Consider the following 115343-nt stretch of genomic DNA (forward strand, 5'->3'; position numbering starts at 1 on the left):
AATCAGAACCAGCGCGGTAACAATCGTGGCGGCAACAATCGCGGCGGCAATACCCGCGGCGGCGGCGCCAGCCCGATGATGATGCAGCGCGGCGGCGGCGGCCCGATGATGATGGGTGGCTTTGGCGGCGACACGCGTCACAAGTACAACCTGACGATTGGGGTCAACGCCATCAATATCTTCAATCATCTCAACCCGGGGAATTATAACGGCGTGCTGACCTCGCCCTTCTTCGGCATCGCCAACCGCTCCTGCGGGGGTGGCGGCGGCGGCGGCTTCGGCGGCTTCTTCGGTGGCTGCGGCCCGCGGCGCGTCGAGCTGAATATGCGATTCAGTTTCTAGGTCGGACTGTGTGAATAGGTTTAAGGAGCAAGCAGAATGAAAAGATTTTTGGGCTTATTTTTTGTAATGGCGGTGATGCTGGGCGCGACCTCAATCGCGAACGCGCAAGACATGCCGCCGGGTGGGGTGCCGGGTGGCGGTGGCATGCGCATGCAGATGCCGGAATTCAAAGACCTCGACAAGAACAAAGACGGCAAGATCAGCAAAGACGAGTGGCAGGGGCCGCCGCAGTTCTTTGACCGTCTCGACACCAACAAAGACGGCGCTATTGATGAGGCTGAGTGGGGCGCAATGCGCAATCGCATGGGCGGCGGCGGCGGCGGTCGCGGCTTCGGCGAATCGCTGACGAAATTCCTCGACGCCAATAAAGACAGCAAAATCTCGCGCGACGAGTTCGCCAAGATGCTGACGCTGTTCGACGCGCTCGACGCCAACCACGACGGCGAATTATCACAGGAAGAACTGAACGGTCTCTTCCGCGCCATCAACACGGCGGCGAATGAGGCACAGAACCAGGCGACCGGTGGCGTCGATGTCACCAACCTGTTCACCAAGTTTGACAAGAACAAAGACGGCAAGCTGACGGCAGATGAAGTGACCGACGAGCGCACCTTCAAAGCGCTCGACCTCAACAAAGACGGCTCAGTGACCCGCGACGAAGCCGAAACGGCGCTCAAACAGATGGCCGAACGCGCCAAAGCCAAAAAGCAAGCACAGCAATAAGTCGGGAGTCAGGAGTCAGAAGTCAGAAGTCAGAATGGAAGAGGAAGTCGGACGCTCGCTTCCGTTTTTATTCTGACTCCTGACTCCTGACTCCTGACTTCTTCCTCCTGATGTTAAAAGCCATCATCTTTGACTGCGACGGAGTGATTGCCGATAGCGAGCCGCTGCACCTTGCGGCCTTGCAGCGCGCGCTCAGCGAAGAAGGCATCACGCTTACCGAAGAGACCTACTTTCGCGAATACCTCGCCCTCGACGACCGCGGCTGTTTTACCAAAGCCTTCCACACTCATGGAAAAGAGCTGACCGCGGACAAGCTGCGCGAGCTGATCGAGCACAAGGCGGCGCGGCTTGAGCCGGTGATGCGCGAACACCTGCGCATCTTTCCAGGCGTCGCCGAGTTCATTCGCGCGGCGGCGGCGCGCTACACGATGGCTGTTGCATCGGGCGCGCTCAGTCACGAGATCAACTTGATCCTCGAATTTGCCGGCGTGCGCGATTGCTTTGCCGCAATCGTGAGCGCCGAGGACGTAACGCGCGGCAAACCTGATCCCGAAGCGTTCAGAAAAGCTCACGCGGCGTTAAGCGCGCAGCAAGCCGGCGGCATCGCCGTCGCCGAGTGCCTGGTCATCGAAGATTCGCTGCACGGCGTCGAAGCCGGCAAGCGCGCCGGCATGGCGGTGCTGGCGGTGACCAATTCCTACCCGCGCGAACGCTTGCTCGCCGCCGATATGGTGATCGCGAGCTTTGCTGAACTGGCGCTCAGCGACCTTGAGCGGCTGATGCGCTAAATCCGCAAAGCTCGCAATCAGATAGCGTTTATCTCGCCAACGCCCTTCCCTTCCCATGTTTTCGCCAGGCATGGCGTTTTTGGTCTTGATGGACATTCGCCGGGCTTCAAAGTAATATAGATTTTCACTGATGGGGAAAGGATCAGAGCAAACCGATGGCGCAGCCTGAAATCGAAAGTGTCGAGCCCGCAGCCGGTGTCGAAGGCGGCGAGGTGATCATCACCTGCCGGGGCTTTGCCTTTTCGACCTACGATCAGGCGCTCGTCCAATTCGGCGGCGCCGACACGCGCCCCATCAGTTGCTCGCCAACGCGCGTCATCGCGCCGATCCCTGCAAGCGACCTGGTGGCGGGCGAGATTAGCATCACGCTCTCGGCCAACGGCAAGCATAGCAAAGGCCGCCCATTTGTCGCCGGTGAAAAGATCGCTGAAAACCTGCACCCGGTTTCAAACCCGGCCTACGACCGCGACAACGGCGCGATCTACACGACGCTGTCGGGAACGCGCGGCCAGAAGGTGCCGGTTTCGGTTTACAAAATCACGCCCGATGGCGAAAGCGAGCCGTTTCTGACCGACATCGTCAACCCGACGGGCCTGGCCTTTAGCCCCGACGGCGAGATGTACATCACCAGCCGCTTCGACGGCACGGTCTATCGCGTCACGCCTTTCAAGGAAGCCGAAGCCTTTGCCCACAACCTCGGCATTGCCACCGGCATCGCCTTTGACAACGCAGGCCGCATGTACGTCGGCGACCGCGGCGGCACCATCTACAGCATCAATGACATTGGCGAGGCGACGAGCTTTGCGACGCTCGAACCGAGCATGGCCGCTTATCATCTGGCGTTCGGGCCGGACGGTCATCTCTACGTTTCCGGCCCGTCGCTCTCCAGCTTTGACAGCATCGTCCGCATCTCGCCGGAAGGCGAAGTGATCCGCTTCTTCACCGGCCTGGGCCGCCCGCAAGGCATGGCGTTTGACCGACAAGGGAACCTCTATGTTGCGGCGAGCCGGCGCGGCCATCGCGGCATCGTCAAGATTACGCCGGATGCCGAGGCCGAGATCATTGTCGCCGGCATCGGACTGGTCGGCCTATGCTTCGACGATCACGGCAGCATGATCGTCGCCTCGAATCGCGAATTGTATAGCCTGCCTCTCGGCATCGAAGGCTACTGGCCTTTCTAATCCAGCAAGCGACATGACGATCAGCAACCACGGCAGACGCCCGCATCGGCTTGAGTGGGAGTAAAAGATTGGAACAACTGCTACAAAAAATTCAGATCGGCAACCTGATCATCTGGTTCATCGTGTTGCTGTTTTCGCTGTCCTTTCATGAAGCGGCACACGCGTGGACTTCCGAGCGCTTCGGCGACGACACGGGGCGAATGCAGGGGCGAATCACGCTCAACCCGATTGCTCACATAGACCCGATTGGCACGATTCTTTTCCCGATTCTGAGCGCCATCGGCGGCATCCCGCTGCTCGGCTGGGCCAAGCCTGTGCAGACCAACCCGCTGCTGTGGCGCGAAAAGACGAAGGCCAACATTATGGTCAGCGCCGCCGGCCCCTTGAGCAATTTCATCCTGGCGGTGATCGCTTTCATCATCATCAAGGCGCTGCTAATGAGTAGCGTGCTGACGTTGAGTGGCGGCTATTACACGCTGGTAACGCCTGCGGCGGGACAGGCGGCGTTCATGGCCCCGCTCGCGGTGTTTCTCAGCGTCATGCTCTTGCTCAACGTCCTGCTCGGCGTCTTTAACTTCATTCCGGTGCCGCCGCTCGACGGCAGCCATATCCTTGAAGAGATGTTGCCTTCCGGCATGCAGGAAGCCTATTACCAGATTCGCCCATTCGGTTTCATCCTGCTTTACCTGTTGATGTTTCTCGGCGTATTCAATGCGATTCTAAAGCCGGTGTATAGTGCCGTGCTCTACGTGCTCGGCGCCTAGAATTAAACGAGGGAGTTTGCCTTGTCCGACACACCACAAAAGAAGAAGCGTATCGTCAGCGGCATGCGGCCTACGGGAAATCTTCATCTCGGCAACTACGAAGGCGCGCTCAAGAACTGGCTTCGCCTGCAAGATTCGGGCGACTATGACTGCTTTTTCTTCATCGCCGACTGGCACGCGCTGACCAGCGATTACGCAGACACCAGCGCCATCCGTCAGAACACGCTCGATATGGTGAGCGACTGGATAGCCTCGGGGCTCGACCCGCAGCGCTCGACGATCTTTGTGCAGTCGACGGTGCCCGAACACGCCGAACTGCATTTGATCCTGTCGGCGGTGACGCCGCTCGGCTGGCTCGAACGCGTGCCGACTTACAAAGAGCAGCGCGAGAACATCACCGAAAAAGACATCGGCAATTATGCCTTTCTCGGCTATCCCGTGCTGCAAGCCGCCGACATCATCATGTACAAAGCCGACGCCGTGCCGGTCGGCAAGGACCAGGCGCCGCACGTCGAGATGACCCGCGAGATCGTTCGCCGCTTCAATAATTTTTATGGCGAGGTCTTCCCGGAGCCGGCGACCTTGCACACCGAAGTGCCGGTCTTGCCCGGAACCGATGGGCGCAAGATGTCGAAGAGCTATGGCAACGCCATCTACCTGATAGACTCTGCCGACGTGGTGCGCGAGAAAGCGCGGCTGATGATCACTGACCGCACACGCATTCGCCGCACAGACCCTGGCCACCCCGAAAATTGCGACGTGTGCCAGATGCATCGCTTCTTTGTGGCAGGGGAAACCGCCGACCGCTTTGACGACGATTGCCGCAACGCCCGCATCGGCTGTGTAGATCGAAAGCGCGCGCTCGCCGATTCGATCATCGAGCGCTATGGCGCGATTGCCGAGCGCAGTCGCCAGCTCCGCGAGCATCCCGAAGAGGTGATCGCCATCCTGAAAGACGGCACGGCGCGCGCCAGCCAGGAAGCCAGGCGCACAATGCAGGAAGTCCGCCGCGCCATCAAGATGAATTGGGAATGAAAAACGCTGACCGCAAAGCCGAATCCGCCGCGCCCGCCGAGGTGGCTGCCGAATTCGCTGAAACCACCGATCAGTACAAGGTCAAGCTGCCTGACTTTGAAGGGCCGCTCGACCTGCTGCTCTTTTTGATTCGCAAAGAGGAAGTGTCTATCTATGACATTCCCATCGCGCGGATCACGGCGCAGTATCTTGATTACCTCAACGCCATGCGCGAGTTGGACATCGCCGTCGCCGGTGACTTCTTATTAATGGCGGCGACGTTGATTCACATCAAGTCGCAGACGCTATTGCCGCGCGACCCGAATGTGCCCGAAGCAGAGCTTGAAGACCCGCGCAACGAGCTGGTGCAGCAACTTCTTGAGCATCAAAAATTCAAGGGCGCGGCCAACGCCCTGCATCAGCGCGCCTTGATCGAGGCGGCGACCTTCACGCGCGGCTCGCTTGAAACCGATGAAGAGAACCCTGAAGTGTCGACGACCGTCTTCCAGCTCTTCGAGGTCTTCCGCGAAGTGCTGAACCGCCAGAAGGCGCTCGTCGAAATCGAGATCGAGCGCGAGCAGGTGACGATGGCCCAAAAGATCGCCGAGATTCGCGAGGCCATTACCGAGCGGGAAGAAGTTAGCGCCCGCCAGATGTTCGAGCACGCCCGGTCGCGGCGCGAGATGGTGCTGATCTTTCTCGCCATTCTCGAAATGGTCAAGGAATTGATCATCGGCCTGAAGCAAGCCGAGACTTTCGGCGACATCTTGATCAGCAGACGCGAGCCGATTGAAGAAGACAGAAGTCAGGAGTCAGAAGTCAGAAGCGAAGAAGTCCAAGATAAAGAGATCAGCGAAATTGAAATCCGTGAAGAGGAGATCCGCGAGCAGGAGATTCGAGAGGAAGAAGTCAGAATCGAGGAAAAACATTCTGACTTCTGACTTCTGACTCCTGGCTCCCTTTCTGCATTATGACGATTGAGGAATTAAAGCCGATCATCGAATCACTGATCTTCGTTTCCGAAGAGCCAATCACCGTCAAACAACTCGCCGCCATTCTCGACGGCGAATCGAAGGCCGACATCGAGGCGGCAGCCGAGGCGCTGGTCGAAGAGTTCCAGGCGCGCGCCGGCGGCCTGGAGATTCGCCGCCTGGCCGACGGCTACCAGGTACGCACGCGGCCCGAATACAGCGAATATGTGCGGCGTTATCTGAAATCGCAGCCGTCGGCGCGGCTGTCGCTGGCGGCGCTCGAAACCCTCGCGGTCATCGCTTACAAACAGCCGATCACCATCCCCGAAATCCTTGAGATTCGCGGCGTCACCTCGACTTCGGCGATCAAGACCTTGCTCGACCGCCGGCTGATTGTTGCCAAAGGGCACAAGCAAGTCGTCGGTCGCCCGATGATGTACGGCACGTCGGATGACTTTCTGATTCAGTTCGGCTTGAATGACCTGTCGGAGCTGCCGAACCTCGAAGACTTCGAAGACTTGATGACGAGTTAAGAATTAATGGCGCAAGAGAGATTGCAAAAGATCATCGCGACGGCGGGCGTCGCGTCACGCCGCGCGGCGGAAGAGATGATGGAGCGCGGCGAGGTCACGGTTAATGGCCGCGTTGTCACAGAGCTTGGCACCCGCGCCGACCCGCAGACGGATGCCATCAAAGTCAAAGGCAAGCTGATCAACGCGCAGTTGTTGAACCGCGAGATGAAATACTATCTCGTCAACAAGCCGCGCGGTTATGTTTCGACGGTCAGCGACCCGCAGGGCCGCACCATCGTCGCCCACCTGCTGCCGGCGTCGAAGCGGCGCGGCATTCATCCCGTCGGCCGTCTGGATTACAACAGCGAAGGCTTGATCGTGCTGACCAATGATGGCGACCTGACGCGGTTGTTGACCAAAGGCGGCACGGTCGAAAAAGTCTATCACGTTAAAGTCAAAGGCTCGCCGGGCGAAGAGAACCTTGACCGCTTGCGGCGCGGCATCAAGCTCGGCCAGTCGCGCACGGCGCCTGCGGTGATCAACCTGTTGGAGCGCACCAAAGAGGGCGGCAATGACTGGTACGAGGTCATCTTGAAAGAGGGCAAGAACCAGCAAATCCGCAAGATGTTTGACAGCATCCGTCATTCGGTGACCAAGCTACGCCGTGTGCGCATTGGCCATCTGACCGACAAAGATTTGCCGGTCGGCAAGTTCCGCGAGCTGACGCCCGGCGAAGTCAAACGCTTCTTTCAGCCGGTTCAATCTCCGCCTAAGAAAAAGCCGAAGAAGGCGCGGCCCGGCGCCCGCCCGCGTTCGCGCTCGTAACTGCCCGCCCCCTTTGGCCGCACATGATTTTTTTGCCTCCGCCGTGTACAATGATGAATTCGCATGGGTCGGAAATTGCGCGCAATAACCTGAGCCATCGTGCGAGTCGAGCGTACCGGAGGAAAGATGGATTTCGAGCTGAACGAAGAACAACAGCAGATTAAGCGAACCATCCGTGAGTTTGCCGAAGCCGAGCTGAGGCCGCACGTTTCCGAGTGGGACGAGGCGGCGCACTTCCCTGTCGAGATGCGGCCGAAGTTCGCCGAGCTTGGCATTCTCGGCGTCCTCGTTCCCGAAGCCTACGGCGGCGCCGGCCTGGGCTACATCGAATACGCGACGATCATTGAAGAGCTGGCGCGCGTTGATCCTTCAATCGGCCTGGCCATCGCCGCGCACAATTCGCTAGGGGCCGGCCACCTGCTGGTCGCCGCGAGCCACGAGCAGAAAGAGAAGTACCTGACGCCGCTGGCGCGTGGCGATGCGTTTGCGGCGTGGGGACTGACCGAGCCAAGCTCCGGCTCCGACGCTAGCTCGATGCGCACGACGGCGACGCGACGGCGCAATGGCTGGGTACTGAACGGCTCGAAGAACTTCATCACCAACGCGACGTTTGCGGAAACCCTGGTGGTGCTGGCCATCACCAACCGCGCTGCCGGCTCGCACGGCATCTCGGCCTTCATCGTCGAGCGCGGCAGCAAAGGGTTTCAGGTCGCCAAGAAAGAGAACAAGCTCGGCATGCGCGCCAGCGACACGGCGGCGCTGATCTTTGACGATTGCTTGGTGCCGGACGCCAACCTGATCGGCGAGCCGGGCCAGGGTTTTATTCAGGCGATGAACGTGTTAGATGGCGGGCGCATTTCGATTGCCGCGCTTGCGGTCGGCATCGCGCAGGGCGCGTACGAGGCGGCCTTGAAATACGCTCGCGAGCGCCATCAATTCGGGCGGGCGATTGCCGAATTCCAGGCCATACAATTCAAGCTCGCAGACATGGCGACCGAGATCGAAGCGGCGCGATTGCTGACCTATCACGCTGCCGCTTTGAAGATGGCCGGCAAGCCGACGACGAAAGAGTCTTCGATGGCCAAGCTCTATTCCAGCGAAGTCGCCGTGCGCGTCGCCGAACAGTCTGTGCAGATTCACGGCGGCTATGGCTACATCAAAGATTACCCGGCAGAGAAATACTGGCGCGATTCAAAGCTCTGTACCATCGGCGAAGGCACCAGCGAGATTCAACGCATCGTCATCGCGCGACAGATTCTCAGAAGTTAATCGTGACGAGTGACAAGTGGCAAGAAGGATTCGTAGTTCGCTGGTCACTCGTCACTCGTCACTCGTCACTCGTCACTCTATGAGCGTGGCACTGGTTGAAAAAATCCTGAGCGGCGACAAGCGGGCCATCGCGCGCGCCATCAGCACAGTCGAAGACGGTCACGCAGAAGCGGCGCTTCTGCTGAAAGCGCTCTTCCCGCACACCGGTCATGCGCTGGTCGTCGGCATTACCGGAGCGCCAGGCGCCGGCAAGAGCACGCTGGTTGACCGGCTGGCCGCCGCTTATCGCGCCCGCGGCGAGCGCGTCGGCATCATTGCCGTAGACCCGTCGAGCCCGTTTACGGGCGGCGCCATTCTCGGCGACCGCATACGCATGCAAGGGATGGCCACCGACGCCGGCATCTTCATTCGCAGCATGGCGGCGCGCGGCAATCTCGGCGGACTGGCGCGCGCCACCGTTGATGCGGTAGCGATACTGGATGCCGCGGGGTATAATAAAGTCATCATTGAAACGGTCGGCGTCGGGCAGGACGAGGTTGACATTGTCAAGACGGCAGATGTCACAGTCGTCGTCCTGGTGCCCGGAATGGGCGATGATATTCAAGCCATCAAAGCTGGAATCATGGAGATTGGCGACGTGTTCGCCATCAATAAGGCCGACCGCGACGGGGTTCTCAGGACAGAGCGCGAGCTGGAACAGTTGTTGTCGATATCGGAACGGCCCGACGGTTGGAAGCCGCTTATTGTTAAGACTGTAGCGACGGAAAACAACGGCATCGCAGCGCTCGCCGATGCGGTTGCGAGCTATGACGAGTTTGTCGCCGCGCACCGCGAGCAAGGCGCCAGCCGCCGCGCCAGCGTCGCCGAGCATCGCATCATCGAGCTGCTGCGCGACCGCCTGTTGCGCGCTGCTTTGAATCAGCGGGACAACCGCGAGGCGTTGCGGCGCGAGGCCATCGCGGTCGCCGAACGCCGCCGCGACCCGTACTCGGTCGTTGATGAGATTATTGCGAAACTAGGAATTGAGAAGGAGTCAGGAGTCAGGAGTCAGGAGCCAGAATAAAAACCGCGGCTGTCGCCGCCTGCCTCTTCCATTCTGTCTTCTGACTCCTGACTCCTGAATTCATTCGCATGAAGATTGATCATCTAGGCATTGCCGTTCGCTCGATTGCCGACTCGCTGGGTTTTTATCGCGAGGCGCTCGGGCTTGAGCTGAAAGGCAAAGAGGTGGTGGCCGATCAGGGCGTCACGGTCGCGATGCTGCCGGTCGGCGAATCGCGAATCGAGCTTCTGGAGCCACTTTCAGAGGATTCGACGGTGGCACGCTTCATCGCGAAACGCGGCGAGGGGCTACATCACATTTGCTACGAGGTGGAGAACCTCGCGGCGAAACTGGCAGAACTCGGGGCGCGCGGCGTGCGCGTCCTCGACGGCTACCCGCGTCGCGGCGCGGAAGGCAAACTGGTCGCCTTTCTGCACCCGGCGAGCGCTAACGGCGTTCTCGTCGAACTGGTCGAGAAGGCAAGCCACTTTGAAGGAGAATAAATGACTTTGGATCCCGACACGAACAAGCAACACGAAGCCACGGACGCGAGGCCGGACAGCGACAGCGAAACGACTCCTGCCGAAAGCGCGATCCCGCCCTTCACGACTAAGGCCGCATCTACCGAAAGCGCGATCCCGCCCTTCACGACTGAGGCCGCATCTACAGAAACCAGCGGAGCGGCGGTTGAGACCCATGAGGCCAACCCCGACGACGAACCGACGGCGCGCGAGGCGGCGGCAGCCGGCGAAGCGGCTGATGCGGAAGCGGCCGAGGAAGCCGATGACGATGCGGCTGAAACATCGGCTCACGCCGCCACCGTGTCATCCGCAACCGCGGCTCCTAAATCGAGCCTGCCGACCAAGGCAGTCGCGGCGGTGCTGATGCTGGCCTTCGTCGGCGCGGCGTTTCTCTTCATTCAACGCTCATCATCGAAGTCCGTATCTTATAACCTGTCGAAGCACGATATGGAGGTGATATTCCAGGAGATTATCCCGCCGCCACAACAAGCTGAGATCGCGGCGAACCCCGACAAGAAGAAGCAACTCGTTGACGAAATTCGCAAGCTGCTATCGGTCGCTTCTTACGCCGAAGGTGAAGGCTACGCCCAGAAGCCCGAAGTGCAGGGCCAGATCGCTCTGCAAACCGACCTGGCGTTGAACGACGCTTATCGTGAGAAGAACCCCACGGCAGAGGTCAGCGATGACGAGACCAACACATACTTCCAGGGGCACCCGAACGACTTTGAGACTTTCCTGCAAAACAATCCGCGCTTCCAGCAGCAGGCGGCGGGGCCGAACCGTGAGGGCTTCAAGAAGGAATACGGCAAGCTCAAGGTTCTGGCCGACCGCGCCCGCAAAGATAAGCTCGATCAAGAGGACAAGGTGCGCCTGGAGATGCTGATCAAGCGCAGCGCGGTTCTGGAGAACGCTTACCTGAGCGACCTCGACAAGAACGCCGACAAGCTGATCAGCGACGACGAGATCGCGACCTATTACAACGAGCATCTGCCGGAGTTTGAAGAAGTGCGCGCCCGCCACATCCTGATCAGCACGCAGCCGCAGCCGCCCGCCCCTGGCGCCAAGCCAGGCGAGCAGCCCAAGCCGCTGAGCAAAGACGAGGCGCGCAAGAAGGCCGAAGAAGTCCTGGCGAAAGTCCGCAAGGGCGAAGATTTTGCGGCGCTCGCCAAGCAGTACTCCGACGACCCCGCCTCGAAGGACAAAGGCGGCGAATACACCTTCGGGCACGGCCAGATGGTGCCCGAATTCGAGAAGGCGGCCTTTAACATGAAGCCCGGCGAGGTCAGCGACCTGGTCGAGACGCAGTTCGGCTTTCACATCATCAAGCTCGAAGAGCGTAAGGGCGGCACTGGCCCGAGCGACCCGAAGGCGCGCCAGCAGATCATCAGCAAGCTGAAGAAAGACAAGATCGACGCCAAGATTGACGAGATCGCCAAGAACGCCAAGGTCACGGTGCCCGAAGACTTTGACATGACCGTCAAGCCGGCGGAAACCCCGCAACTGCCCACAGGCCACCCGGCGGTGCCCGGCCAACAGCAGTAAAGCAGTTACCGGTTGTCAGTTGTCAGTTGTTAGTCTATCAGCGCATTGCGGCAGGCGAGCAACTGGCAACTGGCAACTAACAACTGACAACTGATTCTATGCGTCTCGGCTCATTTGAACTTCAGATCGTTTCCGACGGTACGATTGCGCTCGATGGCGGCGCGATGTTCGGCGTCGTGCCGCGCCCATTGTGGGAGCGAAAGCTTCCTGCCGACACGCAACACCGCGTGCGAATCGGCTTGAACTGCTTGCTCATCCGCACGGCCGCCGACAACATCCTGATCGATACAGGGATCGGCACGAAGTGGGACGAGCGCTCGCGGTCCCGCTATGGTATCGCGCACGAAACGACGCTGCTTGATGAGTTGGCCAGGCACGGGCTCACCGCCGAAGAGATCACCATCGTCATCAACACACACCTACACTTCGACCACGCCGGCACCAACACCATCGAGCGCGCGGGCCGCATCGTGCCGACCTTTCCACGCGCCCGTTATATTGTGCAGCGCGGCGAATTCGAACATGCCTGCGAGCCGCACGAGCGCGACCGCGCCAGTTACGTCGAGGCGGATTTCGCGCCGGTCTTCGAAGCCGGCCAGCTCGACCTGATTGATGGCGAGACAGAGATCGCGCCGGGCATATCCGTGATTAAAGTCTCTGGTCATAACCGCGATCTGCAATGCGTGAAGATTGAAAGCGAGGGCGAAACGGCGTTCGTCTTTGCCGACCTGATCCCGACGACCGCGCACCTGCCGGCGGCGTGGGTGATGGGGTACGATCTCTACCCGCTTGAATCGGTCGAGCAAAAGAAACGGCTCGTGCCGCAAGCCGTGCGCGAAGGCTGGCTCTGCCATTTTTATCATGATCCGCAGACGCCGCTTGCGCGCCTCGGCGAGCGCGACGGCAAGATTACTTTCACACGGGAGGCTTGAATTGTCACAGGTAAAGATTGGCGTCATCGGCGGCAGCGGCTTGTATCAGATGGCGGCGCTCACCGAGGTAGAAGAAGTGCGAGTGACGACGCCTTACGGCGAGCCGTCGGATGCGTTCATCATCGGCACATTGAACGGCGTGCGCGTCGCCTTCCTGCCGCGCCACGGTCGCGGCCACCGCTTTACGCCCACTGAAGTTCCTTACCGCGCCAACATCTACGGAATGAAGTTGCTCGGCGTCGAACGCATCATCTCGGCCAGCGCCGTAGGCTCGTTGCGCGAAGAATTCAAGCCGATGGACATCGCCTTCCCCGATCAGTTTTTTGACCGTACGCGGCAGCGGCCTTCGACCTTCTTCGGCGATGGCATCGTGGCGCATGTTTCGATGGCGCACCCGGTATGTGGCGACCTGTGTGACACCCTGGAAGCGGCTGCCAGGGCCGAATTGACGGGGATTGATATTCACCGCGGCGGTACTTATCTATGCATGGAAGGGCCGGCGTTCTCGACCGTGGCCGAATCAAACGTCTACCGCTCGTGGGGCATGTCGGTGATCGGCATGACCAACCTTCAAGAAGCCAAGCTGGCGCGCGAGGCCGAGATTTGCTACGCAACAATGGCGCTGGTGACGGATTACGATTGCTGGCACCCTGAGCACGACGCGGTCACTGTCGAGATGATTATCGAATACTTGAATCACAACGCCGAGAACGCGCAGAAGCTAATCGCCGCGGCGGTGGCGCAGTTGGCGACGGCAGAGCGCGCCTGCAAATGCGGCCACTCGCTGCGCCATGCTATCATTACGGCGGCGGACAAGATCACGCCTGTAGCCAGGCAGCGGTTGCAGGCGATCATCGGCAAGTACGTCAGTTGAATCAGGGGTATTGAAGATGTGGGGCATGAAGTTTATGGCCAGAGCACTGATGTCGGTAATGGCGGTAATCCTGTTGGTCGGCGTCGCCGCGGCACAAGGGCCGGCGCGTGGCCCGGTCGAGCCGGCGCGCGACAAAGAGATGGAGATTACCGCCAAGCATAATCTGGTGGTGGCACGCTACTACCTGGAGAAGCGCAAAGCCTACTCAGGGGCGCTCGACCGCTTGCAGGAGATCAGGGAGACCTATGCCGATTTCTCGCGCATGGACGAAGTGCTATTCCTGATGGGCGAAGCGAATTACAAGCTCAATAAGCCAGAGAAAGCCGGTGAGTTTTACAACCTGATGCTCAAAGACTTTCCGAGCAGCGAGTTCGTCAAGCGGGCGCGCGAACGGCTCGCCGAGCTGAACATCAGCCCGGCAACGACGGATGACAAGAAGCCGGCGGACGACAAAAAGCCTTTGTGACGCGGCGCTGGCGGTCATCCGAAACCGATAATACTTAACGAGGTGAAATCATAAATGGCGATTGTGGTCGTGGGGTCGGTAGCGTTTGATTCGCTCAAGACGCCTTTCGGAGAGCGCGAAAAGATTTTAGGTGGGTCGGCGACGTACTTCAGCGTCGCCGCTTCTTTTTTCACCGACGTGCGCGTGGTCGCGGTCGTCGGCGACGATTTCGGCGAGGAAGAAGAAGCCGTCTTCCGCGAGCGCGACGTTGATCTGTCCGACCTGGAGCGGGTTCCGGGACAGAAGTCTTTTTTCTGGAAAGGCGAGTACGGCTTTGACCTCAACGTCGCGAAAACGCTCGACACGCAATTGAATGTCTTCGCCGACTTTCAGCCGAAACTCTCTGCGGCGGCGCGGGCGACGCCTTACCTGTTTCTCGGCAACATTCAGCCGACACTGCAAAAGCAGGTGCGCGAGCAGGTAGATGCCAAGCTGGTCGCCGCCGATACCATGAATTACTGGATTCACAAGACGCCGGACGACCTGCGCGAGATGCTCAAGGTCATTGACGTTTTAATCATCAATGATTCGGAAGCGCGCGAGCTGGCGGGCGAAGCCAACCTGATCCGCGCGGCGCGGGCGATCCTGTCGCTGGGGCCGAAGCGCCTGGTCGTCAAGCGCGGCGAATACGGCGCGGCGATGTTCAGTGGCGGGACTTACTTTGCGACGCCGGCCTACCCGCTCGAAGCCGTCTTCGATCCGACCGGCGCGGGCGACACCTTTGCCGGCGGCTTCATGGGATACCTGGCGGCGGTCAACGCGACCGACGAAGCGGCCATGCGGCAGGCGATCATTTACGGCTCGGTGATGGCGTCGTTCAATGTTGAGCAGTTCGGCTGCGAGCGGACGCGGCGGCTGACTTATGACGAGATCAACGCGCGCTTCCGCGAGCTGAAATCGTATTCGCATTTTGAAGAAGTCGCCATCGGCCCGCGCAGCCACAAGGGCTGACGCGATTAAGACCGCTAAAGCCTCGGACACGGGCAAGCGGCAACAAGTCCGCAATGTGCGGGCTTGCGGCTCGTGGCATTCGGTTTATTTCTTCGCGTCGCTTCGGGGGTAACTTTATTCGGGGAGGCAGGCGTGACACCGTTTCAAGCCGCGCGTCAACGCCGCTTCTTCGCTCATCGCTGTGCGGTCGCAGCGCGATGGCAGGTGCGTCGAGTTATGGTAGAACTGCTGATCGCCGCCGCACGAATAGACCATGCGGACGGGCAGGCGAACCGTCTTTGCTTCAGTCGTCGCCTCGCCGGACGGCACCGTAGCGGTATTGGCGGACGGCGCGCTTTCGCTGTGCCAGCGCGTTAACACTTCATTTTTGAGATAGTTGACGGCTACCCATCCGGCGGCGAGCAGAAACATGAAGGCAGTGAAGGAAATCAGCTTATTGACAACAATCAGCGGGTGGGCACTGCGTAAAGAACTTCGGGCTTGGAGGCTTGCCAAAGTTTACGCTCCTTTCAAGAATCCTGCTATGGTTCTATTGCTTGAAAGCCTGGAAAGTAACATACCCGTAAAGGCGAGTCAAGCGCGAAAAAGGCGATGGCAGGCGGGCTGAAAGGCCGCGGCGGCGTATCCAAGGAGAATGCAAGTGAGGGAAGCAGCATTTACGAAACTGCAAGGCATGGGCAATGACTTCCTGGTTGTCGAGGTTGACGACGTCAGCGCCTTGCCGGATGCCGAAAGGTTAGCCATCGAGATGTGTAACCGCAACTACGGGGCGGGCGCCGACGGCTTGATCTTTGTGGCGGCGACACCGGGCAATGGGGCGGACTTCGATTCGCGCATCTTCAATTCGGACGGCAGCGAAGCCGGCGTCTCCGGCAACGGCACGCGCTGCGTTGCGGCTTATGTTTATTTCAAGCAGCTCTGGCGAGGAGAAGACGTACGCATTCATACTGCCGCAGGGATCAAGCGCGGGCGGCTGGCGGCGCAAGACGGCCATCGCTTTGAGTTTGAATTCGACATGGGCGAGCCGCGCCTGCATAGCGAACAGGTGCCGATGCTGCTCGATTCCCCGCTTGAGCATGTCGTGCGTTACCCGCTACATCTCGGCGGCGACATGATCGAAGTCACCTGCCTGTCTATGGGCAATCCGCAGTGCCTGATCTTCGTGTCAGAGCTGGAGCGCGTTAATCTGGCGGAGCTTGGGCCGCTGCTCGAACATCATCCGGTCTTCCCCGACCGCGCCAATGTCGAATTCATCCGTGTCGTTTCGCGAGACGAAATCGAGATACGCATCTGGGAGCGCGGCGCCGGCCACACCTTGTCGAGCGGCACAGGATCATGCGCCTCGGCGGTCGCCGCTGCTTTGAATGGCTACACGAACCGCGCCGTGCGGGTGCTTACCGAAGGGGGATCGCTGCACGTCGAATGGCGCGACGACAACCGCGTCGCGTTGATCGGCGCAGCGGAAGTCATCTACGAAGGCCGCTGGCTGCGCGCCTGAACAGTCACGAAAGTATTGCGCTGCCGCACGGCAGCGCATATGATAACCGGCGGGTTGTAGTTCGCCTGAAACTGCCTCGCGGGCGCCGAGGCCGACGACTGGGGGAGCGATGGCATTCTGCCCGAATTGCGAAGCGGAGTACAAAGAAGGCATCACGGTCTGTCCGGATTGCCAGGTCGAGCTGGTTGACGAGTTGACGGCGGAGAACCGCGTTCACGACAGCAGCGACGGCGAGCCGGTGCCGCTGCAAACGTTCAAGACCGGCGCCGAAGCCGAAATGGTGCGCGAGCTGCTCAATCAAAACGGCATCCGCTCGTTCGTCGAAGGCGGCGACTTCGCCGTCATCCCCAGCAGCTTCTCGCAAGAAGTCGTGGTCATGGTTGACGAACGCGATCTAACCCGCGCCGTCGAAATCTACAACGCCTACTTCGACGCCGACGAGACTGCCCCTACATCAGAAAACCAGACTGACAGCGAGTAGTTATCCGTTGTCGGTTGCCAGTTTTCAGTGATCAGCCGGGAGAGTTAGCCGCTGTCCCGTTTGCGGTGTCTTCGCGCCGCTCGCAAGACCGATCCTGACAACTGCCAACTGATAACCGACAATGCCCGCTGTCCGAGAGGTTTGTGATGAAGGACATATTTCGCTTCTGCTGCGCACTGCTTACTCTAGCCACCCTGGCCGCCGTCGCCTTCGCGCAAGAAGGCCCGACGCGCGCCGAATTCGAATGCTTATCGTTAAACAGGTCGTCGGGGGTGGCGCTAGCGACGGGCACGCCGTCCGCCGATTCATACCACCACGTCTGGACGCCTGTGCTGACCTACGGCAAGTTCAAATCGCATGGCCTTGAGCTGTTGTACGAAACCCAGGGCAACGGCAGCGAGGTCGTCGTCGTGCTACACGGCGGGCCGGGACTGCCGCACGAGTACTATCACCCGATGCTGTCGAACCTGAGCCGCTATGCCAAGGTCGTCTACTTCGACCGCCGCGCTGACATGGCAAGCCAGAGCGAGCCGCAGCGGGCGGTTCGGGTCGCCGAGATGGCCGACGACGTCGAGGCGTTGCGGCAGGCGCTCGGCGTCGAGCGGGTGACATTGCTCGGCCATAGCTTTGGGACGGCCATCGCTCTCGACTACGCGTTGCGCTACCCCGATCACACACGGCGCTTGATTCTGGTGAGCGGCGCGGCGGCAGTCGAAAATCCCGCCGCGGCCGAGAAACGTCTGGTCGGCGCGCTCTCGCCGGTCGAGATGGAACGCTATCGCAGCGAAGGCGGCACGGATAATGCGAACCCCTGCGAGCGCGTTCGCCGGCGCTATGCGGTTCTCTACCCGCATTATTTTTACAAGCAGATTCCCTACGAGTTCGACCGCGGCTTCTACACGGTTTATTTCGATTCGCTGGCCAGGAAGCTGGCGCTGGCCGACGACAGGCAAGAGCTTGACGTGATGGGCAAGCTGGGCTCGATTAAAGCGCCGGTGCTGGTTGTGGCCGGTCGTCATGATCTGGTCACGACCGTGAAGCAGTCTTACGAGCTGGCGCAAGCGCTGCCGCATTCGCGCTTCGTGGTGCTGGAACACAGCGGCCATTTCCCGATCTTTGAAGAGAACTATCTCTTCACCGAATGGACGCGGCAGTTCATGATCGGCACGGCGTCTTCGGAAAACGTCCGCGTGCTGTCGGCAGCGGCGGCGACGGCGTCTGCGGGCGGCAAACGTTAGCGAATTCCTGTTAGAATTGCTCTTATGATGAGCAATGCGCTGGTCGTTCTGGTCACCGCGCCGAACACTGAAGAAGCCTCGCGCATCGCCGACGCGCTGGTTGGCGCGAGGCTCGCGGCCTGCGTCAACATCCTTGGCGGCATCGAATCGGTCTATCGCTGGGAAGGCCGCATCGCCCGTGACAGCGAAGTGTTGATGATCATCAAGACGACCAGCGAGCGTTACGCCGAGCTTGAAGAGCAAATCAAAGCGCTGCACAGCTACACCACGCCCGAAGTCATCGCCATCCGCATTGAGCGCGGCGCTGAAGCGTACTTGAAGTGGCTCGGCGAATCCGTTTCTTAAAGTGTAGCGATGGCGACTCGCGCTGCTAGTCTAAGTTGACGCGCTTCAGCAGGGCGGCGAATCGCGGGTCCTGGGGATTCAAGACCATCTCCGGCCCGTTCACCCTCGACGCAAAAGGCAAGGCGGCTCAGAACTACAACTTCAGCTTCGGCATCGTCATCCACTAAAACGGCCAGAGGCGGCGCGGCGGGCGTCAGTGCTTGAAGTGACGCATGCCAGTGAAGACCATCGCCACGTCGTGTTCGTTGGCGGCGGCAATCACTTCGTCGTCGCGCACCGAGCCGCCCGGCTGGATAATCGCCGTCACCCCCGCCTTCGCCGCTTCGTCAACGCCGTCGCGGAAGGGGAAGAACGCATCCGACGCCATCACCGTGCCGGCCAGCGGCAGTTGAGCTTTCGTCGCGCCGAGCTTCACCGAATCAACGCGGCTCATCTGCCCCGCGCCGACGCCGACCAGTTGGCCGTCGCGCGCATAAACGATGGCGTTCGATTTGACGTGCTTGGCGATGACCCAGGCGAAGCGCAGGGCGCGCATCTCTTCATCGGTCGGCTGGCGGGCGCTGACGACTCGCGGCTGCGCGTCGTCGAGCGTGCCGCGATCCACGTCCTGCACCAGCAAGCCGCTATCGATCAAGCGCAGGTCATACGGTTTGCGAGATTCCCCACTTTCGTCGAGGCGTATCACGCGCAGGTTCTTTTTTGCGGCGAAGACTTCGAGCGCGCCCCCTTCGTACTCGGGGGCGACGATCACTTCAAAGAAGGTCTCGGCCATGACGCGGGCGGCGTCGGCGGTAAGCCGGCGGTTGAAGGCGACGATGCCGCCAAAGGCCGACACAGGGTCGGTCGCCCGCGCGCGCTCGAAGGCTTCGCGGACATTTTCAGCCGTCGCCGCGCCGCACGGGTTGGTGTGCTTGATGATGGCGCAAGCGGTCTCGTCAAACTCGCGCACCAGCGACCACGCGGCGTCCATGTCAATCAGATTGTTGAACGACAGCTCTTTGCCCTGTAACTGATCGGGCGACTGGCCCGCGCTCCAATTCTTCAGCGAATAGAGCGCGGCGCGCTGGTGCGGGTTTTCGCCATAGCGCAGGTCTGTTTCTTTCTTGGCGAACAGCGCCAGCCGCGCAGGCAACCGCTGCGGCTTCTCGACGCGCAGTTGCTCGTCCGCGGCATCCAGCACGACCGAGCCGACCAGGAATTCAGCGATGGCGGCGTCGTACTGCGCCGTCGTTTCAAACGCCTGGCGCGCCAGTCGCAGCCGCGTCAGGCGCGACACGCGCCCCTCGCCCGCGTCCATTTCGTCGGCGAGGATCGGATAATCCGCCGGGTCAACGACGACGACAACGTCTTCGAAATTCTTTGCCGCCGAGCGAATCATTGATGGCCCGCCGATGTCTATGTTTTCGATGGCGTCTTCGACCGTCACTTCGGCGCGCGCGATGGTTTCGCGGAAGGGGTAGAGGTTGACGACGACCATATCGATGTATTCGATCTGATTGTCAGTGACCTGGCGCTGATGCTCGGCGTTGTCGCGGATGGCCAGTAAGCCGCCGTGAACTTTCGGGTGCAGCGTCTTGACGCGCCCGCCGAGAATTTCGGGAAAGCCCGTCAGGTCGCTCACGTCGCGGACCGCAAGGCCGCCCTTGCGCAGCAGTTGTGCCGTGCCGCCTGTAGATAACAGCTCGATCTGATGGCGCGCCAGCCGCTGCGCGAATTCAATCAACCCCGTCTTGTCTGAAACACTGATGAGTGCGCGTTTGATTTTCGTCAATGCCATAACCTTTCCGTCGGATGCCCACGCGCCTACGATAGCACAGCGAATTCGCTGGTCACAACGAAGCGCAAAGTGGCTGCTGGCGGCTCATTTCGTTGACTGATCCTGCGAGGATTCGCTCTCCGCCAGCCATTCGCGCGTCAGTTGGTTTTTGTAATCATAGCCACTGCGGCGCCCTTCCCATCGGGCGATTAGATAGAGCGCCGTGCCGACGCCAATCCACAACAGCAGCAATTGCCAGATGGCCACGCCGCCCGATTGCCGGCGCTCGCTGATGTCTCGACTGATGACCATAAACGTCAGGTAGCCCATCGAAATCACCGAGATCAGACCGAACGTCACCAGCAGCCAGGGCCGCAGCTTGACCTGCGCCGTGTCATAGAGTTTAGGCCGAATGAACGGCAGCGCCGCCATCGCGGCGCTGTGCAAGGCGTACAACAAAAAGATCGCCACCAGCGAGATGTTCAGCACGTAGCTCAACTGCTTCGTCCACAGCAGCACGAGCGCAACCGTGGTGTTGATGACCAGGCTCACCCACGGCGTACGCGAGCGCCGGCCGACGCGCGCGAACCAGCGCGGCGCCATGCGGTCTTCGCCAAACACGTAGAGGATGCGCGCCGGCACGAACAGCGAGCCATTGATTGAAGTCGTGAACGCCATGATCGCGCCGAGCGCCACGACCGCGCCGCCCCAGCGCGGCAAGAAGCGGTGTGCCGCGTCGGCCATCGCGTAATCCGACCGCGCCAGCTCCTGGTAAGGCACGACGCCGAAGGCGACCAGCGACATCAAACAGAAGATCAGCATCGAGATCAGAATGCCGTTGATAAAGACGGCGGGGAGCGCCCGCCGCGCCTCGCGGGTTTCGCCCGCGGTTTGCGCCAGGCTCTCGAATCCCGCGTAAGAGAAGAACAGCGGCGGCAGCGCCGCCAGAAAGCCTCTGTCGCCATCGGCGGTCGCCGTCGCCCAGAAGCCATAAGGAAAGAGCGGCGAGAAGTTCTTCCACTGAATCGCAAACAGTCCCGGCACGACAAGTATCGCCACGGCGATCATCAACAGAATGAACATCGCCGTCTGCAACCAGCCATAGAACTTGACGCCGAGCAGATTGAAGACGAAGAAGAACAACATGGTCGCCGTAGCGATTGCCGCTTCTCCGAGACTCGGCCCGCTCGCGTAGGCCGCCTTCAATCGCTCGCCGAACGGCAGCCAGGCGGCGAACCAGTCGTCCATGCCGGGGTAGAAGAATTTCAAGTACTGGCCGAGCGAGGTCGCCAGCACGACCAGCGCGCCGATGTAGGCCAGCCACTTCAGCCATAGCGCCAGATAGCCGATGTAGTACTGTTGCAACGTCCGCGAGATGTGCAGGTAGGCGTCGCCCGGGCGCACGCCGAGCGGCGTTGATAGGTAGACCGAATAGGCAACCGCCGTGGTTAAGATCACCGGCGCCAGCACCAGGTAGGCGAGCGGCACTGACGGCCCGGCCACCGCGCCCAACCGGCCCGTGACGACGAAGATGCCAGAGCCGATCAGCACGCCGATGATCGTCGCGTAGCTTTCCAGCGTCGTCAGGTCGCGTTTCAGTTCGGGCTCGTGCGGCGGCTCTGCGCTTGCTGTGGTCAATGATTGATCTCCCCTCGAAAGATTCGCCCAAGACTATCGGATATGAACGGGCTTGGCAAACGGCTGCTTCCTGGGAGCGCGGGCGTCCCGCCCGCCACTTATGCTTGCGAAACCATGCGGGCAAGCTGCCTGCGCTCCCAGGCGCTCGCGCCATGCCTTGCGCTTCGCGGGTTGACTTCGCCAAAAGGCAGTAGCAGTATGGCAGCGGCACAACGCGTCGCCGCCATTCCCGCTTCGGAGTTACTTTCATGAACAGCCTTATGAAAAAGCTCAACGCTTCGCTTCTCGCTCTATGCTTGATGTTGCCGGCGCTCGCCGTCGCCCAGACCAACGCGCGGAATCAACCGCCAGCTCAGGACAAGCCATTGCGCTTGCGGGCCGACGAAGTGATCGTTGACGCGGTGGTGCTGGATAAGAAGAATCGCTCGGCCAAAGACCTGACGCTGGACGACTTTGAAATTTACGAAGACGGGGTTAAGCAGAAGCCGCTCTCCTTCCGCTTCGAATCGAACGCCGCGGCGACGCAGACGGCCACCGCAGGGGCGACCGCGGCCGCCGACCCGGCGAAAACCTTCAACCTCGTCTCGCTCGTCTTTGACGCACAGACCACCCGCGATGGCGCGCTCAGGGCGCGCAAGGCGGCGCTCGATTTCATTGATACGGGGATGCAGGCGAACGATTATGTCGCGGTCTTCGGCGTCGATCTTGGCTTGTTGCTGCTCGCGCCTTACACGAACGACAAGGCGGCGTTGCGCGAGGCCGTCGAAGCCTTTACGTCACGCGAGTCCAAGAAGTACACGGCGGTGGCGGCGCAGGCGCGCAGCCGCTTAGAGAGTCTGGTCGAGCCGCTCTCGGACGCGGTCAAGTTATATCTCGCCGATCAGGGAAGAGACATCGATTCATTGCCGGTGCTGGATAATCTTGATACCAAGAGTGGCACAAGCTCCATTGATCCGTTCAAGGTATTGCTGTCGTCAATCAATCTCTCAGGGCTTCGGACGCTGCGCACCTTCGAGCGCTACGAGCGCGAGTTTCAGGGGTGGCGCTCGGTGGCGGCGCTGCTGGCGATTATCAACGGCCAGAAAGGCGTGCGCGCGGCGCGCAAGACGATGTTCTACTTTTCCGAAGGCTTCGCCGTCACCCCTGCCGTTGAAGAGCAGTTCAAGTCGGTCATCAGCGCCGCCAACACCGGCGGCGTGACCATCTATTCAATCGACATCGCCGGCCTGCGCGTCGAGAACCCGAACGCCCAAGCGGCGCTCGAACACGACGCCATCGGCCAGGGGCGATTGCGCAACGCTAACCCCGAGCTGGTGCAGAACGGCGTGTCGGCGCTGGGCCGCACCGAAGAGGCGGCGCGCATTAACACGCTCACCGTGCTGGACGAGCTATCGGAAGACACCGGCGGGTCTGTCGTCAAAAACACCAATGATGTGACCGAGGGGCTGCGGCGCATCCTCGACGAGCTGGGCAATCACTACGTCCTCACCTACCTGCCATCGAACGTGAACTACGACGGCAAATTTCGGCGCATCGCGGTGAAGCTGACGCGCCAGGGCGAATACAAAGTGCGGGCGCGGCGCGGTTACTACGGGCTGCGCTCGCTCGACGACGCGCCGGTGCTGGCGTATGAAGCGCCGCTGTTCGAGCGGCTCAACGCCACGTCGGCGGTGCGTGACTTCCCGCTCTACGCGCAGGCACTGCACTTCCGCGGCGCCAGCGGCGCGCGTCAGGTGGCGGTCTACGTCGAGTTCCCGGTCGCCGCGCTACAGTTCGAGGTTAATGATAAAGCGAAAACTTTCTCGTCGCGCTTCGCCCTGCTCGCCCTGATCAAGAATCAAGAAAATGAAGTCGTCCGCAAGCTCGGCCAGGAGTTCACCTTGCGCGGCCCGGTCACGCAGCTCGAAGAGGTCAAGAAGCGCCCGCAGATGTACAACCGCCTCGTGCTGCTCGCCCCCGGCAAGTACACGCTCGAAGCCGTCGCGCAGGACGCTGCTTCAGGCAAGGCGTCGGCCTTGCGCATGCCGTTTGAAGTGCCCGAAGTCAAAGAGCAGGAAATGCGGATGTCGAGCGTCGTCTTGAGCCAGGGCGTCAACCCACTGACCGAAGAACAGAAGAAGCAGAGCACCGGTCATCCGCTCTACCTCGAAGGCCAGGCGTACTTCGTCCCCAACGTCAAACAGGCGTTCAGCCAGTCGCGGGACAAAAACCTGTTGATCCACTTCAACGTCTACCTGCCGGCGAACGCGGCGACGAAGGTCAGCGCGACGCTGACGTTTCTGAGCAAAGGGCAGGTCTACACACAGGCCGACGGCACCTTGCCCGAGGCTGACGCCACGGGCCGCATCGCCTACGCGACATCGTTCGGCACAGACAATTTCCCGCCGGGCGATTACGAGCTGCGCGTCACGGTAAGCGATGGCGCGCGCCGCGTCTCGTCAACCGCCGCCTTTACGGTCGAGCCATAAGCTCGGTTCATGATCCCCAAAAAAATGGGGACGCCGCTCTGGCGTCCCCAAAAAGTTCATGCTTTGGTAAGCGATCAGAATTCGTAGCGCAAGCCGAACTGCATGACGCGCGGCGAGCTCAGCACGGTATTGTACTTGCCGAAGGTCGCGCGCGAGTCAAGGTCGCCAGTCGCTGCGAATGGATCGAAGCTGACCGAGTTCGTGACGTTGAAGACCTCCCAGCGGAATTGCAGCCGGTGAGTCTCTTTGTAGGGCATGCGCCACGATTTCGCCAGGCCCAGGTCGAGCGAGAAGTAGCCGTCGCCGCGAATGTTGTTGCGGTTGCCGACGCCGCCCGGCAGCGTGTGCTCGAAGGCCGCGTACGCTGCCTCCGGATTACTGAAGAGGTTCGGCCCGCCCTTGCCATCCGGCGTAATCACGTTCTTGAAAACGCCTGCCTGGCCGAACGACCCGGTCTGCGTCGCCGCCCCTGTGAACTCCCAGTTGGTCGGGAAGTAGAAGCCGTTGCCGATGTAGGTCGGCAGCCCCGACGTGACGCGGTAGATGCCCGACAACTGCCAGCCCCCTGCGACCGCGTCCACCCAGCCGGGCGAATCCTTGAGGTAGGCGCGGCCACGGCCAAACGGCAGCTCCCAGATGCCATTGACGTTGAGCTGGTGCGTCATGTCAAAGTCGCTGACGCTCTTGCGGGCGCGCGGCGACCACGAGTTCCACACCGAGCCGGATTTCAAGCCATTGCGCTCAATCGTTGAAGCAATGTCCTCGCTCTTGCTGTAGGTGTAGTTGAAGTCGAACTGGTAGCCGTGCGTGAAGCGCTTGCGCAGGAGCACCTGTAGCGCATGGTAATTCGTCGGCATCTGCGACCGCAGCGCATTCAGATTCGAGAACTGCTTATTGAAGAACGCATACGGCCCATACTTTGAGCACGGGTCGCAGAACACGTCGAGTTCCGAAAGCGCTGTCGTGTAGTCCCACCCGAAGCCCGTTGTCGCCGAGTAGTAGTCCTGGTAGATGACCTGTGTAGCGGTCAGGCCACCATCGGCATAGCCAGGGAAGATGTTCTCCCAGAAGGGAATCTTCGGGACTTTGTTGACCGGCGTGCCGGCGAAGTCGAGCCGGGCGAGGGCCTGCGCCGCCGTGAAGTAGTCCATGCCGGAGGCAGGGTCTACGAGGTTGAGCGGCATGGCAAGGTCGTAGTTAATTAGCACGTGCCGCGCCAGGCGTCCGACGTAGGCCGCTTCGAGCACGAGATTACCCGGCAGCTCGCGCGCAATCGAGAAGTTGATCGTCTGCGAGTACGGCGTCACCAGGTTATCGTCAATGGCGTCGGTGATCGCGAAGCCGCCCTTGTCGGCACCCTGCGGGAAGGTCACGGGGAAGGAGCCGAAGCCCTGCACAGGCAGCAGGATCGATGACGGAATCGAGGTCAAGCCAGTGAAGCGCGGCGAGGTCGAAACGCTCAGCCCGCCGGCGGCGTTGGTCACAGAGGTCTGCAAGCCGAACGACAGTGTGCCGCCGTCCGCGTTGGTCGCCAGCGCTCCGCCGATGCGGTCAAAGACCATGCTGTAGCCACCACGGATGGCCATCTTGCCGCTCTCGCCACCGGTCAGCCATTTGAGGAAGCGCATGTTAGTCTTCGGCGACCAGGCGAAGGCCAGGCGCGGCGCGAAGTTGTTCTTGTCCCAACCATAGAAGCCGCTGCGGCCATTCTCAGGGCCGGCCAGCACGAACGAGATGGGCGGCGCCGATTTATTATCCGGCACGCCCTGCAACATCGCGCCGCCGCGCACGTCGAACCACTCGCCGAGCGGGCGGTCGGGGGAGACTTGCAGGCCGCGCGTCTCCCAGGGCGGCGAGTAGAGCGAGTAGCGCAGCCCCGCCGTCACCGTCAGGTTCGACTTCACGTGCCAGCTATCCTGCCCATACCACTCGTACTCGTCTGCACCGTAGCGGCGCTTGATCGGCGCGCCTTCGGGCAGCACGAACAGTTTGTCGCCATCGCGGTCCAGGTTGTAGCGCGCTGTGCCCTGATCCACCAACCCCAGCAGGGCTGCCATCGCATGGTCAGCGGCAGTGTCTGCGAGCAGCGGCGGACGCAGTGGTCGCGCAGATGTCAGCCAGGCTTTGTTGGTGGTGGCCGAGCTGTAGGAGTTGGCGAAGTTGATGCGCTCGTTCCTGATCCAGCGGACGTTGGTGCCGAATTGCAGCGTGTGATCGCCCTTGACCCAGGCCAGATCGTCTGTGACGTTCCAGACCGGCGTAAAGCGCGTCAGGCTGCGGGGGGCGGGGATCAGGTCGTCCAAGGTGCGGAAGCTGACGAGCCGCGAGTTGCTGAGCGGCGATGAGCCGGCCTGCTCGAACCCCAGCCGCGTGTAGCCAACGTGGAAGACGTTGATGAGGTTCTGCGACAGCGAGGCGTTGTAGCCGACGGCGAAGCCTTTGTTGGTGGTCAGGTTGGTGAAGCGCGCCGACTGCCCGGGGAACTGCTGCGTCGAGTTGTCCTTGTCGTTTTGCAGGTTGCCGCGCCAGAAGAGGGTCTGCTTGCCGTCCTTCGTCAAATTGTAATCCATGCGCGCGATGTAGGTGTTCCATCTCAGATGGACCGGCGAATTGAAACGGAAGCCGGCGGTGTTCAATCCGTCGCCGACCGTATTGTCGTTCGGCGCGGGGTATTGATTGAAGACGGCCAGCACCGCCGGGTTTGGCCCGATGTGCAGCGGGTCGAGCGCCTTGACGCCGGCGGCGTCGAGCTTGGCAATCTCCTTCGGCGGGTTCGGGTCCGAGGCCGTCGGCGGGCGCACGAAGCGCAGGAAGGTGTAGGTGCCTTTGCGCAGGTCGAGGCTCGGCACGGTGCGCACGACAGACTCTTCGCGGGCGTCGCGGCGGCCTTCGTAGTTCAAGAAGAAGAACAGCCGATCTTTAATGGCCGGCCCGCCCAGGCTCGTGCCGAAGACGTTCCTGAGCAGCTTCGGCACAGGCGCTTTCTGGTCGCCGACGTTCGCCTGGTGGGCCAGCACCGCCGGGTCGTCCGGCCCGTAGACGCCGGTGGCGTTGTTGAAGAAGTTGTTGGCCGAAAAGATGGTGTTGCGGTGGAATTCATAGGCCGAGCCGTGCCAGTTATTGCTGCCGCTCTTGGTGACGAGGCTGACCTGTGCGCCGCTCGAACGCCCCTGATCGGCATTCGGGTTGGTGGTGACGACGCGGAACTCCTGCACCGAGTCGAGGGTGACGCGCAGGACGCTGTTGAAGGCTTGGCCGGTCTGCTGGTCGTTGACGTCGACGCCGTCGAGCGTGATGTTGGCCTGGTCGGATTTGCCGCCGTTGACCGAGCCGTTGCGATAATCGGTCGTCCCGCCATCGGCGCTGACGTTGCCGATGAAGGTGACGCCGGGCTGCAAGCTGAGCAGGCCGGCGACGTTGCGGCCTTCGAGCGGCAGCTGGCGAATCTGCGTCTGATTGAAGGTGTTGCCGATGGTCGCGTCCGTCGTGTTGAGCTGGACTTCGTTGCCGCTGCCGGTGACGTTCACCACTTCGGTGACCGCGCCGACTTCGAGTTGCAGGTTGATTACCTTCGGCGTGGCGACGAGCAACTGTACGTCGTTCTGCTCGGCGGCCTTGAAGCCTTTGGCTTCGAGGCGCATCGTGTAGGTGCCCGGCGGCACCTGATTGAAGCTAAAGATGCCGTCGTCGTTGGTCTTGGTATTGCGCGTCACACCCGTAGCCGGATTGGTCAGAGTAACGCTTGCTCCCGGAATCACCTTGCCCGTGGGGTCTGTGACCTGACCGGAAAGCCCGCTGGTATCCTGCGCGCGGACGATCATGCTGGCCGCCAGGATAAAGACTAAGGCCAGCACTATGAGTTGATCGAGCCGCTGTGTCATCCTCCTTCCAAGCATAAACCCTCCATTTTGTAGTCGTCTGACAGGTGAGCCTGAGTCAGAGTCGTTAATTGATCAAGCAACCGCTTGCGGATGGGTGGAAGGGCTCCCGCCCCGGCGACAAGCCGCCTCATGCCGCATGCGAGACGCGGGCACTAAACTGTACGGGAATGACGAGTCTGACGCCCGTCTTGGCGTGCACGCCTTAGCAACCTTCGGATTACCGGATCTGTCCTGGGTGAAACTTGAGTGATGCAACGCCATCTTACGCGCCGTGCCAAACCCAGTCAATAGGGAACGGCGCGCCGCGCCAATCTGGTATTCCAGTTGCTCCTATTAGTATTGGCAGCCGCTTTTTGCACGGTTGCCGGTCAGCAACAAACATTTGGAAGGACAGAGGGAGGAAAACATGGATCCATTTACATTGCTGAAGCAAGACCACGAAACGGTTTCCGTCATCTTTGAAAAACTTGAGCCGACGACCGAACGCGCCCTCAAGACGCGCGAGGAGTTGTTCGCCCGGCTGAAAACCGAACTGGAAGCCCACACGCGGATCGAAGAGCAAATCTTTTATCCCGCGCTCAAAGAGGAGGACGAGACGCGCGACATCACGCTCGAAGGCATCGAAGAGCATAACGTCGTCAAGACGCTGCTCACGGAGATGGAGGCGATGTCGGTTGATAGCGAGCAGTGGACGGCCAAGCTCGCCGTCTTGAAAGAAAACGTCGAGCATCACGTCGAAGAGGAAGAAGGCGAGATGTTCCCGAAAGCCCGCAAGGCGCTGCCGAAGGAAAAGCTCGAAGCCTTAGGCGAGCGCATCGAAGCGGCTAAAAAGCAAAACGCGGCAACCACCAGGGGATGAGCCGCCGTTGGTAAGGGGCCGGCGCCATCAAGCCGGCCCGCTTAACTGCTCCCACCGCTCTTTGAGGTCATTCAACAGGCGGCGGTAGCGGCGACGTGGTATACTGGTCGCGAAAGGAATTCCGCGATGGGCGAGATCATTATCAAGATTCCGCAGCCGGAACGTCGCGAGTTTCAAATCGACGACGAAGAGTTCGTCCGTCACATCGTCGCCTCTCTAGAGGCCGCGACGGATGCCGCGGGCAATCCTTCCGCCAACGACTCAGTAGATGTGGTCGGCATCTGGAAAGATCATGAAGGCATTGCAGACCCCATCGAGCTCGCGCGCAAGCTGAGGAAGGAAGCGTGGACAAGGTCATAGTCGACACCAACGTGTTCGCTGCCATCTTCGGCGGTGACGCGGCCCTGAAAGTCGCCGTTGACCTGTACGATAAAGCCATCAACACGATCATCTATCTCGAACTCATTCAAGGCTCGAAGAGCAAAGCTGAAGTCCAGCACGTTGAAAAATACCTGCAATACTTCGCGCTTCTTGCGACGTTCAGGAATCACACCGCGCGATTGACTTAGTGCGAACCTACTCGGGAAGTCATGGCCTGCTGCTCGCCGACGCCATGATTGCTGCCTCTTGCCTCGAAAAAGACTACGCCTTGCTCACCTTCAACGTCAGAGATTTTCATTTCATCAGCGGTCTGCGCCTGCTTAAGCCATAGTCACAGAGGCCGAGGGTCGTAGAAGCATTATGAGGCAGCCGCGTTCAGCTGCTCCCACCGCTCTTTGAGGTCATTCAACAGGCGGCGGTAGCGCAGGTCGTCGCGCAAGCCTTCCCAGTTCGGATTGGTCGCAAACCACGGATAGTTTTCGTTGCCCATCGCCACGGCGCGCTCCAGCCAGTCAACCGCCACGGCATTCTGGCGGTCGAGCGCGTAGAAGGTCGCCAGTTGATAGGCGATGTCCTGATCCGCATGCGCCGTCTCGATCACCTGTTCGTCAATCAACCCAAGCGCGCGCTCGCGGTCGCCCTGCGCCAGGTAGCAGTAGGCGAGAAAGATCTTGCGCGCGTGCAGCTCGGGATGCTCGGCGAGAATCGCTTCGATGACTTGCGTCGCTTCATCAATGTTGCCGCGGTAGTAATCGACCACCGCGCCGTAAAAGCGCAGCAGCGGATGATGCGGCTCAAACGCCTGACCTTTGTCAATCTCGGCTGCCGCCCGGTCATAATCTTTCTCGTAGATGTAAATTCGCGCCCGGTTGTAACTGGCAAACACGACGTCTGTGGGGCTGATCTTCAACAGCCTGTCCCAGGCTTGCAGCGTCGGCTCGTACTGACCGCTCAGGCGGTAGACATAGGCGGCGGTCGAATGCACCGAGGGCTCGTTCGGAGCCTGGCGCTGGAGGCGGCGAATCTCTTGCCGCGCCACGTCCGAGCGCCCTTCGAACAGATCGATGTAGACCAGGCGGACGCGCGGCTCGACGAGCTTCGGGTTGAGCGCCAGCGCCCGCTCAAAGGCCATCTTTGCCTGCGCGTAGTAATCGCGACCACCCATGCCTTTCAAGACATAATTCAGCTCGCAGACGCCGAGCCCGCTGTAGGCAAGCGCGAAATTCGGGTCCATCTCGACGGCCCCGGCGAAGAGTTCGAGCGCCGCCTCCAGATCATGAATGTCGAGCGTCTGGGTGATGAACTTGTAAAGCAGGGTGCGGCCCTTCAGGTAATTCTCGTAGGCGTCGGCATTCTCGGTCGGCGTCTTCACGAGCCGCTCCTGCTCTTTGCCGCTGGTCTTGACGCGCAATCCTTCGACGATCTGCCGCGAGATGGTGTCCTGGATGGTGATGATGTCTTTCGACTCGACATCAATCTTCTCGCTCCAGATGATCTCGCCGCTCGCCGTGTCTACGAGCTGCGGCGTCAGGCGGAAGCGGTCGCCCGATTTCACATAGCCGCCGATCAGCACATGGTCTACGGCGAGCTGTGCGCCGACGGCGCGCGGGTCAACGTCGCGGTTCTGGTAAGGCGCGATGTAAGACGACGGGCGGACGATCAAATCATGAAGCTGCGCCAGCTCCGTAATCACGCTGTCGGCCAGGCTGAAGCCGTAGAAGTCATTTTCCGGGCTGCCCGACATATTCTTGAACGGCAGGATGGCGATGGCCTTCTTATCGCGCGATTGCCAGATCGAGGGCGAGGCGTCGGGCAGCGGCGAGCCACTGCTGGCGCTGGTCTCTTCTTTCACGGTTGGCGGCGGCGGGCTGCTGAAGGTGCGCTGCATCCACGAGGCCACGCGGTCGAAGATGCTGCCCTGTGCCGGCTGCTTCGCCGCAGCCCGCAGCGACGCCTTGTCACGCGGCACACCCTCGCCGGCGTAATAGTTGCGCACCAGGGCGCGCAAATCCGCGAGCAATCGCTCGGCGGACTGATAGCGCGCGTTCGGGTCTTTGGCCAGCGTTTTGGTGACAATCTGCTGCAACTGCGGCGGCACACCTTCGATGGCCGCGGGCTGGTCGTGCATGACCGAATGCATCACATCTACAGGTGTCTTGCCACGGAACGGCAGCCGCCCTGTAAGCATTTCGTAAAAGACGATGCCGAGCGAGAAGATGTCCGAGCGCATGTCTGCGCGGTCGCCGCGCGCCTGTTCCGGCGACATATAGCTCGCCGTGCCGAAAGGCGAGCCGAGCTGCGTCAGCTCGACCGAGACCTGCGGGTCGCTGCTCGAATACGGCGTGCTCGGTCGCAGCACCTTGGCCAGTCCGAAGTCGAGGACTTTGATCTGGCCGCGCTCATTAATCATGATGTTCGACGATTTAATGTCGCGGTGGACGATGCCTTTGGCGTGCGCCGCGGCGAGCGCGTCGGTAATTTCGAGCATGTATTCGAGCGCCGCGTCTACGGCCAGCGGGCGGGCGCTGACCGCTTTCTTGAGCGTGCGCCCCTCGACGTACTGCATGACGAAGAAGAGCGAGCCGTCGGCTTCGTTGACTTCATACACCGTGCAGATGTTCGGGTGATCGATGGCCGAAGCGGCGCGGGCTTCGCGCATAAAGCGGGCGCGGGCTTTTTCGTCGCCGATCAGGTCGGCGGAGAGCGCTTTGATGGCGACGATGCGATGGAGCTTCGAGTCCTCGGCCTTGTAGACGACGCCCATGCCGCCTTTGCCTATCTCCCTGAGAACCCGGTAGTGAAGTATGGTTTTCCCAACCATCAAATTGAACCTGACGACTGACGCCTGGATTCATTATACACGCGCGGCAAGGCTGGGCAAAAGCGCCGGGCCATCTTGCTATCTTGCCGCGCCCATGTCCCGTCCGGTAAAATTATACTTTTGCGTTCGGTGCGAAATTCTCATCTATCCGGGTTGAAGTTTTAATGGCAATAGACCGCATTACAATTCGTGGCGCGCGACAGCACAACCTCAAGAACGTCAGCCTTGAGATTCCCCGCAACCGGCTGACGGTGATCACAGGGCTATCGGGCTCCGGCAAATCCTCGCTGGCTTTCGACACCATCTACGCCGAAGGCCAGCGGCGTTACGTCGAGAGCCTGTCGGCTTACGCCCGCCAGTTCCTCGACCAGTTGGAGAAGCCCGACGTAGACGCCATTGACGGCTTGTCACCGGCCATCTCGATTGAGCAGAAGACGACGACGCGCAGCCCGCGCTCGACGGTCGGCACGGTGACCGAAGTTTACGATTACCTGCGCCTGCTCTTTTCGAGTATCGGCCTGCCGCATTGCCCGCAGTGCGGCCGCCAGATTTCGCGCCAGTCCGCCGACCAGATCGTTCAGCAGATGGCGCACCTGCCGGAAGGCGAGCGCGTGATGATCCTGGCGCCATTGGTGCGCGGGCGCAAAGGCGAGTTCAAGAAGGAGCTGGAAAAGCTCCAGCGCTCGGGCTTCAACCGCGCCCGCATTGATGGCGAGATTCGCCAGCTCGACGAAGAGATCAAGCTCGACAAGCGGCGCAATCATACCATCGAAGTCGTCGTTGACCGGCTGCTGATCAAGGCGGGCGTCCAGAAGCGCCTGGAAGACAGCGTGCAGATTGCCGCCAAGCTCACCGACGGGCTGGTGATGGTTTCGATCATTGATGGCGAAGAGCGGCTCTACAGCGAGAAGATGGCCTGCCCGGAATGCGGCATCTCGATCCCGACCATCGAGCCGCGCTCGTTTTCCTTCAACAGCGTTTATGGCGCCTGTCCCGCGTGTCACGGCCTGGGGACGCGCGCCGAGATCGATCCCGCGAAGATCGTTCCCGACCCGTCGCTGCCGATCAACGATCAAGACCCCTTCCCTGCCGAAGCCGCCATCAGCAATTATCTGCGCGACGTGATGAAGACCCTGGCGCGGCAGTCGGGATTGACCGCCGACCATCCCTTCGCCGAGCTGCCGCAGAAGGCGCAAGACGCATTCTTTTACGGCTCGAAAGAGCGGCTGACTTTGCGTTATGGCAATTACGAATACAAGGCCGAGTGGAAAGGCGCGATTCAATACCTGTCGAGTCGCGAGAGCGAATTCAAAAACGAAGCCTCGTTGAGCGCTTACGAGTCGCTGATCTCGCAGGTCGTCTGCCCCGAATGTGAAGGCAAGCGCTTGCAACCGGCGTCGCTCGGCGTGCGCGTCGCCGGGCGGACGATTGCCGACTACACGGCGCTGCCGATTGCCCAGGCGGCCAGGGTCTTTCAATCGGTCAAGCTCAATGACCGCGAAGAGAAGATCGCCGGCTTGATCCTGCGCGAGATTCGCGCCCGCATGAGTTTTCTCGACACCGTCGGCCTCGGCTATCTGACTTTGGACCGCGCTTCGGCGACGCTGTCGGGCGGCGAAGGCCAGCGCATACGGCTGGCAACGCAGATCGGCTCGCAACTGCGCGGCGTGCTTTATGTCCTCGACGAGCCGTCCATCGGCCTGCACCCGCGTGACAACTTGAAACTGCTCGACACGCTTGAACACCTGCGCGACCTCGGCAATACGGTGCTTGTCGTCGAGCACGACGAAGAAACGATTCGCCGCGCCGATCATGTCGTCGATCTGGGGCCGGGAGCCGGCGCGCACGGCGGCGAGATCGTCGCTGAAGGCACGCCTGCGGAGGTCGCGGCAAATCCGCGCTCGCTGACGGGCCGTTATATTTCAGGCCAGACGCGCATCCCCGTGCCAAAGGTGCGGCGCTCGCCCAACGGCAAAGCCATCAAGGTCATCGGCGCGCGCGCTAACAACCTGAAGAACATTGACGTGACTTTCCCGCTCGGCCTGTTTACGGTCGTCACAGGGGTTTCGGGCTCAGGCAAATCAACGCTGGTTGACGACATTCTCTACCGCAGCCTGGCGCGCAAGCTCTACCGCAGCCTGCTTGAGCCGGGCGAGCACCGCGCCGTGACGGGGCTTGAGAACATAGACAAGATCATCGAGATCGATCAATCGCCCATCGGGCGGACGCCGCGCTCGAACCCGGCGACCTACACCGGGGTATTTACGCCGATCCGCGAGTTGTATGCGATGCTGCCGGAATCGCGCGAGCGCGGTTATAAGCCGGGGCGCTTTTCGTTCAACGTCAAAGGCGGGCGCTGCGAAGCATGTCAGGGCGACGGCATGAAGTGCATCGAGATGAACTTTCTGCCCGACGTTTATGTGCTGTGCGATGTCTGTCGCGGCGCGCGTTATAATCGCGAAACGCTGTCGGTGCGCTACAAGGGGCTATCGATTGCCGACCTGCTCGACACGACGATTGAAGAAGCGCTGCCGATTCTTGAAAACATCCCGCAGATCAAAATAAAGCTGCAAACGCTGATCGATGTCGGCCTGAGTTACATCAAGCTCGGCCAGTCAGCGACGACGCTATCGGGCGGCGAAGCGCAGCGCATCAAGCTGGCGAAAGAGCTGTCGAAGCGCGCCACGGGCCGGACGCTTTATATCCTGGATGAGCCGACGACCGGGCTGCACTTTGAAGACGTGCGCAAGCTGCTCGACGTGCTGCATCAACTGGTGGCGCTCGGCAACACGGTGCTGGTGGTCGAGCACAACCTGGATGTGATCAAGAGCGCCGACTGGATCATTGACCTCGGCCCCGAAGGCGGCGAAGACGGCGGGCGCGTGGTCGCCGAAGGCGCGCCCGAAGAAGTGGCGCGCATCAAGAAATCCTACACCGGGCAAGCCCTGCGCGCCGCGCTCAACGGCCACAGCACTCGCAAGCCGGCGTAATCAGTTTTCTTGTTGACGCCGTGTTTGTGATGCATATCGCTTGTCTTTTATGACTGGTCGCTTTAGGCTAGTTCGTCTTTATGATCGAACGCATCCGGCAGATCGCACACGAGAGCATCGAGACCAAGCGGGCGTTTTTTGCGGCGCACGCCGGAGCGGTCGCACGCGCCGCCGAGGTCTTGACTGAAACGGTTCGCGCCGGCGGCAAGGTGCTTATCTTTGGCAATGGCGGCTCGGCAGCCGACGCACAGCATATCGCCGCCGAGCTGGTGAACCGCTTGAACTATGACCGCCCGCCGATTGCCGCCATCGCCTTGACCACCGACACGTCGATTCTCACTTCGGTCGCTAACGATGCGAGCTTCACTGAACTCTTCGAGCGCCAAGTGCGCGCGCTGGGCCGCATGGGCGACGCGGTGATCGCCATCTCGACCAGCGGCAACTCGCCGAATGTCTTGCGAGCCGCCGAAGCCGCGCGCGAGCTGGGACTGAAAATCATCGCGCTGGCGGGCCGTGACGGCGGGCGGCTCGCGCCGCTCGCGGACGTGGCGCTGGTCGTCGAAACCGCTTCGACGCAGCGAGTACAGGAAACCCATATCACCATCGCACACATCCTGTGCGAGCTGATCGAAGACGCGCTCTACTCGCAAGCGAGGTGACTGTATGTCGCGCTACCGATTCGCGCCGCTCGCCTTCGACCGTATCTCGACCTATCCGCTCGCCTCGCGCCCGAGCAAAGTCACGACGGCAGACTTCGCCCTCCCGCTTCGAGAAGATTCATCACTCAAAGATTTCCTCGCCGGTTTGCCGAACATCCTGGCGGCGCGCGAGCTGAAAGAGCTGGCCGAGCGCCTTCGCGAAGCGCACCGCCGGGAGCGCGCTATCATCATCGGGCTCGGCGGGCACGTCATCAAAACCGGCCTCGCGCCGGTGTTGATCGATCTGATGATGCGCGGGTACGTCACGGCGCTGGCGATGAACCGCGCGGCGATGATTCATGACTTCGAGATCGCGCTCGCCGGGCAGACCAGCGAAGATGTTGACGCAACGCTCGGCTCAGGCCAGTTCGGCATGGCCGAAGAGACGGGGCGCATCGTCAACGAAGCGATCCGCGCAGGGGCGCGTGACGGCATCGGCATGGGTGAAGCGCTCGGTCGCCAGCTCGACCAGATGAGCGCCGCGCACGCCGCTGCCTCTCTGCTCTGTTCGGCCTACGCGGCGCGGATTCCCGTCACCGTTCACGTCGCCATCGGCACGGACATCGTCGACATCCACCCGAGTGCCGATGGCGCAAGCGTCGGCCAGACCAGCTATCACGATTTCCGGCTGCTCTGCGCCATCGTGCGCGAACTGGACGGCGGCGGCGTCTATTTGAATCTCGGCTCGGCGGTGCTGCTGCCGGAAGTCTTCCTGAAGACGGTGACGGTGGTGCGTAATCTTGGCCACCGGCTCGAAGATTTCAGCACCGCAAACTTCGACTTTCTGCAACAATACCGCCCGCTCACCAACGTCGTCCGCCGCCCTATAGCCGGCAGCGGGCGCGGCTTCGCCTTCACAGGCCATCACGAAATCATGATTCCGCTATTGGCGGCGGCGATTCTTAACGGCTGACGCGCCAGCGCGGCACACGCATGCAATTCCTGTTAGACAAAGCCCAGGCGACATCGCTCTTCGAGCAGGCGCGCGACCAGTTGCTGACGGCGCTACACCTGGGCAGCGTGCGCGGCGGCCAGCGCCTGCCCAGCGTCCGGCAGACCGCGCAGCGCAGCGGCATTAACACCAAGACCGCTTTTGCCATCTATCAGCGGCTGCAACAGGAAGGCTACGTTGAATTGCGCGCAGGGTCGGGGGCTTACGTCGCCGATATAGACCGCGTTGACCTTGACCAGACCTATTGCCTATCGATCCTGCAACTGATCAAAGCCAATCTCGCAGAGGCCAGCCACCTTGAGCTGGACGCCCCGCGCTATCAGGCGCTGGTCGAGCGCTACATCAATCGCTCGCGGCTCGCGGCGACACAGGTGACGGTCGTCGAATGCAACGAGGAGCAGATTCACCTCTTCGCGCATGAGATTTCCAGCCGTTTGCAGGTGCGCGTCTTCCCCGTGCTGCTCTCACAACTGCTGCATGCGGATCGGCGCACGGCACGTGCCCTGGCGCAATCGGACTATTTCCTGACCACTGATTACCACTTCAAACAGGTGCGGGAGATCGCCGGGCGCTACCACAAAAAGCTCTTGCAACTGCGATTAAACGCCGCCTTTCTGAGCGAGCTGGTCAAAGCCGCGCGCCGCGGGCGCGTTCTGATGATCGTATCGAACGCCAATTTCTTCCCGGCTTTCCGGCAGAACTTACTCGGCCTCGGCATCCCGTCGGCGACCCTGGATCACATCCAGGCAGTGGATGGCCATCAGGTCGGAAAGATTCGTGCCGCGCTCGCCGCCTGCCGTTACGTCTACATTTCGCCCATCTGTGACCAGCGCCTCCGCCAACTGGTGCCGCGAGGCGTCAAAGAGGTAAGCATTGAAAGTATGCTGGCTGCCGAATCGCTCGAAGCCATCGAAGCGATCTTGCTATTTCACGGCGAGCCGCCCGCGCCCCGTTAAAGGGGCCTCTCTCATGGAACAGTTTCTGCGTTTCCGCAAATTGTTCCATTTGCCTGGAACAATTCCTCTGCTATGCTTGCGGCGCTTTCTGCTGGTATTGAGCAGCAGGCGTCACCCGCTGGGCGGCTTTGGCCTCGGCGGGTGACGCAGATGGCGTTGACCTTCTAGGGGATTTGGGTAGCTTCCTCGCGCGCCGGTTATGGGTAACCGGCGCGCTTTTTTGTCACTAAAGCGGCAGATCAGGTTCAGATCGAGCGGCGCACGCTTTTAAAAAATGAGCCGAGCACGTCGGATACGGTGTGACTGGTCGCGCCGATCCATAAACCGACCAGCGTAGCGATAAGATAATCACGCTTGACCGAAGCCACGGTCTCCCAGACGCGGGTGAACGCGCCGCTCAAATCGCTCAGGGCGGCGGCCTGGCGGTGCAGATAAAAATCGCGTGCATAGAGGACGACAGCAAAGATGACGGCGACGACGACGATGAAATAGATAACGCGAACCCAGGTGCCGATCAGGATGCTGTGCGACAGGCGCGAGCGGTGCGGCAGGGCGACTTTGTAGGGCCACCACAAGAACCTGAGCGGCCCCCAGCGCGTGTACTGGCGGCTCTGAATGTCGAGATCGGGGCCGAACATCAGCCCGCCAAAAAGCATCGCCGCCGTCGTAATCGCCGCAACGACCCAGTTGCCCGTGAAGTAGTAGGCCGCCGCCGCTGTCGGCGGCACCAGCAGAAAGGTGATGCGGTCATGCGTCCGTCCTGAGGGCATGGAAATCAGTAGGCAGGAAGCAGGAAGCAGGAAGCAGTAGGCAGGAAGCGCCACGTCTTTCGGCTGCCTCCTGCCTCCTGCTTCCTGCTTCCTGCCTACATATCTTCTCCCGTGACGCGCTTGCGGTCGCTTAACTCGGCCAGCCGCGCGGCGTCCCACGACGAGGTGTAGCCGTAACGGTCTCCGGCATAGGCCAGTCCATCGACGCGCGGCGAGTGGCACTGCGGACAGCTTTTGTGCAGGCCGCGAGTATTTGCGCCGCAGCCGGCGCAGATGGTGAACTCCGGGCAGAAGAGCAGGCCCGCGCACGTCGATTGATAAAACGCCTGCGAAATCAACCTGCCCAGATCATCGGCTTCGGGCCGCGCTTCGCCCATCCAGATTTCTGTGGTTGAGTTCACAAAGCCAAAATCGTGGAACGCACCCTCTGTGCGCACGCGGTCAAGGACGGTGACGCCGCTGGTGGCCGCCAGCCGCACGCCATCGGTGTAGTATCCGGCGCCCGCTTCGGCGTCGCCACAGACGACACGCGCTGCCGTTTCGCCGAAGTAGCGCAAGTCCATGCGCGCCAGGCGGTGCGCCGTCACTTCGGTTCCCTGCCCGCTCAGCAGAAAGCGCACACGATGTTTATTCGACAGCCGCTCGCTTTCGCGCTTCAGGTGCATCAGAACTTTCTGCGCGAACTCCATCGCCGGTTCCGAGTCGTGCAGGTCAGAGGCGAGCACGGCACGGCATAGCTCATTCAGGCCGACGGGGTTGATGGCGTGCGTCGTCCAGTTGAGCTTCAAGAACGGCGCGCCGCTCGCCTTGGTCGTCAAGGCAGCGAGCGGGCCGCGCTCGCCCAGCGCCAGCAGCTTTTCCAGAAAGACGCGCTTTTCAAGGTGCGCCTGCGCGGCGGTCTCCATCAACCGCGTCAGCTCTTCAAAGACCTTCACATGATTGTCGCCGGCCAGGTAGCCGACGCGCGGCAGGTTGAGCGAGACAATCTGAAACTGCGCGGCGCGCAGGGCGTGATTCTGTGTGCGGCCCATCGCCTTCTCGTCGTTGATGCCGAAGCGGCGAAAGAAGCTGCCCTCGTCGTCGCGGTCAAAGGCGATAGTCAGACCGCCGCGCTCGACCGCCAGCCGGCTCGCCAGCTCTAACACGCCGCGATAGCCGGTGATTTCGTTGAAGTGACGATTGATGTGCAAGATCAAGCGCGGCGTCAGGAAAGCGCGGCCCATGCCATCGCCTTCGATAAAAACCTCGAACAAGGCTTGCAGAAAGCGGTGCGCTTCGTTCGCATATTCGCCGTACATCTTGTCGGTCGCCTCGCCGCCCGGCCCCACGGCGGCGCGCGATTTCATGTAAGACGGCGCGTCCCAATCGAGATGTAAATCACTAAAGATGATCTGCCCGCCGCGCGCCACTGCCGGCGCCGAAAGCTCGAAGACCAGGTTCTGCGCCAGTTGCTTGACCGTGCGGTCATCCACGCCGACCAGGAAAGGCGCGAGCGCAAAGTTCACAGAGTCCCAGACGATGGGGCCGGCCAGATAGCCTTGCATCACGGCGCTCATCTTGACCAGGTGCGCGACCAGCACTTCGACGTGGCGGGCCGGGCGCGAGCTGGCGAAGCCTTCCGGCAGCGCAATGCCGAATTGCTTCAAGTAATCGACCGCCGAAATGATCGAGTAGGGCCGATCAATCGCGCCGATGCCGTGAATGTGAATGTCGCCGACGAGATGAGCATTGGCGATCTGCTCGGAGAAGACGCTGTTGATGGCGTATTCGCGCTTGATGGCCTCGGCGAGCATCAGGCTGGTGCCTTCGGGGCCGTACGGCTGGGCGCTCGACTCGCGGAAGGCGCTGTGCATAATGCGGTCTACATCATAAAACGGCACCCCCAGCCGTGTGTGCGAGCGGTGCGCGTCTTCGAGGCCGAGCTCAAGCAGCTTGGCATCTACGAGGCCGCGAATCAGGGATGAGCTGAGCGTGCGGAAGCCGAACTTCTGGATGAACTCGCGGATTTCCAGGGCGATCTGCTCGGCCAGATCGGCGTCAATGCCCGCCTCACGCACCAGCGCTTCGACGATGCGCTGGGTGTCGAACAGCGCGATGTCTTCGTCCGAGCGGCGCACCAGAACTTCAGGCTCGCCGCCTTCGTCCGCTGGAAGATTGGCGCGATTATTTGGCGGGGTTCTCTCAGGCTCCATCGCGCTGTAAAAGATAAATGTTTTGCGGCGTGATAGCAAGATTTGTCCTTCGCGTCCGGTCATTGGTCATCGGCTGATACGGTCGGTTATGATGAATCGCGCTTGATAAACCCGGGGCAGCTACGCATGACAAAGGACAAGTGACCAATGACCAGGGAGCGAATCGGCATTTTGATTTCGGGGCGCGGCTCGAACATGACGGCGCTGCTTGATGCCGCGCGCGATGGGCGATTTGACGCCGAGGTGGCGGTCGTCATCAGCAACATTGAAACGGCAGCGGGGCTTCAGACGGCGCGCGCGCGCGGCGTCGAAGCCCTGTTCATCAACCACAAAGGCCGCTCACGCGAAGAGCATGATTCAGAGATGATCCAGGAGCTGCGGCGGCGCGGCGTGCGGCTGGTCTGTCTTGCGGGTTACATGCGGTTGGTAAGCGCAAGCTTCGTGCGCGCCTTCGAGCATCGGCTCATGAATATCCACCCGTCGCTGCTGCCGGCGTTTCCAGGGCTCGACGCGCAGCAGCAGGCGCTCGCTCACGGCGTGAAGATTACCGGCTGCACCGTGCATCTGGTAGACGAGGAGCTGGATCACGGGCCAATTATTTTGCAGCGCCCGGTCGAAGTCCGCGACGACGATACGGTGGAGAGTTTGTCGGCGCGCCTACTCGCCGAAGAGCATCGCGCTTACCCCGAAGCCGTGGCGCGCGTCTTGAGTCCGGGCTTTCGCGTCGAAGGCCGGCGGACGTTTTTTAGTGGATAAGGCGCTCAGAAGATTTGCCGTTGAGAAGATGAAAACAGCGACCCGAGTGTCGGACTGCCTCGAAAGGACGATTCTACCAGCGTTATAAGTTCGGGTCGCTGTCTAGGGATTAGATTGCTTTTGCCCCCCCGTGGCGTTGCCTGGGAAAAAAGGCAAAAGTAAAAAGGTAAAAGGCAAAAGTGCGGAGCCGGATCAATAGATAGCCTCAAGCTATTTATTGAATCCCCTGCCACACTTTTGCCTTTTACCTTTTTACTTTTTACTTCTTACCGCAGGTAAGTTTGAAGCTGGTCCAGGTGCTTGCACTCGTGGAACTCGGCGGCGGCCAGCCATTGATAAAGATTGAGCGGGCCGAAAACCGGGTGCGGAAAGGTGACGTGCGAATAATCCGCCGCTTCGATCCGTGATCGCAAGCCGAGCAACGTCTCACGCGACTGGCGCAGGCGCGCGAGCGATTCTGAAAGCGGCACGTTGCCGGTCGGCTGCAAGAATTCGGGCGCGCTGAATCTTTCGTGCGCCCGGTCGGTCATCATCTGAATCGAGATCGCCGAACTGCCGGCGCCCGCGGGCGCGGCGGCGGCGGCTTTGCGCTCCAAGAGGCTGCCGAGCAGCGCCAGGATGCGCCCTTCGGCCATGCTCAGATGCTCGATGATTTCGGCCACCGACCAGAGGTCGGGCGCCGACCGCGCCTTTGCCTGTTCGTCGCTGAGGTCGGCGACTTGCTCATAGATGCGCCGCCGCGTCGTCGCCAGCGCGGCAAAGATTTCATCAATGCTGTTGTAAACCATCACGTCCTCCTGTCGGTCGTATTGCTGCGGCGAGAAGAATTCTAGGCGATACCGGCAGCGCCGTATTTCTGAATTTTGCTGGGGCTTTCAAGAAATTGCCGCGAAGTCACAACGCCGATTAACCGCGCGCCGTTTCGCGGAAAGCTTTCGGCGTCTGCCGCGCCATGCGGCGAAAGCTGGTCGTAAAATGGCTCTGACTGTTGAAGCCGACAAGGTAGCTGATCTCGGCGAGCGGCAACTCGGTTTCGGCAAGCAATTGCTTGGCGCGCTCGACGCGGCTCTTGAGCAGGTATTGATGCGGGGTTTCGCCGGTCGCCTGTTTGAAAGCGCGCACGAAGTGATAAGTGCTGAGGTCGAGCACGTCGGCGATTTCAGCGAGCGACAGGTCGCGCGACAGGTTGTCGTTAATATAATCGGTGGCGCGCCGCAGCTTGTGGCCGGCCAGCCCGCCCTGTATGGCTTGTCGCCGCTGGCTTGCCGTCGTGTAATGCCTGAGCAGGTGCGCCGCCAGCGTGTCCACTAGCGATTCGCCGTAGAGCCGGCCTGCCGGGTGCGGCGAGGCGATTTCCGCCGTCAGCCGTAGGGCCAGCTCGCGAATGAACGGGTCTTGTGTGCCACAGCCTTCGACCAGCTCGAGGCGCTCGGTCATCAACGATTCGGCGGCGAGCCGCGATAAAAAAGCCGGTGGCAGGTAGATCGAGACATTCTCCAGCTCATTGTTCCAGCGCACACTGTAGGCTTGGCCGGCGGGGATCAGGCAGGTGTAGCCGACGCCGCGCACGGCAATTCGGCGAAAGCCGCTGGCGGTGATCGCTTCGACCGTATAAGCGCCTTCGAGGGGGATAGCAATCTGATGCTCGCCGAGCTGCACCTCGGACATTTCGCCTTCGGTGACGCGCAGGTGCTGGACCCGCACGCCATGCCAGGCAGCGACACGTTTAAAGATATATTTCGACGGCTCGGCGTTGGTTGGCGGCGCGATGAAGCGTCGTTCGGCTACCATCGTTTCCTCCCGCTCGTGGGTTCAGCCCTCTCAATCGTCGTCGCTAAGAGCTTTTCCGATGTTACGAGTATAACGAGCGGGAGGTTCGCGGCAAAAGGGCGAGGCGGCGACGCGGCGACGGAGAAAGCCGACGCGGCGACACGGGGACGCGGCGGCGCGGTGAAAGGAAGACAAGCTATTAGCCTCTGTCTTTTTCCCTCCCCGCGTCCCCGTGTCGCCGCGTCACCGCGTCGTTGAGCGCCGCCGCCGCTCAGCGTTCAGTGCGAATCGTGAAGGTCATCGGTCGCGTCGTCGTCATGCCGACTTCGGTGCCGCTGCGCAGCTCGGCGTCGTTGCCTTTGGTCAGCATCACGCCGGCAACGCCGGCGCCCGCGCCAAGGATCGCGCCGATGCCAGCGCCTTTGCCGCCGCCGGCGATGCCGCCTAAGATCGCGCCGCCGACCGCGCCGCCGCCAACGTATTCGATATTACGCTTATCCGACGAGCGCCCGCTGACTTCGTTCTCGGCATCAACTTCGCCGCGCCGGTCGTCTTGCAGTTCGGTCAAGACGCCGTCCAACTGGTGACGCGTGCCGTCGGGCAGAACCAGCGTGTCGAAAGCGACCGCCAACTGGCCTTCGCGCCCGCGCGTCCGCGCCGCTACGGCTCGCGTCACGCGGCCCTCAACGGTTGAGCCGGCGGGCACGACTTCGACGCCGCTGGCATAGACCGGCGTTACCACCGTCGCCTTGAAGCGGTCGCCCATGCGCGCCTGATCCGAGCGCAGCGTCTGGTTCATCCGCAAACGAAAATACTGATTGGCTTCGAGGTGATAGGTCGCGGTCACCGGCCCAACCACCTGGGCGTTCGGGCTGTCTTGCGCCGCATAGGTGTTGGGAGTAACGGCGGTGGCCCGCGGCGTGCGCGCGGCGGCAGTGCGAGCGCGGCGGCGCAAGCTCGGGCGGCTGCAACTGCATGTCCGCTTTTTGGTCGCCGCCAGCGCCGTGGTTTCAGACACGGTCGCCCCAGCAGCGATTAACATAACGATGATGGCCAGTGTGCTGGTGATTGTCTTTCGCATCATGCTCTCCCCCTGCGGTGGTTTAAGGTGAAGTGTTCCAGTGGCAGCGGTAGGATGACCGAGGTTTGCCGGCGTGTTGCCCACTTTTTTTGACGGGAGCGCAAAACTTTTTGGTTGTTGCTAGTGATGTGGCGCAAGGCGGTTAGCTTGCGCGAAGCCCTGCGCAAGCTAACCGCCTTGCGCCACAAGACAGAGGTGCCGGCGGCGTCAACCGCTTTCGGCGTCGTCGGCAAGCTCGGCTTCGGCGCTTTTCAAACGGCCAAAGTGCGCGACGATGCGCTCGGCCTGGGTCGCGCCGACGAAGGGTTTCAGCTCCGCGAAGCTCGCTTCCGAGACGCGCTTGAGGCTGCCGAAGTTCCTGAGCAACCGCGCTTTCAGCTTCTCGCCGACGCCGGGAATCGAGGTCAGCTCAGATTTGAAGTCACGCATCGCCCGCCGCTTGCGATGATAAGTCACGGCGAAGCGGTGCGTCTCGTCGCGGATCATCTGAATCAGGTGCAGCACCGGCGAATGATGATCGATGCGCACAGGCTCGGCGCGCCCTTTGACGAAGAGCAGTTCTTCGCGCTTGGCAATCGAGGCGGTCGGCAAGGCTTCAAGCCCAAGCTCGTGCAGGGCGCGGGCGGCGGCGGCCAGTTGCCCCTTGCCGCCGTCAATCAATACCAGGCTCGGCAGCGGGCGGTCTTCTCTGAGCAATCGAGAATAACGGCGGCCCACCACTTCGTACATCGATTGAAAATCGTCGGCGCGGCCTTCGACCGAGCGCACTTTGAATTTGCGGTAATCGGACTTCTTCATCGCGCCGTGCTCGCAGACGACCATCGAAGCGACGTTCTCGTCGCCTTGAATATTCGAGATGTCGAAGGATTCGATGCGCTCCGGCAGCTCCGGCAATTCGAGCGCCTCTTGCAGCTCCTGCAACACCCTGGTCATATCTGGCCGCTGCACGCGGAAGCGTTGATCGAAGTTCAAGCGGGCATTCTTCTCGACGAGATCGATCAGATCGCGCTTGACGCCGCGCTGCGGGGCGCTGATATGGACGCGGCGACCGCGCTGCGTCGTCAGGTATTCTTCGAGCAGCTCGCGGTCTTCGAACTCGACCGGCACATAAACCTCGCCGGGCGCATAGTCGCCGGCGGTGTAGTACTGCTTCAGCGCCTGGCCGATGAAAGCGCCGGGGTCGAACGGGTCGCTGATGTCTTCCCAGTAAAATTCGCGCTTGCCGACCACCTTGCCTTCGCGCATGGTGAAGAGCGCCAGCGCCAGTTGCCAGCCTTCGCGGTAGTAGCCAAAGATGTCAACGTCTTCGCCCGACACCAGCATCATCTTCTGCTGCTCGCCGAGCTTGGCAATCGTCTTCAACTGGTCGCGGTAGCGCGCCGCCGCTTCAAAGCGCAGCTCGTCAGACGCCTTGAGCATGCGCTCTTTGAGCATAGTTTCCAGATCAGCCGTCTTGCCCGCAAGCAGCATCTCGACGTCGCGCACCGCTTCGTTGTAATGGTCGAGCGTGCATAGCTCTTTCACGCAAGGGCCGAGGCAGCGCTTGATGTGGTACTCAAGACATGGGCGATCCGCCTTGCCCGTGATCTCCATCGTGCAGGTGCGCAGTTGGAAATGGCGGTTGATTAAATCGAGCGTCTGCCAGGCGAGCGACGGCGGCAGGTACGGGCCGTAGTAGCGCGAGCCGTCTTTGACGATCTTGCGGGCGATGACGGCGCGCGGCGCCGTCTCGTTGGTGATCTTGATGTGCGGATACTGCTTGTCGTCCTTGAGCAGGATGTTGAACGGCGGCCGGTGCTTCTTGATCAGATTGCTTTCAAGCGCCAGGGCTTCGATCTCGCTATCGGTGAGGAACAGCTCCAGGTCGGCGATGCGCGACACCAGCTCGTTGGTCTTGGCATCGTGCGAGCGCGACGATTGAAAGTACTGGCGCACGCGGTTGCGCAGGTTCTTCGCCTTGCCGACGTAAAGGATTTTGCCGGCCTCGTCGCGGTAGATGTAACAGCCCGGCTGGACGGGCAAGCTGGCGAGTTTTTCAGTGAGAGTCATAACCGCAAGGAGTCAGAAGTCAGGAGTCAGGAGTCAGGAGTCAGAATAAGAACGGAGGCGAAGCCGACTTCCTTTTCCATTCTGACTTCTGACTCCTGACTCCTGACTTCTTGCCGCGCTACATTTTACTGACGACCCGGTATTTGCCCTCTTCGAAGCGGAAGCGGAAGCCGCCCTCGAAGCGCCGGATATTCGACACGCCGCCGCCCGAAGCCAGGGTCGGCAGGCGCATCGCGCCTTCAAACTGTGAGTAATCGATTGTGGCGTTGAAGCTCTTGAGCTTGGCGGCTTCTTTGTCTAAGACTTCAAGGTTGTGCAGGCTGTCGATTCGGATGGTCAGGATTTCGCCGCTCGTCTGGTCGAGCATGACGGTGCCTGCCGCCAGCGGCACACTGGTCGCTTCGGCCTTCGGGGTGAAGCGATACCAGCGCTCGTTCTTGCGCTCGGCAACGACTTCCTGAAAGTTGTAGTACTGAATTTTTTCCGGCAGCAGCGGAAAGAAGGCCAGGTCCCAGAGCGCGCCGAATGACAACAGGGTGGTCTCGTCCTCATTGACCTTATTCTTCGGGTTGCCCTTCTTATCGGTGTCGGAGACGACGCTGACAGTGACGGGAATCTGGCCTGACTTGTCGGCGCGCGCTGCCGGCTCGACCTCGACGGTCGTTTCGCGGGTTTCTTCCATGCGCTCCTGACCGTCCTTGAGCTTGAAGCGCTCGACACGCAATCGCTGCTGATAGTGGCAGTGGTCGCGCATGTAGAGCGAGCGATCTTGATTGCCGGCTGCCTTGCAGATTAGCTCAGGGGCTTTGCAGTCATAGGCAGTCGCCGGCCACAAGCCGCCGAGCGTCAGGGTCAGTAAGCCAATCAATAGAGTTCTTTTCAACTTCTTGACTCTCCCGTCGTTTTTCGTGTATGTACTCTAGCGTCGCCCGTTAAAGTATAGTTGAGGTAAGCAAAGCACGGCAAACGTTCACCTCTCTGCGCGCATCGCATTGCCGCCCGTGTCACTGCGGAGAATATGCGTCGGGTGAAATCACTTCAGGAGGCCTAATATGAGACGAAAAGCCACGGCTGTTGCCTGCATCGCATTTGCGGTGCTGCTGTCAAGCGCATGCGCCACCAAGAAGTACGTCCGCAACCGCGTCAACGAGCGCGCCACGCCGCTGGAGAATCGCACGGGCGAGCTGGAAGAGACCTCGCGCCGCAACACGCAGGACATCAACCGCATCCGCACAGACGTTACAGAAGTCGGCAACCGCACAGACCGCGCGCAGCAGACCGCAGACAAAGCGGCCTCGGCTGCCGAACAGGCCAATACGCGGGTCACCGGCGTTGAAGAGTCGGTCACCAACCTGCGCTCGAACCTCGACAAGTACACCGTGCAGAAGACGGTCACCCTCTGGTTCAAAGTCAACAAGTCCGATCTGCAACCTGAAGCGATGGCCTCGCTCGATGAGCTGGCCGGGCAGATCAAAGACCGCAACGGCTTTCTGCTGGAGATCGAAGGCTTCGCCTCTGCCGACGGCAAGACCGACCTGAATGAGCGTTTGAGTCAGGCGCGCTCGGAAGCCGTGCGCCGCTACCTGGCCGAACGTCACAACATCCCGCTCTTCCGCATGTCGATTCTCGGCTTCGGTGAGAGCCGCCCGGTCGCAGACAACACGACGCTCGAAGGGCGGCAGCAGAACCGCCGCGTCGAAGTCCGCTTGCTGACCAACAACGCCGTCAGCCAGTCGCATTAGTCTGCCGAGTCTGGCGAGTCTATCAAGGCTACCGAGTCTGACAGTTATTCTCTGACTCTTGACTCGATAGGCTCGCCGGATTCGCCAGACGGGCTAAACTCCTTCTATGGAATTTGGCATCACCGTCCCTGCCGGCAAGCCTTTCGATGCCGTGGCGCTCGGACTCAACGCCGTTGACCATCTCATCGTGGCGCCGCGCTATCCCGAATTCAACACTAAGATTCGCTACAAATCTCATCAACTGGCGGCGGGCGGCCAGTGCGCCTCGGCGATGGTGGCGCTGGCGCGTCTGGGCTTACGCACACGTTACATCGGTAAAGTCGGTGACGATGATATCGGGCGTTTTCAGATCAACTCGGTGGTCTCTGAAGGCGTAACGGCGGACATGCGCGTGGTCGAAGGAGCTGAAACGCAGACCGCTTTCATTATTATTGACGAGACGAACGGCGAGCGGACGATTCTCTGGAGCCGCGACTCGTCAGTCGCCACGCTCCCAGAAGAAGTGGATGGCGCAGCGGTGACCTCAGGGCGCGTGCTGCACCTGGACGGTCACGACGTCGAGGCGGCCATCGTGGCGGCGGCGGCGGCGCGGGCCGCCGGTGTGCCGACCGTGCTCGACATAGACAACATCTATCCGGGCGCAGAGCGCCTGCTGCCGCTCATTGATTTCATGATTTCGTCGAGCAGCTTCCCTGGACGCATGACGGGCGAAAGCGACTTGCGGGTGGCTTTGCGTCAACTTGCGGAAAGCAACGGCTCGCTGGTGACCGGCGCGACCCTCGGCGAAGACGGTGTGCTGGTCTATCTTCGCGGTCAGTTCATCCACGCGCCGGCGTTTCGGGTCGAGTGCCGAGACACAACCGGCGCGGGCGACGCCTTTCATGCCGGATTCATCTACGGATTACTGACGGGACTGCCGGTTGAAGAAACCCTGCGCTTCGCCAATGCCGTCGCCGGATTGAAATGCCGTGCCCTTGGCGCGCGCACAGGGTTGCCGACGCTCAGTGAAACCAAAGCATTTTTATCCGGCAGCTTATAGAAGGCCGCGGCCGAAGGCGACAGTTGCGCCGGACAGGGGGCAAGCAATGATCATTTGGTGGCCGCCCGTTTCTTGCTCGCCGGCTTGCCGCCTGCTTTCTTGCCACCGGCCTTCTTACTACTACTCTTCTTGCTGGCCGTCTTCTTGCTGGCTGCCTGTTTCACCGCAGACTTGCTACTTTGCTTTTTCGACCCACCGGCTTTCTTCGCCGCCGCATTCTTCGTCGCCTTACTCGCTGACTTAGCCTTAGCCTGTGCGGCTGGCTTTGTCGCGGCTTTCTTTGTCGGCGTGCCGGCGACCGCTTCGGCGACTTTCGAGCCAATGAAGGCCGCCGTTCCGCCGACGACTCCAATGGCCGTACCGACAATCGTTGCCGCGTCTTTGGCGAGGTCAACATCTTGAATCCCCAGGGGCGCGTTCTGTTGTTTCTTCGTCTGCTGCGTGGTCTTCTTAGCCATCCCGCAATTCCCTCCGCTCATTTCTCGAAGTCATCATTGATCGACATCCACTGTCTCCTGTCCACAGTATCACATGCAGAGACCGCTCCCAAGCCGCGTGCCGGAACGGCTCGATTAGCGCTTGCGTAAGCCCTTCGCAGCATCTATATTTTTGATTTGCTGGTTTAACCCGGCAAGGGCCGTTAGCTCAGTCGGTAGAGCATCTGGCTTTTAACCAGAGGGTCGCTGGTTCGAGCCCAGCACGGCTCACTTATAAATCAATACGTTACGGGGACTTAGACGGTTCCCGTTTTCTTTATCTAATCACCCATCTAATCATCTGACAGCAACCAACAAAAGAAGCCGTATTTCAGGCTTCTAGTTTTTAACTAAGGTTCTTCATCTAAAGGTGGCTTCGCGTCAGGAGCGTCCCATAGATGGTAATGGAATGGCTGTAGCGGGTCGTCAGGATTGTCCACCTCTACGAGGTCTTGAGCTTCAATCGGCAGGCCGCACTTCTCGCAACGGGTCATCACGGCGATTCTCGATAGTGGAGGTAGATTTCTTCGATCTTCTGCCAGTGGCCTTGAATCTCCTGCACGATTGGCAACGTCTTCTCCGGTGGAATCTCAGCCCACACGCCCGCGTCTTGTAGCACTCGATTGTACCGCTCTAGGCACTCGTTGATTGCGCGTGTCTCCTCTCTGAGGGCTTTGGCCTTTTGGACGGTGGCCGTTGTGCTGATGGTTTTCACCTGCGCCGTTGGACTGGGCGAGAACTTCGGCCCGAACATCGAAGCAAGTAACAAGGCGGCAAGGTAGATTGCCTTTCGCATTGAAACACCTTCCTTTCGCCCGGTGGACTCTGAGAAGCAAAGAAATAACTTCCTCAAGAGTTTTCGCACCGAACAGTTGATGCCAGTGAAAGTGGCGGTGAAGTTTCAGAAGCAGAAGATTGGAAGGGGAGTTGTCAGGCTCTCTTCCTTCTCGTTTTGACCGACAACGGGGTGTCATGTGATGCCGACACCTGCCGTGCTTGTCTCTGCTTTCCGATCCGGTTCTATGTCGTCTGGACATTGCGTTTTCCCTTGAGGTTCGCGGCACACCAAGCGACAAGACACCCGGCGTGAAAGACTGCGTTATGCAGCGTGACTATGGGTTGACCAAGCAGAATCAACTGCTGGCAGTGTTGGCAAATGTCTTGCTTTTGAGCTTGTGGCATTGCTCCCTCCTGAGCCTGACATTTTTGGTTCGCTTGATACGCTCCCAGCGCAGCCGGTCTTTCTCGTCACGGATGACGAAGGTTAGAAAGGCTACTTTGGAAAGCGTCGAAATAGCGGTGTAGCGGGTTCCGATTTGGATTCGCATACTTCCTCCAAAGAAAAGCGGGAGACAAGCACAAGGCTCGTCCCCCGGCTAGTGGTGTGGATTGTCGGTAGGCTTACTGGATGGATAGTTGGAAGGAATTGGAGGGGCGGTTTGCATGGTGACGGCATTGCTTTCGCAACCCGTACCGGAAATCCGGCTCCATACTCCCACGCCCCATAACTGGTGGGGCTGGCAAGCGCCGAGCGTGTCCCCCTCTCAAGAGTTCGCACCGACGCCAGTACGCAGCCCCGTAAGGCTCTAGGCTTACTTTTGGTGTTTGCTTATTTTTATGGAAAAGGACTACTTCGCTTTAATTATACAGAATCGGTAAATTGCAATCCTGTGCATATCTTTTATAATTAACCTATACCTTCCGTGAAGAAGATTCCCCTTACACGAGGCAAATATGCGATTGTAGATGACGAAGACTATGAGTGGCTTACTCAGTGGAGTTGGTGTTACAACAATAGATATGCAATTAGAGGTATGAGTAGAGGTGGTGTGCAGAAGAAATTTCCTATGCACCGTGAGATAATGAAAACGCCGATAGGGTTAGAGACAGACCATATTAATGGGAACACTCTGGACAATAGAAAATCCAACCTTAGAATCTGCACACACAAGGAAAATGGCCGCAATCGAAAAGTCTCTAAAAATAAGAAATGGTCGGAGTATAAAGGGGTTACATACCGAACTGATCGAAGAGTTTGGATAACACAAATCAGAAAAGATAATAGACTTTACAAAGTGGGGTACTTTAAGAATGAATTGGAGGCGGCATTGACCTATGATATTTGGGCTGTAAAGTTTTTCGGAAAATACGCGAAGTTAAACTTTAATGCGAAGGGGGCAGCTATCTAGACTGCCCCCTTGTTGTTATTTGATTTCGGGAACTTGAGACTTTGGACGTGGCGTAAAGTGGATGTCCCTTTCGATTTTTAGGCCGAATGGGCCAGCCACTGATTCCAACTCCCGGAGACTCACATACCCCCACTCACGCTCTTGCCCTATCACATAGCCGAACATCAGATAATCACCGTCGCGGTCTTCGCCTTCGGTGATAAACCAACTCCAGCCTGTCCAGGGCGTAAAAAGCTTCATCCAAACCGTGGGGTCTGGGTTGTTCTCTTGGGAGTAGAGCTTGGGAATCTGAGCCTTGAGAGCGTCGGGAAAGAACTCATACTTCTCTGGCATCACTTCCTCGACTTGGTCGCGCCAGTGCGTCTCGTGGCCTTCGGCTCCGGTGGCGGCTCTGGAACGTTCGGGTCGCGTAGCTGGAAGTGCTGGCCGGGAAACAAGTCAATGATGATGTTCAATGAACCATCACCGTTCACGAATCCTGCGCCAAACTTTCGCCAGCTATTCTTGCGGCCCTGGCCTTTGACAATGTGGTACAGCACCTTATGAGTCGGTGGCTGTATGTCTTGCGGTCTAGCTGCCATACATATTCTCCTGTGAAGGTACGTGCCCTTAAATCTGTGTCAGGTCGGGCGTCCTGAAGGGTGGAGATGTGGTCAACCTTTACAACGTACAAATGAAGTAAGATGGCATCCTTAAACTTGCGTTCTTGGAATACCGACACCTCCACGCTTCAAGGGGCGATAGTGAGGGTATCGCCCGTTTGCCATAGGTTCTTTTAAGGTTCAATCAGGGTGTCTTGGTCTGTTGGGATCGTGCGGAGGTATTTATCAAGGGCAAGGATGCCGCCCGTAATACCTCCTTGAATAACGGCAATCAAAAGAAGTGAAAGCCAAGTCGCAAGACTATGAAAATCTTGTAGTGCAACAGGAGTTAAAACTGCTCCTGCTCCTACCGCTCCTGCAATAAATCCTCTCAGGAAACGAACAAAGATCATTCTAAACATTTTGATGGGAGTTAGGACGTGCGACCTTTAGCGACTGCGGAAAGTTGGGAAACGATCTTGATGTAGAGAGGTAACTTTTTCCAAATCGGTGGCGAGTAGAGAAACGGAAGTGGGTCTATGCATCCGTTGTATCCGTTCTCATAATCCACTACTTCGTAATAACCGTCTTTGTCATGAAATAGTCCCCCGTCTTGAGCCTGTAGGTACTGATTTCCGGCTTGGGTACTTTGAGTTCGCACGCATTTTCTAAGCTGCCAATGCAAATGAGTTCCTGGGTAGGGTGGTTGGAGTCTGACAGATGGACTCGGAGAAACTGGAAGCCCTTGAGAAAATACATCGCCAGTATTACCCATAGAAGCAAGCAGATCGCCGCTACTAACCATATCGCCAACACTCGCATAAATGTCATTGCAATGACCGTAAGTAAGCTCGTACCAGTTTTCATCTTCTTGGAAGAGAACACACACTGCCCGATACTTCGACAAGTCAGGGTTGTTTTTATTGAACGTCTTGTAGACTAATCCATCGTGAGAAGCCGTGATGGAGCGATTATAGCCTTGCGCCATATCTACGCCTGGGTGTCCTTTCAAACCTTGCCCGGCATATAGAGGATTCGCATTGCCGCCGAACCTCTGGGAGATGGAGTAGGAGCCAACCAATAAGGGTTCAAGTAACTTCATGTTGACAGATTCGTTTAATATGGTGAAAGGCAGGTTAGCGATAAGCTCGACTGGATTTATCCGGGCCTGACCTTGTTTTTTATCTCAATTCTTTGCGGGGGAAAGACCTGGCTATTGTGGGCGGCCGGGTCTTTTCTTACCCCTTAATTCTACCATTTCGGCTTTTGGTGGGCTGTGCATAAGTTCTTGCCAAAAAGTATATATGTTGTACGGTGAGGGTATGTTGTACATCATAATAGGTGGCATAGCAGGTGGACTAATCAGGCTTGTGTGGGATGTTATCGTGGAGGGAGGGATGCCCCAAGATAAGCGTTTCTAAGAAGCGGCACAACCACTTTAGTAAACTTCGTCTTTTCGCTTGGCGATAGGTCAGCAAAACTTGAGGCAATGCGAGACTTGACCGCTGTTGATCCGAGGGCTTTATTCAAAGCACCGCCAGCAAACCCTGCAAGAACAGAGTTCAGATCGAATTTACCCTGCGCTACGGATGTTGCCCCGGCAACTGTGGCTCCAACTCCTAAATCCTTAATGCTTGCAAGATGCTGTCTTTCAAGAATATTCATGGTTCTCTCTAATGATTTTTCGGCACTAAGCATATTGGCATAACGGGCATTTAATTTGTCTACACCTGGGGCTACTCCATCAATCGCTTTATCGAGGTTGCGGTAAATCTGAACGCGGACTTTATTCAAGTCACTATCGAAAGCCTGTCCAGTCCATCGGGTGGCATCACCAACCTGCCTCTTGAGTAGTTGAGTATCTTTGGGATTCAGTTTCAGGTTCTTGCTAGCTGTAGCGACAAGCTTCCCTTCCACGGGTGTAAATTCTTTCGTCAATCCTTCTCTTAATGCCACAAGGCGAGAATACAAATCTTGCTCGCCATTTTTTACGGCTCGCTCCATCGCTTGATCTATTGGGGAAAGAACCAATGGCTCAGCATCAATGACTTTGGATGCGACTTTTGGGTGAGAGAGAGCCTTTTCTATTTGCTGGCCGATGCCTTTTTTATTCTTGGTGATCGCATCGAGGTAGCCTGACATCGTGTTGGCGGTGATGCCTTCCTTTGCGACACCCGCGCCAGGGTTTTTGCCAAACTCAAACTCTTTAGAAAGCGGTCTGAGGATGCTATTTGCAAAACGTGGTGCAAGCTTCTCAGAAAGGAACTTTTTCACTGGTGCGGTAACGGTATCTACAAAGGCTCCGGCTGTTGGTATTGCTGCTGCAATCGCAGCGTTTTCACCTGTCTGTTTTAGATCCCCTCCGGTCTTCGCGGCTGTCACTGTAGCGGCTCCTGCGGCCTCACTTGCGGCCTTGCCACCTGTTTCCAATACCTTTTCAACTACCTTTCCCCCTTTACCATACTTACTGGCAAGATTTAATCCCTTTACGCCACCGCTAATTGCTTTGCTGGCATCTTCAACTGCACCACCTGGGATAAAGAACTCAGCGGCATTTTCAATCAATCCACCTACTTTCTGAGCAGTGTTTTTAGGCTTGAGAGCATCGGGTGTGCTGTTTGTTCGCTCAAGCTTTCTTTCTGTCTGAGCCTGATCGTTCCTCAATGATTCAAGGTGCTGTATGTTCTCTTCAGCTAAATTCATGAGCTGCTTTTTCTTTGGATCAGAATCAGGAAGTGAATTGGCTTTGCGAATAAGGGCTGTGGTGACGTTTGCGAGGTTGCCTAAGCTCTCGTCTAACTTGCCTCCTTCAAGGGCATGAGTCACGGCGGCAGTCACGCGGGCTATGCTTTGAGGAACAGTAAGCAGGGTAGTAGCGGCTCCTTTAGCGGCTCCTTTCAAAACATCGGTTGCAGTATCGTTGAAGTTTTGGACGAATCCTTTACTGGGTTGATTGGAAGACTCGTCGGTAGGAGGTTGGTCGTACCCTTCAAGCTGATGACCTTTTGCTCGAAGTGCGGCAACGATACCTGCGGGTGAGGTTCCGGCAGGGGCTTTTTGGATGATCTGTTTTACTTGGTCTTTGGTGAGGTAGGCCATTAGTATCCAAGCGATTTTACATAGTCCTGATCGGCCTTTGTAGGTGCTACTGTCGCTCCTGATCCTTGTACATTTCCGCCCGCGACGCTTAGGGTGTTCTGGCGCTTGGAAGCAATAAAGGTTTTTAAGCTTGCGATCTTACTCTGAATGACAAGCGGGCTGTCATTGATCGTGGGTGTGTAGCTTTGCAGTAACTTTTCTTCGTTTGGAGTGAAGCTAGTTCCACCTCGGAGCTTGGCGATGGTGGCCTGGATGTTGCCGATGTAGTTTCTCAACTGTTCTTCTTGCTTGGTTCCAGTTCCGAAGTTCTTAGCGAAGAACTGACTGACAGAGCCGGTAAAGTTTCCCCCTACTCCTCCCCAATTAACACTTTGACCAAGCTGAATAACTGTATTGGCTAAGTCTTCTACGGTAGACATCGTAACAAGGTCTTCCTGTTGAGAGGCGGAAAGCTTAACTGTTTTTGTTGTGGTTGTACCTGTACCAGTAGTAGTTGAGCCGGAAGTAGGCTTATAGGTTTTAGGCTTCTGCGCTTGAAGCTCGAATTTCTTGGTTTGAGGGTTCCAAGCGTACAAGGAATTGCCTTCATTCAACTCAACCGTAACTGGCTTTTGACTCTCTTGTAGCTGACCGAAATAATCGGGCAGGTATTTCTGAAGAGTTGTCGCTTTCTGCTGCTGCGCCTTTTCTTCTGCCTGCTTAAGTAGATAGTTCAACCGAGCCTCATTGAGTGTCTGGTTATTAGCAAAGTCCTGGCTGTTTTGCTGAACAAGATCATGAACCTGATTCAGTCTCAGGTTATATTCGTCTTGGAGATTGGATATATCACCGTTGGCTAATTCCTGAAGTCTCTTTGCGCGCCCTACACGGCTGGCCTCATCAAGCCAAGGGTTTTCGTTGATGTTGCCGGTTGCGGTGTTAAGCTGATTCTTCTTCGTCGTCAGTTGGTTTATTAAATCAGGAAGTCCTGCGGCATTATAAGCGTCGTTATAAAACTGCTCAGTAGTTTTTGAAGGCTTCGTGAACACATCTCTTGTGAAAGAATCGAAGCTGTCATAGCCGTACTGCTTGGCCAACTCGTCCTTTATCTTCTGGGGATCATCGGAAGGCAAAAGGCTTGGCAAATCTTGAATGCTAACTCCCGCTGAAGCTGCGCCCTTAACAATGCTTTTATTATTGGTATCTAGTGCGGCCTGATCGATACTTGCCTTTAAAGGGGTAACCCTTTGGTTGTACTGCTCAGTCGTTTCCCCTGGTCTCAACCAAAGGTCTTGTGGGTTTATCATGTTAGAAATTGCCAATTATGTTTCGACTATTACCTCGACCTCCATTTGAAAAGTAATCAGGGACATCAAAGAATGGCCTGTCCTGGCTCTGCTCGGCGGCTTTTCGTGCCGCCATCGGTGTCCAGATAACGTCAAGCATTCCATAGCCTCTTTTCTCTTCAATCGCTCCCTGTGAGGGATTTTTCTTTTTATCTGAGCTTAACGCCTCGGCATAGGCTAACTGAATGATCGCTCGATTACCTGAGTTTTCCTTGTTGTCTGAGGTATATGAGAAGGGCAACAGGTCGGCATCGGCTGAAAGTGTCGGCGCTCGCAGAGTTCCCAAAAGGACAATCTCATCCCCTACGGTATAGGCGTTCTGATTGATGAAATAGAAGCGCAAATGTTCGCTCCAAAACCTGTCCGTTGCAGTAGGGTTATTCTCAAAATATTTCTGATAGTCGGCAAAGAGTTTCTTTTCATACTCCTTACCTGCGACGGTCAAACGGGAGATACTTTCATCTTCAAAGTCACTGGGATAGTCATAGTAGGAATCATTGATAGAGGTGGCCTTTTTGTCTGCCTCTTTGAATGTCCAGGGCTTATAATCCCAAGCTTTGTTCACCCCTGCCTGTATATAGTCTCCTAAATCGGTATCGGAAAACAGACCGTTATTAGCGATGTCTGAGTAATCTATATCAAGCTTTCTGGCGAGGGCTTGTTTGGCCTCAAGGAAGGTCATGGATTTATATTAATTATAGCATTTTATGTGAGGGCGACATACCTCCACGTTTTGTTGATATACAGGTAAAGTCTGCGGTTGGTCCCGTCATCGAAAAACTGTATCTGCTCAAGGAAGTTTTTAGGGATAAAGGTGGGTGCAGCGGTCAGATGCTTTCGAGGGGCGCGAAGCAAATACAGGATAGGCAGAAAATCATTCAATTCAGGCTGGCCTATATCCTGAGGCTGATCGGTGGTGGAAACCGGGGAGATGATTGTCTTTATTTGGCCCGCTTGTGCGGCTTGTTCAAGCTCAGATTGAGTCATAGCCGAGATCGTTATAGACAAACAGCGACTCTTTCAGCTCAAGCTGCAAATTGCTCACTCCATCAATAACCACCTTTACAAGATACTTCTTACCTTTGATTTTGTTTTTCACATCAAAGTACATGGTCTTGAATTCTGTGAGACTAGAAAATGCCTTTTTCTCAACCAGCTTAAAGGGCTGAACATTGAGGTTTATAAATGAGCCTGTGACGTTAGATAAAGCACTGTTTAACGTCCAGGTTTCATTTGAAGCTCCTGGGTTAGCGATAGATGAAATATGTCTAATCTGTCCGGCGTTCGCGCCTTCCAAAACAGTTACTTCGTCACCTACCTGGGCTTTATAGTAACTCGTGCTGGTTCCATCTACCCTGATCTGATTGGCTGCGCCTGCGGTTGCATTTGTAAGCTGGCGTCCCCAAAGCTGGCGTTTGAAGTTATAGATTTTTACCGAAACATTGAACGTCAAAGTAGCAGGATCAATCACTCCAGAATTAAGGTCTAGATTCAAAACCACTGCCTCGGCAATCTTTTGTGTGGAGCCTTCGCCTAGTTCTCCTGAAACGAACTGTGCAACAGATGAGCCGCTACTTGAAAGGGTTCCGATGTAGGACTTTGAAAGCTGATTATCTCTATAGCCTACAAGGATGCGCTGATCTGAACTGTTGTCAGCAAATGCCGCATAGAGGTCTACGCTTATCGTGTTGAGAGTCGAGACAGGGATGAAGTTCCAGTAGCCGGTGGGAATGTCAATCATATACACTCCTGGTTTCATCCGGCCAAACTCATAGCTCATCACGCTGGAACGGGTGGTATTAAGAAGAATCAGAGTGTCATTGACAACAAGTATGCGCTGTGGGGAAATGGTGCCCGTTTCATAACCATTAAAGCTGAACTGATCATCGAGCAAGCCAAACAATCTTCTGTAGTAATAACCGTCGGTGAGCCAGATTTCCCTTTGTGTGAGGACAATCCAGTTCGCACCATATCTCTCAATTGCCAGGATTTGTCCCTTCAGATATTTCCAGGGAGTAGTAGACCTGTCGGTGATTGTATTCCATAAAATAAGCGCCCCTTGATATAAGAAGTTTGCTCCCATTAAGATTCCATTCACTCCCGACTTGACTGCATCAAGAGTAAAGGTACTTGGAAGAGTGAACGCTGAAGGGTTCCAGCTATCATCTGAAGCGAGGAGGCCAAGGCTGGTCTTGTTGGCTACATACACACTGTCCTCATAAGTATCCATCGGATGCTGCCAAAGATTAAGGCCACTTTTCCAGCTATCAGTCCAGGTAGTTCCGTCATACATTCCTAGATCGTTATTGCCTGCGTAAAGAAGTCTCCCTTTCTGATCGCCTATCATGCCCGCGCCATTTGAACTGACACCAGAAGTTCTTGCGAGGGCGAAGTCATAGACTCCTGGGGTTGCTTCTTTATAAATCTTGCCGTTGTCATCCTGGGCATAGTTATAGAGCCCTGCTTTGGCAAAGTATTTAATGGCTCCAAGTCCTGAAATATCGCTGCTGTCTTTTCGCTTGAGTATCGAGTACAAAAGGGCTGCGCCAAACTCGGAAGGAGAAAAGCCTTGAGAGTAATAATGAGCGCCGGGGAATCTTTTCTTATCGGAAAATCCCGGAAAGTTTGTTATTGGTACTGCTTTGAGTGACATTTTACTTGATGAAAATAAGGCTGAGTATCGCGCCCAAAACTGCGGTCATAACGATACTGATTACCCACGTCCTTGATTTATTTAGACTCTCGACTTTTTCAAGACATGGTTTCAATTCTTCTTTCGTAGCCAGTAGCTTGATAGCATCTTCGTACCCTTTTTTGAATCCCTCGAACTCTTCTTTGAGGACATACTTATTGTCGATCTTGTTCGCAAAATCATCAAACTTCTGATTCAAGAGGGCCACGTCTCTTTTGACATAATCCAAAACTACTCCCTGGCGGGTCAGTTCCTTTTCGTCAGCTATTAATTTATTGATTGGATTTTCTTCGTTCATAGATTCCTGAGAGTGTATTTACTTTCATGACTCGTTCCCCTTGTCGTGTATTTACTTTCATAAGATACGTTGAACTCCGTCATTACAGTGGGGGAATTAATCGAGAATATGGCTGCCTGTAAAATGGGGGCGGAGGTAATGTCTATGCGAACCGTAGAAGCTTGCAAGGAAAGGACACCCGATAAAACTGTGACGGAGATCGTGACATTCGGGATGGCATAGGTCACTACTAGCTTGGGGTCTTGGCTCGTGCCAGCATTATTCGCAAACGAAGCAACGATACGCCCGTTCGTACTGGAAGCCCATGTGGGGGCACTGTTATCAAGGTCTTTATCGGCACGAGTTCCTAGCTTCGTTACCCCAGTAAGACTTATCGCAGCCAATCCGCTTCCATTCAATCCCCAATCATTATAAGCACTCGTGGTGATACTGGAAATGGCCACGTCTGAGGCAAACCTTGTTAATCCTAGTTGGCCGTAATCTGAGTTGGCTACGGAAGTATTAGAGGCGGGAGTTGAGCCGACGAGGGCTACAGAGAGGCTGAAGTTATCTATCTTAGAGGTCACATACAAAGAGAAAGTTGCTGCCGATACGCTCGCTACGCTAGTGATGGCAGAGGTATCAAACAGGAAAATACCGCGCTCGATGGTGGCATATTGATTTGAAGTAGAACTGGAAACAATCTGTGCGGGAGATTCTGATGTAGGTGAACTGTTCGAGTAGTTGCCAGAGCCGCTTCGTATAGTGGAAAAGCTTTCATTGACACTATCTCGCGCAACTCCCGCGTTCATAGCGGTAGATGCAGGGGAGGCATCGGGGTATTGGGTAAGCGTCGAAAAGCCAAACGAGAGTGAAGGCGTAAGCTGATCGGCCAGAAGATCCCAGGCGTGCATTGCCCACCATAAAGGTTTGAAAGCGTGGTAGAGCCGTTTCCCGAACTTAGGATGAGTTCTAAAATCAGCAACGCGCTGCTCCTGCCACTGCCCTTTCACTTTCACATATCCCGCAAACCAGACATAGGCGTGGGGAAAAATTTCGACTATGCGAGCTTGGCGGGGACAGTCTTTATGGATGCGAAGCACCAAACGAAACCAATAGCGGGTCAGGGTGGTATTAAGCAGCCAAATAAGCGTCCGTTGATGCTTCAGAAAGAACTCCTGATTGAAGGCTCGATAATGCTCAGATTTTGATGCGGTGGTTTGCATTGTTTATAAGTATTTCTCTTCGTAACTCGTCCCTCTCGCTGAATACTGGGAACCATAGCTGTTTGATCTGGTGCTGTACTTACTCTCATAAAATGGCCCGGTTCTTGTGGGATGCTGAATGGCAAACGTGGCAGTAATGACGTTGATTCCAACTTTGAAATCATAATTCACTACTGGCGATTGAATGGAGAAGAGAGAAGATAAAGAACTAGGATTAACGACGATGACTCTTTGGGCCGTAACGGTAGGAGTAGCGATGGAAAATGTCGCTACTTGGGCGCTGGGAGCGGAGATGATGCTGATAAGAACAGTCGGACTCTGAAGAGAAAAAACACTTGATAGTGCTGCGGTAGATAGAACTGAATCGGAAACAATGGCGGGGGATTGAATCGAGAAGCTTGCTGACTGGGCTGTGGGCTGAACTGTTACTGGGGTTTCAATGCTGACCGTGGGTGCTTGCAGGCTGAACGTGGCAGACTGAGCCGATAAGGAAAGATTCGAGTCCGTAACTACAGAAGGGGCTTGAATGGAGAAGGTAGCTTGTTCAACGGTCGAGACTGTCCTTGTCTCAGGTATGGCCTGCGATGCCTGAATAGAGAAGGTGGCCTGCTGCGCTGATTGACTCAGATTTTGATCCGTATTAACTACTGGGGTCTGGGTTGAAAAGATGCTTGTTCCTGCGGTAATGGCAAGAACTTGACCTGTCGTTATGATAGGTGCCTGGATAGAGTAAGTAGCTGCCTGAACCGTGGGTGAGACTGTCGCTCCCAGCAGTGCGGTTACAGTCGCTATTGAAAACACTGCGCTCTGCACTACGGGTGCCGAAGAAACGTTAAAGAACGGTTTTTTGACGTAGAGTGATTTTGCTGGAAATGAGCGCCCGATGCGAGCCATATCAGTAAGTGTTTGAACGATTAATTGCTTGTCGAATCACGACTGCTTTATTGGGTGTGCTTGATGGCGGGGTGCCGGGAGTGTAATCAATATAGACCCATAGTGCAGTAACTTGAACTTTATTCACATTAGAAGCAGTGAGCTTTACGCCAGCTTGCATTGAATCAAGCGTTGTGTTCGTCCAGGCTGATCCGTCAGGGTCGTTATATAAAGTATGGACATATACATCGGTAGCTGCGGTCTGATAGCTTTTCCAGGTCGTAAGGTTCGGGATAATCGCGCTGCCCTGGCTGACTGTTCCGCCAGAGGTTTTAATTACTTCGGTTTTGAATGCAGTGGTTGCATCGGCAGTATCGTTTCTGAATCGAGCACCGATTTGTACAACGTTAACCGTATCGTATGACTGAATCCCCGATGCGCTCATATTGTATAGGTCTTCGTTATTGAGGGTTCCCGAATTTACAAAATCGGTAGCGTCATTGGGGGGAGTTTCGTCAACTAACCCCCAGTTGGTTGAACTGCCCGCTCCCCCGGCGGTTTGAAGCCACGCATTAGAATCTCCTGCGGAATCGGGGCGTATAATGATAACTTTCCCAGTGCCGGGGTAGCCTGTTTGATTCGAGCCAGAAGAATCGTTTATCTTCCAGTCATCAAAGTAAATGTCATTGGTTGTCTGAGTGCCAGTAACATTTCCAATTAAAGCCCTAGCCCATGAACCTTGATTAGAATTTGAACCTGAGGCGAATACACTTCCATTCAAACGAGCCTCTAGTGTTCCTGGGCTGGTTGAGGCGTCGTTTTTCAGTTCGACGTAGTACCATTGGTCGTGTGTCAAAGCAGAAGAGGGTGAGCCAATTTGTGTTCCGTCTGATTTCAGAAGTACCAAAGTATCATCAGTTTTCAATGTAATATTTCCAACGGAAACATTTCCCGTTGTTGACCAGCGAACAAGCTGAGTATTCGCATTGACTGAAGCATGAATCAATATAGCAATGCCTATATAACCCACAGTTGTTTGATTGGAGGTAAAGATAATCTGCCTCCAAAAGCCTGCGCCGCCATTCACTCTGCCGTGATTGGTGCCGGAACGGGGGTTGGTCGTCACAATTGATACCGGAGCGGAGTTAGTAGAGAACTCTATGCCATCGGTTGTGCTATTCAATTCAAACCCTGATGTGAAAAGGCGGGCCATTATTGTTTGTAGGTCTTAGACTTCAATAACCATATAACAGTAAGCGTTGACTGCTGCTCCTGCGGTCACACGGATGCGCCCGAACTTCGACACCTGGATCACCGGCTCTAAACCGAGGGGAAATTGTTTCACGTATTGGTTCGTTGGTGCGATGAATTGGACATCAAACATTCGGACAGAAGCAATCGAGCCCTCCGAAGTAGACGTATAGCCAGTGGATGTAGTTCCCACTGGAATCAAGTTAGTGGTGGGGTCGCCTCCCGCCAGGGCTGGCCCGTCCAACTTGTTTATATCGGCGGCGGCGGCGGCGGTGACTGTTGCTGCGACATCGGTTTCAAGTAGTTCGCATTTGATCGGCGTTGCCGCAGCGGAACCGTCAAAGGAAATACCCCATTCCTTGATCTTTGCAACCACAGTAGCACTCGCCTTCACCTGGAGTAATGTTTTGATTGAGGTGCCTGTTGTAACGGCGACTTGAGCTGCCGTTGTGGGTGAAGCTCCGTTTGCAATGAGATATAAGGCCATAAAAGCTAATTGAGGTTAATGATGCCTTCTGCGTCCCACTGCAACGTGAAGTTTCCGGCTGAAGATGATTTATCCGCGCCAAAATCTATGTAGCAGATAAGCTCGTCTGCCGAAGACGCACCGCCACGACTCTTATAAAGGACTGCACCGCGAGCCGTGATGGTCGAGGTAGACCACGTAAGATCATCGGCATCAAAGACACCTTCGTTGTCGGTGTTGTCTGCGGTGACTGCTTTATTCGCCAGAGCCGAGCCGCCTGCACTATAGCCTGTTCCTGATACTTCGTTGGTAACATCAGATCGTTTGGTATGGGCGTCCTGGTCTGCTGTATAGGTAGAGGTGACGAGCATTACCTTGATCGTGTCGCTATCCAAGTCCAATGCGCCATTCATGATGTCGCGCTTGAATGAATTGTAGATTACGCTTGCCATATTACTTCTTTAATTCAAGGGTTCTTGCCTTGATTTCGACTTCAATGTTTTTAATGCGATTTTGGAGATCAGTTTTCTTGGCTTTCAGAACTTCGATTCTCTGCTCAAGCCATTCTTTGGAACGGACAATCTTTCCGTCCTCATCCCGTACGATTCCCCTGCGGGCTTCTGTTTCTTTTCTTGTAGGCATGATGATTAATGTTTGGCCCGCTCATCTCTACCCCGTGAGGTGGGGCAGAGTGAGCAGACCGTTGCTTTAGATGGCTTCCATTCCTGGAAGGAAAGCAAAGGGAGTGTTGATGTAGACTGCGTTCGGGACAACGGTAGCATCGTCAAGGTCAGTCGTGCCGCCAACAAAGTCTCCTGTGCCGGTCGGGTTGACGATAACAAAGCCGATGACTGCTTGACCGCTTGAAACGGTCGGGAACACCACGCCCGCTAAGGTTGTGGCTTGTGTGCCTGCCGTAGCACTGACTGTGCCTGAGCTATCAATCGTCAAGACATAGACATTGAACTTGGCATTGGTGATAGTTCCTGAGATGACGATTTCTGCGGTGGTCTTTTTTGCCAGTACCCCTTCCACATAAGCGTAGGTGGTGTTGGCAATCTTAACCTTGGGTTTACTCGAAGAGCCGATGACTAACCCGGCTGAGTTCAAACAAATCGAAGAGAGGGGCCGTTGCAGCTTGTCCAAAAGCGCCTCAAACTCTGCAAGGCTATTGGGGAACTTGATTGATCGTGTTCGTGACATAGTTTTTAGAAGTAGCCCTGCCCCTCATTGCTGAAGGGCAGGATTAATTACTTAGGCGAACTTCACGAAAGCGTGAACGCCGAACTTGCGACGATCATCAGCTACTTTCGCGTCGTACACGAACAAGTCCTTATAGGCAGTTCCGAAGTTACCGATCAGGTCTTCCTCCATTCCAACTTCCAATGCTTTGTCAGCAAAGGTCAGGAACGACCGATGGCCTCCAAGAATGTGATAGCCATTGGTGTTGTCTCCGGTCAGACGGTTGCTCTTGATGATTTTGAATCCTTCAAGAGTTCCCATGTAGCCCTTAACAACCAAGTCTTGGAAGGCAGGCTCGACGGCGAGCTTGATACCAGTGTCTTTTGCCATCGTAGTCCAGGCAGCCGGAGGAATAACTAAGAAGCGGTCTTCCTCTGGGACTTCAGCCTCATCAAGATACTGCTTGAGAGCTAAAGTCATCGTCAGGAATGACGGGTTAGAGCCACCGTTATCAACGGTCTTCACCGTATTAGACTGGATGGTGTAGGAAGCACCAGCGCCGATTGCGCCACCAGTGTAGGCAGAGGTCAAGTCATCACTGTCATCCTCAATGACAATAGCCGTTGAAGACGAATAGGATTTTACGCGATACCAGACAGAGTGGCCGGTAGCCTTGAACGGCTTGCCAACCATACCAGAGGTAAAGGTGGTGCCTGAGCCGGTGACTGCGCCGGTCGTGACATCAACCGTTACCGTACCAGTCGTGTAGTCAGTGCCGTACCAGTTACCGGAAGCCACATCAGCGTAGAAACCCAAGAGGAACGTCATAATGTTCTTCCTGCGCTCGCTGGCAGTCTGTTCTAAGACAGTGCCTTTTGGATTCTTAATGTAGCTGGCCCACCTATCAATGGTCTTTTCCTTCCAATAGAAGGATTTCTTTTGGGCGATGCGGAATACGGTGTTTACTTCCGTCAGGTCATCAGCCGTGAGATTAGAACCGCTGTAGTCCTTTTCTGAAATCTTGTTCAGTGCCAAAATATTCAAAACAGAACCAACGGCATTAATCTCACCCTCGTAGTCGCGGTTTACGATTTCATCAATCGGGGCGTTTTCGTAGATTTTCTTGATAAGCTTCTGCGAAAAGCCTTCCGCAACCTTAGTTGCATATGCACTCATTTAATGTTTTTTAGTATTGCCAACCGCGAGCTATTCAATCTCTTCGATAAGTCCAGCATCCAGAAGTTCCTTATACCGCTTGTAATCGGTTTTCCTGATGACGATAGACTCTTCTATTGAGACTTTCTTTGGTTTTACAGACTCTTTCGGGCCACCTGTGCCAGTGTTTAATACTTGGCGCGGTGTGTTCTTGGAAGTTGGGGTAGAAGACTTGTGAAGGAATGCATCTACGAGAACTTCAACGGGTGCGCCCCGGTGCGTAGGCTTAGAAGCGAACTCCTTGAACTCGCGCTCCTTCCCTGAAAGATCAGGGTTGGCGCTGATTGCGAACTCAAGAGAATTGTTCCACTTCTCATCCTCATCTCGCTTCTGCTGTGCTGCAAGGGCAAGATCAGCTTTCCTTTCGGAAATGAGTTGCCTTCTTGATATATCCTTTTCAATCTCGCTCATAAACTCCCAAGACGGGAATGCTGCCTTCAGTTCTGTCTCGGTTGGTTGATTTGTCAATTCCCTGCGAGATTCTCTTTCCTTAAGCTTGGCTTGAAGGATTTGATTCTCCCTGGTGGATTCAGAGAACTTTGCTTTGTAGTCAATTCCTTCATCGGGATTTGGCTCTTGGGGCTGGTTTGCTGGCTCCTGCGGGGTTTCCGGTGTCTCGCCACCATTGAGGTTTAAAGTGTCCTCTTGCACTTCTTCCGTCACCTCTTGGGTGGTTTGGATTTCTTTTTCCATCTAAGTTGTACCCGTCCCATTTAAGGGGTTTGGGTGGTTGATTAACGACTTAACTTTGATTCTCTGCCTGCTTCTCTTGGATAGCCGTAATGAGTGTCGGCTTGTTGCTGTACTGTGCCGGGTTTAAACCAAGCTCAGTTGCAAGCGCATCAAGCTTTTCTCGATTCAGCTTATTGAGGTCAACTGCTTTATCCTCCAGCTCGGCCAGAAACTCCTTGTATACAGCCCGCTGCTCCTCGCTCAGATAAGACCTGCGCGCTCTCAGAAACTCGATCTCTGATTCGGTGAGTGACACTGGCTCTTTGGCGACGATTTCAGCTAAAACCTTTTGTGATTGTTCGTCCATAAAATGAATAAATGATTTGACGACCTTTACAGATTGTATTTTTGCTTCAACTGGCCTTCTAACGCTTTGCGCTCCTTTTCAGGGGCGGTTAGAAAGTCAGTGAGCATTTGAAGTATCCGGGCATAGGCTTTGTAGTAGAGTTCTTTCTTGTCGCTGTTTTCCCAGTGGCGCAGCTCCTCGTTTGCTCGTGCAAGCTCAATAGGTAAGAATTTCTTGAGGTCATCAATAGTAAAGTCAGGCTTGTTCAAAATCTCGGCCCACTGCAAATATACCTGCCTCTCTTGTTCTTTAAGCTCGCTGTAGTCTTTGACGCCCAGCCGTTCGAGAATCTGTTTAAGCATTGATTTGAGTAGGTGGGGTTAATATCTGATCGAGCGTTACTCCTTGAGGGGCAGGCAAAGCGGGCATACCCTGTCCTGGTAATCCCTGCCCTGGCATACCGGGCATTTGCTGCATCATACCCACTTGCTGCTTCTCAAACTCCATCACTTCCTTTGTCTCGTCAGGTGAAAGACCCATCCAATCAAGAATCTTCTTCTGGTAGATTTCTCGAAGAGGTTGGTTCGTCGGGAACTCAGTTACTCCAATCTTCATCTTCTGAATAGAATCAATCGAATCCTGCTCTTTCTCGGCCAAGGTAGTAACTCTGGTCTTGTAGCCTGACTTCGATTTCCAATCCTCTGGCTTTAGCTCTTTGGCAAAGTAGTTACCATTGACTGATTTCTTGTAAAGCTTTACCGCATCAAGCTTGTCCGGGTTGGCTTCGACGATCATTACAAACTTATCTCCAAGGTCTTTCCATACCTGCCGGTAGAACTTGGACATTGAAGTAATACGCTTCTGAGCTTTGGCATCCAACAGCTTCACCTCGCCCAAAGTTACCTGCCCCTCTGGGGATTCGCCTTTCTCAATTGCGGTGGCAGCAGTCGAGCGTTCTACCATCCCGATAAGGAACTGCATTTCGTCTAGTGATTCGGAAAGGTCTGGAACCTCTACGCGCTTTAATACCTTCTGAATATCTCCGTCTTTGCCTGCTGGAATAGGATACCAGCCAAAGGGTGCAGGCTGGTAGGTAGTCGGGTTGAAACCTTCAATCGAAGAGTTGTAGAAGTTCATCCCGAAATTTCTCAAGGTCCTATTCTCTACAAGCTGGGAGAGCCATACGTTCAAAACTTGATTCGGGACTCTGGCCACATCAGCCCAGCCATCGCTCCAGAAGTCGGTGCGCTCAATATCATCCGCCCAGGTGACGAAGGGATAGAAGTTGATGTTCATCACCTCTTTCAAAGGCTTTTGCATAAGAACCTGGCCTTCAGCCGTGACACAGAGAATGATCTTATCTTCCTTGGCTTCCTCGTCCCAAACCTTCACATAATGCTCGTTCAATTCAACATAGGTTTCGCCAAGGATAGGGTTATTGGCATCAGGGACTCCCATGTCAGACATTCGCTGGTTCTTGTCCTGCATTATGCGGGTGTTCTCCTCGTTCTTGATAAGCCCTGCGTTGGTGGCAAAGAACTCCTTGAGCTTTGTGATTGCCTCCTGGTCATACATCGGGTTCTGGGCCACATCCGAGAGGGCGCTGAAGATGCCTGTATGGATTACGCGGCGGGCTGTCTCAATATCTGAAGGGTCTATGTAGCGATCTACCAGCACATCCTGCGGGTCTAAAACTTCAACGTAGAACTGACCGTTGACGATATTCAGCTTTATGAAGCTGCGGCCATAGAGAAGCACCTGTTTCTTATCTATGATGTCCTTGATCTCAAGCTTATTCATATCGAATACCCATTTCCAGTATTCATTCATGAAAAGCTCTTTCTGCTTATCGTTGTCCAGATTCTCGTAGTAGTTGTCCGGGGGATCATCAATGCCTGAAAGAATCGTCCTCATGGACTCCTTCATCAGAGGAACATTGACAGACTGGCGCTGGGTCAATCTGTTCACAATCACAGTGTCGCGGTAGAGGGTGTAGTTATCCGTCCATTGGGAATGGCGGCGCTCGCGGAACTTCCGGTCACTTTCCAGATTCGTTTGTAATGTGTCGTAGGATAGGGGTTGCATGAAAGAAAAACGGCCCGTAGCCCTTTGCAGAGCTATGAGCCGTTCGGTGTATGCCGTGTTCGTCTCGGATTCGCGGTTTGCCCGCGCCGTTTGATTACATCATAAGTATATCAAATTGCATTTTTTAGAGGCTGTGGATAACTATGCGGATAATGGCCTATAGTATCTTTGGAGGAAGCCATACCAACTGACCATTCTTATTACCTATTCCTTGGAACCTGAACTTGCGTTCCTGATACCAAGGCATCCACTCCGGCCTATATTTAATAGTGATCTCAACTGTAGCACTGGTAACTGGGTCCTTGAATAGAAGCCTTGGGAGGGGGAACGTGATAGATCGCTTCTCATTCGAGTTCAGCGTTTCAGCTATATGGTTTGGTCCAGGGCTAATATCCAAACTACCCAAACCAGCTACTTTATTAGGATCGTCGGAAGGTATTTTCTTCTGAATATCATCATTGAACACATAAGGCTCTATGTCCTTAAGGGAGGTAGAAACTATAACTTCGTGTAAGGGCAGGTAGCTATCGTTACTCAAAACGAACGAGATGACTTGGGGATCTGGAAAGGTGGTATCTGGGGAAACAGAAACCTTTGGTGTAAAATTGTAAATGGTTCCTACTATCGTCATCAAAACTGAGATTGCTACAACAAGCGACCAAAGAAAACGGAAACGATCAAAATGCACCTTGAGATTACTTCTCAAGGATTTCGTTTCTGTTTTCTTATAAGTTCCTCCTGGTTTTCGTTTACGCCTGTTTTTCCTTTTCATAACACAAACAATCCAAGAGTAACCGCGAGACTATGCGAATCTGGCGTGACGAAGAGAAGCCGCCAGTTATGACCAAAACGTAATGTATCGCACCTAACTTTACTTACCAGGGGAGTCTCTTTTCAAGTAATCTACGGCTTGGAGCTCCAAGCGGAACTCCGTAGGGTCATTCTCCCCCTTCTTCTCGACAATCAACTTGTCGTGCGGTTGCATCTGCCGAATCTTCTTGAGGATAGCTTTCTCGTTCTCGGTGAGTTTCATACTCCTATGTTTGGGTAGAATGGTTTGACTGCACCTGTATAAGCCTGGGCTGGTGCCTCTTCCTTCTTAGGTTTGTTGATCGTGGCAAGGATATAGCTCAAAGCGTCTATTGCGTGCTTGGCCTGTTTGCCCCACATTGGCTTTTGCTCGATACCCATATCGGTTTTGATTTCTTCCCAGCGTAGGTTCTCAATCTCTTTGACCAAGAAATTGAACTCGTTACCTTCTTCGTCAAAGTCAACAAGCTTGCTGGAGATGAAAAGCTTTGGCTTGCCGGTAGCCTCCAAGATATGGCCTTGTTCCTCCATCAGCCGTGCGCGCCACTCGTCCCAGTTCTCCTTATTCGTACCTGGGGCTTTCTCAACCCCAGTAATAGAGATTCCAGCATCGTTCATCTGCTTTATATCGCTGGCTTGGGCTGAGTCACCTATGCGGATCACCCGGCCAAGATTCTGCTCTTTGAGCCTGATGATTGCCTGAATCTGAGGATTGGTAAGCTGCTTCCGGTAGAAGCCATCAAATATCCACCAGTTGAACTCTCGATCTATACGAACCCACAGGCCAGCAGAGGGGGCAGAGAATCCGAAGTCTATTGCGAAGTAAGTATCTCCTGGGGGAAGCTCCTTGATGTCTACAACGTGAGTGCTGCGGCCAAACCAGCTACAGACGAGGCCAACCATCTTGACGAACTTCCCCTCACGTCTGACCTTCAAAGCTTGAGGCGTGAGTCCTCGGCCCATCTGAGCCTTCTGGTCTTCAGTGAGCCAAGGGTTATCATCCCAGCCTGCCTCAGAAACGAAGATGTCGGGGTTGCTGGTATTCAGGTAGATGTCGTTATACACCCACGTCATACCCTTGATAGCGGTCATAGTAAGGATGATATGAAGCTGGACACCTGCCTCGGTGCGAACAAAGCACTCTTCCCAAATATCGTGCGGTGGCTCCTCATCAAACCAAATTAGAACCTTTCCTGCTCCCTGTGCCTTTTCTCTCCCCTGCTCATAACTTTTGAAAGCGATCTTTGAAGTGCGACCATTGCCAGCATCTATGACAAGTTCCTTAATGATTCCTTTGCGAAGCCAAGTCTTATCTTTGATTCGGTGTTCTGGAATGTATTTGAGAAGCTTCTTTTGGGTGGTGTCTTTCTGTTCATCGAAAGAAGGGCAAAAGCTCCAGACTTCCCCTGGTTGAATCCACTCATGCTCTCCCAATAGAACCTTGGCGGTTTCCTGTGCGCCCCACTCAGTCTTACCTACACGGTTGCCCCAGAATAAGGCTCTGATAGCCTTTCGTACTCGGCTTACCTCTTGCTGCTTGGGGTGCTGCTGGGCGTACTTAAGAGGGTTCTGGGCGATCCTCCTTTCCTTCTCGATAAGAGCCTTAGCCAGCTCTATTTTTTCTGTCCTTGATGAGTTCATCGAGTTGTTCGTCTGAGAGGTTTTCAAGGCCAGTAATAACGTTATTAGGGCGCTCGGTAGCTTTACCGCTTAGAAGCTGAATGTTCTTGGTGAGAAGATCCACAACGTAGGCCGCATCTCTGGCGCTGGCTTTATCGAGCTTCTTGTCCGTGATAGCTTCTGCTGCTCTATCTCTGCGAGTCTGAAGCTTCTCGATGATCGGTTCAAGCTGCGGTCTGATGCCTGCCATTATGTTGCTCTGCTGGCGGGCTGATTCAGGAGAATAACCGGCCTCAAGCATCAACTCTTCAAGAGTTTTTGCAGGCCCGCTATTGCCTAAATTATCCGTAATCAGTCTAATGAGCTTTTTCTGATGCTCGGTTAGTTTTTTCTTTGCCATTAGAGGGATGTTGTTTTGATTTCTCGTGTCTGATCTCGGCCTTTAGTCTTTGCTTCTGGTTGGGTCTGAGAGGGGATTTCTTGGAAAGGAAAAACTTGTTGAGGTCGGACTTGGACATCAGTGCTTTACAACGAGGTTTACGACCATTTTCCACATAAACATAGGCATCCACCGGGGCCGGGGCTTGAAGGTGGATCGGATGAACTCTTGAGTAGCCATCTCCCTCGCGGCCTTCTCAATACGCGGCTCCATCTGCCTATTGATAGTTCTCCTGAAGAGACGTAGTTTTCGCTGGCTCATTGTGGGTGGTATACAGAAATTATAGCAAATCTGGCTTTCGCTTTTATCCACAGGCCCTAGGGGATAGGATGGCGCTTTGACTTTTAGGAGGAGGACAACTACTCAGCTATCATGGTTCCTTGATTAGAACCGGAAGACGAGTCCGCACGGGCGGGAGCAGGGGGGGAGGCTGCGTCTGGAGCAGGAGAACTGGAAGACGATTGAGATGCTCCAGCAGTAAGTACCTTGACCTCTCCGATGCGTCTATCTTTAGAAATATCCGCTACTGTTTCACCTGCTTGTTTATCAATAATTGCTAATACTCGTTCGAGTTCTGCCCCATTAGAAACACGTCGTAAAGGTGCTCCGGTAGCCACGAGAGTTTTCAGTAAGTCCGACTTAATCTTAGCCATCTCAATCCGCTCTTGAGATCTTACCCTTTCTTCTTCAACACTTGCCTCGCGGGCAGCCTTTTCTCCATCTAATTCAGCCTTCTTCCGCTCAGTGTTCTCTCTTCTCCATGAGGTAATAACATCAGCAAGAATCTTTAAAGGGTTAAGATTTCCAATCACTTCTATCCAGCCAGGCGAGCTATACTCAATACTATTAATATAAAGGTCTGTAGTATATCCTTGAGCGATTGATTTTAGTAAATCTAAAGATAATTTCGTACTGGTATTTGATAACTTTAGTCGGCCTATTTCAGAATCAATATATTCTAGTTCCTTCCGTGTCTCGGATTCCCAAACATCGCTAAAATAACGTGTTCCCGCAGAGATCGTCCTTGATCGATCAATAGAGTTATATTCGCTCTCTACCTGACGTGAAAAGAAAATGATCATGTTAATATCAAGGTAAGCATCGCGAAGATTTGTAAGTAAACTTGAAAACTCATAAGTGCTCCACCCTCCATCTATTTCAATGCGAAGAATGCCAATTTCAAAGTCCTCAATCTTAGTCGTTATTCGATCAGAAGTTTGACTCGTTCGGCTTGATTGGCTCGTTTTACTCCTATTACTTTCCATACCTGTCCTCCAATAACCTAAACGCTCCTAGTAGATACTATCTTTGCTAACCCGACAGCCAAGCGATATATACCATTATATATAGCCCAAAACAACCCTACTGGTACTGGCTCCTTTACTGAATCCCCTGACAGATCGGCTCAAACTGGCAGGATTTTGCTGTGTGGATAAAACGACTACCTAGAGAACTTTTCTTGTGTGTGGGCGATATAGGCCACCTCGTAGCCGGGGGATTTAAGCTCTGCCTCCATCAATTCGATCTTCTTATGCTTAAAGTGAAATAGCCCTTTGACAGCCTTTTCAAGCTTCAGCTTTGCGACGTTCTCAAGGAAACCGGCTCCCACGGTAAGTACACTTTCCAGTGTCCCCATAGAAGCTTTCATCTTGTGAAGTTTGATGTGTTGCTGATATTGATTTACAAGGTACTCTAGCTTTTCTTCTACTTCAACAGGCGTGAGCTTTTCTCTTGCAACCTCACCCATCCAATCTCTTAGGGCGAGAAACTTATTGAATGAATCTGGGTCGGAACGGTAATCAAAGATTTGTTCCCACGAAACTGAGTCGTCAGGTATGGGGAGTGACTTAATGGCTATCTGAATAACCTCGCCCAAGGTGAAATTGTCGCGTGCTTCAAGGTTAGGCTTAATATCTCTATATAGGATCGGAATCGAATATGCCTCCATTTCTTTACGCAAGGCGATAGCTGATAATCTCACAAGACACACCTCGAAGCTATACAATGCAGCAAACACTTCTATTTGTTGAGCTTGGAATATTGCCTTGGTTATACTTCCGATATTAGGGGAGCTTACAATTCGGGAGAAGTTTTTGATCTGTTCCGGGCTATCTAAATTATATTTCGCGTAGGTTTCTAGCATTTCTTTCTGAGCGTTAGCAAGAATAGCTCGCCCCGTTTCGTAGTCTTGGTCAGCTACTAGAGTCTCTGTAGGAAAAGGAAGTTCAGGTTGGAAGATAAAACCCTTTTCAAGTAACCACCTAGCATTATCAAGAATATATTTGCTTTGCTCATTACTGCTGTGCTCCCAACTCTCTAGAGACTCATCAAAATTAAGAGCAGCAAGACGATTATAAATAAGTGCGTCTCTTTTTAATGCTGAGCAGCGATAATCTGCGAAAAGTGAAATCCCCTTGACTGCTATCAGCTCTCTCATAGGACAACCTCGAATTACTGATTATATTTATCGGAGATTTTATCATAACTCTTCTTAGAACAAACTTGGTGCGGCCTTTTCTTGTGCGTGAGCTTCACAGACTTTGAAGGTTCCTTTAAGGGTTACTGCATCTTTGGGGCAAAAGTGGCAGCGGAAGATAGATATGCTTTTCTGGGGTTCCTTTTGAAGATAGCGGTACTCTACTGACTTGCCATTCATCCGGCGCTCGAAGGTTCCTTCATCGGCTAGTTCTCTACAGCGTCTTGAACCATTGCTAGCCTTGTAGCCTTGCGTGATTGAATAGGTTTCAAGATCGCCGCCGTTTATAAAGTTGGGATACTTCTCTTTGAGGTAGAGAGACAGGAGAACTTTGAGGCTGGGGTTCTTGGGTGGGGTTTTCATTGAATGAAAAAGATAATTGACTACGAAGTTATGAAGTCTTCGTTTTCGAGTAATTCCTTTAATAAATCTAACCTTCTTAGCGCGGCCATTTCACTATTAATAATTCCCTGTATTGCCAGTACCAATGCTCGTGCTTGTTCTTCGTTCATGTTTTTAGTGAGGTTTGAGAGTGATAAATTGTTTCTGCGAAAGTTCCTGGCGGGTTTTCTCCCGTACCCAGGAGGAGAGGGATTGACCTTGAGGATGCTGTTTTGTTTTCCGGGCCAGCTTCTTTTTAAGCTCTTTATGGTCTTTGGGGTCTACGAGGATTACTGAACGTTCGTATTTCATGGAAGGTTAGAAAATTTGTTTTGCTTCAAGCTCGGCGTAGTGTTCGCGGCACACATCGGCAAGGTATCCGGTTGCTGGGTCTACCACTTCCCAATTCTCACCTTGCGCTCCAAACATTATCCTTTCTCGCTTGGCGTTGTACTGTCTTTTCCATTGGCCGCACACGATGCACTGGCAGCGGGGATTTTGACTTGTGGCATCAATTACTTTCCTCATACCTTAATCATATGTCATATGTGCCATGTGTCCAGTACCACTTATCCACAGCCCTAAACTGGTTAGAAAAACAAGATAAAGTTCTTTACATTACATTGTCTTTGGTATAAAGTAGCGGCCATCACGTTAGCTGCTTTGCAATGTCCTGAAGCAAGTTCACCGCTTGATGCGAAGCGTCTAAATAACGATCCAAAGTACGAGGGAGGGTTGAACCATGCGGAAAGTAAGCAATGTCCTGAAGAATCGCGCCTTATTGACCCTGCTTGCCATAGTGATGGTCTGGGGTTCCTTTACCTTTATGCTTGTCCCAAAGGCACAAGCGTGCCCTGGGGTAGAAACTGACTTTCAATACTACACTGATGATACCTATGCTACTCCCTGTGGCTACAAGATTATTGCCTGCGATTGCCATATTTATGGTAGCGGTTGCGTTACAAGATACTATACCGTTGATTACTACCCGTGCGAATAGTCATCCGTTCAATCGCAAGACTTGCTGTAATCCCTAATAGCCTCGAACGAGTAGCTTGTTATAGGCTGGGCCTATGCGGCTCGTAGTGCTTGCCGTAGCTGGCTAGGTCTTGCTCTGCTTGAGCTAGAAGCTCGGTAAGCTCAGGGATAAACCACTGTTTTTCTTTGTAGGCATCTCGGAGCCTGAACAGATATTGATACTGCTGCTCTCCCAAGTGTCTTCTGAGCCACGCATCAGCCTCCAGCGGACTTTTGTGCCACCAATAGATATGATGCTGAGTGCAAGCGGCGATCATATTCTGGGGGTCAAATTTCATTGAATGGTAGATACCTTCAGGGAAGATATGGGAAGCTTGTAGATAGCCCCAGCACCTCCTACCATCTGCGCCCGCCATCATACATTTTCCATCGCGCTCTCGGACGTGGCGTTTAGCAATCTCCAGTAGGTCTTTCTTAAGCCTACCTAGCGAGAGTTTAGTAACTTTCCTTATGGCCTGCCTCTTGGCCCTGAGGGGTGTTCTTTTGAGCTTTGATGGTTTCCTTTTAAGGAATGAACGTTTCATGTTTTCGTGTGCCATAAGGCTTTGTGATTCTACTTTTCCTTACCTCCTCTGAGAGTCCATGCGACCATTCACTACCACAGGCGCAGAGGTCTACTTTATGGGTGATACAGTACCTTCCTTCAATCAAGTGTTTTGGACTTTGGCTGGGCTGTTTCTTGTTTATTATTTTACAGCCTCTATGGGAGCCGTGGAAGGAGGGGTTCATTTAATCTGGGGAGAGTTGTTTGGAACAGGGGAGGGTTTTCACGGAATCTAAAGTTTATTAATAATCCACATCAGCCCTATGAGTACTTGCCCGGCCCAGAAGATTACTCCCGTCAAGAAACATATTCCTGCCGCAGTCCCAAGTATCACCTTTCGCAGGTCCTTCCAACTTGTCCGGGGCCTTTTCAACTCGAAGTCTTCAGAGCCTGGATTATTCGTTACACTTGAGGCTGTGTAGTTCATTGTTTTCTAAGATTGTGGCTCGACTTTCTTGGGGAACATTAGGCGAAGCCATAGAGCCGGGGGGTTGTTGATTGAACTTCGCTGGTCTTTCAGGTCTGATTGGAGCTTTCTGAATATTGCCTCGGCGCGGTCATAGGTCTTTGGTCTTATTATACCGCATAGAAATCCATAGTCTATTTTGGGTGCTGGGTATGGTTTGAAGAACTCGTAGATTTCGTGTTTCAGAGCTTCTATTTTGTTGCGCGGGGCGTAAGGTGTTTTTACTTGAAACTTCTCTACAGAAGGAAAGCTAAGAGGCTTCATAGCCTTATTCTCGTACTGCTCTAGTTCTAGTTGTTCATCAAGCTCGATGCGGTCCATAGGGGGTTAGAGGTCAAATGCGTCTAGAAAGTCTTTGACCTTTATATCTCGTATAGCTTCCACAATAAATGCATTAAGGGCATCCTTGTTCAATTGTTCATTCACAGTGATCCAATTATCAGCAATCAGTTTTTCTATGACCGCCTGAATTATCTTTTTCATAGTCCGTGTCTAGTTTTTACTTCTTCGACCTTGGTTGTGAAGTCTCTAATCGCTTGATTGTAGCTTCGTGCGGAGATCCGTGAGAAATCATCAACATCAAACTCCCCTGGCTTTTCCTCCAGCTTCACCTCATCTAGGAGGCTAGAGGCAAAGGTACGGATGAAGGATAGAATCAAATTAGGGTAGGCGGTTTCCTCGCTTAGCGAACAATCAAGGCCGGAAGTTTCAAGGTGTGAATCGGGATAGTGGCAAAACTCATCGTGAAATCTTTTACGCAAACTCTCTGATTGTTTCTCTGTAGACATTTTTGAAGATTTGTCGTGTTATTTTTACTCTCTGCACAGGCCCCTTTATCCTTCCTAGCTGGCGAAGGACTCTTGACTGGTAGTGTTGTTCCTTTAGCTCTTGTCCTTTCATTCAGTCAGGTATCCTTTATTACTCCTGAATTGTTGTCTGAAAAAGAATCAAGTATGTTCGGGCAAATGCCCTTTGGAAGTCCCTCGTTGACGGGCCTGAGTCAGAGCGAGGAATTTATGAAAGGGTACTTACCTGTGTGCGGCCAGTTTTATGAGGAAAACTTGCTCGAAGAAACCTAGCGGCGGGAAGTTATGAGGAAAAAGAAAAACCCATACGACTTCCTCCCACTCCCTCTTAGAAGCTCGGTTGCCCGAATTTGCAAAGTGGGAGAAATGCGTATAGGTTCAATATCCTAAACGCTTCTAAGAGGTGAAAGTTACAATAGCTCTTCTGATTCCTGTTTAAGTATAGCAAGTTGACTCCGGCTGTCACTGTGGATAACTACTTGCGTCTTTCTACTTGGTTGGTAGCAATGACGAAGAACACTAGCAAGAGTAGAACTGCCAGTAGAAAAATCATCGAACTTGTAGGCAGTGGAGACGGCGAAAAGACTACCCTGACTACCACTGCGATCAAACAAAACATCACTATAACGCGCGTGAACTCTGGACTGGAAAATATGCCATCAGTAAAAGTATGTTCGCGGGATCGGTAGATGTAGCCTAATGCTGATACCACAAACACAGAGATAGCAATACCACTTCCCTCATATAAAATGAGCTTTTCTGGCCTTCCTAGAACAAAGTGATTGAATAATGCATATGTAAAGGCAGTTAGTAGTGAAATGCCGTAGATAGTGGCCTCTAACTTTTGGTTACGAAAAAGAAGCTTATAAAGCTCCTTCCTAAAATGGATTGGTGACGCTGACGTGGCGTTCTGTAGTTGGGAGGCAGACCCACCTTTTGTTGTCTCTCTTATTTGGTTCATCTTCTTATGCCTCCCAATACCACCGTCACTATCTTAATGATAAAACTGAAGCCAAGTATTACAAAGGCAAAAATCATCAGATATTCGTCAATTGTATATAAAACTTCTTTGGCTAAGTTGGAGATATGAGCTATGGCTATCAGCCAACTCAATAAGGATAGAACTTGCACGCCAAAGACAATCAACAGGGCGTGGCAGAAAATAATTATTGCGGGTTCCACAAATTCCTCGCGGAGCCTATCCCACCACGAGGGTTGCGGCGGCGGCATGGCATCAGTCATGCGCGCCAATCTACTACACGCCCAAATGGAGTGTCAATCACTCAATAGCAAACTGGTAGAGTCTGGGAGTTAAGTAAACATTCGTGTTGGTATTTTTCTTGTGCCTAAGGTACGAGAAGAGGCTCAACACAAGCGTTTCAGCTGATACCATATAGCAAACTTGAAGATCGCCCTGAGGAAGGGAGGTCGTTTTTCAGATTTTTTTCTATACATTAAAGGCAGAGCAGTATATTCATATTCAAAACAAACAAAAAGACTTGATAATTCCAGTACTTTTGTTTGTTTTGACCAACACGTTTTTTGACTTAACTCAGAGTCTGGGAAGGGGTGGGGGTGTGGATAAGTTTTGTACTACTTATCCCAACTTTTAACGACGGCTCCATATATAGAAAAACAAATGATGCCAAAGACGATCACAGGTATACCAACCCAACGGGGAACATCACCCACTGCACCACCGAAAATGATCATCAATCCGTATACAACGCCGCCTATTCCTAAGCCTATAAGAACAAGCATTGCTGGAACAGCACATCCTGCGCTTTCTAATGCCATAGTGCGCGCCAATCTACTACACGCCTTCGAGGAATGTCAATTACCTTTACAAAGTACTCAGTTGTTAGGATAGAATAGGCGCGACCATCTAGGCATACGCAACAGCTCTAGGGTATTTTTCATTCTCTGTAGACTAACACATTAGAGTTGGATTTGATCAAGGATACTATGTCACGTCAAAGTCATGAAAAAGCAATGATTTTTATCAGTCATAGTCACAGCCCTGAAGATGTACGATGGGTTAACGAAGTCAGAAAACATTTAAGGACACTTGAAAGACGTTTCGATGTCGAAATCTGGGACAAAACCGAAATAGACCCTCCTACTCTGTGGGAATTCGAGGCTGAAGAAGCTATTGGGCGCGCTAAAGTTATTATAGTACTTATAAGCAAGGACTATTTTTCTTCAGACTATATAACGGACTTTGAGTTGCCACTGATTTTAAGAGTTGAGCGAGAAAGGGAGAGTTTTGAAACACCTCTTATAATACCCCTTATTATAAATGATTCCCCATACCTCGAAACGGAACTTGGACAGCTATATCCTGCAAATGGCCCTTATGGATCATTAGATGTAGCGAGTCCTTATGAGCAGAGTGAAATTTTTGAAAGATTAGCATTTTATGTTGCTCATGCGTTAAACCTACTATTACACCCCCGGTTACCTCAATCTGTTGCCAATGCCTTACCAGCACCCCCTAGCACATCTAGCTATTATCCTGATGAAATAGAAACAGGTCCTTTAGTCCGTATACTACGTAATATATTTATCGCTGTCCTAATAGTAGGATTTATAGCTTCACTTGCGTGGCTCGCCCCGCGTATCGGCAGCCCTATATTAAGACCAAAAGGTACAGACAACTTCCAACTGAGTGATATGCCTATGTCTTTACAGGGGACCTCTCCAAATAGGAAAAAAATCTCAGGTACTCTTAGTATAAGAATTCCTAAATCGGTTAAAGTATCGGAAACTCTCCCAATAAGCGCCCAGTTCAAACCGGATTCAGAACAGGTATACACGTTATCAACTGTTCTCAAATTAGAATCACCTTCGTTCAAAATTACTCCTACGGATAACTCACGAATGATAAACCCCGGTCCAGAATTTCTTTGGGGGTGGCTGATTTTACCTGAAACAACCGGGCGGCATGCTGTCTCGCTAAGATTCGAGCCTGATATTGAATACCAGTTAGATCAGAATAGGCGACCAGTAGAGTTTGAAATGAACTCGAATTCAATTATCGCCTATATCAATGTTTTAACTGATCTTAATCTCACCTCAACTCAAGATACAATACTCAAGATAATCGGCGGGCTTATTGGGATCGTAGGTACAATCTTGGGATACCCATTTTTGAAGCGTCGCTTTGGATCTGGGTAAAGTTAGTATTCAACTTGATGCGGTTTTGGGATAGCTATACCTAGTTCTGCCCCGGCCCAGTTTTTTATCTTCTCGATGTACTCCCAAAACTGAGAGCTTGGAAGATTCGCAGTTGAACGGATAATCTCATATCTTTTACCGTTTACCTCTACACCTTCTTTCAGGAATAAGCTTTTGCAATAGTCGTGGGCTTCGTCTGGGATGATTCCCATAGCCTCAGAGACCATTGCGATAACTACCGCCCAATAGTACTTGTTAGCCTGATTGCTGCGGGTAAGCTCATAGCGTTTAATTGAAAGCTGTACTTCTTTCCCCTTCAGGGTGAGAAGGTACGCCTTGAAGCGTGAGGGGTCTCCAAGTATAAGCGCACCTTGCTCACTTACTGAACCAAAGAAAAGGGGTCTAATCATCTATTGAGCAAATAGGTCTTCATCTCCTACAGTGTCAATCCCGACTCCAACTTTGAAATCGTGATAGCTACTGCCCTTTCTCTTTTCTGATTGCTTCTTGCCTTGATACTCAATAGCTACCATCTTACCTTGAGCGATCTGGGCGAACTTAGTATCAAGTACTGATGTTCCCCAAACTCCTACTTGCTCTCCGTCTACATCAAGAATGTAGATGGTGGAGTTGTTAGATCCTACATTCTCTTTTTTACCTACATAGCGGCCTTCGATGTAATCTCCTTCGGTAAGCATTTGATCTTTCTCCGGCCACATTCTTTGAGTTGATGAATCCACAGTTTTGTATTTGTTCCAGTCCATAATTATATAAGTTTGAATTTTGTATTTGTTCTTGGGGTGATGATCTCTACTTCCTCTAGGAATGGTGCTTCAAGCTGGGAAGTCTCTTTAGCTTGATCTTGTGCTTTTCAGGTGTCTATAGACTTGAATTGATTTAATGTTTTTTCGACTTCTTCGCGGCATAGAGTATCAATTGTTCTGGAATTCAGTTCTACAATTGCTTTCTTCTCATCCGAGCTTTTTCCGTCAGCAATCTCAAACTCTGTTTCTATCGCGCAAGAGCTTTCTATAGGCTCGAACTGCTTAAGCTGTACACGCTTTGAGAATGAGCGTTGAATCTTGATCTTCATTGTACTGGTATTGTACTCTCGGCCTTTTCTATCTCTGTAGCGATCTCGGAAACCATATAGATTCCCCATTCTTCAATTAGTATCTGGGCTAATTCTTTAGGGTCTATACCGTCTTTCTTCATTACTCGTAGGAAACTTCTAAAGCCTGTAAGGGTGATTGGATTGGTCATAGATTTATTTATTGGCTCTCATTGATTTGGGAGAGTGGGGACTTTGTAAGGAATACATTTATTTCCATCTTTAACGCCGCTGCCCATTTCTCTAAGAAATCTAGGCGGGGCTGACGTGAGCCTACTTCATAGTGAGAAAGTCCCATTGAACTTATGCCAAGCTCATCAGCCAATTCCTTCTGCGTTATATTCAGTTCTTCGCGGCGGATTCTTAGAACGTCTTGAGGTTTTATGTTGTAGGGGTGGCTTACATTCATTCTGGTAGGTTGAAGTAGTTAAAAAGCCCTTCTAACTTCCTCATTGCTCGACCTATAAATTGTTTGTGATCTTGTTTCTCCTGCTCGCTCCATTTGAAGTTCGGGCTGGTGATCAGAAGTAGGATTGCATCTTGGAGGTTAGCGATACCGTCCATTATTTCTATCTTGGCGTGCTCAATGTGGACTTTCTGGGTCTGGGGGGCTGTGGCTTTGATGAGTTGAGACATTAAAGTGTGATGAGTTTGTTTTCGACTAGGTAAATAACCATTCGAGCGCGGGCGTCGGCTTCGGTGTCTGCGTATTGTGTCGGAACATCGCCGTTAATGGTTCCGTGCGACCACTTTTCGCAAGACCACTTATACTTTCGCTTGGCATCAAAGGAACAGAAGTATGGCGGTAATAATTCTCCAAGCTCGGCTACGGTGAAGGCGGAACATTTTTGATCTACTGCTTGGATATTGCCCACATAGGCTAAGTCCCATTCTGGATTAGCGCCTTTCCGATAACGCCGATACCAAATGCTCTCCTGCTTCACTCCTAGCTCTTTGAGCTTCTTGGCAAGCTCTAGGCTTACTACTTGTTGTTCGAGGGTCATTAGAGTATTGCGAGGGTTAAGACCATTAAAACTAAGATTCCTAGAAGGGTTAGGGATTCAATAATGTAGGTTTTCATTGAAGTAATTCGTAGAGAAAGTTTATTGTTTCTTCCGACTGCTGGGTGAGGTCATCGGTGCGGGGGTTCCACGGACGGCGGATATTTCTCGAAGTGATGAGTTGATACCCTGCTGGCCAACCGTCATAGCTCTTACCTTCTATCGCCAGCAACACATCTGCGAGGCAGATAGGACGATACTTATTTCCGTCCGGTGGATAGTTTTTGTGCCACCAACAATCGCAGTTTTCTTTTCCACTTTCGCAGCCTTCAATGAAAATATCAGGATTCGCCTTGATACACGCCTGCCGGATTGTTTCTAGTTTTTCATTCATAGTAGCTATTTGGTAAGGTGGGTTAGTATGACTAGAAACAGAACGTCCAGAAAAGCCACTGATAGATTGCCGGATTTTCTTTGAGGGTTAAGCAATAAGGTAAAAAGTGGAAGCCCTGAACCTTACGAACCGATAAGCAAATAGTCATCTTGAGTAATTGGTTGGGGGGTTAGTTTTCTTGGGCGTACTTGATTTGGCGGGCAATCACTTCACAGGCTTGTTCATAGTCCAAAGGCACATCTTCACTGGTAATCTCTCGGTCGTTATCTGCATCCCAAACAGTAAGGATAAAGTAGACATCCCGCTCGCCCTTTCCCATACACACATCACACTTCTCAGTGGTGAACTCGTCAGGCTTCATTCCCTCGACTTCTACCTTGCCCGTTCCCTTACAGACATTGCACTTCATTTGATTTATTTTGTACGTTGGTTTTTATTGGTTGGCCTTTATGACTTAATGATACTGCACTGTCTAAAACTGTCAAACATCACTTATCCACAGGAGTAGATTCCTTCAAAACATAGGCAACCCAGCCGTGAGATTTGCCTATCATCTTTCCGACTTCTCGTGTTGAGAATCCTTGTTTATATAACCGCTGGGCTTTCTTGACTTGCTCGGCGCGGCGCTTCATCTGGTAGGGTGAATACTTCATACCCTAACTGTACAAAACCGTCAAAGGTTGTCAATGGCGTGAATCCACAGGGCAGAGGGCATATAATCTGGCTATGAGTAAAGAAGCAATCCAAGCGCAAATAGACGCTATGCCTGATGGCCCCCAGAAAGAACTAGCCGACTATATGAACAAGGTTTATAACGGCGAAGCTGATGCGGGCTGGGCGATAGTCGGTGACGATTACCGCTACGACCTGCTGGAAGCGCCGATCTGGACACCTCCGGCGAATGGTCAATTTATGTGGGGCGATGCCGGTGCAATAACAGAAGCAGCACACAACAAATTGGCTGCGCTGCGGGAGCGTGCGGGAGGCTGGTTTTATCTTAAAGATGGTCAGTTGATTTTTGTGACGCTGGAAGAATGGCAACAAATTAAACAGGGTCGCCGGGAGCCATAAGATTATTCTTTTCCTGCCTGTAACACTTTCTTGACTGCCTTTATCTTGGCAGGCTTGGCCTTCAGGAGAGCTTGGACTATCTCGGTAAGGTCTGGGCTGGATACAATCTTGTCTACTGCCTCAACAAGCACTCTGGCAGGCCACGGCTCGGTATTTCTAAAATCAGTCTCCTCTCCACTGGCAGCTTTATACAGTTCTACTCCATCAACGCCTAACCCTTTCGCCAGGGCGTTGAGCTTGTCTACGCTTATAGATTTGACCTTGCCAGAAAGGATGTCAGAGATTGTGGAGTCTTTGATTTTATTGCCGCTGCGGGCTTGGATGTGAATGCCCTTGAGGTTCTTCTCTTTCATTACTGCACGGATATACGTTCTCAATTTCTCCATAGCTTCCTTTGTAGGAAGCGACAAAAATAGTAGTTGACACACTACAAACGTGTGTACTACTATTCTCGCCGTTCCGAATTACCGGAATACACGTTCCAGAATAATGGAAGCGGCTCACTGGCAATTTGCTACTTCCATTAAAACCCAACTCTGCTGGGAGAGTGGTTCTCTCTAAAAGCTCTCTCAGCAGACCCTTTTTCTATCATGAGTAGTGAGGTGACGCAATCAAACGTATGCCAGCACTGCCAAAACACAGGGATTGCGCCAATAGGGGATTGCTATTTAGAGGCATTAGTTTTCTGCGTGTGTCCCATCGGAGAGAAGAAGCAACTGGAGGTTTCCCGCCTTACACTTAGTACCGAACAGACTTTCTCGCGGAGAGCCTATGGGGGAAAGATATAGGCTCTCCCTTTTTTTTCTAATCCCCAACCTCCGCTGCGTAAGGCGTCAATAAACGGCAATCTCCGCTTCGCTCCGACCGCCGTTTCTCGCCGCTTCCTCCGCTTCGTCTGGGGATTAGAAAGATTTAAGGATTTTAGCCTTGTCCTGCCCGTATCTCTTCAGTGATTCGTAGATCACCTTTTCCTTCTCTTGTTCATCACCATATTTCTTTGAAGGTGGGAACATTCTTACAAGAAAAGGGCCGACTGGCTTCATTGCGTCCAGCTTTTCAAAGTACACAAGCTTTCTGATGTAGGCTCGATAATCTGGAAGGTCTTGCAAAAGATACGGTGGCAGGTTGGTGGATAGTTCTTTGTTCAATAGCTCTGCGTCCTGGCCCCCCACTCGGTACACAGCATTGTTTGCTACGTTACCAAAGATCGCTGTTCTGATGTTCACAGGCAGAGCTGCGGCGGTCTGGGTTCCTAGTCCTAAATAGAGGCCATACTTTCTACTTTCGGCCAACACATAATCAATAGGCGCTGTAATAAAGTTCTGAAATTCATCAACAATGATTGTATGGAGCTTCCTCTGACTCTCGTGGATGTCCTGGCGAGACAGTCCAGCAAAGAATAGCTTGGAGAAGATAAAGCCTCCTAGTATGGCTGCTTCCTGTTTTCCTATACCTCCCTCTGAAACGTTGCATAGAATGATCTTGTTAGTATCTATGGCATCTCTGAAATCAAACGCCTCGGCAGTCTGACCAAAGACAGCCTGTAATAGTTCGTTGGTAACGAATTGATCTACCTTATTGGCGAGAGGTGCCAATCGCTCGGCTCGAAACTTCTCCATAGATTTAGAGTCGAGGTGTTCAAAGAAAGCCTTGGCGTTCTTGTTCTTCAGTTTCTTGGTGACTTTTACTCGATAGGCTGGATCATTAATAAGTCTCCCTAGTGTTAAAAATGTTGGTGTGTGTCCTTCAAGGATTGTGTATAAACTCCATCGTAAAATCTGCTCTGACTGATACCCCCACGCATCGGAGAACATCTTTCTAAACGCATCTACCACCGCTGAAACTTTTTGATCTATCGTTCCGACTCCCGCAAAAATATTGACCCCAATAACTCTTTGAAGTTGGGGATTGATATAGATAACGTCCCTGGTTCGGCCTTTCGGTATTCTTGTTAATAGGCTTTCCACAATCGAGCCGTGCGGGTCTATAACCGTGCATCCTAGACCTTCTCTTATGTTCCATTCCGCGATGTTCTGAAGAAGCGTAGATTTCCCTACGCCTGTCATTCCCCAACAAACCAAATGGCGTCTTCTGTCTTCCAGATAAAACGTTTCATGGGTGGTGGTATCTTCGCGTGTACCGATTGGTATAGGTTCCATTGCGGGAAGCCTGTAACCAGAACCCGTCATGAGTTTTTCACTCAAGAGGACTCCTTAACAGGCAAATGCGCTTTGACCCAGCGCACCGGGACCATTCTCATTATACCATTCGGGGAAGGAGGCTATGGGGACTGCTTTCATAAGGGATAAAGCAGATATTTCCCAGTGGATCGGATTTGAACCTTTCTATGGTAGTGAACAGATAAAGCTTACGTTTCTTCTCGGTCACTGAGCCTTCGGCCAGCTTTGAAAGGTTCCTGGCGCGGCTCTGACTGGTCGTAACAAACAGGACTCTAAAGGGGGTTTTCACTTCCTCGAAATAGGCAAGGTAGGCTCTGATCTTGGCTTCCATATCTTTGCTGTTCATCGTGCCGTTATCGGCCTCAATGAATAAATCCATAGATCGCTCTCCAACCTGAAGGGTACAGAATCCGTCTTGATGAACACTCGTCCAGTGTTCCTTTCCTTGTCGCCAGTCAATCAAAAGTCCAGTTCTATAAAGGGCAGTATGGATGGCCGTTATCATCAACTCGTGTTCAATGGTAAAAGGCGAGCGCCGGGACAGGTCTTTAGAGGAATAGATAAAAGGCTCCGTTGAAGCCCAGCGGTTTCTGTAAAGCTGTTTGGAAGAGACAAGTTTAGGCAACCGTCTTTCCAGAGACTTCTTATTACGCCCTAAGAAAGCAGCCAGATCATCTATGGTTGACAGTTCAAGGGTTAGGGCAGCTTGTAATATGTCGGTGTCTTTGTTCATTTTAAGAAGTCCCCTTCGTCGAGGTCTTTTTCATAATCGGTGTTGGTAAGTCTGCGGTCAACTTCCACTCTTTTCATCCAAGTGGCCAACAGAGTTGCGCGCAAACTGGAATGGTCGCAGCGGAAGTAAGGGACATTTTGCATGACACTCTCGCGGCGCACTCCATCCCGGCCTATAGCTTCAAAGTGTCTCTCAGGCTTTGGGGAGCCTTGAGTGGAGAAAATTATCTTGGTCTTGGCGTTTTGCAGAGCTGAAACAGTCTGCCTATCAAGGTGGTCAAGTCTTTGATGCAGGGCTATGAGTATCAAACCATACTTGCGGGTCTGGTCCAGGATAGTTTTGATGTCATCAGTGATGAATTTATAGCACTCATCCACTATCAGGTAGAGCCGCTTGCCACCCTTCTGAACCGTCTTGGTCTTTCGCAGGGCAATGTTCACAAGTTGGTTTATAGTCAACGCGCCCACTATGCGGTTATGCTCCTCTTCCATAAAAGAAGAGGGTTGGAGGTTCTGTAGGACTACACCTCCCTCGTCCCAAATCTTTTCAAGGTCTATGGAGTTTTCTTTCAGTGAAAGAATCCGTCTAAGCTGGGGATGCCTGAACATCTCCATCCTATTCTCGACTGATTCAATGAAGTTTTTGAACTCGGCAGGCTTTAGCCTATAAAGCTCCTCCCACTCCTCCCGAATACTGCATCCTTTCAGGATCGCCTTTCTTGCCGGGTGCTTGTATCGTAAAAGGCAATCCATCACGGTAAGCGGCAAACCCTGCTCGATCATTGTGAAATAGAGCATCCTCAGAAGCTTGCTTAATCGGGGGTACTCCAGGGGGTTATGACCCCAGGCTTTCATGGTCGCTTTGACCAAACCTTTGACCGTCGTAGACAGTACATCAGGGTCTTTCTCCTTTGACTGAAAAGGACAGGAACCAACAATCCACTCCCTCTCGGAGGTATCTACCAGATACATCGGTCGCCTCGGTCGCCACACCGAAGCCCAGCCTAAGTAATCCCTGACCTCCTCCCCGCCAGGGTCCATAAACACTACAGCCTCACCTTTGGCCGTAAAGGTTCTCGCCAAGAATTGAGCAACTCTCGACTTCCCGCTACCGCTCTCTCCCCAGCAATGGACATGACAACTCAAATCATCATCACTCAACTCCACACTCCCTAATCTAATCATTAGCCTTGCACTCCTTTCCTTGAAATAACCCTCTATCCTCAACGAATATAAAGGGTAAAGATGTGGGGACTGTTCCTACACTTGCTCCTACAGTCCCAGCTTCAACCGCTCTGTCTCAAAGAGGGCTTCTATCTCCTCCGCTGATTCTGGGTGAAGCTCTATAGCTCTTTCTTTCGCCTCTTTCAGCCGCTGGGATTTGTTGAAAAGTACCTCTGGGGAATTTCCCGCCACCCCCTCAATAGAAGCGGCGATTTCGGCTCCCAGTCTTAGATTGTCAGCCAAGGATGTCAGAGAGCCGTCTGTGCGAGCAACGATATACTCCACAAGATTGAGCTTCAGAAGCTCCTTGGATAGAAAATCAGCCTTGCGTCTGAGGTCATTGTAGGAGTCAATTAACTCCAATCTCACCGCCTCGGCGTAGAGTTCTTTCAATCTCTTTTCCCGGCCTGACAGAGGAGTGAGAATCTGTAAGCCGGGAAAGCCTGACACACCAGGAACTAGACGGGGGCTTTGGTCGGCGTAGACGATTGCCGTTTCCATATCCCGTGCCAACTCGCGTTGTTCGGCCTTGATTTCTTCAACAGTCCAACATCTTCTGTAAAAGGCGTCTGACCACTCTTGCCGTTTACGTCTCAGGAACTTTTCCATATTCCGATTTCGTCCCTCTCTCAAAATTGCTTTGACTAATCCCTGACTGAACACGTCCAGACAATCAAGGGCCATTTCAGCAAGTTCGGCGTAAGAGGGGCGGCGTTCTTCTTCAACTCGCATGAGGCTTTGCATAGTATTCTCCTTTGCCCGCTTGCACGAAACAATCCGGGCACATCATTTTCACAAAGGTGAAGGTTGCGAGTTCGCGGACGACAAGCTCACGGATGAATCCTGCAAGATCAATGCTAGGTCTTTGCCAGTTGCCGTTTGCTTGTATTTGCCCGCAGGGACAGAAGACGACAGCCTTGCGGGTCTTATTCATTTTCTCCCCTCCGAGAACCTTTCGAGTTCTGAAAGGGTGAACATTACCCGCGAGCCTATTCTGGTTGGATTGAGTTTCCTGCGTCTGATGAGACGCTTAACGGTGGAAACGCTGATTCCTAGAATGTTTGACGCTTCTGGGATCGAGTAGAGAAGTCTTGGTAGTGACATAGATGCCCCCATACCTTTAAAAGGCGTCTATATCCTGGCTAAAGGTTGGCTATACTTTAACCTAAGGACTGGTTAGTACCAGTTAAACAAACTCATTACTCAGATGCCAGTGCGATATTTTAAGTAGCTCTAATGGCTTTTATCGCTGCCCACATGAATACGCTCGTTAACTTCTTCTGTCAATCACTATTTTCTCCTCACAATCGCCTCTATTCTATCTGTCGCGCCCTGCTGCATCCCCTTTAGGACGTGGCCGTAGACTCTCAAGACCATCGCCGCATCTGCGTGTCCTAGCCGCTCTGATACAACTTTGATATTTTCTCCGTCCGCCAGTAGGAGGGTGGCACAGGTATGGCGAAGATCGTAGAGGCGTATATCCGGCAATTCAGCTTTTACCAAAATTGGTTTGAAATGCCGCTTTTCAATGTTGCGTCGTGAAAGTGGATTGCCGTTTGATGAGGCAAACACCACGTTATAGTTTTGCCACTTGGCTCCCATTTTCAATCTCTCTTCCGCTTGATGCCGTTTGTAATCGGCAAGCTCTTGAGTGAGATAACGGGGCAAAGGAATAGTGCGTCTTGATTGTAGGGTTTTGGGTTCTTTGAACGCCCAGTTGCCGCCGTGATTATGTCGGTACAAAGCTCTCTGGATAGTCACGGTGTTTTTCTGAAAGTCCAGGTCTGTCCATTGAAGAGCAAAATATTCAGACGGCCTCATGCCTGTAAGCAAGGCAAGCTCAAACATCAACCCGTATTTGTCCTTTGAAGCCTCCTCTAAAAACTTCTGGGCCTCCTCTGGAGTAAAGCACTTCATCTCCTTCTGAACTTTTATGGGTAGCTCAACATCGCGGGCCGGGTTAGTGGTAATCAGTCTCCACTTGATTGCCTGTTTTAATGCCCTGGCGAGCAAGTTATTTGCCTCTCTGACGGTCTTAGGGGAGAAACTGGCTTCTAACTCATCTACCATTCCTTGAACGTCTAAGGGCTTAATTTTGGAGAGCTGCTTGCGGCCTAGAAACGGTTTGATGTAAAGCCTGATGATAAGCTCGTAGCCTTCGATGGTTTTCTCGGCACGTTTGCCTTTGATGTGGGCAAACCACTTATCAAGGTACTGGTCAAGCGTGAGGGTATGTTCAAACTGCTCTGTCCCGTTTCTCAGTTGGTCTTTCAGATCGCGGGCAAGATTTCGAGCATCGGTCTTACTTTCAGCTTTGCGCCATATCTGGCGGCGTACTCCTTTGGAGTCGGTGTAGTTAACAACGGCGTAGATTTTTCCATCGCGTTCGGTGTAGGGTTTCTCTCTCATTACAACCTCCCTTATAGCACAGCCCACAGTTTCAGCCGTTCATCTAATCGGCCATCTAATCAATCAGTGAGCTATGCTGACTTTTGCTGCCCTTCCCTGGCCCTGCTTTCTTACATAACTGTTGCAAAACAAGGTCAGCCTGGGTCATAGAGGTTGCTCAAAGATCAAGGCCCTGGTCTTTTAACCAGAGGGTCGCTGGTTCGAGCCCAGCACGGCTCATTAATAAAACCAATGGTTTAGGGTGGTTACGCAACCACCCTTTCATTGTTTTTGACCATCCTTGCTGTAGTTCGCCAAAGCCTCAACTGCTCGCCTTTTTCTTAGCTCTGTAGCGTGGGTGTACCGCCTGGTCGTTTGCAGGTTACGATGCCCTAAGACTTCGGCAATGGCAAAAGCATCCGTGCCGGCATCGGCAAGCCGCGTCCCTGTTGTGTGCCGCAGGTCGTGAAACCGGAAGTCCTGAACGCCTGCCTCATTGCAAGCACTCCTGAAACCGTGCTTCAGTTCGACAAGACTTACCCCCGCCTTGGGATTGGTGAACACGCATTCGTACTCACTATTCTCCGGCCACAAGTCGAAGAGCGTCTTACGAACTTTGGTATTCATCTTTAGGATTCGCGGCGAGGGCGACAGTTGCCGCCCTCGCCCGCGAACAGAATGGTCTTCCTTCGAACTAAGGCTGATAGACTTGAACGTTGGAAGGTGCGCCGTTCGGGTTGATCACCTGCACCCGGTCACCGGGTTGAATGATGTTGCCTGCCTTCTTGGCCGTGAGGCTCGTGCTCGAGTCCACGAAAACCTTCTTCTGCTTCTGATCGTTAATGTACAATTGCGCGCCATCGACAAACCCACTGCCGGTCACGACTAACGCCTTCCTGTCCTTGACCACGCTGGTGATCCGTGGCCCCGCCGGCACCACTTGCCCTACGGCTATGCATTGAGAAAGCTCGGAAGTGTTTCTCGCCGAGTCAGTCGCCGTAGAATTCACCCAGCCGCTACTGGCCCCGCCGGGAATCTCGAACGTAAAGGCGAACGGGGCGTTGCCGTTGCTATCCGTAGTTACCTGTATCAGCGGCCTGAGCGGGATTGGTAGGGTGCCGATCAGTTGATGGCCCGAGCTATCGACGTTGCTGCCGAAAAAGAATTCGAGCGTAAATGTCTGGTTGGGGGTGCTGTTGAAGACGCCCCTGACCGTGGTAACGGCCGTCGGGACGACCACGCCATTGATCCTTTTGCTGCTGAGGAGGGTGTTGGCGGAGTTCAGCGTCGGAAAGTTCTGCAAGGTGTTGGCGCCTTGATCCAGGTCCCGGTCGTCGTTCGGGGTCACTCCGGGCAGGCCAAGGTCTATTCCTATGGCGGCGTTGGAAAGAATCAGGTTGGCGATCATCTGAATCTTCAGGCCGGGGTTGTTGTTGCTTGGAATACAAATCCCATTCCGGCCATTGTAAGCGATCAGGTTGTTCTCTATAGTGTTGCTGACGGAATCCGCGTCAACGAACACGCCATTCAACCCGTTCCCCAGCGGGCCGGTGCCATTGATGTTGGTGCCGATCAAATTGCCCCGAACGGTGATCCCGGTCCCGCCGGTTACGATCCCGCCATCGAGCTGTTGGCGGATGCCGATGCTAACGCCATGATCCCGGTTGCCGGAAATAAGGTTGCTCGGCCCGATGGTGTTATCCGGCGCCTGCGCGATGGATACGCCGTTGCCTTGGTTCGGCAGCGCTCGTGTGCCATGAGTGTCGGTGCCGATCAAATTACCCAGCACGACGTTCCCGGTGCACCCGAAGTTAACGATTGTAATTCCCGGGCCGATGTTACCGGAGATGAGGTTGGCCGTCCCGGCGGTCGTACCTCCTATGGTGTTATCGCGAGCTATAACCGGCGTATTATTTTGATTGACCAGGAAACCACCGAGGAGTACTCCCGCCCCCTGATTGCCCAGCGGCGCCGTGCCCGTGAGATCCGTGCCGATCAGATTGCCTTGAATCTGGTTTTCTGTCCCATTACTTCCAGACAAGGCGACGCCTGGGAAGCGATTGCCCGAGATCAGATTTCCCGATCCCTGAACCGCGCCGCCGACCGTGTTTCTGAAGGCAACGTCTATTTTCACACCATTGCTGTTGCCTAACGGCAGGGTGCCGGACCGGTCGGTGCCGATAAAATTGCCTTGCACCTGGTTTTGCGTCGCGTTAATTTCGCCTATAAATACGCCTGGCAGGCTGTTGCCTGAAATGAGATTGATCGCCGCCGACGTGGTACCCCCAATCGTGTTCAGGCTGCCATTCCTAATTTGTATGCCATTACTGGTATTCGCAATGGCGATAGTACCAGTAACGTCGGTCCCTATGAAGTTGCGCTGCACGAGGTTGCCATTGGAGTCTTTGTTGTTGATGCTCACACCAGCGCCATTGTTTCCTCCTTTGTTTCCGGAAATGAGATTGCCCGATCCAGCGACCGTGCCACCAACGGTGTTATTGTTAGCAATTGGCTGAGTCTCGCCTGAAACACCTCCCAGAACCACGCCCGCATCGCCATTGCCTAAAGCGACCTTTCCGGTGATATCAGTGCCGACGAAATTGCCTTGCACGAGATTTTGCGCGGAGTTCCCAATGAAGATGCCTGGGAATCCATTAGCTGAAACGATGTTGCCCGCGGCGTTTGTCGTGCCGCCGATCACATTGTTCGGCCCGCCGAGTAGATTAATCCCATTTCCCAAGTTGCCCAGTTCCAGTTTGCCAGTGGGGTCAGTACCGATGAAATTACTGTCAATTACATTGTTCCCATTTCTGTCCAGCACGATACCGCTATTCGTAAAGCGGTTGATCACCATGCCTCGGATTCTACTGTTACCGGCAAAGAGCCTTATCCCTAATGCGTTCGAACCCGCATTAGTCCCATCGAGTTCCACACGGTTTCCAGATGACATAACGCCATCGATAGTCACCGCTTCGTTTATGTCCGGCAACTGGCTGAATAATCGAATGGTGCCGACGCCGCCAGGTAGACTGAACTGGATCAGATCAGCTCCCGGATTGGCATTGGCATTCAACACAGCTTGTCTGAGCGATCCCGGGCCGCTGTCGTTTGTATTGGTAACGATAAAAGTCGTTGCCGCGGCTGTCATTACTGTAGTCGGGGCTGACCGACCGTTGGTGAGGATTACCAAGTCATTTAGCGCATCACCATTCAACCGCATCGGCAGCACGATTTCGGGTTCCCGCTCTGCCTCAAGCTTAGCCCTGAACACTTGCTCTGCCGCTCGACTCTCCTGCCCTGATTCGGTTTCAAGCTCTGCGGCGCGGTTGATGATCAACTCGATGCCCTGATGATTTAAGTCGGTTACCACGACATTGTCGACTGGCATGCTGGACATCCTCGCCGCAATCAATTTCGCCGTCGGCGCCCAGCCGTTGTCTGCCATCACATGACTCTTCCACTTTTCTATTTTTATACGGCCTTTCTTTCCTGCTACGTCGGATTCTTGCAGCCCTGCCCGGGAGAGCATTATCAACTGTCCGTCACCTCCCAGTAGGGCAATCTCGCTGCTATGATTGCCACTGAAATCCCCCAATGCAATCGACGTGATCAGGGAGGGGAATGTTCTTTGGTCAATAGATGCGGGTCTGACCTGTGCTTGCTGCGCTTGATCCAGAGACAGCTTGCGGTCTCTGCCGTAGACGATCATCAACTCGTGCCCTGCCGCCACCGCTAAGTCCATCTCGTAGCTGTCATCCAACTGCCCCAGCGCCAGCGCTGTCGCCTCCTCTGCCAACTCGAACGCTTCGGGTTTCGCCCTGAGCGCACCCTGCGGCCCTTCATACACCAGCACTCTCGCTCCACTGTCCCCATTCACCGCGACGATCACATCATCTAACCCGTCTCGCCGGTTGATCTCACCGACGGTCAGCGCCGTTAGCCCACCCGGCAATTCGATCCGCTGGGCCGCTCGCAAGTTACCTTTGCCGTCGCCCGACAACAAGTCGAGATGCCGGCTGCCGCGCGCTGCCGCCACCACATCCCAATGACCGTCGCCATCAAAGTCTCCCGCGCCGAGGAAGTCGGCGGCCTCGGGCACTCCAAAGACCAAGGCGGGCGACAAGAATGGCGCATCGGTAAAGCTGCCATTCGCCTTGCGCTGTTGTGCTTCAGGGGTGTTGGGATAGAGGGCATCGACATTGCCGCGCAGCAGGCTGACCATGCCGCCGCTGGCCGCGGCGTAGCCGCTGATCAGGTCGGGCACGCCGTCTTCATCGAAGTCGGCTGAAGCCAGCGACAAGGGCCGCGCCTGATTGGCTTCGAGCATCTGGGTGAGTTCGGCGGGGCCGCTGTATGCAGTGATGAGTTCGCGCCCGTCGCTGAGGTTGATGTACGGGGTGCCTCGCCCTGCTGCGCGCACGCTGATCTCATCGCTCATCCGCACTTGCTGAATCTCGAACCGCTTCAAGACTGTATCTGGAACTGCAGCAATTGCTGTTCTATGCATGTGAGGTGTCAAGGCAAAAAGCACGATTATCGCACTAATCACAGCCAAAGCTTGACGCCAGCTTATTCTGGATTGTACTGACCATAAAAGTGATTCAATGTTTGTTACTGCGTTCATCGTTATCCTCCCACATATTTTTCGTACTATTCCTGGTTTGAGCCATCGGTCTATTAAATTTGGGCCAATCGAAAGGGATACGTGCCCTCTATTACAGCTCGTGTATCAGTGAGAAATACATCAGCATAGTTCTGTCAGGCATAAATGGACTTAGCCGATTTAGATCAGGAAATGGCGTCAGATCCATTCAAGGCTTACCTCATTTATTCAATTTCGAAAAATTAACGTCGCAGCAACATCAGCAGGAAGGCTCGTTTTCAGAGCCCTGTTCAATCAACCAGTGCGACATTAATTTTTCAAAGATCAGCAGCATCTGGTGGGCGAGTTATTTTACCGAAGACTCACCAAACGACTATCGAGTGGCCGCAATCATATGGCATTTCGGTTTTTCGGTCAAGCATTACATGATGAAGTAAAGTAGATTGTATTTCAGATTGGTCTACCAATAAAACAAGACACACAAACACAAGAACCGGGCATGACTTTCCTGGCAACTGTGGATGCATTCATCCAAATGCGGCACGTGCCTGCTGGCCACGGGATGTTTTGCCCTCAGCGATTAAAAGGATACTCCTGAATCCAATGGAAGCCCCGGCTGGTAAGCAAGAAGGTAGACTCATCAAACCGAGCCAGCCGGGCGTATGTTCTGTGGCCATCCATCTCACCTTCTAACGTCATTAGCCCGGAATCAAGCTCCTTAAATGACAGTAAAGCTTTCCATTCAGAATCGTTGCGCTTCCCGAGGGAAAGGGTTTTGTCTTCCATGTTCAGTTCAAGCAAGAAGCTCTGGTTAGACCCGCGCATCGGTTGAATCGTGAGCCCTGATCGGGACTGAATGATCACCCGCTGCCACCGCGTCGCATCGGTCAATAGCGGGGGCCGAACTTGCCCATCTACGGAGAATTCCTCGACCATCCAGATGCCATACAAGGGCGGCTTTGGGCCGAAGGCCCCTCGTGAGCTCGCCTGTTGGCGAATCTCGTAAAAGTTAGAGCCGATCAAGAATAAGCCGAACACGATTTGTAGGGCCAGGGCGCTACGGTTGAGCCAATTCCGCCGCGAAAGCCGGGAGGGTTTAACCGCTGCTACCCCGCGGTTGAACAGGAATAGGTTTGTGAGCCGCCCGATATCCTGCGCTAAGAGGAAGCCGCTCATCATCAGCAAGTGAAACGAGAAGAGCTTGACCGGCACGTCGTAACACATGTTGAAGAGGAAGATCATGGTCGTGTCGGCGAGGCAGATCAGGGCGCCGAGCAATGTCGTGCGGGGGATAATCAGCAGCACGCCGCCCAGCATTTCCGCACAACCCGTGCAGATCTCGAAGCCTTTGGAAGCGCCGACAAATGTCCAGAGCAGTCCCATCGGTGAGGAGTCGCCGTACGGCTCGATGAGCCGGGTGAGAGAAGGGGCAGGCATTTGCAGCGGGATGATCTTGATTGCCCCATAGCCGATCATCGCGCTCGCCAGCGAGAAGCGGACATAGAGTCTCAGCCATTGGTAGAGGCGTTCGTAGTTGGGTCGCCTGCGGTCAAGCGCCGACCAGGTCGCCGTCGCAAGCACCGCCAGCGTTAGAAAGCAGAGTACCTGGACGTAGTTATACGTGGTGTCGCCGCTGCCGTTTGTAAAGACCGTGATGTCGTAGCTCAAGCGGAGAACGTGCTTGCCCACCCAGGGTACGATGGCCTGCCAGAGTTTATCGTACTTTTCGACGATAGCGCTGGTGAAGGGGAGGCTCCCCGCCGGAAACGGGATGATATATAAAACGAAATAGGCGAACGCGAATCGGAAGGCGATGCGCTTTGCCAGGGACCAGCGCGGCTCGGGATTTATCTCCTCCAACAGTGATCCGGGCTCTGCTATTCTTTGCATCTGTGGCTGCATACGAATCTCTCCTCAAGGGCGCTCTTTACCAATTAGTTGCTTACCTCTCCAATTGACGCCAGTTTCCAAAGCCATTGGGAAGTGATAAGCTCCCAGTCATTCAATGTAATTAAGATGGAAAGGATTTTGCACGATCAGGTTGTTTTGTTCAATTAAATAATGGGGATCAACGGCGGGTGATTTACTATGAAACGACCCTGGGGAGCCATCTAACATTCACATGCAACGGAGCCGACGAGCCGGTTTCATACCGTTCTTTCAGCCCTGCACGGGCGGCCCGTCGCGGCGGGGCATCAGGCTTTCGTGACCTGGCAACAACAAACAACGAAGCGAGATCAAACGAATAGGAGCAACCCATTGAAACCACTCCCTGGCATCACGGCTTTTTTCGTTGCAATGATGTTTTTGAATTCAGGCGCCGCAACTTCAAATTCCGCAAAACCACATCAGGCATCCGCTTCACCTACAGCGATGCTCGCTTCGGCGAAAGCCGCGCAAGCAATAAGCGAGGCAGGTCGTGATCTGGCAAAACATTCATGGCTGACGGCGGCGGCGACAAGGGCAAGGCCAGGGCTTCCGGATGAGGTGAACCGAGCGCACGACGGCGCCCCTTTGACCAAGCCTTATCGTGATACCCATGCAAAAGGAAATCGTGCGCGAGCCTATCGGACCCAGCCGCCATCCATCGAGATTGCGCTGGTGGCCAATGCGCAGGCGGGCACGGTCGCTCTGGTGGATGTGGCTTCACGCTCTGTCCTCGGCACCATTGATGTCAATCCGGCGCGTGTGAAGAGCGAGGGGCCGGGTGCCCCGAACTACGCTCAAGACACGGATGTTTCTCCCGATGGGCGAACGCTCTACGTCTCACGCGGCTACCTCGGCGACGTCGCCGCGTTCGACATTGCCAGCGGACGTCTGCTGTGGCGGCGGTCGTTAGACACAGGGCGTGCAGACCACATGACGCTCACACGGGACGGGCGGAGCCTGTTCGTGTCGGCGCTCCTGGACAACCGTGTCTATAAGGTTGAGACGGCCACGGGCCAGGTCACCGGCCATCTGGTGACCGGCGTCTATCCGCACGACAACAAGGTCTCGCGCGATGGCCGCCGGCTCTACAACACCAGCATCGGCCCGATCAACTCCCTCCCACGTAAGGCCGGCGCGACGCCACTGAGCGAGACGCCCGGTTACCCCTTTCAGTTGACCATCGCTGACGTAAGCACATTGAAGATAGTTGACCGGATACGGCTAGATAAGCCCTTCCGCCCCTGGCAGTTTACCCCGGACGAGAAGCGCATCTATGCGCAGCTGTCGAATGAGCATACAGTGGTGGCCTACAACCTCGCTGCCCGGAAGGTGGTCAGGCGACTCGACCTGCCGGTGAAGCCCGGCGTCACGGTTGCCGACTGGGACTTTGAGGCGCCGCATCACGGCCTTGCGCTTACGCCTGACGGCAGGACTCTCTGTCTCGCCGGACGCGCCTCAGACTATGCCGCTCTGGTCCGGGCTTCGGACCTGACGCTGATCGCCACCATTCCGGTCGGCGATGCCCCGGGTTGGGCGGAGATCGCCGATAAGGGCCGCGTCTGCCTCATTGCCAATACCCGCAGTGACGACCTGTCGATCATCTCGATCCCTGAGCGGGCCGAGATCGTGCGGTTGCCAATCGGCGATGGCCCCAAGCACATCACCGTAGCGCGAATACCGGCATCCGTCGTCGCGGCGTTCAAGGCGCGGCAATAATTCAGCTAGCCATGCGGGACAACGATCAGCCGTCGCATCAGACTTTGAATTAGCGTCCGCGTATAATTGACTTCTTCGGCCCGGATGGCTAGAATCCTGCCGCCAGTGAAACAACCTCTCACTTCAAAACCGGAATGTAGAGGCTCAGGACACTCGACATTGCGTATCGGCCCTCATTATAAGCGTTCTTACATCATCGAGAGTGCCAGGCCCGTGATTCCTGGTTGAGATTGAATCTACTGCTGACTAATCAGGCCGAACCTGTCAGGTTTGGCCAAAGCATGAGGGGGTGGCCGGTGAAAAGAATCCGCTTTCTGCTGGGGGTACTAGGGCTGTTTTCCTGTTTCGCGCTGACCTACAGTGACTCAAGCTACGCTGCGGGCGAGAAACGCGCCGCGTTGACTTTCAGTAAAGATGTGGCCCCGATCTTCTATAAGAATTGCATAACCTGTCACCGACAGGGGGAAATTGCGCCCATGTCGCTTGTCACTTACAAAGAGATTCGGCCCTGGGCAAAAGCGATTCGCGAAAAAATTATCACTCGCGCCATGCCTCCCTGGCATGCCGACGCCGCCGTTGGGCATTGGGCAAATGATCGCCGGATGAGCCAGCAAGAGATTGACACCATCGTCGCATGGATAGATGCGGGGGCTAAGGAAGGCCGCCCTGAAGACCTTCCGGCGATGCCCACGTTTTCTTCGGGCTGGCAGATTGGCGAGCCGGATATGGTTTTCCAGATGCCGACCGAGTTCACCGTTCCCGCCGAAGGCGAGATCCCTTATCAATACTTCCGAGTGCCGACGAATTTCAAAGAGGACCGCTACGTTCGGGCCATGGAAGCGCGCGCCGGCAACCTCGCGGTCGTCCACCACATCGTCATCTATGTCCGCGAGCCGGGCGCCAAGCGGTCCAAGCGGCTCGATCTTGGCGAGGGCCTGCTGGGTGCGCTGTCGCCGGGCCAGACGCCATTCATTGCTCAACCGGGCACTGCGAAACTGATTAAGGCAGGCTCGGAGCTGATTTTCCAGATGCATTACACGCCGAATGGGAAGGAAGCAAAGGACCGCTCGATTGTCGGGTTGATCTTTGCGAAGGAGCCCGTAGGGAAGGTGATTACGACGACGGCGGCTTTCGATATACGGTTCGTCATCCCCCCCGGCGCGGCCAATCATGAGATTAGGGCAAGCTACGAATTTGAGCAGGACTCGCACATCATCAGCTTGATGCCGCACATGCACCTGCGCGGGAAAGATATCGTTTATAAAGCGGTCTACCCTGATGGGCGGGTTGAGACCCTGCTCTACATCCCGCGGTACAATTTCAGCTGGCAAGTTTATTATTACCCGAAGCAGCCTCTGGCAATGCCTAAAGGCACACGCATCGAGGCGGTCGCGCATTACGATAATTCGGCGGCGAATCCTCGCAATCCTGACCCTAAACAGGAAGTCCGTTTCGGCGAGCAAACCAGGGACGAGATGATGAATGCGTTTTTCGATTTCACGGTAGACGCCCCGCGGATCAAGAATCAGTGAACTGGGCGCAATACAGCAGCCATTCGCGGACCCGGGATTATTGCCAGCGAATTCTTTATAGCTGCCCTGACGGGCCTTCCTTAATAGAGGGTGACTTGCTGGGTTAATCCGCCATCAACATAATAGGTGCTGCCGGTCACGTACTCCGCCTCGTCACTCGCCAAGAACACGGCGACCGCGGCGACCTCTTCCGGCCTGCCAAATCGCCCCCAAGGAATCTCGCTGACGGCATTCTTCCTGGCCGCCGGATCATCAAGCACCGCCTGATTGATCGGTGTGGCGATTGCTCCCGGCGCGATGTTATTGACGTTGATCTTGTAGGGGGCCAGTTCCATTGCCAGATTGCGCATCATCATTCGCAGCCCGCCCTTTGAAGCGCAGTAAGCCGTATACTCAGGGAATGGGATGTCCTCATGTACAGAAGAGATATTGATGATCTTGCCGGCGCTTTGCTGTACCATCTGCCTTGCCGCTATCTGGCTCACTACAAAAGCGCCATAGAGATTAACGGCGATGACTTTATTCCATTCCTCATCAGTGACCTCAAGGAAAGGCTTCTTAATTTCAATCCCGGCATTGTTGACGAGAATATCAAGCCGTCCGAACTGCGCGATTACTTGCTCAACCATGCGCTCAACGTCTTCGCGCTTGCTGATATCCGCAGGCACGGCAATTGAAGTTGGCCCAAACACCGCGGCCTCGGCCAGCGCCGCGTCCATGTCGGACTTTCCGCCGGGGCGATAGTTGACTGCAACGTGCGCGCCTTCCGCGGCAAACCGCGTGGCTATGGCTTTACCGATGCCGCTGCTGGCCCCGGTCACGAGTGCGACTTTGTTCTGTAATCTCATTGAGCGTTTTCCTATTGCATCGAGGTTATTAAGAAAGGGAGAGACATCTATTGTGTCTACCGCCAGGGAATTTTACAAGAAATCGGGGCAGGGCGCAGCAGTTGCCACGCTAGAATAAGCAGTCGAACCATACCCAGTTACTTGCGCCGCCGCCGCCCGCATCCCCCGGTTATGTGCGCGCGGTCGATCAATAGCTGGGTCGGAACTACTCGCTGGCTCTTTTGAAGCTGTTTTTCCAATGCTTCTTCAGATAGCTCAGCAACTCAGATGATGAGTTGTGCATTTCCACTCTAAATGTTTCTAGCCGATGGTTGAAGTGGTTGAACGTCCAAACCGCTGGGATTGCGACAATCAAACCAAATCCGGTCTCAATCAGGGCTTCAGAAATCCCACCGGCGACAGCGCCAATCCCCGTTCCTTCAGCTATTCTCATTCCCTGAAAGGCATTGATGATTCCGATGACCGTGCCCAACAATCCAACGAACGGAGCGGTTGAGCCAATCGTCGCGAGCCCCGACAGCCCCCGGCTCAACTCCGCCGCCTTCAGAGCCCTGGCGCGATCCAGCGCCTCGCTCAGCGCGTCAGCCAGCTCGCCGGGATTGTCGGCTTCCCGTTGCAAAAGATATTCTTGCAAACCGGCATTGACCACAATCGCCAGATGGGATTTCTTATGTTGTTCAGAAATGGTTAGGACGCGGTTGATTTCCTGGTCGCGTAGCGCCGCCGCCACTTTCGGTATGAACTGCCGCGACTGGTTTCGTGCGGCATTAAAGGTAAGCCACCGCTCGACCATCACGCTGATAGAGTAAATACTCATGAGGGCCAGGATGATCGCAACGATTCTCGCCGGCCATTGCATTCGATGAAGCATTTCGAGTAGTGACAGATTCTCACCGTTGGCTGAATCACCGGATGCGACTGAGACCTGAGCGATAAAAAAGAGGGCCTTGCTGGCAGCTGAAAAAAGAGCGACTGATAGTGACATGAGGTCACCTCCTGCTGACGGTTGGATAAGGCGCTCTCCCGAAAACCCCGCAGACGACCGGCGCGATTGCCATTCAGCATGTAGATATAAGGAATCCGCGGACACTCAACCGACTCAAAGCGCGCTATTATTTTGGACACCGGGTCAGGAAAAAAGTTCCAGGGCAGAGCTGGCTGAAAGGCTCGTGGGTTCTCCCTTCTTCGCGCGACACGGGCGCATCAGCACTTATCTTTCAGGAATGGTTTGCTGGCTGATTGAGCATTGGCCGGTGTCTAATAACGTGTCGCAGCGGAGCGCGGGCGATGATGGATAATAATTCCCCTTTGGAGGACGGTCATGCTCGACATTGAAGGATTAGAGAAAACCTACCCGAACGGCGTTCATGCCCTGAAAGGCATCAACCTCGAAGTGTCCGCGGGCGTGTTTGGGCTGCTCGGCCCGAACGGCGCGGGTAAGACGACATTGATGAAGATACTTGCCACTTTGCTCGAACCTGACTCCGGCAGAATCGCCGTCAACCAGGTTGACTTTATCCGCCAGAAGATGGCCGCCCGCCGAATGCTCGGATACCTGCCGCAAGAATTCGGGCTGTATCCGACGCTGACGGCAGAGCAGATGCTCACTTATTTTGCAAAGCTCAAAGGGGTCGTCGCCAGCGAAGAACGCACCGCTTTAATTGACGCGCTGCTTGAGCGCGTCAACCTTTCGAGTGTGCGTAAGCAGCCGGTCGGGGGATTTTCCGGCGGTATGCGGCAGCGCCTGGGAATCGCGCAAGCCCTGATCGGGCAGCCGCGTTTGATTATCGTTGACGAACCGACGGCGGGCCTCGACCCTGAAGAGCGGAATCGATTTCACAATCTGCTTTCTGAAATCGCCAGCGAAGAAACAGTGGTGCTGCTCTCGACGCACATCGTATCCGATGTGTCTAATCTTTGCGGCACCATGGCGATCATTCGCCGCGGCGAAATCATCGCCTTCCGCACGCCACGCGCAGCGCTCGCGCAGATTGCAAACAGCGTATGGGAAACCACCGTGCCGCGCGAAAAGGTTTCCGCTCTCAAATCCCGATTCAAGGTGATCTCCACGCAAGTGTTTGAAGGGCAGACGCGGGTCAGAGTGTTTTCACCGGACGGGAAGCCGGGTGAGGAATTCAGCCCTGGGATTCCGACACTGGAAGATTATTATTTTGTCAGTCAGCTCGGGGGTGCCAATTGAGAAGCGCGATGTCACCGTCATTCTTTGCCGTCTTTCATATTGAGCTGCTGTTCAACCGCAAGCGCTACGCCCCTTATGCGATGGGCGTCCTGTTTGCCGCGAATGCCCTGCTGTGGTGGGGCTGGGGGGCTGCCGTTTCCTACGGCTGGGCGACGAACAGCGAGTTTTACATTGTCAGAAACTTCGCAGGCTTCTCTTTCATGACGCTGCCGCTTTTCACCGCGCTCATCATGGGAGACCCGGTCATCAGAGATTTCCGTACCGGCATCGCGCCGCTCATTTTTTCAAAGCCGGTCAGCCGCGCCACCTATCTGCTCGGAAAATTCTTCGGCAATTTCCTGGTCCTCGTCTGTTGCCAGTTGGCCTTCCCGCTAACGCTTATTTCGCTTCAGTGGTTCCGCACATCAGGGATGGTGATGCAGCCGTTGCGGGTAATTCCCTACTTCACACACTTCTTACTTCTCGTCGTTATCTCGCACTTCGCCCTGGCCGCCCTCTACTATACCGTCGGGACGCTGACGCGCAATGTCAAAATCGTTTATGGCCTGGGGGTCGCGTTTTACCCGTTCTACATCGCTTATCAAGCGGTCTTATTGAAGGGCCTGCCGTGGCGCTGGCGGATTGCGCTCGACCCCTTGCTGATGAACTGGGCGGACTTGACGGCAAAGGGGGGCGGCGGGAATTGGGTCAATGCGGAATCCATCAATCAATTCGCATTCAATTATAACTCAGACGTGATTGCGAATCGCCTTCTGATGATCGGCGTTTCACTCCTTTGTCTGACGTTACTCTACCTCCGTTTTTCGACTATCGAACGAGGCAAGAAGAACGCCGAGCCTAATCAGACTTCGATTTTCGGCCTCGCGCCGAAAACAGAGAGGCTCTACAGCGAACCGCTAAGTCCCGGCGCGGCGCCATCCGTTCAGGTGATTAAAACTGCCGCGGCGGAGAAAGTGGCCATCCCGCGGGTCAACATCATCACTCAAGGTTGGCGGGCCAGCCGCCAACAATTTATGGCGGCATTCGAAGCCGAGTTCCGATTGCTGCGTGCCGAACGCAGCCTGGTCGTGGTTGTGCCGCTCATCATGCTTCTGTGCGGCCTGGAATTAGCCATATATGAAGTCGTCCCCGGAGTCTCATACTCAGCAACCTATGCGGGCAGGACGGCAAGCACGCTGTTTTTATTTCTATTCGGAGTCGCGGTTTTCTACACGGGCGAAACCATGCACCGTGACCGTGAACTGAGAATCGAGCCTCTGTTATGGAGTATGCCTGCGCCGAGTTCCGTTCTACTGTTCTCAAAGGTTTTAACTACATTCCTGCTTTCGATTTTTCTCATTATGATGGTCGCCCTGACCGCCATCGGGTTGCAGATTTACAAAGGCCACACGCCGCTTCAGTTCTCCCTCTATATTGCGATTCACGCGGTCATCTCAGTTCCGAGCGGGTTTTTTATGATTGCTGCATCCGTTGCCTCGAATGCGCTATGGCGTGATAAATACCTGGCATATGCCGTCAACCTCGGCGTCGGCGGGGCGCTTTACTACCTGATCAGTCAGGGACATAACCACCCCCTTTATAACCCCGTGCTTTACCAGCTTTGGACGCCTGCTGATTTTGTAAATGGCGGTCATCACCTGAAACTCATTCTGGTTCATCGAGTTTACTGTGTCGCCCTCTCCGCCTTACTTCTCGCGTTGGCGCTCCTCTGTTTCGAGCGGAAATCAACGAAAGAGCTAAAGGAGTCTGGTCGCCTAAGCGACCGGGGGTGGACACTGTTGATTGCAGCGGGTTCTGCCCTGATCGCCATGAGCATGGGGTTGATGATCAACAGGGGTTGGTAATCATTGGCCGTACAATTTTGAACTGGTCTGAAGGCATGGCAATGGTTATGTAAATCGCTCTGCGCTGCTTGACTCGCAGACCCGGCAGTGATAATTTCGCCGCGCAAATCAGGCATTCCTATCGACCAGTGGAAAATCATCCAAACGAGGGCCTTATGAACTCACACGGATTGACCAGGCTTCGCGTGTACAGACTTGCCGGGATGGCCCTGGCTCTCTGCGCGTTGTTTGCTTCGCTTACAGCGGCGCGCGTCATGGCGCAGGAAGACAACGGCAGCCGCGATGGGTCGCTATTCAAACAACTTCAGTGGCGCGCCATCGGCCCGGCGACGATGGGCGGCCGCATCGATGATTTCGCCGTCGTCGAAAGCAATCCAACAACCTGGTACGTCGGCGCGGCCACCGGCGGCCTCTGGAAAACGACCAACAACGGGACCACCTTCGAGCCGATATTCGACGAGCAGGGCTCGACGTCGATTGGCGACGTCGCCATCGCCCCGTCGGACCCTAACATCATCTGGGTCGGCACCGGCGAGTCGAATAACCGGCAGAGCTCCAGTTGGGGCGACGGCGTCTACCGCTCGCTGGACGGGGGCAAGACCTGGGTGAACTGCGGCCTGCGCGACACCAAACACATCGGGCGCGTCGTCATCGATCCGCGCGACCCGAACATTGCCTATGTCGCGGCGACCGGCCATCTCTGGGGGCCGAGCAAAGAGCGCGGCGTCTTTAAAACCACCGATGGAGGCAAGACCTGGGCGAATGTCCTGTTCGTCAACGAAGACACGGGGGCGACCGACATCGCCATTGACCCGCAGAGTCCGCTGACGCTGTACGCGGCGATGTACCAGCGGCGACGTACGCCGTTCGGCTTCAACGGCGGCGGCCCGGGGAGCGCGCTCTATAAGACCATAGACGGAGGCGCCACCTGGCGAAAACTGACAAACGGCCTGCCGACCGAATCGCCCATCGGGCGCATCGGCATCGACATCTATCGCGCCAACCCGAGCACCCTCTACGCCGTGGTCGAAAACGCCAAAGGCGGAACCTTCCGCTCCGACGACCGCGGCGAGACCTGGAAGAAGATGAGCGATACGAATCACCGCCCCATGTATTACAGCCAGATTCGCATTGACCCGAACAACGATCAGCGCATCTGGATGTGCGGCGCGCCGATGCTGGTTTCCGAAGATGGCGGCAAGACGTTCGTGCAGAACCTCGTCACGCGGATTCACGGCGATTACCACGCGCTCTGGATCGACCCGGCGAACTCCAGTCACATGCTGGCGGGCTCTGATGGCGGCATCCATCAATCCTATGACCGCGGACGCACCTGGGACCACATCAACACGATCCCGCTCGGCCAGTTCTACGAGGTATCGCTAGACGATCAGAAGCCCTACATGGTCTACGGCGGCCTGCAAGACAACGGCAGCTGGGCCGGCCCGAGCGGCACGCTGAACGCTGAAGGCATCACCAGCGCCGACTGGTTCCGCACAGGCGGCGGCGATGGATTCTATTCCGTCGTTGATCCCAAAGACCCCGGCATCATCTACGTCGAATCGCAGAACGGCAACGTCGCCCGCCTGGAGCTGAAGACCGGCGAGCGCCGCAACATCAAGCCGGTCGCGCCCGCGGGCGAGCCCGAATACCGCTTCGACTGGAATTCGCCCATCGTCATCTCGGCGTTCAACGACCGGGCGATTTACTTCGGCGGCAACCGTGTGTTTCATTCGACTGACCGCGGAGATTCGTGGACGCGCAGCGATGACTTGTCGAAGAACGAAAACCGCGAAAAGAAGCCGATCATGGGCGTGCTGCCGGATAAAACGATGCTGTCGCGCCACGACGGCCAGGAGACCTTCGCCCAGGTCGTCACTCTCGCCGAATCGCCGATGAAAGAGGGCCTGCTCTATGCCGGCACCGACGACGGGAACTTGCAGGTGTCGCGCGACGCCGGCAAGACGTGGAAGAACCTCACAGGCAAAGTCCCCGGCGTGCCGAAAGACACCTATGTCAGCCGCGTCGTGCCGTCGCGCTTCGCCGAAGGCACGGTTTATGTGACCTTCGACGGGCACCGTGGCGACGATTACACGCCATATGTTTTCCGCAGCACGGACTTCGGCGAATCGTGGAAAGCCATCAGAAGCGATCTGCCGAATGGGGTGACCTGCCGAGTGATCCGCGAGCACCCGCGCAATCAGAACCTGCTCTTTCTGGGCACGGAATTCGGCGCGTATGTCTCGTTCGATCACGCGGGCCACTGGACGCGCCTGAAAGGCAACCTGCCGATGGTGCGGGTTGACGACATCCAGATTCACCCGCGCGATAACGACCTCGTGCTAGGCACCCACGGGAGGTCCGTCTGGATACTGGATGACCTGACGCCGTTCGAGCAGATGTCGGACGCGGTCAAAAACTCCGACGCGACGCTCTTCGACATTCAGCCGGGCACACACTATCGTCTCTACAACCGCGGCAGCGTCACCGGCCATAAGATGTTCACGGCACCCAACCCGCCGTACGGGGCCGTGATCAACTACTACCTCAAAGACAAGGCGAAAGATGACATAAAGGTGAAGATCACCGATAAGAGCGGCAAGACCGTGCGGGAGCTCAATGGCCCGAAGGAAGCAGGGTTGAATCGCGTCGTCTGGGATCTGCGCGGCGCGCCCCCGATACCGCCGGAGCCGCCTGCCGGAGGGGGTGAGGGCGGTGGCGGCGGCGGCTTCGGCTTCGGCCCGCGCGGGCTGAAGGCCGCGCCCGGCGATTACACGGTGGCCATCACTGTCGCAGGCCATCAGCTATCGAAGACCGTCAGGGTCGAAGAGGACCCCCGCATTCATATCAGTGACGCCGACCGCGCGCAGCTCGCCGAGGCCCAGGCGAAGGTCTTCGCCATGCAGCGCGCCGCGGGCCAGTCGCGACGCTCGTTACAAAACCTGAAGGCGCAGTTGACCACGTTGCAGGATTCGCTGAAAAAGACTCCGGGTGTATCAGCAGACGTCAACACCGCCGTCAAGTCGGTCTCCGATCAGGTTGACGACTTGCTCAAAAAGCTCACAGGCGTGCCGGCGACGCCGGGGAATGCCGGCCCGCCATTGCCTGATGAGCCGGACCCTTTGCAGGGACGCATCAACAGCCTGGCGTTCGGGCTGGAGAGCTACACCGCCGCGCCGACTCAGGACGACGCGCGACGCCTCAATGAAGCGACGGCTGCATTGAAGACGTTCGTCGATCAGGTGAACAAGCTCCTCGACGAGACGGTTGCCGGGTTGAACAAGCAGATGCGCGACAGCGGTGTGGCCTTCATTAATAGCGGCGGCCGCATCACGCCGCCTCAGTAGCCAGAGAGCTGTTCACGCCCGCGGCTAGTGGCTCATTTTGCCCGGCCTGAGGCGCAGGAAGAGGTGAAAGCTCTTCGGGCTTGCGCCGTAGATTGGCTTGAGCCCATCAGGCAGGTGATAAAACGTCACGTCCGCGCCGACGCCGACGCGCAGCTTGGGCTCGGCGATGAAGTCGCGCACGCCGCCGAAGGTCAAGGCGCCGACGCGGAACCAGCGATCCGCCAGATCATCGTGAAGATCAATCCCATTCCGGCCGATTAAGTCGCCGATGCCATTTAAGTTGCCGATAGCGTGGTCTGAGACGAGGCCCTGCCGTCCCCAGATGTTCTCTTGCAACAGGCCCAGTTTGTCGCCAAGCTCAAGCCGCGTGTAAAGGTAGTTCTTGTCTATGAAGTTGACGGTTGACTCAAAGGTGTAGGCATTCGAGTTTCCATGTTCTTCATGGTTGCGCCCCCAGATCAGGCTCGATGCCCAGTTACCGTCGCGCCAGCTACGGTTGTGATGAATCGAGGCGGTCAGCCGATTCAGGTTGCCGGGTTCAAGTAACTCCGGGTGAGTGAGATGGCCATACGAAACCTGCATGGTCCAGTCCGGCGTCGGCGTAAACCACAGCCGCCCGCTGTAGGAATCGAGCTTGCCCATCTCGATGTCTTTGCGGTTCTCGTCCGGCTCGGCGCCGCGAAAGATCGAGCCTTCAGCTTTGAGCTTCCACGCGGTCAGACCCGCCGTAAAGACGCCGTGCACGATGTGGGTTGAATCTTGCCAGTGATGGCCGAGCACCGCCGCAGGGGCTTCCATCGCTGAGGGCCTGTGCATGAAGGCGACGGGGCCGAGCGCCGGCTCACCGACCGGGCCGCCGTAGAGATTGATCGAGACATGCTCTGTGAGCGGCAAGGTGTACTGTGCGGCCAGTTCCATAAAGAGGTCGTGCGGGTGTTGCGCATCGATGATCGGGCGGCCCTTAAAGGTCTCGCCGGTCTGCAACAGCTCGGGGAAGCCCCGCCGCGGCGCAGTCCAGGGCTCCGCGGAAAACATGCCGCGCAGCATCAACTGTCCGCCGCCCACAGGGCGCTCGGCCATCAGCATGAGCCAATTTTGCGATTCGGCCTTATTGACGCCGCGCGGGCCGCCCTGGTGGTTGAACCCGGCAACCAGATTGCCATGCGCCATGATCATCCAGTCATCTTTCATCCAGTGCCACATATAAGCGGGGCTGCTCGAAGGCAAGAGGCTGGTGCCCGAGCCAATGGCGGTCATGGATTTGAACGGCCCGCCGGTGATCGTCGCCGTCATTGCGTTCATGGTGTGGCTGCCGTGCATGTCTTGATGATGTTCGTGCATAGACGGTTGCGCCGCGGCGGGCGGCATTGGCGCGGGCGGCTCTCCATGCTGATGCGCGGGCTCAGGCGGCGCAGGCTTTTGCTCCTGAGGCGCTTGGTGTTGATGTTGGGGCTCGCCTGCGGCTACTGGTTGGGCATGTGACATCGGTTGCAACAGCAAAACGGCGACGAGCAATGTAAAGACGAGCGCGGCTGCACGCTTAATCGTAAAACGGGAAATCGAAGACGACGCCCCGAAAAGCGTTCGGTTAATCATGAGACAACTCTCCCCTGGTCTGGTACCGATCAGATGAAAGGCATACCGGCCCGCGAGCCGATGGCTGCGTTCAGGCAATGGGCAAAAGACAAGAGAGGGGATTAGATTCTATAGACAGCGAGGACTGCGCGGCTGGGAGGTGATCTAAACAGCCTGTCTGCGGCGAGCTTCGCCGCAAGTCCGCTGTAATCGGAGCCGGTCGTGTGGGGAAGCGCGGCGACAAGCGGCGCGGTGAGCGATTGAAGCGCCGACGGCGCTTTCGTTTTTGCAGAGAGGACCGCGACCGCGTCCGCGTGTGACGGGCAGTTGCCCGGAGCGCTCGGTTGCGGCGGCGCGCTGTGATGCGCTTGCGAGGTCGGAGATGATGTTTCTGAGCCGTGATGATGACAATGCCTGATTGGCTCAGGTTGCCTGGCCATCTCTGTTGCCGGCTGTTGAAGGCAATCCGAAGACGCGCAGCGAAGGGCGCACACAGGGGAATATAACAGCCCCAGGATGGCGAAAACCGAAGCGATTAGCGCAAGGCGATTCTTCGCTGTAGACATCGCCTTGAATTCTATCAACCGTCCGATGGGCTCGCAAGCAAGCGCAAAGCAGCGCCGGTGGCCGAAGGCAAAGCCCTGGAAGACCACGGCGCATTGGCAGCGGAAAGGCGCAAAGCCGCCAGGAAGGGTGAGCTTCCTGGCGGCTTTCGCTTGAGGCCGCGGCTTTGATGCAGCGCAAGCTAACCGCTTGCGCCTTGACTCGCGCAAGCTAACCGCCTTGCGCTGCATCCATATGAAAACCGCTCTAGTGGCTGCTGGCAAGCTTGCCGATCAGCGCGAACAGCGGCAGGTACATGGCAATGACGATGGTGCCGATGGTGACGCCGAGAAACATAATCATCGCCGGCTCCATCAGGCTCAACAGATTGGCAATGGCCGAGTCCACTTCCTGCTCATAGAAGTCGGCGATCTTCGACAGCATGGCGTCGAGCGCGCCGGTCTGTTCGCCGACGCCAATCATCTGCGACACCATGACCGGGAAGACGCCGCTTGCCTTCAACGGCTCAACGAACGTCTGGCCTTGCTCGATGCCTGTGCGCACTTTCTGAATGGCTTCCGAAACGATGATGTTACCGGCGGTGCGCGCGGTGATCTCTAACGACTCTAGAATCGGCACGCCGGAACTGAGCAGCGTTGAAAGGGTGCGGCTGAAGCGGGAGACGGCGATCTTGCGCATGATCTGGCCGATGATCGGCAGGCGCAAGGTCAGCCCGTCAATGAAGTGCTGGCCCTTGTCGGTCTTGTACCACGCCTTCATCGAAAAGACGAAGATGGCGACGACGATGCCAATCAGCCACCAGTAGCCCGCCAGGAACGAAGACATTGAGACGACCACCTCGGTCAGCCAGGGCAGCTTCTCGCCCGGTCCCAGTAAACCCTCAAAGATGTTCTTGAACGCCGGAATGACGACGATCATGATGATCGAGATCACGATGATCGAGATGATGATGACGGCTATCGGGTAAACCAGGGCGCTCTTGACGTCGCTCTTCAACTTGACCATCTTTTCGAGGTAAGTTGACAGGCGCTGCAAGATGATGTCGAGAATACCGCCGGTTTCGCCCGCCGCCACCATGTTGGTATACAGTCCCTCGAAGACGCGCGGATGCTTGGCCATCGAATCAGCCAGTGTCATACCGGCTTCGACGTCAGAGCGCACCTGAAAGATGATTTTCTGGAATGCCTTGTTCTCCGACTGCTGGCCTAGAATCTCCAGGCACTGGACCAGCGGCAGACCGGCGTCCAACATCACCGAGAACTGGCGCGTGAATAGCGCCAGGTCTTTGTGCTTGACCTTCTCGCGTCCCACTTTCGGCAGACTGATCTCGCGGCCCTTCTCGCGGGCGCTGGTCAGAATGACCTGCTCGCGGCGCAACATGCTCTCCAGCGCCGAGCGGTCAGCGGCAACACGCTCGCCGACGACGATCTCATTTAAGCGATTGCGACCCTTATACACATAAGTCGGCATCGTAGCCTCCTGCTAATAACTTGTCTTGTGTCCTACTCAAGGGGCTTTCGGCGACGCGGGCGTTGCGGGCGACGCGGGGATGCGGCGATGAGCCAACAGATGCTTCCCTTCACCGCGTCTCCGTGTCTCCGCGTCGCCACGTCTCAACTAGCGTCCAACGCGACCGAGCGGCACGTTAGGCCGCGCGCCGGGCGTCGCCGGGCCTGACGGGCGCATCGGGGCTTGCAGCGCCGCCGCGCCGCGATTGATCAAGTCCTGCAACTCGTCGGCGTTCGACGAGCGCGCCATGGCCATCTCCAGAGTGATCTGTTTCTTGAAATAGAGGCTGGCCAGCGACTGATTGAACGTCTGCATGCCAAACTTCTCCTGGCCGGTCTGCATCATCGAGTAAACCTGATGCACTTTGTCTTCGCGGATCAGGTTGCGGATGGCCGAGTTGGGCACCAGAACCTCCATTGCCAGCGCGCGCCCCTGACCGTTTGCCTTTGGCAGCAGCGACTGGGTCAGGATGCCTTCCAGCACCATCGATAACTGTGTGCGAATCTGCGCCTGCTGGCCTGCCGGGAAGATGTCAATGATACGGTTGATTGATGACACCGCCGAGTTGGTGTGCAGAGTCGCAAACGTCAAGTGGCCGGTCTCAGCGATGCGCAGCGCCGTTTCGGTGGTTTCGAGATCGCGCATTTCGCCGATCAGCACGATGTCCGGGTCCTGGCGCAGGGCGGCGCGCAGGGCGCTGCCGAACGAGTGCGTATCGGCATGCACTTCGCGCTGGTTGACGATGCAGCTCTTATGGCCGTGCAGGTACTCGATGGGGTCTTCAATCGTGATGATGTGCTCGTGACGGTCGCGGTTGATCTTGTCGAGCATGGCCGCAAGCGTCGTTGACTTACCGGAGCCGGTCGGCCCGGTGACCAGGATCAAGCCGCGCGGCTTGTCGCAGAGCGTCTGCGCGACCGCCGGCAGACCAAGGTCTTCAAACGAGCGAATGTCGTAAGGGATCGAGCGGAAGACGGCGCTCACCGCGCCGCGCTGGTTGAAGAGGTTGGCGCGAAAGCGCGACAGCCCCTTGATGCCGAATGAAAAGTCGAGTTCCAGAGTCTCTTCAAAGCGATGCTTCTGCGCATCGGTCAGCACCGAATACGCAAGCTGCTTGGTTTCGGCGGGCGTCAACTCGGCATAATCGAGCGCCCTCAACGTGCCGTGCACGCGCACCATGGGCGCCGAATTGGTCGTGATGTGCAAATCCGAGCCGCCCTGCTCGATCATCTTTCTCAGTAAATCGCTCAACGCAATATCTGGCATAGAACCTCCAGGAGTCAGGAGTCAGAAGTCAGAAGTCAGAATGGAAGAGGAAGTCGGCTAGCGCCGCGGTTTCTATTCTGACTCCTGACTTCTGACTTCTGACTCCTACTTAACTGTTTCTCTAACGACCTCTTCAATTGTCGTCACGCCCTGACGAATCTTTTCCAGGCCGCTCTGGCGCAACGTCAGCATGCCTTCTTCAATCGCCTTGCGCCGCAGCTCCAGTCCCGACGCGCCGACCAGGATCAGCTCGCGCAGATCGTCGGTCACCTCCATCACTTCGTACAGGCCGACGCGGCCTTTGTAGCCGGTGCCGTTGCAGGCCGAACAGCCCGCGCCTTTGAAGGTGCGAATTTCATTGATCTCGCTCGCCGGGAAACCGACGTCAACCATCGCCTCGTTCGGCGTGTGGACTTCCGCCTTGCACTCTTTGCAGATGCGCCGGATGAGGCGCTGCGCCTGAATCAGGTTGACCGAGGTGGCGACCAGGAACGGCTCGATGCCCATGTTCATCAAGCGGCTGATGGTCGAGGGCGCGTCATTGGTGTGCAGCGTCGATAAAACCATGTGACCGGTGAGCGCCGCCTTGACGGCGATCTCGGCGGTCTCGAAGTCGCGGATTTCGCCGACCAGGATGATGTTCGGGTCCTGGCGTAGGAACGAGCGCAAGGCCGCGGCGAAGTTCAAGCCGATGGACTCTTTCATCTGCACCTGATTGATGCCGGGCAGGTTGAATTCGACCGGGTCTTCCGCCGTCATAATGTTGGTGTCTATCGTGTTCAGGCTCTGTAGCGCCGAGTACAAAGTCGAAGTTTTACCCGACCCCGTCGGCCCCGTCACCAGCACCATGCCGTAGGGCTTGGAGATGTTGCGCTTGAATTTATGGAGGCTCGCCGGCTCGAAGCCGAGCTGCGTCATGTCGAGTCGCAGGTTCTCTTTGTCGAGCAGGCGGAGAACGAGCTTCTCGCCGAAGATCGTCGGCAGCGTCGAAACGCGAAAGTCGAGCTCGCGCGAGCGCCCGTCGAGGCGGACGCGAATCTTGATGCGCCCGTCCTGCGGCAAGCGTTTTTCGGCGATGTCGAGCCGCGCCATAATTTTCATGCGCGAAGTCAGCGCGTCACGCATCTTCATGGGCGGGCTCATGATGTTGTAGAGCACGCCGTCCATGCGGAAGCGCACGCGGAACTCTTTTTCGTATGGCTCGATGTGAATGTCGGAAGCGCCGCGGCGCAGCGCGTCAACCAGGATGACATTGACCAGCTTGACGACCGGCGCGTCCTCGCTCATGCGCTCAAGGTTTTCAAGATCGATCTCTTCTTCGGCGGTCTCGACTTCGAGCTGGTCGAATTCTTCTCCGAAATCCGGCAGGCTGGTGGACTCGGCGACCAGGTCTTCCATGACCCGTGCCAGTTCCATCTCGCGCGAGGTGCCGTAGTATTTTCGGAAGGCAAGCTGAAAAGCGGTCTCGCTGACGACAACC

At 55.1% G+C, this 115343-nt stretch carries 111 protein-coding genes and 1 tRNA gene (2 of these 112 cut by a window edge); 41 read left to right on the forward strand and 71 right to left on the reverse strand.

What is annotated here, in order from left to right:
- From VJ464_13090 to VJ464_13170, 17 genes are all read left to right on the forward strand, one after another.
- A protein-coding gene (locus VJ464_13090; protein ID HKQ06064.1) for a TonB-dependent receptor crosses the window boundary here: on the forward strand, positions 1–342 show its end. The gene continues 2658 nt to the left of window position 1, outside the view; 342 of the gene's 3000 nt are visible here — the last part of the coding sequence; the start codon falls outside the window, past its left edge; its stop codon occupies positions 340–342.
- A gap of 36 nt (positions 343–378) precedes the next feature.
- Entirely contained in the window at positions 379–1065 is a 687-nt protein-coding gene (locus VJ464_13095; GenBank protein HKQ06065.1) for an EF-hand domain-containing protein, read from the forward strand.
- Between the two features lie 110 nt (positions 1066–1175).
- Positions 1176–1853, forward strand: coding sequence for an HAD family phosphatase (locus tag VJ464_13100; protein ID HKQ06066.1), 678 nt, complete (start codon positions 1176–1178; stop codon positions 1851–1853).
- A gap of 155 nt (positions 1854–2008) precedes the next feature.
- Positions 2009–3034: an IPT/TIG domain-containing protein gene (locus VJ464_13105; protein HKQ06067.1), complete on the forward strand. Its 1026-nt coding sequence runs from the start codon at positions 2009–2011 to the stop codon at positions 3032–3034.
- A gap of 68 nt (positions 3035–3102) precedes the next feature.
- Entirely contained in the window at positions 3103–3798 is a 696-nt protein-coding gene (locus tag VJ464_13110) for a site-2 protease family protein (protein HKQ06068.1), read from the forward strand.
- A 21-nt stretch (positions 3799–3819) separates the two neighbouring features.
- Complete coding sequence (gene trpS, locus VJ464_13115) at positions 3820–4833, forward strand: tryptophan--tRNA ligase (GenBank protein ID HKQ06069.1); 1014 nt, start codon at positions 3820–3822, stop codon at positions 4831–4833.
- On the forward strand, positions 4830–5753 hold the full coding sequence (locus VJ464_13120; GenBank protein HKQ06070.1) for a segregation/condensation protein A: 924 nt from the start codon (positions 4830–4832) through the stop codon (positions 5751–5753). The genes trpS and VJ464_13120 overlap by 4 nt, the downstream gene beginning before the upstream one ends.
- A gap of 29 nt (positions 5754–5782) precedes the next feature.
- Positions 5783–6316, forward strand: a complete 534-nt coding sequence (gene scpB, locus VJ464_13125) for an SMC-Scp complex subunit ScpB (protein HKQ06071.1) — start codon at positions 5783–5785, stop codon at positions 6314–6316.
- Between the two features lie 6 nt (positions 6317–6322).
- A complete protein-coding gene (locus tag VJ464_13130) occupies positions 6323–7120 on the forward strand; it encodes a pseudouridine synthase (GenBank protein ID HKQ06072.1) in 798 nt (265 codons plus the stop codon).
- A 126-nt stretch (positions 7121–7246) separates the two neighbouring features.
- Positions 7247–8389: an acyl-CoA dehydrogenase family protein gene (locus tag VJ464_13135; GenBank protein ID HKQ06073.1), complete on the forward strand. Its 1143-nt coding sequence runs from the start codon at positions 7247–7249 to the stop codon at positions 8387–8389.
- A gap of 16 nt (positions 8390–8405) precedes the next feature.
- A complete protein-coding gene (gene meaB, locus VJ464_13140; protein HKQ06074.1) occupies positions 8406–9452 on the forward strand; it encodes a methylmalonyl Co-A mutase-associated GTPase MeaB in 1047 nt (348 codons plus the stop codon).
- A gap of 68 nt (positions 9453–9520) precedes the next feature.
- Positions 9521–9934, forward strand: a complete 414-nt coding sequence (mce, locus tag VJ464_13145) for a methylmalonyl-CoA epimerase (GenBank protein HKQ06075.1) — start codon at positions 9521–9523, stop codon at positions 9932–9934.
- On the forward strand, positions 9935–11494 hold the full coding sequence (locus VJ464_13150; GenBank protein HKQ06076.1) for a peptidylprolyl isomerase: 1560 nt from the start codon (positions 9935–9937) through the stop codon (positions 11492–11494).
- A 98-nt stretch (positions 11495–11592) separates the two neighbouring features.
- Positions 11593–12426 (forward strand): MBL fold metallo-hydrolase, encoded by an 834-nt coding sequence (locus VJ464_13155; GenBank protein HKQ06077.1) that lies wholly within the window; start codon positions 11593–11595, stop codon positions 12424–12426.
- A gap of 1 nt (position 12427) precedes the next feature.
- Entirely contained in the window at positions 12428–13300 is an 873-nt protein-coding gene (locus tag VJ464_13160) for an S-methyl-5'-thioadenosine phosphorylase (GenBank protein HKQ06078.1), read from the forward strand.
- A gap of 34 nt (positions 13301–13334) precedes the next feature.
- On the forward strand, positions 13335–13766 hold the full coding sequence (gene bamD / locus VJ464_13165) for an outer membrane protein assembly factor BamD (protein HKQ06079.1): 432 nt from the start codon (positions 13335–13337) through the stop codon (positions 13764–13766).
- Positions 13767–13820: 54 nt separating this feature from the next.
- On the forward strand, positions 13821–14756 hold the full coding sequence (locus tag VJ464_13170; GenBank protein ID HKQ06080.1) for a PfkB family carbohydrate kinase: 936 nt from the start codon (positions 13821–13823) through the stop codon (positions 14754–14756).
- 114 nt (positions 14757–14870) lie between these two features.
- Here the strand turns inward: VJ464_13170 and VJ464_13175 are convergent, their stop codons facing one another.
- Entirely contained in the window at positions 14871–15251 is a 381-nt protein-coding gene (locus VJ464_13175) for a hypothetical protein (protein HKQ06081.1), read from the reverse strand.
- A gap of 145 nt (positions 15252–15396) precedes the next feature.
- On the opposite strand from VJ464_13175, the gene dapF reads away from it, so the two are divergent.
- From dapF to cutA, 4 genes are all read left to right on the forward strand, one after another.
- Positions 15397–16254, forward strand: coding sequence for a diaminopimelate epimerase (gene dapF / locus VJ464_13180; protein ID HKQ06082.1), 858 nt, complete (start codon positions 15397–15399; stop codon positions 16252–16254).
- Positions 16255–16363: 109 nt separating this feature from the next.
- Positions 16364–16735 (forward strand): DUF2007 domain-containing protein, encoded by a 372-nt coding sequence (locus tag VJ464_13185; GenBank protein ID HKQ06083.1) that lies wholly within the window; start codon positions 16364–16366, stop codon positions 16733–16735.
- A 146-nt stretch (positions 16736–16881) separates the two neighbouring features.
- Complete coding sequence (locus VJ464_13190; protein HKQ06084.1) at positions 16882–17973, forward strand: alpha/beta hydrolase; 1092 nt, start codon at positions 16882–16884, stop codon at positions 17971–17973.
- A gap of 24 nt (positions 17974–17997) precedes the next feature.
- Entirely contained in the window at positions 17998–18318 is a 321-nt protein-coding gene (gene cutA, locus VJ464_13195) for a divalent-cation tolerance protein CutA (GenBank protein ID HKQ06085.1), read from the forward strand.
- 193 nt (positions 18319–18511) lie between these two features.
- On the opposite strand, the gene purH is transcribed toward cutA, so the two are convergent.
- On the reverse strand, positions 18512–20095 hold the full coding sequence (gene purH / locus VJ464_13200; GenBank protein ID HKQ06086.1) for a bifunctional phosphoribosylaminoimidazolecarboxamide formyltransferase/IMP cyclohydrolase: 1584 nt from the start codon (positions 20093–20095) through the stop codon (positions 18512–18514).
- Positions 20096–20179: 84 nt separating this feature from the next.
- Entirely contained in the window at positions 20180–21712 is a 1533-nt protein-coding gene (locus VJ464_13205) for an APC family permease (protein ID HKQ06087.1), read from the reverse strand.
- A 260-nt stretch (positions 21713–21972) separates the two neighbouring features.
- Between VJ464_13205 and VJ464_13210 the strand changes: the two genes are divergently transcribed.
- The gene (locus VJ464_13210) at positions 21973–24180 is read left to right on the forward strand and encodes a VWA domain-containing protein (protein HKQ06088.1); all 2208 of its coding nucleotides are present in this window, start codon (positions 21973–21975) and stop codon (positions 24178–24180) included.
- A 74-nt stretch (positions 24181–24254) separates the two neighbouring features.
- Here VJ464_13210 and VJ464_13215 read toward each other — a convergent pair whose 3' ends face one another.
- Positions 24255–28076 (reverse strand): carboxypeptidase regulatory-like domain-containing protein, encoded by a 3822-nt coding sequence (locus VJ464_13215; protein ID HKQ06089.1) that lies wholly within the window; start codon positions 28074–28076, stop codon positions 24255–24257.
- A gap of 391 nt (positions 28077–28467) precedes the next feature.
- Between VJ464_13215 and VJ464_13220 the strand changes: the two genes are divergently transcribed.
- The 3 genes from VJ464_13220 to VJ464_13230 all read left to right on the forward strand — a co-directional run bounded on the left by VJ464_13220 (position 28468) and on the right by VJ464_13230 (position 29489).
- Positions 28468–28920, forward strand: a complete 453-nt coding sequence (locus tag VJ464_13220) for a hemerythrin domain-containing protein (protein HKQ06090.1) — start codon at positions 28468–28470, stop codon at positions 28918–28920.
- Between the two features lie 126 nt (positions 28921–29046).
- The gene (locus VJ464_13225) at positions 29047–29280 is read left to right on the forward strand and encodes a hypothetical protein (GenBank protein HKQ06091.1); all 234 of its coding nucleotides are present in this window, start codon (positions 29047–29049) and stop codon (positions 29278–29280) included.
- The gene (locus tag VJ464_13230) at positions 29265–29489 is read left to right on the forward strand and encodes a hypothetical protein (protein HKQ06092.1); all 225 of its coding nucleotides are present in this window, start codon (positions 29265–29267) and stop codon (positions 29487–29489) included. Before VJ464_13225 ends, VJ464_13230 begins: the two co-directional genes overlap by 16 nt.
- A gap of 170 nt (positions 29490–29659) precedes the next feature.
- On the opposite strand, the gene VJ464_13235 is transcribed toward VJ464_13230, so the two are convergent.
- Entirely contained in the window at positions 29660–32122 is a 2463-nt protein-coding gene (locus VJ464_13235) for a protein kinase (GenBank protein HKQ06093.1), read from the reverse strand.
- 164 nt (positions 32123–32286) lie between these two features.
- Here VJ464_13235 and uvrA point away from each other — a divergent pair, with 164 nt between their 5' ends.
- From uvrA to VJ464_13255, 4 genes are all read left to right on the forward strand, one after another.
- Positions 32287–35112 (forward strand): excinuclease ABC subunit UvrA, encoded by a 2826-nt coding sequence (uvrA, locus tag VJ464_13240; GenBank protein ID HKQ06094.1) that lies wholly within the window; start codon positions 32287–32289, stop codon positions 35110–35112.
- Positions 35113–35192: 80 nt separating this feature from the next.
- Positions 35193–35771, forward strand: a complete 579-nt coding sequence (locus tag VJ464_13245) for a D-sedoheptulose 7-phosphate isomerase (protein HKQ06095.1) — start codon at positions 35193–35195, stop codon at positions 35769–35771.
- Between the two features lie 4 nt (positions 35772–35775).
- Entirely contained in the window at positions 35776–36723 is a 948-nt protein-coding gene (locus tag VJ464_13250; protein HKQ06096.1) for a hypothetical protein, read from the forward strand.
- Positions 36724–36743: 20 nt separating this feature from the next.
- Positions 36744–37718, forward strand: a complete 975-nt coding sequence (locus tag VJ464_13255; GenBank protein HKQ06097.1) for a GntR family transcriptional regulator — start codon at positions 36744–36746, stop codon at positions 37716–37718.
- Between the two features lie 245 nt (positions 37719–37963).
- On the opposite strand, the gene VJ464_13260 is transcribed toward VJ464_13255, so the two are convergent.
- Entirely contained in the window at positions 37964–38488 is a 525-nt protein-coding gene (locus VJ464_13260) for a metal-binding protein (protein ID HKQ06098.1), read from the reverse strand.
- Between the two features lie 95 nt (positions 38489–38583).
- A complete protein-coding gene (nrdD, locus tag VJ464_13265; protein ID HKQ06099.1) occupies positions 38584–40743 on the reverse strand; it encodes an anaerobic ribonucleoside-triphosphate reductase in 2160 nt (719 codons plus the stop codon).
- Between the two features lie 84 nt (positions 40744–40827).
- Here nrdD and purN point away from each other — a divergent pair, with 84 nt between their 5' ends.
- Positions 40828–41436: a phosphoribosylglycinamide formyltransferase gene (gene purN / locus VJ464_13270; GenBank protein ID HKQ06100.1), complete on the forward strand. Its 609-nt coding sequence runs from the start codon at positions 40828–40830 to the stop codon at positions 41434–41436.
- 266 nt (positions 41437–41702) lie between these two features.
- Here the strand turns inward: purN and VJ464_13275 are convergent, their stop codons facing one another.
- From VJ464_13275 to VJ464_13295, 5 genes are all read right to left on the reverse strand, one after another.
- The gene (locus tag VJ464_13275) at positions 41703–42224 is read right to left on the reverse strand and encodes a DinB family protein (GenBank protein ID HKQ06101.1); all 522 of its coding nucleotides are present in this window, start codon (positions 42222–42224) and stop codon (positions 41703–41705) included.
- A 118-nt stretch (positions 42225–42342) separates the two neighbouring features.
- Entirely contained in the window at positions 42343–43227 is an 885-nt protein-coding gene (locus tag VJ464_13280) for an AraC family transcriptional regulator (protein ID HKQ06102.1), read from the reverse strand.
- A 250-nt stretch (positions 43228–43477) separates the two neighbouring features.
- On the reverse strand, positions 43478–44290 hold the full coding sequence (locus VJ464_13285) for a hypothetical protein (protein ID HKQ06103.1): 813 nt from the start codon (positions 44288–44290) through the stop codon (positions 43478–43480).
- Positions 44291–44494: 204 nt separating this feature from the next.
- Positions 44495–46336, reverse strand: a complete 1842-nt coding sequence (uvrC, locus tag VJ464_13290) for an excinuclease ABC subunit UvrC (GenBank protein ID HKQ06104.1) — start codon at positions 46334–46336, stop codon at positions 44495–44497.
- Positions 46337–46454: 118 nt separating this feature from the next.
- A complete protein-coding gene (locus tag VJ464_13295) occupies positions 46455–47219 on the reverse strand; it encodes a hypothetical protein (protein ID HKQ06105.1) in 765 nt (254 codons plus the stop codon).
- A gap of 169 nt (positions 47220–47388) precedes the next feature.
- Here VJ464_13295 and VJ464_13300 point away from each other — a divergent pair, with 169 nt between their 5' ends.
- The gene (locus VJ464_13300) at positions 47389–48078 is read left to right on the forward strand and encodes an OmpA family protein (protein ID HKQ06106.1); all 690 of its coding nucleotides are present in this window, start codon (positions 47389–47391) and stop codon (positions 48076–48078) included.
- Positions 48079–48184: 106 nt separating this feature from the next.
- Positions 48185–49117 (forward strand): PfkB family carbohydrate kinase, encoded by a 933-nt coding sequence (locus VJ464_13305; GenBank protein HKQ06107.1) that lies wholly within the window; start codon positions 48185–48187, stop codon positions 49115–49117.
- Positions 49118–49167: 50 nt separating this feature from the next.
- Here VJ464_13305 and VJ464_13310 read toward each other — a convergent pair whose 3' ends face one another.
- The gene (locus VJ464_13310; GenBank protein ID HKQ06108.1) at positions 49168–49575 is read right to left on the reverse strand and encodes a hypothetical protein; all 408 of its coding nucleotides are present in this window, start codon (positions 49573–49575) and stop codon (positions 49168–49170) included.
- A 176-nt stretch (positions 49576–49751) separates the two neighbouring features.
- On the opposite strand from VJ464_13310, the gene VJ464_13315 reads away from it, so the two are divergent.
- A tRNA-Lys gene (locus VJ464_13315) sits at positions 49752–49824 on the forward strand.
- A 262-nt stretch (positions 49825–50086) separates the two neighbouring features.
- Here the strand turns inward: VJ464_13315 and VJ464_13320 are convergent.
- The 33 genes from VJ464_13320 to VJ464_13480 form a co-directional block, all read right to left on the reverse strand.
- On the reverse strand, positions 50087–50389 hold the full coding sequence (locus tag VJ464_13320; GenBank protein HKQ06109.1) for a hypothetical protein: 303 nt from the start codon (positions 50387–50389) through the stop codon (positions 50087–50089).
- Positions 50390–50726: 337 nt separating this feature from the next.
- Positions 50727–50921, reverse strand: a complete 195-nt coding sequence (locus tag VJ464_13325; GenBank protein HKQ06110.1) for a hypothetical protein — start codon at positions 50919–50921, stop codon at positions 50727–50729.
- A gap of 876 nt (positions 50922–51797) precedes the next feature.
- A complete protein-coding gene (locus tag VJ464_13330) occupies positions 51798–52115 on the reverse strand; it encodes a DUF2958 domain-containing protein (GenBank protein ID HKQ06111.1) in 318 nt (105 codons plus the stop codon).
- A complete protein-coding gene (locus tag VJ464_13335) occupies positions 52115–52363 on the reverse strand; it encodes a hypothetical protein (protein HKQ06112.1) in 249 nt (82 codons plus the stop codon). The genes VJ464_13330 and VJ464_13335 overlap by 1 nt, the downstream gene beginning before the upstream one ends.
- Positions 52364–52557: 194 nt before the next feature.
- Positions 52558–52776: a hypothetical protein gene (locus VJ464_13340; GenBank protein HKQ06113.1), complete on the reverse strand. Its 219-nt coding sequence runs from the start codon at positions 52774–52776 to the stop codon at positions 52558–52560.
- 20 nt (positions 52777–52796) lie between these two features.
- Entirely contained in the window at positions 52797–53465 is a 669-nt protein-coding gene (locus tag VJ464_13345; protein HKQ06114.1) for a M23 family metallopeptidase, read from the reverse strand.
- Between the two features lie 278 nt (positions 53466–53743).
- On the reverse strand, positions 53744–55462 hold the full coding sequence (locus VJ464_13350; protein HKQ06115.1) for a hypothetical protein: 1719 nt from the start codon (positions 55460–55462) through the stop codon (positions 53744–53746).
- Complete coding sequence (locus VJ464_13355) at positions 55462–56748, reverse strand: hypothetical protein (protein HKQ06116.1); 1287 nt, start codon at positions 56746–56748, stop codon at positions 55462–55464. The genes VJ464_13350 and VJ464_13355 overlap by 1 nt, the downstream gene beginning before the upstream one ends.
- 1 nt (position 56749) lies before the next feature.
- On the reverse strand, positions 56750–57469 hold the full coding sequence (locus VJ464_13360) for a hypothetical protein (GenBank protein HKQ06117.1): 720 nt from the start codon (positions 57467–57469) through the stop codon (positions 56750–56752).
- 23 nt (positions 57470–57492) lie between these two features.
- Positions 57493–57774 carry a hypothetical protein gene (locus VJ464_13365; protein ID HKQ06118.1) on the reverse strand — a complete coding sequence of 94 codons (282 nt, stop codon included), beginning with the start codon at positions 57772–57774 and terminating at the stop codon, positions 57493–57495.
- Positions 57761–59440, reverse strand: a complete 1680-nt coding sequence (locus tag VJ464_13370) for a hypothetical protein (protein ID HKQ06119.1) — start codon at positions 59438–59440, stop codon at positions 57761–57763. Before VJ464_13370 ends, VJ464_13365 begins: the two co-directional genes overlap by 14 nt.
- A gap of 1 nt (position 59441) precedes the next feature.
- Complete coding sequence (locus VJ464_13375) at positions 59442–59777, reverse strand: hypothetical protein (GenBank protein ID HKQ06120.1); 336 nt, start codon at positions 59775–59777, stop codon at positions 59442–59444.
- Positions 59774–60982, reverse strand: coding sequence for a hypothetical protein (locus tag VJ464_13380; GenBank protein ID HKQ06121.1), 1209 nt, complete (start codon positions 60980–60982; stop codon positions 59774–59776). The genes VJ464_13375 and VJ464_13380 overlap by 4 nt, the downstream gene beginning before the upstream one ends.
- Before the next feature lie 3 nt (positions 60983–60985).
- A complete protein-coding gene (locus tag VJ464_13385; protein ID HKQ06122.1) occupies positions 60986–61876 on the reverse strand; it encodes a hypothetical protein in 891 nt (296 codons plus the stop codon).
- 1 nt (position 61877) lies between these two features.
- Entirely contained in the window at positions 61878–63038 is a 1161-nt protein-coding gene (locus VJ464_13390) for a hypothetical protein (GenBank protein ID HKQ06123.1), read from the reverse strand.
- 45 nt (positions 63039–63083) lie between these two features.
- Entirely contained in the window at positions 63084–63593 is a 510-nt protein-coding gene (locus tag VJ464_13395) for a hypothetical protein (protein ID HKQ06124.1), read from the reverse strand.
- A gap of 5 nt (positions 63594–63598) precedes the next feature.
- A complete protein-coding gene (locus tag VJ464_13400) occupies positions 63599–64024 on the reverse strand; it encodes a hypothetical protein (GenBank protein ID HKQ06125.1) in 426 nt (141 codons plus the stop codon).
- A gap of 1 nt (position 64025) precedes the next feature.
- Positions 64026–64214, reverse strand: a complete 189-nt coding sequence (locus VJ464_13405) for a hypothetical protein (GenBank protein HKQ06126.1) — start codon at positions 64212–64214, stop codon at positions 64026–64028.
- A 66-nt stretch (positions 64215–64280) separates the two neighbouring features.
- Positions 64281–64718, reverse strand: coding sequence for a hypothetical protein (locus VJ464_13410; protein HKQ06127.1), 438 nt, complete (start codon positions 64716–64718; stop codon positions 64281–64283).
- 108 nt (positions 64719–64826) lie between these two features.
- A complete protein-coding gene (locus tag VJ464_13415; GenBank protein ID HKQ06128.1) occupies positions 64827–65930 on the reverse strand; it encodes a hypothetical protein in 1104 nt (367 codons plus the stop codon).
- A gap of 30 nt (positions 65931–65960) precedes the next feature.
- The gene (locus VJ464_13420) at positions 65961–66662 is read right to left on the reverse strand and encodes a hypothetical protein (protein ID HKQ06129.1); all 702 of its coding nucleotides are present in this window, start codon (positions 66660–66662) and stop codon (positions 65961–65963) included.
- A 49-nt stretch (positions 66663–66711) separates the two neighbouring features.
- Positions 66712–67008: a hypothetical protein gene (locus VJ464_13425; protein HKQ06130.1), complete on the reverse strand. Its 297-nt coding sequence runs from the start codon at positions 67006–67008 to the stop codon at positions 66712–66714.
- Between the two features lie 26 nt (positions 67009–67034).
- Positions 67035–67349 carry a hypothetical protein gene (locus tag VJ464_13430; protein HKQ06131.1) on the reverse strand — a complete coding sequence of 105 codons (315 nt, stop codon included), beginning with the start codon at positions 67347–67349 and terminating at the stop codon, positions 67035–67037.
- The gene (locus tag VJ464_13435) at positions 67342–69072 is read right to left on the reverse strand and encodes a hypothetical protein (protein ID HKQ06132.1); all 1731 of its coding nucleotides are present in this window, start codon (positions 69070–69072) and stop codon (positions 67342–67344) included. Before VJ464_13435 ends, VJ464_13430 begins: the two co-directional genes overlap by 8 nt.
- A gap of 157 nt (positions 69073–69229) precedes the next feature.
- Positions 69230–69844: a hypothetical protein gene (locus VJ464_13440; protein ID HKQ06133.1), complete on the reverse strand. Its 615-nt coding sequence runs from the start codon at positions 69842–69844 to the stop codon at positions 69230–69232.
- 257 nt (positions 69845–70101) lie between these two features.
- A complete protein-coding gene (locus VJ464_13445; GenBank protein HKQ06134.1) occupies positions 70102–71523 on the reverse strand; it encodes a terminase family protein in 1422 nt (473 codons plus the stop codon).
- Positions 71486–71902 carry a hypothetical protein gene (locus tag VJ464_13450; GenBank protein ID HKQ06135.1) on the reverse strand — a complete coding sequence of 139 codons (417 nt, stop codon included), beginning with the start codon at positions 71900–71902 and terminating at the stop codon, positions 71486–71488. The genes VJ464_13445 and VJ464_13450 overlap by 38 nt, the downstream gene beginning before the upstream one ends.
- A 398-nt stretch (positions 71903–72300) precedes the next feature.
- Positions 72301–73206 (reverse strand): hypothetical protein, encoded by a 906-nt coding sequence (locus VJ464_13455; GenBank protein ID HKQ06136.1) that lies wholly within the window; start codon positions 73204–73206, stop codon positions 72301–72303.
- Between the two features lie 176 nt (positions 73207–73382).
- Entirely contained in the window at positions 73383–74378 is a 996-nt protein-coding gene (locus VJ464_13460; GenBank protein HKQ06137.1) for a hypothetical protein, read from the reverse strand.
- Positions 74379–74432: 54 nt separating this feature from the next.
- Positions 74433–74780: a hypothetical protein gene (locus VJ464_13465; protein HKQ06138.1), complete on the reverse strand. Its 348-nt coding sequence runs from the start codon at positions 74778–74780 to the stop codon at positions 74433–74435.
- A gap of 1076 nt (positions 74781–75856) precedes the next feature.
- Positions 75857–76375 carry an HNH endonuclease gene (locus VJ464_13470; protein ID HKQ06139.1) on the reverse strand — a complete coding sequence of 173 codons (519 nt, stop codon included), beginning with the start codon at positions 76373–76375 and terminating at the stop codon, positions 75857–75859.
- 438 nt (positions 76376–76813) lie between these two features.
- Positions 76814–77167, reverse strand: a complete 354-nt coding sequence (locus tag VJ464_13475) for a hypothetical protein (protein ID HKQ06140.1) — start codon at positions 77165–77167, stop codon at positions 76814–76816.
- A gap of 158 nt (positions 77168–77325) precedes the next feature.
- On the reverse strand, positions 77326–77634 hold the full coding sequence (locus VJ464_13480) for a hypothetical protein (protein ID HKQ06141.1): 309 nt from the start codon (positions 77632–77634) through the stop codon (positions 77326–77328).
- Positions 77635–77649: 15 nt separating this feature from the next.
- Between VJ464_13480 and VJ464_13485 the strand changes: the two genes are divergently transcribed.
- Positions 77650–77925, forward strand: a complete 276-nt coding sequence (locus VJ464_13485; GenBank protein HKQ06142.1) for a hypothetical protein — start codon at positions 77650–77652, stop codon at positions 77923–77925.
- Between the two features lie 684 nt (positions 77926–78609).
- Here the strand turns inward: VJ464_13485 and VJ464_13490 are convergent.
- The gene (locus VJ464_13490) at positions 78610–78894 is read right to left on the reverse strand and encodes a hypothetical protein (protein ID HKQ06143.1); all 285 of its coding nucleotides are present in this window, start codon (positions 78892–78894) and stop codon (positions 78610–78612) included.
- Between the two features lie 351 nt (positions 78895–79245).
- A complete protein-coding gene (locus tag VJ464_13495) occupies positions 79246–79449 on the reverse strand; it encodes a hypothetical protein (protein ID HKQ06144.1) in 204 nt (67 codons plus the stop codon).
- A 168-nt stretch (positions 79450–79617) separates the two neighbouring features.
- Here VJ464_13495 and VJ464_13500 point away from each other — a divergent pair, with 168 nt between their 5' ends.
- Positions 79618–80829: a toll/interleukin-1 receptor domain-containing protein gene (locus VJ464_13500; protein ID HKQ06145.1), complete on the forward strand. Its 1212-nt coding sequence runs from the start codon at positions 79618–79620 to the stop codon at positions 80827–80829.
- Positions 80830–80831: 2 nt separating this feature from the next.
- On the opposite strand, the gene VJ464_13505 is transcribed toward VJ464_13500, so the two are convergent.
- From VJ464_13505 to VJ464_13535, 7 genes are all read right to left on the reverse strand, one after another.
- A complete protein-coding gene (locus VJ464_13505) occupies positions 80832–81239 on the reverse strand; it encodes a hypothetical protein (protein HKQ06146.1) in 408 nt (135 codons plus the stop codon).
- A complete protein-coding gene (locus VJ464_13510; GenBank protein ID HKQ06147.1) occupies positions 81240–81527 on the reverse strand; it encodes a hypothetical protein in 288 nt (95 codons plus the stop codon).
- A gap of 173 nt (positions 81528–81700) precedes the next feature.
- Positions 81701–81922, reverse strand: a complete 222-nt coding sequence (locus VJ464_13515) for a hypothetical protein (GenBank protein ID HKQ06148.1) — start codon at positions 81920–81922, stop codon at positions 81701–81703.
- A 423-nt stretch (positions 81923–82345) separates the two neighbouring features.
- Positions 82346–82576, reverse strand: a complete 231-nt coding sequence (locus VJ464_13520) for a hypothetical protein (protein HKQ06149.1) — start codon at positions 82574–82576, stop codon at positions 82346–82348.
- Positions 82576–82944 (reverse strand): hypothetical protein, encoded by a 369-nt coding sequence (locus tag VJ464_13525; protein HKQ06150.1) that lies wholly within the window; start codon positions 82942–82944, stop codon positions 82576–82578. The genes VJ464_13520 and VJ464_13525 overlap by 1 nt, the downstream gene beginning before the upstream one ends.
- Before the next feature lie 73 nt (positions 82945–83017).
- Positions 83018–83335: a hypothetical protein gene (locus VJ464_13530; protein ID HKQ06151.1), complete on the reverse strand. Its 318-nt coding sequence runs from the start codon at positions 83333–83335 to the stop codon at positions 83018–83020.
- 169 nt (positions 83336–83504) lie between these two features.
- Entirely contained in the window at positions 83505–83696 is a 192-nt protein-coding gene (locus VJ464_13535) for a hypothetical protein (protein HKQ06152.1), read from the reverse strand.
- A gap of 365 nt (positions 83697–84061) precedes the next feature.
- Between VJ464_13535 and VJ464_13540 the strand changes: the two genes are divergently transcribed.
- Positions 84062–84406: a hypothetical protein gene (locus tag VJ464_13540; GenBank protein HKQ06153.1), complete on the forward strand. Its 345-nt coding sequence runs from the start codon at positions 84062–84064 to the stop codon at positions 84404–84406.
- Positions 84407–84408: 2 nt separating this feature from the next.
- On the opposite strand, the gene VJ464_13545 is transcribed toward VJ464_13540, so the two are convergent.
- From VJ464_13545 to VJ464_13590, 10 genes are all read right to left on the reverse strand, one after another.
- Complete coding sequence (locus tag VJ464_13545; protein HKQ06154.1) at positions 84409–84792, reverse strand: helix-turn-helix transcriptional regulator; 384 nt, start codon at positions 84790–84792, stop codon at positions 84409–84411.
- A gap of 516 nt (positions 84793–85308) precedes the next feature.
- A complete protein-coding gene (locus tag VJ464_13550; protein HKQ06155.1) occupies positions 85309–86610 on the reverse strand; it encodes a type IV secretion system DNA-binding domain-containing protein in 1302 nt (433 codons plus the stop codon).
- A 55-nt stretch (positions 86611–86665) separates the two neighbouring features.
- The gene (locus tag VJ464_13555; GenBank protein ID HKQ06156.1) at positions 86666–87319 is read right to left on the reverse strand and encodes a replication-relaxation family protein; all 654 of its coding nucleotides are present in this window, start codon (positions 87317–87319) and stop codon (positions 86666–86668) included.
- Complete coding sequence (locus VJ464_13560; GenBank protein ID HKQ06157.1) at positions 87316–88503, reverse strand: hypothetical protein; 1188 nt, start codon at positions 88501–88503, stop codon at positions 87316–87318. The genes VJ464_13555 and VJ464_13560 overlap by 4 nt, the downstream gene beginning before the upstream one ends.
- Positions 88504–88590: 87 nt before the next feature.
- Positions 88591–89286: a hypothetical protein gene (locus VJ464_13565; protein HKQ06158.1), complete on the reverse strand. Its 696-nt coding sequence runs from the start codon at positions 89284–89286 to the stop codon at positions 88591–88593.
- Complete coding sequence (locus tag VJ464_13570; protein HKQ06159.1) at positions 89264–89476, reverse strand: hypothetical protein; 213 nt, start codon at positions 89474–89476, stop codon at positions 89264–89266. The genes VJ464_13565 and VJ464_13570 overlap by 23 nt, the downstream gene beginning before the upstream one ends.
- Before the next feature lie 356 nt (positions 89477–89832).
- Positions 89833–90951: a tyrosine-type recombinase/integrase gene (locus tag VJ464_13575; protein ID HKQ06160.1), complete on the reverse strand. Its 1119-nt coding sequence runs from the start codon at positions 90949–90951 to the stop codon at positions 89833–89835.
- 261 nt (positions 90952–91212) lie between these two features.
- The gene (locus tag VJ464_13580; GenBank protein HKQ06161.1) at positions 91213–91557 is read right to left on the reverse strand and encodes a site-specific integrase; all 345 of its coding nucleotides are present in this window, start codon (positions 91555–91557) and stop codon (positions 91213–91215) included.
- 67 nt (positions 91558–91624) lie between these two features.
- Positions 91625–95554, reverse strand: coding sequence for a hypothetical protein (locus tag VJ464_13585; GenBank protein ID HKQ06162.1), 3930 nt, complete (start codon positions 95552–95554; stop codon positions 91625–91627).
- A 552-nt stretch (positions 95555–96106) separates the two neighbouring features.
- Positions 96107–97435, reverse strand: a complete 1329-nt coding sequence (locus VJ464_13590; protein ID HKQ06163.1) for a hypothetical protein — start codon at positions 97433–97435, stop codon at positions 96107–96109.
- Between the two features lie 699 nt (positions 97436–98134).
- On the opposite strand from VJ464_13590, the gene VJ464_13595 reads away from it, so the two are divergent.
- Entirely contained in the window at positions 98135–99178 is a 1044-nt protein-coding gene (locus tag VJ464_13595; GenBank protein HKQ06164.1) for a PQQ-binding-like beta-propeller repeat protein, read from the forward strand.
- A 476-nt stretch (positions 99179–99654) separates the two neighbouring features.
- Positions 99655–100710: a thiol-disulfide isomerase gene (locus VJ464_13600; protein HKQ06165.1), complete on the forward strand. Its 1056-nt coding sequence runs from the start codon at positions 99655–99657 to the stop codon at positions 100708–100710.
- A gap of 80 nt (positions 100711–100790) precedes the next feature.
- On the opposite strand, the gene VJ464_13605 is transcribed toward VJ464_13600, so the two are convergent.
- Together VJ464_13605 and VJ464_13610 are read right to left on the reverse strand one after the other, a co-directional pair.
- On the reverse strand, positions 100791–101558 hold the full coding sequence (locus VJ464_13605) for an SDR family oxidoreductase (protein HKQ06166.1): 768 nt from the start codon (positions 101556–101558) through the stop codon (positions 100791–100793).
- A gap of 205 nt (positions 101559–101763) precedes the next feature.
- On the reverse strand, positions 101764–102543 hold the full coding sequence (locus tag VJ464_13610) for a MotA/TolQ/ExbB proton channel family protein (GenBank protein ID HKQ06167.1): 780 nt from the start codon (positions 102541–102543) through the stop codon (positions 101764–101766).
- A 336-nt stretch (positions 102544–102879) separates the two neighbouring features.
- Here VJ464_13610 and VJ464_13615 point away from each other — a divergent pair, with 336 nt between their 5' ends.
- The 3 genes from VJ464_13615 (at position 102880) to VJ464_13625 (ending at position 108949) form a co-directional block, all read left to right on the forward strand.
- Entirely contained in the window at positions 102880–103758 is an 879-nt protein-coding gene (locus tag VJ464_13615) for an ABC transporter ATP-binding protein (protein ID HKQ06168.1), read from the forward strand.
- 8 nt (positions 103759–103766) lie between these two features.
- A complete protein-coding gene (locus VJ464_13620) occupies positions 103767–105602 on the forward strand; it encodes an ABC transporter permease (GenBank protein HKQ06169.1) in 1836 nt (611 codons plus the stop codon).
- A gap of 155 nt (positions 105603–105757) precedes the next feature.
- Entirely contained in the window at positions 105758–108949 is a 3192-nt protein-coding gene (locus VJ464_13625) for a hypothetical protein (protein HKQ06170.1), read from the forward strand.
- A 24-nt stretch (positions 108950–108973) separates the two neighbouring features.
- On the opposite strand, the gene VJ464_13630 is transcribed toward VJ464_13625, so the two are convergent.
- From VJ464_13630 to pilB, 4 genes are all read right to left on the reverse strand, one after another.
- Complete coding sequence (locus tag VJ464_13630; protein HKQ06171.1) at positions 108974–110290, reverse strand: hypothetical protein; 1317 nt, start codon at positions 110288–110290, stop codon at positions 108974–108976.
- 1044 nt (positions 110291–111334) lie between these two features.
- A complete protein-coding gene (locus VJ464_13635; protein ID HKQ06172.1) occupies positions 111335–112558 on the reverse strand; it encodes a type II secretion system F family protein in 1224 nt (407 codons plus the stop codon).
- Positions 112559–112705: 147 nt separating this feature from the next.
- A complete protein-coding gene (locus VJ464_13640; protein ID HKQ06173.1) occupies positions 112706–113863 on the reverse strand; it encodes a type IV pilus twitching motility protein PilT in 1158 nt (385 codons plus the stop codon).
- A 105-nt stretch (positions 113864–113968) separates the two neighbouring features.
- A protein-coding gene (gene pilB / locus VJ464_13645) for a type IV-A pilus assembly ATPase PilB (GenBank protein ID HKQ06174.1) crosses the window boundary here: on the reverse strand, positions 113969–115343 show its 3' portion. 371 nt of this gene lie beyond the right edge of the window; only the last 1375 of its 1746 coding nucleotides appear in the window; the start codon falls outside the window, past its right edge — the gene reads right to left on this strand; the stop codon is at positions 113969–113971.

Source organism: Blastocatellia bacterium, assembly GCA_035275065.1.
In the GTDB taxonomy this organism is placed as follows: Bacteria; Acidobacteriota; Blastocatellia; order UBA7656; family UBA7656; genus DATENM01.

Bases quoted from the DNA above. Each gene is read 5' to 3' on its own strand.
- VJ464_13095 (HKQ06065.1), top strand. From the start codon at position 379: ATGAAAAGATTTTTGGGCTTATTTTTTGTAATGGCGGTGATGCTGGGC.
- VJ464_13100 (HKQ06066.1), top strand. From the start codon at position 1,176: ATGTTAAAAGCCATCATCTTTGACTGCGACGGAGTGATTGCCGATAGC.
- VJ464_13105 (HKQ06067.1), top strand. From the start codon at position 2,009: ATGGCGCAGCCTGAAATCGAAAGTGTCGAGCCCGCAGCCGGTGTCGAA.
- VJ464_13120 (HKQ06070.1), top strand. From the start codon at position 4,830: ATGAAAAACGCTGACCGCAAAGCCGAATCCGCCGCGCCCGCCGAGGTG.
- scpB (HKQ06071.1), top strand. From the start codon at position 5,783: ATGACGATTGAGGAATTAAAGCCGATCATCGAATCACTGATCTTCGTT.
- VJ464_13130 (HKQ06072.1), top strand. From the start codon at position 6,323: ATGGCGCAAGAGAGATTGCAAAAGATCATCGCGACGGCGGGCGTCGCG.
- VJ464_13135 (HKQ06073.1), top strand. From the start codon at position 7,247: ATGGATTTCGAGCTGAACGAAGAACAACAGCAGATTAAGCGAACCATC.
- mce (HKQ06075.1), top strand. From the start codon at position 9,521: ATGAAGATTGATCATCTAGGCATTGCCGTTCGCTCGATTGCCGACTCG.
- VJ464_13150 (HKQ06076.1), top strand. From the start codon at position 9,935: ATGACTTTGGATCCCGACACGAACAAGCAACACGAAGCCACGGACGCG.
- VJ464_13155 (HKQ06077.1), top strand. From the start codon at position 11,593: ATGCGTCTCGGCTCATTTGAACTTCAGATCGTTTCCGACGGTACGATT.
- bamD (HKQ06079.1), top strand. From the start codon at position 13,335: ATGGCCAGAGCACTGATGTCGGTAATGGCGGTAATCCTGTTGGTCGGC.
- VJ464_13170 (HKQ06080.1), top strand. From the start codon at position 13,821: ATGGCGATTGTGGTCGTGGGGTCGGTAGCGTTTGATTCGCTCAAGACG.
- VJ464_13185 (HKQ06083.1), top strand. From the start codon at position 16,364: ATGGCATTCTGCCCGAATTGCGAAGCGGAGTACAAAGAAGGCATCACG.
- VJ464_13190 (HKQ06084.1), top strand. From the start codon at position 16,882: ATGAAGGACATATTTCGCTTCTGCTGCGCACTGCTTACTCTAGCCACC.
- cutA (HKQ06085.1), top strand. From the start codon at position 17,998: ATGATGAGCAATGCGCTGGTCGTTCTGGTCACCGCGCCGAACACTGAA.
- purH (HKQ06086.1), bottom strand. From the start codon at position 20,095: ATGGCATTGACGAAAATCAAACGCGCACTCATCAGTGTTTCAGACAAG.
- VJ464_13210 (HKQ06088.1), top strand. From the start codon at position 21,973: ATGAAAAAGCTCAACGCTTCGCTTCTCGCTCTATGCTTGATGTTGCCG.
- VJ464_13215 (HKQ06089.1), bottom strand. From the start codon at position 28,076: ATGCTTGGAAGGAGGATGACACAGCGGCTCGATCAACTCATAGTGCTG.
- VJ464_13220 (HKQ06090.1), top strand. From the start codon at position 28,468: ATGGATCCATTTACATTGCTGAAGCAAGACCACGAAACGGTTTCCGTC.
- VJ464_13225 (HKQ06091.1), top strand. From the start codon at position 29,047: ATGGGCGAGATCATTATCAAGATTCCGCAGCCGGAACGTCGCGAGTTT.
- VJ464_13235 (HKQ06093.1), bottom strand. From the start codon at position 32,122: ATGGTTGGGAAAACCATACTTCACTACCGGGTTCTCAGGGAGATAGGC.
- uvrA (HKQ06094.1), top strand. From the start codon at position 32,287: ATGGCAATAGACCGCATTACAATTCGTGGCGCGCGACAGCACAACCTC.
- VJ464_13245 (HKQ06095.1), top strand. From the start codon at position 35,193: ATGATCGAACGCATCCGGCAGATCGCACACGAGAGCATCGAGACCAAG.
- VJ464_13250 (HKQ06096.1), top strand. From the start codon at position 35,776: ATGTCGCGCTACCGATTCGCGCCGCTCGCCTTCGACCGTATCTCGACC.
- VJ464_13255 (HKQ06097.1), top strand. From the start codon at position 36,744: ATGCAATTCCTGTTAGACAAAGCCCAGGCGACATCGCTCTTCGAGCAG.
- VJ464_13260 (HKQ06098.1), bottom strand. From the start codon at position 38,488: ATGCCCTCAGGACGGACGCATGACCGCATCACCTTTCTGCTGGTGCCG.
- nrdD (HKQ06099.1), bottom strand. From the start codon at position 40,743: ATGACCGGACGCGAAGGACAAATCTTGCTATCACGCCGCAAAACATTT.
- purN (HKQ06100.1), top strand. From the start codon at position 40,828: ATGACCAGGGAGCGAATCGGCATTTTGATTTCGGGGCGCGGCTCGAAC.
- VJ464_13275 (HKQ06101.1), bottom strand. From the start codon at position 42,224: ATGGTTTACAACAGCATTGATGAAATCTTTGCCGCGCTGGCGACGACG.
- VJ464_13280 (HKQ06102.1), bottom strand. From the start codon at position 43,227: ATGGTAGCCGAACGACGCTTCATCGCGCCGCCAACCAACGCCGAGCCG.
- VJ464_13285 (HKQ06103.1), bottom strand. From the start codon at position 44,290: ATGATGCGAAAGACAATCACCAGCACACTGGCCATCATCGTTATGTTA.
- uvrC (HKQ06104.1), bottom strand. From the start codon at position 46,336: ATGACTCTCACTGAAAAACTCGCCAGCTTGCCCGTCCAGCCGGGCTGT.
- VJ464_13300 (HKQ06106.1), top strand. From the start codon at position 47,389: ATGAGACGAAAAGCCACGGCTGTTGCCTGCATCGCATTTGCGGTGCTG.
- VJ464_13305 (HKQ06107.1), top strand. From the start codon at position 48,185: ATGGAATTTGGCATCACCGTCCCTGCCGGCAAGCCTTTCGATGCCGTG.
- VJ464_13310 (HKQ06108.1), bottom strand. From the start codon at position 49,575: ATGGCTAAGAAGACCACGCAGCAGACGAAGAAACAACAGAACGCGCCC.
- VJ464_13320 (HKQ06109.1), bottom strand. From the start codon at position 50,389: ATGCGAAAGGCAATCTACCTTGCCGCCTTGTTACTTGCTTCGATGTTC.
- VJ464_13325 (HKQ06110.1), bottom strand. From the start codon at position 50,921: ATGCGAATCCAAATCGGAACCCGCTACACCGCTATTTCGACGCTTTCC.
- VJ464_13330 (HKQ06111.1), bottom strand. From the start codon at position 52,115: ATGCCAGAGAAGTATGAGTTCTTTCCCGACGCTCTCAAGGCTCAGATT.
- VJ464_13335 (HKQ06112.1), bottom strand. From the start codon at position 52,363: ATGGCAGCTAGACCGCAAGACATACAGCCACCGACTCATAAGGTGCTG.
- VJ464_13340 (HKQ06113.1), bottom strand. From the start codon at position 52,776: ATGATCTTTGTTCGTTTCCTGAGAGGATTTATTGCAGGAGCGGTAGGA.
- VJ464_13345 (HKQ06114.1), bottom strand. From the start codon at position 53,465: ATGAAGTTACTTGAACCCTTATTGGTTGGCTCCTACTCCATCTCCCAG.
- VJ464_13350 (HKQ06115.1), bottom strand. From the start codon at position 55,462: ATGGCCTACCTCACCAAAGACCAAGTAAAACAGATCATCCAAAAAGCC.
- VJ464_13355 (HKQ06116.1), bottom strand. From the start codon at position 56,748: ATGATAAACCCACAAGACCTTTGGTTGAGACCAGGGGAAACGACTGAG.
- VJ464_13360 (HKQ06117.1), bottom strand. From the start codon at position 57,469: ATGACCTTCCTTGAGGCCAAACAAGCCCTCGCCAGAAAGCTTGATATA.
- VJ464_13365 (HKQ06118.1), bottom strand. From the start codon at position 57,774: ATGACTCAATCTGAGCTTGAACAAGCCGCACAAGCGGGCCAAATAAAG.
- VJ464_13370 (HKQ06119.1), bottom strand. From the start codon at position 59,440: ATGTCACTCAAAGCAGTACCAATAACAAACTTTCCGGGATTTTCCGAT.
- VJ464_13375 (HKQ06120.1), bottom strand. From the start codon at position 59,777: ATGAACGAAGAAAATCCAATCAATAAATTAATAGCTGACGAAAAGGAA.
- VJ464_13380 (HKQ06121.1), bottom strand. From the start codon at position 60,982: ATGCAAACCACCGCATCAAAATCTGAGCATTATCGAGCCTTCAATCAG.
- VJ464_13385 (HKQ06122.1), bottom strand. From the start codon at position 61,876: ATGGCTCGCATCGGGCGCTCATTTCCAGCAAAATCACTCTACGTCAAA.
- VJ464_13395 (HKQ06124.1), bottom strand. From the start codon at position 63,593: ATGGCCTTATATCTCATTGCAAACGGAGCTTCACCCACAACGGCAGCT.
- VJ464_13400 (HKQ06125.1), bottom strand. From the start codon at position 64,024: ATGGCAAGCGTAATCTACAATTCATTCAAGCGCGACATCATGAATGGC.
- VJ464_13405 (HKQ06126.1), bottom strand. From the start codon at position 64,214: ATGCCTACAAGAAAAGAAACAGAAGCCCGCAGGGGAATCGTACGGGAT.
- VJ464_13415 (HKQ06128.1), bottom strand. From the start codon at position 65,930: ATGAGTGCATATGCAACTAAGGTTGCGGAAGGCTTTTCGCAGAAGCTT.
- VJ464_13420 (HKQ06129.1), bottom strand. From the start codon at position 66,662: ATGGAAAAAGAAATCCAAACCACCCAAGAGGTGACGGAAGAAGTGCAA.
- VJ464_13425 (HKQ06130.1), bottom strand. From the start codon at position 67,008: ATGGACGAACAATCACAAAAGGTTTTAGCTGAAATCGTCGCCAAAGAG.
- VJ464_13430 (HKQ06131.1), bottom strand. From the start codon at position 67,349: ATGCTTAAACAGATTCTCGAACGGCTGGGCGTCAAAGACTACAGCGAG.
- VJ464_13435 (HKQ06132.1), bottom strand. From the start codon at position 69,072: ATGCAACCCCTATCCTACGACACATTACAAACGAATCTGGAAAGTGAC.
- VJ464_13440 (HKQ06133.1), bottom strand. From the start codon at position 69,844: ATGAAAAGGAAAAACAGGCGTAAACGAAAACCAGGAGGAACTTATAAG.
- VJ464_13445 (HKQ06134.1), bottom strand. From the start codon at position 71,523: ATGAACTCATCAAGGACAGAAAAAATAGAGCTGGCTAAGGCTCTTATC.
- VJ464_13450 (HKQ06135.1), bottom strand. From the start codon at position 71,902: ATGGCAAAGAAAAAACTAACCGAGCATCAGAAAAAGCTCATTAGACTG.
- VJ464_13455 (HKQ06136.1), bottom strand. From the start codon at position 73,206: ATGGAAAGTAATAGGAGTAAAACGAGCCAATCAAGCCGAACGAGTCAA.
- VJ464_13460 (HKQ06137.1), bottom strand. From the start codon at position 74,378: ATGAGAGAGCTGATAGCAGTCAAGGGGATTTCACTTTTCGCAGATTAT.
- VJ464_13465 (HKQ06138.1), bottom strand. From the start codon at position 74,780: ATGAAAACCCCACCCAAGAACCCCAGCCTCAAAGTTCTCCTGTCTCTC.
- VJ464_13470 (HKQ06139.1), bottom strand. From the start codon at position 76,375: ATGGCACACGAAAACATGAAACGTTCATTCCTTAAAAGGAAACCATCA.
- VJ464_13475 (HKQ06140.1), bottom strand. From the start codon at position 77,167: ATGGACCGCATCGAGCTTGATGAACAACTAGAACTAGAGCAGTACGAG.
- VJ464_13480 (HKQ06141.1), bottom strand. From the start codon at position 77,634: ATGTCTACAGAGAAACAATCAGAGAGTTTGCGTAAAAGATTTCACGAT.
- VJ464_13490 (HKQ06143.1), bottom strand. From the start codon at position 78,894: ATGACTGATGCCATGCCGCCGCCGCAACCCTCGTGGTGGGATAGGCTC.
- VJ464_13495 (HKQ06144.1), bottom strand. From the start codon at position 79,449: ATGGCATTAGAAAGCGCAGGATGTGCTGTTCCAGCAATGCTTGTTCTT.
- VJ464_13500 (HKQ06145.1), top strand. From the start codon at position 79,618: ATGTCACGTCAAAGTCATGAAAAAGCAATGATTTTTATCAGTCATAGT.
- VJ464_13505 (HKQ06146.1), bottom strand. From the start codon at position 81,239: ATGATTAGACCCCTTTTCTTTGGTTCAGTAAGTGAGCAAGGTGCGCTT.
- VJ464_13510 (HKQ06147.1), bottom strand. From the start codon at position 81,527: ATGCTTACCGAAGGAGATTACATCGAAGGCCGCTATGTAGGTAAAAAA.
- VJ464_13515 (HKQ06148.1), bottom strand. From the start codon at position 81,922: ATGAAGATCAAGATTCAACGCTCATTCTCAAAGCGTGTACAGCTTAAG.
- VJ464_13520 (HKQ06149.1), bottom strand. From the start codon at position 82,576: ATGTCTCAACTCATCAAAGCCACAGCCCCCCAGACCCAGAAAGTCCAC.
- VJ464_13525 (HKQ06150.1), bottom strand. From the start codon at position 82,944: ATGACCCTCGAACAACAAGTAGTAAGCCTAGAGCTTGCCAAGAAGCTC.
- VJ464_13530 (HKQ06151.1), bottom strand. From the start codon at position 83,335: ATGAATGAAAAACTAGAAACAATCCGGCAGGCGTGTATCAAGGCGAAT.
- VJ464_13535 (HKQ06152.1), bottom strand. From the start codon at position 83,696: ATGAAGCCTGACGAGTTCACCACTGAGAAGTGTGATGTGTGTATGGGA.
- VJ464_13540 (HKQ06153.1), top strand. From the start codon at position 84,062: ATGAGTAAAGAAGCAATCCAAGCGCAAATAGACGCTATGCCTGATGGC.
- VJ464_13545 (HKQ06154.1), bottom strand. From the start codon at position 84,792: ATGGAGAAATTGAGAACGTATATCCGTGCAGTAATGAAAGAGAAGAAC.
- VJ464_13555 (HKQ06156.1), bottom strand. From the start codon at position 87,319: ATGAACAAAGACACCGACATATTACAAGCTGCCCTAACCCTTGAACTG.
- VJ464_13560 (HKQ06157.1), bottom strand. From the start codon at position 88,503: ATGATTAGATTAGGGAGTGTGGAGTTGAGTGATGATGATTTGAGTTGT.
- VJ464_13565 (HKQ06158.1), bottom strand. From the start codon at position 89,286: ATGCAAAGCCTCATGCGAGTTGAAGAAGAACGCCGCCCCTCTTACGCC.
- VJ464_13570 (HKQ06159.1), bottom strand. From the start codon at position 89,476: ATGAATAAGACCCGCAAGGCTGTCGTCTTCTGTCCCTGCGGGCAAATA.
- VJ464_13575 (HKQ06160.1), bottom strand. From the start codon at position 90,951: ATGAGAGAGAAACCCTACACCGAACGCGATGGAAAAATCTACGCCGTT.
- VJ464_13580 (HKQ06161.1), bottom strand. From the start codon at position 91,557: ATGAATACCAAAGTTCGTAAGACGCTCTTCGACTTGTGGCCGGAGAAT.
- VJ464_13585 (HKQ06162.1), bottom strand. From the start codon at position 95,554: ATGAACGCAGTAACAAACATTGAATCACTTTTATGGTCAGTACAATCC.
- VJ464_13590 (HKQ06163.1), bottom strand. From the start codon at position 97,435: ATGCAGCCACAGATGCAAAGAATAGCAGAGCCCGGATCACTGTTGGAG.
- VJ464_13600 (HKQ06165.1), top strand. From the start codon at position 99,655: ATGTCGCTTGTCACTTACAAAGAGATTCGGCCCTGGGCAAAAGCGATT.
- VJ464_13605 (HKQ06166.1), bottom strand. From the start codon at position 101,558: ATGAGATTACAGAACAAAGTCGCACTCGTGACCGGGGCCAGCAGCGGC.
- VJ464_13610 (HKQ06167.1), bottom strand. From the start codon at position 102,543: ATGTCACTATCAGTCGCTCTTTTTTCAGCTGCCAGCAAGGCCCTCTTT.
- VJ464_13615 (HKQ06168.1), top strand. From the start codon at position 102,880: ATGCTCGACATTGAAGGATTAGAGAAAACCTACCCGAACGGCGTTCAT.
- VJ464_13620 (HKQ06169.1), top strand. From the start codon at position 103,767: ATGTCACCGTCATTCTTTGCCGTCTTTCATATTGAGCTGCTGTTCAAC.
- VJ464_13625 (HKQ06170.1), top strand. From the start codon at position 105,758: ATGAACTCACACGGATTGACCAGGCTTCGCGTGTACAGACTTGCCGGG.
- VJ464_13630 (HKQ06171.1), bottom strand. From the start codon at position 110,290: ATGCACGAACATCATCAAGACATGCACGGCAGCCACACCATGAACGCA.
- VJ464_13635 (HKQ06172.1), bottom strand. From the start codon at position 112,558: ATGCCGACTTATGTGTATAAGGGTCGCAATCGCTTAAATGAGATCGTC.
- VJ464_13640 (HKQ06173.1), bottom strand. From the start codon at position 113,863: ATGCCAGATATTGCGTTGAGCGATTTACTGAGAAAGATGATCGAGCAG.